The 115,343-nt window shown below is 61.3% G+C and carries 100 protein-coding genes and 1 pseudogene (1 of these 101 running past the window's edge); 51 read left to right on the top strand and 50 right to left on the bottom strand.

The features are described from left to right. From gatA to C8D92_RS12605, 5 genes are all read left to right on the top strand, one after another. Nucleotides 1-723, top strand: the end of a protein-coding gene (gene gatA / locus C8D92_RS12625; RefSeq protein ID WP_095610757.1) for an Asp-tRNA(Asn)/Glu-tRNA(Gln) amidotransferase subunit GatA. Its footprint begins 723 nt before the window's first position; only the last 723 of its 1,446 coding nucleotides appear in the window; its start codon lies beyond the left edge, outside the window; it ends in the stop codon at nt 721-723. A gap of 63 nt (nt 724-786) precedes the next feature. Further along, on the top strand, nt 787-2,238 hold the full coding sequence (gene gatB, locus C8D92_RS12620) for an Asp-tRNA(Asn)/Glu-tRNA(Gln) amidotransferase subunit GatB (RefSeq protein ID WP_116919557.1): 1,452 nt from the start codon (nt 787-789) through the stop codon (nt 2,236-2,238). Nucleotides 2,239-2,411: 173 nt separating this feature from the next. After that, on the top strand, nt 2,412-3,320 hold the full coding sequence (gene cysD, locus C8D92_RS12615; RefSeq protein WP_116919556.1) for a sulfate adenylyltransferase subunit CysD: 909 nt from the start codon (nt 2,412-2,414) through the stop codon (nt 3,318-3,320). A 125-nt stretch (nt 3,321-3,445) separates the two neighbouring features. Further along, on the top strand, nt 3,446-5,107 hold the full coding sequence (gene cysN, locus C8D92_RS12610) for a sulfate adenylyltransferase subunit CysN (RefSeq protein WP_095610760.1): 1,662 nt from the start codon (nt 3,446-3,448) through the stop codon (nt 5,105-5,107). A gap of 3 nt (nt 5,108-5,110) precedes the next feature. Then, nucleotides 5,111-6,127 carry a nucleoid-associated protein gene (locus C8D92_RS12605; RefSeq protein ID WP_116919555.1) on the top strand — a complete coding sequence of 339 codons (1,017 nt, stop codon included), beginning with the start codon at nt 5,111-5,113 and terminating at the stop codon, nt 6,125-6,127. Between the two features lie 147 nt (nt 6,128-6,274). Here the strand turns inward: C8D92_RS12605 and trmH are convergent, their stop codons facing one another. Continuing rightward, nucleotides 6,275-6,976: a tRNA (guanosine(18)-2'-O)-methyltransferase TrmH gene (gene trmH / locus C8D92_RS12600; protein WP_095610762.1), complete on the bottom strand. Its 702-nt coding sequence runs from the start codon at nt 6,974-6,976 to the stop codon at nt 6,275-6,277. 136 nt (nt 6,977-7,112) lie between these two features. On the opposite strand from trmH, the gene miaB reads away from it, so the two are divergent. Genes miaB through lnt form a run of 5 tightly spaced genes read left to right on the top strand, consistent with a single transcriptional unit; the run spans nt 7,113 to nt 12,287 of the window. After that, the gene (gene miaB / locus C8D92_RS12595) at nt 7,113-8,453 is read left to right on the top strand and encodes a tRNA (N6-isopentenyl adenosine(37)-C2)-methylthiotransferase MiaB (protein ID WP_095610763.1); all 1,341 of its coding nucleotides are present in this window, start codon (nt 7,113-7,115) and stop codon (nt 8,451-8,453) included. Between the two features lie 10 nt (nt 8,454-8,463). Then, on the top strand, nt 8,464-9,441 hold the full coding sequence (locus C8D92_RS12590) for a PhoH family protein (RefSeq protein WP_095610764.1): 978 nt from the start codon (nt 8,464-8,466) through the stop codon (nt 9,439-9,441). Then, nucleotides 9,438-9,911, top strand: coding sequence for an rRNA maturation RNase YbeY (gene ybeY, locus C8D92_RS12585; RefSeq protein ID WP_116919554.1), 474 nt, complete (start codon nt 9,438-9,440; stop codon nt 9,909-9,911). The genes C8D92_RS12590 and ybeY overlap by 4 nt, the downstream gene beginning before the upstream one ends. Then, nucleotides 9,908-10,759: an HlyC/CorC family transporter gene (locus C8D92_RS12580; protein ID WP_095610766.1), complete on the top strand. Its 852-nt coding sequence runs from the start codon at nt 9,908-9,910 to the stop codon at nt 10,757-10,759. Before ybeY ends, C8D92_RS12580 begins: the two co-directional genes overlap by 4 nt. Next, nucleotides 10,746-12,287 (top strand): apolipoprotein N-acyltransferase, encoded by a 1,542-nt coding sequence (gene lnt, locus C8D92_RS12575; RefSeq protein WP_116919553.1) that lies wholly within the window; start codon nt 10,746-10,748, stop codon nt 12,285-12,287. Before C8D92_RS12580 ends, lnt begins: the two co-directional genes overlap by 14 nt. A 221-nt stretch (nt 12,288-12,508) precedes the next feature. Here the strand turns inward: lnt and C8D92_RS12570 are convergent, their stop codons facing one another. Further along, nucleotides 12,509-13,072 (bottom strand): zinc ribbon-containing protein, encoded by a 564-nt coding sequence (locus C8D92_RS12570; RefSeq protein WP_095610620.1) that lies wholly within the window; start codon nt 13,070-13,072, stop codon nt 12,509-12,511. A gap of 174 nt (nt 13,073-13,246) precedes the next feature. On the opposite strand from C8D92_RS12570, the gene leuS reads away from it, so the two are divergent. From leuS to C8D92_RS12550, 4 genes are all read left to right on the top strand, one after another. After that, nucleotides 13,247-15,841 carry a leucine--tRNA ligase gene (leuS, locus tag C8D92_RS12565; RefSeq protein WP_095610619.1) on the top strand — a complete coding sequence of 865 codons (2,595 nt, stop codon included), beginning with the start codon at nt 13,247-13,249 and terminating at the stop codon, nt 15,839-15,841. A 9-nt stretch (nt 15,842-15,850) separates the two neighbouring features. After that, nucleotides 15,851-16,408 carry an LPS-assembly lipoprotein LptE gene (locus C8D92_RS12560; RefSeq protein WP_116919552.1) on the top strand — a complete coding sequence of 186 codons (558 nt, stop codon included), beginning with the start codon at nt 15,851-15,853 and terminating at the stop codon, nt 16,406-16,408. Next, nucleotides 16,389-17,390, top strand: a complete 1,002-nt coding sequence (gene holA, locus C8D92_RS12555) for a DNA polymerase III subunit delta (protein ID WP_095610617.1) — start codon at nt 16,389-16,391, stop codon at nt 17,388-17,390. Before C8D92_RS12560 ends, holA begins: the two co-directional genes overlap by 20 nt. Before the next feature lie 393 nt (nt 17,391-17,783). After that, nucleotides 17,784-18,476, top strand: coding sequence for an endonuclease (locus tag C8D92_RS12550; protein WP_116919551.1), 693 nt, complete (start codon nt 17,784-17,786; stop codon nt 18,474-18,476). A 99-nt stretch (nt 18,477-18,575) separates the two neighbouring features. On the opposite strand, the gene C8D92_RS12545 is transcribed toward C8D92_RS12550, so the two are convergent. The 3 genes from C8D92_RS12545 to C8D92_RS12535 all read right to left on the bottom strand — a co-directional run bounded on the left by C8D92_RS12545 (nt 18,576) and on the right by C8D92_RS12535 (nt 23,722). Continuing rightward, nucleotides 18,576-20,366 carry an acyl-CoA dehydrogenase C-terminal domain-containing protein gene (locus C8D92_RS12545; protein WP_116919550.1) on the bottom strand — a complete coding sequence of 597 codons (1,791 nt, stop codon included), beginning with the start codon at nt 20,364-20,366 and terminating at the stop codon, nt 18,576-18,578. Nucleotides 20,367-20,602: 236 nt separating this feature from the next. Beyond that, entirely contained in the window at nt 20,603-21,982 is a 1,380-nt protein-coding gene (locus C8D92_RS12540) for a solute carrier family 23 protein (protein WP_116919549.1), read from the bottom strand. A gap of 111 nt (nt 21,983-22,093) precedes the next feature. Next, entirely contained in the window at nt 22,094-23,722 is a 1,629-nt protein-coding gene (locus C8D92_RS12535; RefSeq protein WP_116919548.1) for an acyl-CoA synthetase, read from the bottom strand. A 146-nt stretch (nt 23,723-23,868) separates the two neighbouring features. Between C8D92_RS12535 and C8D92_RS12530 the strand changes: the two genes are divergently transcribed. Next, entirely contained in the window at nt 23,869-25,665 is a 1,797-nt protein-coding gene (locus C8D92_RS12530; protein WP_095610612.1) for a PAS domain-containing sensor histidine kinase, read from the top strand. Between the two features lie 48 nt (nt 25,666-25,713). Then, nucleotides 25,714-26,349: a response regulator transcription factor gene (locus C8D92_RS12525; RefSeq protein ID WP_116919547.1), complete on the top strand. Its 636-nt coding sequence runs from the start codon at nt 25,714-25,716 to the stop codon at nt 26,347-26,349. A gap of 75 nt (nt 26,350-26,424) precedes the next feature. Here C8D92_RS12525 and C8D92_RS12520 read toward each other — a convergent pair whose 3' ends face one another. From C8D92_RS12520 to bioB, 8 genes are all read right to left on the bottom strand, one after another. Further along, entirely contained in the window at nt 26,425-28,224 is a 1,800-nt protein-coding gene (locus C8D92_RS12520; protein ID WP_116919616.1) for an acyl-CoA dehydrogenase C-terminal domain-containing protein, read from the bottom strand. A gap of 263 nt (nt 28,225-28,487) precedes the next feature. Continuing rightward, a complete protein-coding gene (locus C8D92_RS12515) occupies nt 28,488-29,258 on the bottom strand; it encodes a putative metalloprotease CJM1_0395 family protein (protein WP_116919546.1) in 771 nt (256 codons plus the stop codon). A gap of 32 nt (nt 29,259-29,290) precedes the next feature. Continuing rightward, on the bottom strand, nt 29,291-29,542 hold the full coding sequence (locus C8D92_RS12510; protein WP_095610609.1) for a flagellar biosynthesis protein FlgE: 252 nt from the start codon (nt 29,540-29,542) through the stop codon (nt 29,291-29,293). 51 nt (nt 29,543-29,593) lie between these two features. After that, nucleotides 29,594-30,286, bottom strand: coding sequence for a dethiobiotin synthase (gene bioD / locus C8D92_RS12505; protein WP_116919545.1), 693 nt, complete (start codon nt 30,284-30,286; stop codon nt 29,594-29,596). A gap of 30 nt (nt 30,287-30,316) precedes the next feature. Further along, entirely contained in the window at nt 30,317-31,105 is a 789-nt protein-coding gene (bioC, locus tag C8D92_RS12500; RefSeq protein WP_095610608.1) for a malonyl-ACP O-methyltransferase BioC, read from the bottom strand. Next, nucleotides 31,102-31,836, bottom strand: coding sequence for an alpha/beta fold hydrolase (locus tag C8D92_RS12495; protein ID WP_116919544.1), 735 nt, complete (start codon nt 31,834-31,836; stop codon nt 31,102-31,104). The genes bioC and C8D92_RS12495 overlap by 4 nt, the downstream gene beginning before the upstream one ends. Nucleotides 31,837-31,846: 10 nt before the next feature. Next, entirely contained in the window at nt 31,847-33,016 is a 1,170-nt protein-coding gene (bioF, locus tag C8D92_RS12490; protein WP_116919543.1) for an 8-amino-7-oxononanoate synthase, read from the bottom strand. Between the two features lie 10 nt (nt 33,017-33,026). Then, the gene (gene bioB, locus C8D92_RS12485; protein ID WP_116919542.1) at nt 33,027-34,085 is read right to left on the bottom strand and encodes a biotin synthase BioB; all 1,059 of its coding nucleotides are present in this window, start codon (nt 34,083-34,085) and stop codon (nt 33,027-33,029) included. Between the two features lie 237 nt (nt 34,086-34,322). Here bioB and C8D92_RS15705 point away from each other — a divergent pair, with 237 nt between their 5' ends. Then, the gene (locus tag C8D92_RS15705; protein WP_165819275.1) at nt 34,323-34,889 is read left to right on the top strand and encodes a ComF family protein; all 567 of its coding nucleotides are present in this window, start codon (nt 34,323-34,325) and stop codon (nt 34,887-34,889) included. 427 nt (nt 34,890-35,316) lie between these two features. Here C8D92_RS15705 and C8D92_RS12475 read toward each other — a convergent pair whose 3' ends face one another. After that, nucleotides 35,317-36,420, bottom strand: coding sequence for an NAD(P)/FAD-dependent oxidoreductase (locus C8D92_RS12475; RefSeq protein ID WP_116919614.1), 1,104 nt, complete (start codon nt 36,418-36,420; stop codon nt 35,317-35,319). Between the two features lie 77 nt (nt 36,421-36,497). On the opposite strand from C8D92_RS12475, the gene C8D92_RS12470 reads away from it, so the two are divergent. The 6 genes from C8D92_RS12470 (at nt 36,498) to cmoB (ending at nt 41,335) form a co-directional block, all read left to right on the top strand. Then, nucleotides 36,498-37,406 carry a DMT family transporter gene (locus tag C8D92_RS12470; protein WP_165819274.1) on the top strand — a complete coding sequence of 303 codons (909 nt, stop codon included), beginning with the start codon at nt 36,498-36,500 and terminating at the stop codon, nt 37,404-37,406. Nucleotides 37,407-37,673: 267 nt separating this feature from the next. Next, complete coding sequence (locus tag C8D92_RS12465; protein ID WP_116919540.1) at nt 37,674-38,099, top strand: hypothetical protein; 426 nt, start codon at nt 37,674-37,676, stop codon at nt 38,097-38,099. A 91-nt stretch (nt 38,100-38,190) separates the two neighbouring features. Continuing rightward, the gene (locus tag C8D92_RS12460; protein ID WP_116919539.1) at nt 38,191-39,189 is read left to right on the top strand and encodes a serine/threonine protein kinase; all 999 of its coding nucleotides are present in this window, start codon (nt 38,191-38,193) and stop codon (nt 39,187-39,189) included. Continuing rightward, complete coding sequence (locus tag C8D92_RS12455; protein ID WP_207775176.1) at nt 39,190-39,585, top strand: PA3694 family proteiin; 396 nt, start codon at nt 39,190-39,192, stop codon at nt 39,583-39,585. Then, nucleotides 39,569-40,339, top strand: coding sequence for a carboxy-S-adenosyl-L-methionine synthase CmoA (gene cmoA, locus C8D92_RS12450; RefSeq protein ID WP_116919538.1), 771 nt, complete (start codon nt 39,569-39,571; stop codon nt 40,337-40,339). Before C8D92_RS12455 ends, cmoA begins: the two co-directional genes overlap by 17 nt. Before the next feature lie 12 nt (nt 40,340-40,351). After that, on the top strand, nt 40,352-41,335 hold the full coding sequence (cmoB, locus tag C8D92_RS12445; protein WP_116919537.1) for a tRNA 5-methoxyuridine(34)/uridine 5-oxyacetic acid(34) synthase CmoB: 984 nt from the start codon (nt 40,352-40,354) through the stop codon (nt 41,333-41,335). A gap of 298 nt (nt 41,336-41,633) precedes the next feature. Here cmoB and C8D92_RS12440 read toward each other — a convergent pair whose 3' ends face one another. The 11 genes from C8D92_RS12440 to C8D92_RS12390 all read right to left on the bottom strand — a co-directional run bounded on the left by C8D92_RS12440 (nt 41,634) and on the right by C8D92_RS12390 (nt 54,627). After that, on the bottom strand, nt 41,634-42,929 hold the full coding sequence (locus tag C8D92_RS12440; RefSeq protein ID WP_095612057.1) for an adenylosuccinate synthase: 1,296 nt from the start codon (nt 42,927-42,929) through the stop codon (nt 41,634-41,636). Nucleotides 42,930-43,024: 95 nt separating this feature from the next. Continuing rightward, nucleotides 43,025-44,209 carry an ATP phosphoribosyltransferase regulatory subunit gene (locus C8D92_RS12435; protein ID WP_095612056.1) on the bottom strand — a complete coding sequence of 395 codons (1,185 nt, stop codon included), beginning with the start codon at nt 44,207-44,209 and terminating at the stop codon, nt 43,025-43,027. Between the two features lie 219 nt (nt 44,210-44,428). Next, nucleotides 44,429-45,307, bottom strand: coding sequence for a protease modulator HflC (hflC, locus tag C8D92_RS12430; RefSeq protein WP_095612055.1), 879 nt, complete (start codon nt 45,305-45,307; stop codon nt 44,429-44,431). Nucleotides 45,308-45,309: 2 nt separating this feature from the next. Further along, the gene (hflK, locus tag C8D92_RS12425; RefSeq protein ID WP_095612054.1) at nt 45,310-46,506 is read right to left on the bottom strand and encodes an FtsH protease activity modulator HflK; all 1,197 of its coding nucleotides are present in this window, start codon (nt 46,504-46,506) and stop codon (nt 45,310-45,312) included. Between the two features lie 119 nt (nt 46,507-46,625). Then, nucleotides 46,626-47,924, bottom strand: a complete 1,299-nt coding sequence (hflX, locus tag C8D92_RS12420) for a ribosome rescue GTPase HflX (protein ID WP_095612053.1) — start codon at nt 47,922-47,924, stop codon at nt 46,626-46,628. Nucleotides 47,925-47,931: 7 nt separating this feature from the next. Continuing rightward, the gene (gene hfq, locus C8D92_RS12415; protein WP_095612052.1) at nt 47,932-48,177 is read right to left on the bottom strand and encodes an RNA chaperone Hfq; all 246 of its coding nucleotides are present in this window, start codon (nt 48,175-48,177) and stop codon (nt 47,932-47,934) included. Nucleotides 48,178-48,227: 50 nt separating this feature from the next. Continuing rightward, a complete protein-coding gene (gene miaA, locus C8D92_RS12410) occupies nt 48,228-49,226 on the bottom strand; it encodes a tRNA (adenosine(37)-N6)-dimethylallyltransferase MiaA (protein WP_095612051.1) in 999 nt (332 codons plus the stop codon). Between the two features lie 4 nt (nt 49,227-49,230). Next, entirely contained in the window at nt 49,231-51,120 is a 1,890-nt protein-coding gene (mutL, locus tag C8D92_RS12405) for a DNA mismatch repair endonuclease MutL (RefSeq protein WP_116919536.1), read from the bottom strand. Between the two features lie 63 nt (nt 51,121-51,183). Beyond that, nucleotides 51,184-52,542 (bottom strand): N-acetylmuramoyl-L-alanine amidase, encoded by a 1,359-nt coding sequence (locus C8D92_RS12400; RefSeq protein WP_116919535.1) that lies wholly within the window; start codon nt 52,540-52,542, stop codon nt 51,184-51,186. Then, nucleotides 52,539-53,057 (bottom strand): tRNA (adenosine(37)-N6)-threonylcarbamoyltransferase complex ATPase subunit type 1 TsaE, encoded by a 519-nt coding sequence (gene tsaE, locus C8D92_RS12395; RefSeq protein ID WP_116919534.1) that lies wholly within the window; start codon nt 53,055-53,057, stop codon nt 52,539-52,541. Before tsaE ends, C8D92_RS12400 begins: the two co-directional genes overlap by 4 nt. A gap of 4 nt (nt 53,058-53,061) precedes the next feature. After that, complete coding sequence (locus C8D92_RS12390; RefSeq protein WP_116919533.1) at nt 53,062-54,627, bottom strand: NAD(P)H-hydrate dehydratase; 1,566 nt, start codon at nt 54,625-54,627, stop codon at nt 53,062-53,064. Between the two features lie 112 nt (nt 54,628-54,739). Here C8D92_RS12390 and queG point away from each other — a divergent pair, with 112 nt between their 5' ends. Then, entirely contained in the window at nt 54,740-55,810 is a 1,071-nt protein-coding gene (queG, locus tag C8D92_RS12385) for a tRNA epoxyqueuosine(34) reductase QueG (protein WP_116919532.1), read from the top strand. Here the strand turns inward: queG and orn are convergent, their stop codons facing one another. Further along, nucleotides 55,811-56,356, bottom strand: a complete 546-nt coding sequence (gene orn / locus C8D92_RS12380) for an oligoribonuclease (RefSeq protein ID WP_095610506.1) — start codon at nt 56,354-56,356, stop codon at nt 55,811-55,813. A gap of 43 nt (nt 56,357-56,399) precedes the next feature. Between orn and rsgA the strand changes: the two genes are divergently transcribed. Continuing rightward, nucleotides 56,400-57,401 (top strand): small ribosomal subunit biogenesis GTPase RsgA, encoded by a 1,002-nt coding sequence (gene rsgA, locus C8D92_RS12375; RefSeq protein WP_341477032.1) that lies wholly within the window; start codon nt 56,400-56,402, stop codon nt 57,399-57,401. Here rsgA and motB read toward each other — a convergent pair. Together motB and motA are read right to left on the bottom strand one after the other, a co-directional pair. Further along, nucleotides 57,391-58,341, bottom strand: coding sequence for a flagellar motor protein MotB (gene motB / locus C8D92_RS12370; protein WP_095610505.1), 951 nt, complete (start codon nt 58,339-58,341; stop codon nt 57,391-57,393). The genes rsgA and motB overlap by 11 nt on opposite strands. A gap of 79 nt (nt 58,342-58,420) precedes the next feature. Beyond that, nucleotides 58,421-59,272 (bottom strand): flagellar motor stator protein MotA, encoded by an 852-nt coding sequence (motA, locus tag C8D92_RS12365; protein WP_095610504.1) that lies wholly within the window; start codon nt 59,270-59,272, stop codon nt 58,421-58,423. 226 nt (nt 59,273-59,498) lie between these two features. On the opposite strand from motA, the gene asd reads away from it, so the two are divergent. Next, nucleotides 59,499-60,353: an archaetidylserine decarboxylase gene (gene asd / locus C8D92_RS12360; RefSeq protein WP_095610503.1), complete on the top strand. Its 855-nt coding sequence runs from the start codon at nt 59,499-59,501 to the stop codon at nt 60,351-60,353. Between the two features lie 72 nt (nt 60,354-60,425). On the opposite strand, the gene epmA is transcribed toward asd, so the two are convergent. Together epmA and efp are read right to left on the bottom strand one after the other, a co-directional pair. Beyond that, nucleotides 60,426-61,385, bottom strand: coding sequence for an EF-P lysine aminoacylase EpmA (gene epmA, locus C8D92_RS12355; RefSeq protein ID WP_341477031.1), 960 nt, complete (start codon nt 61,383-61,385; stop codon nt 60,426-60,428). Between the two features lie 22 nt (nt 61,386-61,407). After that, nucleotides 61,408-61,980 carry an elongation factor P gene (gene efp / locus C8D92_RS12350; protein ID WP_095610501.1) on the bottom strand — a complete coding sequence of 191 codons (573 nt, stop codon included), beginning with the start codon at nt 61,978-61,980 and terminating at the stop codon, nt 61,408-61,410. A gap of 45 nt (nt 61,981-62,025) precedes the next feature. Between efp and epmB the strand changes: the two genes are divergently transcribed. The 3 genes from epmB (at nt 62,026) to C8D92_RS12335 (ending at nt 67,516) form a co-directional block, all read left to right on the top strand. Further along, the gene (gene epmB / locus C8D92_RS12345) at nt 62,026-63,093 is read left to right on the top strand and encodes an EF-P beta-lysylation protein EpmB (protein WP_095610500.1); all 1,068 of its coding nucleotides are present in this window, start codon (nt 62,026-62,028) and stop codon (nt 63,091-63,093) included. A gap of 315 nt (nt 63,094-63,408) precedes the next feature. Continuing rightward, entirely contained in the window at nt 63,409-65,208 is a 1,800-nt protein-coding gene (locus tag C8D92_RS12340; RefSeq protein WP_116919531.1) for a GTPase, read from the top strand. A 223-nt stretch (nt 65,209-65,431) separates the two neighbouring features. Next, entirely contained in the window at nt 65,432-67,516 is a 2,085-nt protein-coding gene (locus C8D92_RS12335; protein WP_095610498.1) for an EAL domain-containing response regulator, read from the top strand. Nucleotides 67,517-67,782: 266 nt separating this feature from the next. Here C8D92_RS12335 and serB read toward each other — a convergent pair whose 3' ends face one another. Together serB and parC are read right to left on the bottom strand one after the other, a co-directional pair. Beyond that, the gene (serB, locus tag C8D92_RS12330) at nt 67,783-68,985 is read right to left on the bottom strand and encodes a phosphoserine phosphatase SerB (protein ID WP_116919530.1); all 1,203 of its coding nucleotides are present in this window, start codon (nt 68,983-68,985) and stop codon (nt 67,783-67,785) included. Then, a complete protein-coding gene (gene parC, locus C8D92_RS12325) occupies nt 68,978-71,272 on the bottom strand; it encodes a DNA topoisomerase IV subunit A (protein WP_116919529.1) in 2,295 nt (764 codons plus the stop codon). The genes serB and parC overlap by 8 nt, the downstream gene beginning before the upstream one ends. A gap of 233 nt (nt 71,273-71,505) precedes the next feature. Between parC and C8D92_RS12320 the strand changes: the two genes are divergently transcribed. After that, on the top strand, nt 71,506-71,787 hold the full coding sequence (locus tag C8D92_RS12320) for a hypothetical protein (protein WP_228151272.1): 282 nt from the start codon (nt 71,506-71,508) through the stop codon (nt 71,785-71,787). A gap of 97 nt (nt 71,788-71,884) precedes the next feature. On the opposite strand, the gene C8D92_RS12315 is transcribed toward C8D92_RS12320, so the two are convergent. Next, the gene (locus tag C8D92_RS12315) at nt 71,885-72,475 is read right to left on the bottom strand and encodes a YceI family protein (protein ID WP_409456182.1); all 591 of its coding nucleotides are present in this window, start codon (nt 72,473-72,475) and stop codon (nt 71,885-71,887) included. A 51-nt stretch (nt 72,476-72,526) separates the two neighbouring features. Beyond that, complete coding sequence (locus C8D92_RS12310; RefSeq protein WP_116919528.1) at nt 72,527-73,081, bottom strand: cytochrome b; 555 nt, start codon at nt 73,079-73,081, stop codon at nt 72,527-72,529. Between the two features lie 812 nt (nt 73,082-73,893). On the opposite strand from C8D92_RS12310, the gene C8D92_RS12305 reads away from it, so the two are divergent. Continuing rightward, the gene (locus C8D92_RS12305; protein WP_116919527.1) at nt 73,894-75,159 is read left to right on the top strand and encodes an EAL domain-containing protein; all 1,266 of its coding nucleotides are present in this window, start codon (nt 73,894-73,896) and stop codon (nt 75,157-75,159) included. Nucleotides 75,160-75,454: 295 nt separating this feature from the next. Here the strand turns inward: C8D92_RS12305 and parE are convergent, their stop codons facing one another. The 7 genes from parE to C8D92_RS12270 form a co-directional block, all read right to left on the bottom strand. After that, nucleotides 75,455-77,353, bottom strand: a complete 1,899-nt coding sequence (gene parE, locus C8D92_RS12300; protein ID WP_095611860.1) for a DNA topoisomerase IV subunit B — start codon at nt 77,351-77,353, stop codon at nt 75,455-75,457. A gap of 7 nt (nt 77,354-77,360) precedes the next feature. Next, a complete protein-coding gene (locus tag C8D92_RS12295; RefSeq protein ID WP_116919526.1) occupies nt 77,361-77,819 on the bottom strand; it encodes a protease complex subunit PrcB family protein in 459 nt (152 codons plus the stop codon). Continuing rightward, nucleotides 77,816-80,431: a S8 family serine peptidase gene (locus C8D92_RS12290; protein ID WP_116919525.1), complete on the bottom strand. Its 2,616-nt coding sequence runs from the start codon at nt 80,429-80,431 to the stop codon at nt 77,816-77,818. Before C8D92_RS12290 ends, C8D92_RS12295 begins: the two co-directional genes overlap by 4 nt. Nucleotides 80,432-80,615: 184 nt before the next feature. Next, the gene (locus C8D92_RS12285; protein ID WP_095610032.1) at nt 80,616-82,667 is read right to left on the bottom strand and encodes a TRAP transporter large permease subunit; all 2,052 of its coding nucleotides are present in this window, start codon (nt 82,665-82,667) and stop codon (nt 80,616-80,618) included. 25 nt (nt 82,668-82,692) lie between these two features. Then, nucleotides 82,693-83,715, bottom strand: coding sequence for a putative solute-binding protein (locus tag C8D92_RS12280; RefSeq protein WP_095610031.1), 1,023 nt, complete (start codon nt 83,713-83,715; stop codon nt 82,693-82,695). Nucleotides 83,716-83,777: 62 nt separating this feature from the next. After that, nucleotides 83,778-84,836, bottom strand: coding sequence for a hypothetical protein (locus tag C8D92_RS12275; RefSeq protein ID WP_116919524.1), 1,059 nt, complete (start codon nt 84,834-84,836; stop codon nt 83,778-83,780). A gap of 384 nt (nt 84,837-85,220) precedes the next feature. Continuing rightward, on the bottom strand, nt 85,221-85,838 hold the full coding sequence (locus C8D92_RS12270; RefSeq protein WP_409456159.1) for a TetR/AcrR family transcriptional regulator: 618 nt from the start codon (nt 85,836-85,838) through the stop codon (nt 85,221-85,223). A gap of 113 nt (nt 85,839-85,951) precedes the next feature. On the opposite strand from C8D92_RS12270, the gene C8D92_RS12265 reads away from it, so the two are divergent. The 8 genes from C8D92_RS12265 to C8D92_RS12230 all read left to right on the top strand — a co-directional run bounded on the left by C8D92_RS12265 (nt 85,952) and on the right by C8D92_RS12230 (nt 97,111). Continuing rightward, nucleotides 85,952-87,763 (top strand): acyclic terpene utilization AtuA family protein, encoded by a 1,812-nt coding sequence (locus C8D92_RS12265; protein ID WP_116919523.1) that lies wholly within the window; start codon nt 85,952-85,954, stop codon nt 87,761-87,763. Next, nucleotides 87,760-88,623 carry an SDR family oxidoreductase gene (locus tag C8D92_RS12260; protein ID WP_116919522.1) on the top strand — a complete coding sequence of 288 codons (864 nt, stop codon included), beginning with the start codon at nt 87,760-87,762 and terminating at the stop codon, nt 88,621-88,623. Before C8D92_RS12265 ends, C8D92_RS12260 begins: the two co-directional genes overlap by 4 nt. A 16-nt stretch (nt 88,624-88,639) precedes the next feature. Then, the gene (locus C8D92_RS12255) at nt 88,640-90,256 is read left to right on the top strand and encodes an acyl-CoA carboxylase subunit beta (RefSeq protein ID WP_095610026.1); all 1,617 of its coding nucleotides are present in this window, start codon (nt 88,640-88,642) and stop codon (nt 90,254-90,256) included. 191 nt (nt 90,257-90,447) lie between these two features. Continuing rightward, on the top strand, nt 90,448-91,605 hold the full coding sequence (atuD, locus tag C8D92_RS12250) for a citronellyl-CoA dehydrogenase (RefSeq protein ID WP_116919612.1): 1,158 nt from the start codon (nt 90,448-90,450) through the stop codon (nt 91,603-91,605). Nucleotides 91,606-91,618: 13 nt separating this feature from the next. Beyond that, nucleotides 91,619-92,437, top strand: a complete 819-nt coding sequence (locus C8D92_RS12245) for an enoyl-CoA hydratase/isomerase family protein (RefSeq protein ID WP_116919521.1) — start codon at nt 91,619-91,621, stop codon at nt 92,435-92,437. A gap of 12 nt (nt 92,438-92,449) precedes the next feature. Beyond that, complete coding sequence (locus tag C8D92_RS12240; protein ID WP_116919520.1) at nt 92,450-94,411, top strand: acetyl/propionyl/methylcrotonyl-CoA carboxylase subunit alpha; 1,962 nt, start codon at nt 92,450-92,452, stop codon at nt 94,409-94,411. Further along, a complete protein-coding gene (locus tag C8D92_RS12235; RefSeq protein ID WP_116919519.1) occupies nt 94,408-95,238 on the top strand; it encodes an SDR family oxidoreductase in 831 nt (276 codons plus the stop codon). Before C8D92_RS12240 ends, C8D92_RS12235 begins: the two co-directional genes overlap by 4 nt. Before the next feature lie 43 nt (nt 95,239-95,281). Next, the gene (locus C8D92_RS12230; protein WP_116919611.1) at nt 95,282-97,111 is read left to right on the top strand and encodes a long-chain-acyl-CoA synthetase; all 1,830 of its coding nucleotides are present in this window, start codon (nt 95,282-95,284) and stop codon (nt 97,109-97,111) included. On the opposite strand, the gene C8D92_RS12225 is transcribed toward C8D92_RS12230, so the two are convergent. From C8D92_RS12225 to C8D92_RS12215, 3 genes are read right to left on the bottom strand one after another with little or no spacing between them, the layout of a single operon-like run. Beyond that, a complete protein-coding gene (locus tag C8D92_RS12225; RefSeq protein ID WP_116919518.1) occupies nt 97,101-98,060 on the bottom strand; it encodes a 5-oxoprolinase subunit C family protein in 960 nt (319 codons plus the stop codon). The two genes, C8D92_RS12230 and C8D92_RS12225, sit on opposite strands and share 11 nt — an antisense overlap. Further along, nucleotides 98,057-98,770 carry a 5-oxoprolinase subunit PxpB gene (gene pxpB / locus C8D92_RS12220; protein WP_116919517.1) on the bottom strand — a complete coding sequence of 238 codons (714 nt, stop codon included), beginning with the start codon at nt 98,768-98,770 and terminating at the stop codon, nt 98,057-98,059. The genes C8D92_RS12225 and pxpB overlap by 4 nt, the downstream gene beginning before the upstream one ends. Next, nucleotides 98,767-99,546: a spermidine synthase gene (locus C8D92_RS12215; protein WP_116919516.1), complete on the bottom strand. Its 780-nt coding sequence runs from the start codon at nt 99,544-99,546 to the stop codon at nt 98,767-98,769. The genes pxpB and C8D92_RS12215 overlap by 4 nt, the downstream gene beginning before the upstream one ends. Before the next feature lie 161 nt (nt 99,547-99,707). Between C8D92_RS12215 and C8D92_RS12210 the strand changes: the two genes are divergently transcribed. Further along, complete coding sequence (locus tag C8D92_RS12210) at nt 99,708-100,040, top strand: transglutaminase-like domain-containing protein (protein ID WP_116919515.1); 333 nt, start codon at nt 99,708-99,710, stop codon at nt 100,038-100,040. A 251-nt stretch (nt 100,041-100,291) separates the two neighbouring features. Further along, nucleotides 100,292-100,663 (top strand): annotated as a pseudogene (locus C8D92_RS12205) (cysteine protease); the annotation flags it as partial. On the opposite strand, the gene C8D92_RS12200 reads toward C8D92_RS12205, so the two are convergent. Then, nucleotides 100,660-101,256: a hypothetical protein gene (locus C8D92_RS12200; protein ID WP_116919514.1), complete on the bottom strand. Its 597-nt coding sequence runs from the start codon at nt 101,254-101,256 to the stop codon at nt 100,660-100,662. The pseudogene C8D92_RS12205 and the gene C8D92_RS12200 sit on opposite strands and share 4 nt — an antisense overlap. Nucleotides 101,257-101,368: 112 nt before the next feature. After that, on the bottom strand, nt 101,369-101,752 hold the full coding sequence (locus tag C8D92_RS12195) for a MerR family transcriptional regulator (RefSeq protein ID WP_116919513.1): 384 nt from the start codon (nt 101,750-101,752) through the stop codon (nt 101,369-101,371). A 79-nt stretch (nt 101,753-101,831) separates the two neighbouring features. Here C8D92_RS12195 and C8D92_RS12190 point away from each other — a divergent pair, with 79 nt between their 5' ends. Continuing rightward, nucleotides 101,832-102,884, top strand: coding sequence for an SDR family oxidoreductase (locus tag C8D92_RS12190; RefSeq protein WP_116919512.1), 1,053 nt, complete (start codon nt 101,832-101,834; stop codon nt 102,882-102,884). A gap of 651 nt (nt 102,885-103,535) precedes the next feature. Here the strand turns inward: C8D92_RS12190 and C8D92_RS12185 are convergent. After that, nucleotides 103,536-103,748 carry a hypothetical protein gene (locus C8D92_RS12185; RefSeq protein WP_116919511.1) on the bottom strand — a complete coding sequence of 71 codons (213 nt, stop codon included), beginning with the start codon at nt 103,746-103,748 and terminating at the stop codon, nt 103,536-103,538. Between the two features lie 103 nt (nt 103,749-103,851). On the opposite strand from C8D92_RS12185, the gene C8D92_RS12180 reads away from it, so the two are divergent. From C8D92_RS12180 to C8D92_RS12170, 3 genes are all read left to right on the top strand, one after another. Further along, the gene (locus tag C8D92_RS12180) at nt 103,852-104,949 is read left to right on the top strand and encodes an NAD-dependent epimerase/dehydratase family protein (protein WP_207775173.1); all 1,098 of its coding nucleotides are present in this window, start codon (nt 103,852-103,854) and stop codon (nt 104,947-104,949) included. A gap of 18 nt (nt 104,950-104,967) precedes the next feature. Continuing rightward, nucleotides 104,968-105,507, top strand: coding sequence for a hydrolase (locus C8D92_RS12175; protein ID WP_116919510.1), 540 nt, complete (start codon nt 104,968-104,970; stop codon nt 105,505-105,507). Nucleotides 105,508-105,617: 110 nt separating this feature from the next. Next, nucleotides 105,618-105,824 carry a putative motility protein gene (locus C8D92_RS12170; protein WP_116919509.1) on the top strand — a complete coding sequence of 69 codons (207 nt, stop codon included), beginning with the start codon at nt 105,618-105,620 and terminating at the stop codon, nt 105,822-105,824. A 94-nt stretch (nt 105,825-105,918) separates the two neighbouring features. Here C8D92_RS12170 and C8D92_RS12165 read toward each other — a convergent pair whose 3' ends face one another. Both C8D92_RS12165 and C8D92_RS12160 read right to left on the bottom strand, forming a co-directional pair. Next, complete coding sequence (locus C8D92_RS12165; protein WP_116919508.1) at nt 105,919-106,899, bottom strand: NADPH:quinone oxidoreductase family protein; 981 nt, start codon at nt 106,897-106,899, stop codon at nt 105,919-105,921. A gap of 114 nt (nt 106,900-107,013) precedes the next feature. Continuing rightward, nucleotides 107,014-107,580, bottom strand: a complete 567-nt coding sequence (locus C8D92_RS12160) for a BLUF domain-containing protein (protein ID WP_116919507.1) — start codon at nt 107,578-107,580, stop codon at nt 107,014-107,016. Between the two features lie 155 nt (nt 107,581-107,735). On the opposite strand from C8D92_RS12160, the gene C8D92_RS12155 reads away from it, so the two are divergent. From C8D92_RS12155 to C8D92_RS12140, 4 genes are read left to right on the top strand one after another with little or no spacing between them, the layout of a single operon-like run. Then, nucleotides 107,736-109,031 (top strand): NCS2 family permease, encoded by a 1,296-nt coding sequence (locus tag C8D92_RS12155; protein ID WP_116919506.1) that lies wholly within the window; start codon nt 107,736-107,738, stop codon nt 109,029-109,031. A 9-nt stretch (nt 109,032-109,040) separates the two neighbouring features. Continuing rightward, complete coding sequence (locus C8D92_RS12150) at nt 109,041-109,583, top strand: adenine phosphoribosyltransferase (protein ID WP_116919505.1); 543 nt, start codon at nt 109,041-109,043, stop codon at nt 109,581-109,583. Then, entirely contained in the window at nt 109,584-110,249 is a 666-nt protein-coding gene (locus tag C8D92_RS12145; RefSeq protein WP_116919504.1) for a fumarylacetoacetate hydrolase family protein, read from the top strand. Nucleotides 110,250-110,284: 35 nt separating this feature from the next. Beyond that, on the top strand, nt 110,285-111,589 hold the full coding sequence (locus C8D92_RS12140) for an ABC1 kinase family protein (protein WP_116919503.1): 1,305 nt from the start codon (nt 110,285-110,287) through the stop codon (nt 111,587-111,589). A 286-nt stretch (nt 111,590-111,875) separates the two neighbouring features. Here the strand turns inward: C8D92_RS12140 and C8D92_RS12135 are convergent, their stop codons facing one another. After that, nucleotides 111,876-113,273: an FAD-binding oxidoreductase gene (locus C8D92_RS12135; protein WP_116919502.1), complete on the bottom strand. Its 1,398-nt coding sequence runs from the start codon at nt 113,271-113,273 to the stop codon at nt 111,876-111,878. A 176-nt stretch (nt 113,274-113,449) separates the two neighbouring features. Between C8D92_RS12135 and serA the strand changes: the two genes are divergently transcribed. Further along, complete coding sequence (serA, locus tag C8D92_RS12130; protein WP_095611051.1) at nt 113,450-114,679, top strand: phosphoglycerate dehydrogenase; 1,230 nt, start codon at nt 113,450-113,452, stop codon at nt 114,677-114,679. A 178-nt stretch (nt 114,680-114,857) separates the two neighbouring features. Next, a complete protein-coding gene (locus C8D92_RS12125; protein ID WP_095611042.1) occupies nt 114,858-115,142 on the top strand; it encodes a hypothetical protein in 285 nt (94 codons plus the stop codon). The last annotated feature ends 201 nt before the right edge of the window (nt 115,143-115,343 follow it).

Below are 115,343 nucleotides of genomic sequence, written 5' to 3'. Positions count from 1 at the left end.
GTCCCCGACTACACCGCCACGCTGAACGAGCCGCTGAAAGGCCTGCGGGTCGGACTGCCTTCGCAGTATTTCAGTGATGACCTGAACCCGGCGATGGCCGAGCAGGTCAATGCAGCGATCCGGGAATACGAAAAGCTCGGCGCGGAGGTCCGCGAAGTCTCCCTGCCGAACGCCGATCTGGCCATTGCGGCCTACTACGTCATTGCCCCGGCCGAGGCTTCGGCGAACCTGTCCCGGTTTGACGGCGTCCGCTACGGCTATCGCTGCGAGAACCCGTCGGATCTGATGGATCTTTATACGCGCACACGCGCCGAAGGTTTTGGCTCCGAGGTGAAGCGCCGCATTCTGGTGGGCACCTACGCCCTCTCCGCCGGCTACTACGACGCCTATTACCTCAAGGCCCAGAAAGTACGCCGCCTGATCCAACAGGACTTTGTGAACGCGTTCAGCGAGGTGGACCTGCTGATGAGTCCAGCCACACCATCGCCGGCGTTCCGCATCGGTGAGAAGACCGACGACCCGGTGCAGATGTATCTCGAGGACACCTTCACCATCGCCATCAACCTGGCGGGGCTACCGGCCATGTCGATACCGGCGGGCCAAATTGATGGCATGCCGGTGGGCCTGCAGCTGATCGGCAATTACTTCGAGGAAGGCCGGCTGCTGAACGCCGCGCATCAATTCCAGCAGGTGACCGACTGGCACCGCCAGACGCCCGCGTAAGACGGCACCGAGACGATTTGAGCGTCAGCCGCTGCGGCGGCTGAACCAGGAGGCAGACAAACCATGCAATGGGACGTTGTGATCGGGCTGGAAATCCACGTTCAGCTCGCCACCCAAACCAAACTGTTTTCCGGCACCAGCACCGCTTACGGTGCCGAACCCAACACCCAGGCCAGCGCAGTGGATCTGGCGATGCCCGGCACCCTGCCGGTGCCGAATCGCGAGGCATTCCGCTACGCAACGCTGTTCGGCCTGGCAGTGAACGCCGAGATCAATCAACGGTCGGTGTTCGAGCGCAAGAACTACTTCTACCCGGACCTGCCGAAGGGCTACCAGACCACGCAGCTGGCAGAGCCGATTGTCGGGCCGGGCAGAGTCGACATCGCCGTCGGTGACGGCGAGGAAAAGATGGTACGCATCCACCACGCCCATCTTGAAGAGGATGCCGGCAAGTCCCTGCACGAGGACTTCCACGGCATGACGGGCATCGACCTGAACCGGGCCGGCACCCCGCTGATCGAAATTGTCACCGAACCGGACCTCAACAGCGCCGAAGAAGCGGTCGCGTTCGCCCGCAAACTCCATGGGCTCGTGACGTCGCTGGGGATCTGTGACGGCGACCTGTCCCAGGGCTCCATGCGTTTCGACGTCAACGTCTCCGTCAAACCACACGGCTCTGACACGCTCGGAACGCGGACAGAAACCAAGAACCTCAACTCCTTCCGCTTCATGGAGCAAGCCATCCACCATGAGGTGGAGCGCCAGATCGACATCCTTGAGGACGGCGGGGAGATTGTTCAGGAAACCCGCCTCTACAACGGCGACCGGGATGAAAGCCGCTCAATGCGGACCAAGGAGGAAGCCAACGACTACCGCTACTTCCCCTGCCCGGATCTGTTGCCGGTGGAAATCGACGAGGCATTCATCGAAGAGACGCGCCGGATGATGCCCGAGCTGCCGGACGAGCGCCGGGCACGCTTCCAGAAAACCTACGGCCTGTCCGACTATGATGCCGACCTGCTCAGTGCCAGCGCCGATACGGCCGGCTATTTCGAGAAGGCCCACAGCACGGGTGGCGACGCCAAGCTGGTGGCCAATTGGATTCTCGGTGAGCTCAGCGGCCGACTCAACAGCGAGGACCGCACCATCGGCGACTGCCCCGTGGCCCCGGAAAAACTGGGCGATATGGTGGCCCGGCTGACAGACGACACCCTCTCATCCAAGGGCGCCAAGACCGTGTTCGACCGCCTTTGGGACGACGACAGTCAGTCCGTTGACGCCATCATCGACGCCGAAGGCCTCAGGCAGGTCTCCGACACCGGTGAACTGGAAGCGCTGGTCGACAGTGTGCTCGCTGACATGCCCGAGCAGATTGAGCAATACCGGGAAGCCGACCCCAAGAAGCGCAAGAAGCTGATGGGCGGTTTCATGGGCCCCTTGATGAAGGCCTCGAAAGGCCAGGGTAACCCCAAGGTTCTGAATGAAATCCTTAAAAAGAAGCTGGACGAGTCATAGGGCCGGTTCGCTCATATCCATATAAAGGAATACTCTAACTAAGCTTCTTCTTATGAAATCGGCCCTTCTGGTATAGTTCTGCTCAATTATGGGGCTGAGCTCCCCGTCGGGCTTTTTCCGGGAACCGACGGCTTACTCGCGGCCCCCGGCGCTTTTCTGATTGGTAGCAGGACATGACGACATACAATCTGACCCATCTCAAACAGCTGGAAGCTGAAAGCATTCACATCATCCGGGAGGTGGCCGCGGAGTTTGATAACCCCGTAATGCTGTACTCCATCGGCAAGGACTCCTCGGTGATGCTGCATCTGGCCCGCAAGGCATTCTATCCGGGCAAGATCCCCTTCAAGCTGATGCATGTGGACACCACGTGGAAGTTCCGGGAAATGGTGGAATTCCGGGATCGCATGGCGGAAAAGTATGACCTCGATCTGATTGTTCATATCAATCAGGAAGGGGTCGATGCCGGCGTGGGTCCGTTTACCCACGGCAGCGCCAAGCACACCGACATCATGAAGACCCAGTCACTGAAGCAGGCGCTCGACAAGTACCAGTTCGACGCGGCCTTTGGCGGGGCGCGCCGGGACGAGGAAAAATCCCGTGCCAAGGAGCGGGTCTACTCATTCCGAGACAAGCACCACCGCTGGGATCCGAAAAACCAACGCCCCGAGCTGTGGAACATTTACAATGGCAAGATCAACAAGGGTGAGAGCATCCGGGTCTTCCCGCTTTCCAACTGGACCGAGCTGGACATCTGGCAGTACATCTATCTCGAGAACATTGAGATCGTCCCGCTGTATTACTCAAAAGAACGTCCTGTGGTGGAGCGCGATGGCACGCTGATCATGGTCGATGACGACCGTATGCCACTCGAGCCGGGCGAAAAGCCGATGATGAAGTCCGTCCGCTTCCGGACCCTGGGCTGCTACCCGCTCACGGGTGCCATCGAATCGAAGGCGGACACACTGCCCGACATCATCCAGGAGATGCTGCTGGCCAAGAGCTCCGAGCGTGAGGGCCGGGTGATTGACCACGATTCGGCCGGCTCCATGGAGCAGAAGAAACGCGAAGGGTACTTCTGATCCCGCGCAACCGCCTGAACCCTCAGCGGCCGGAGGTGGCAGCCCACCCACGGCCCTGACGACCCAGACACCGGAAGAGCGGCCCCATTGCCGGACGCTCACGACGCGACAAACGGAATACAGACATGTCACACCAGTCCGACCTGATTGCCGAAGACATCAATGCCTACCTCAAGCAGCATGAGGAAAAGGAACTGCTGCGCCTGCTGACCTGTGGCAGCGTTGACGATGGCAAAAGCACGCTGATCGGCCGGCTCCTCTACGATACGAAGATGATCTACGAGGATCACATGGCCAGCCTCAAGGCTGACAGCGAGAAACTGGGCACCACGGGCGAAAAGCTCGACATGGCGCTTCTGGTGGACGGGCTCCAGGCCGAGCGGGAACAGGGCATCACGATCGACGTTGCCTATCGCTACTTCTCCACGGACAAGCGCAAGTTCATCATCGCGGATACGCCAGGTCACGAGCAGTACACGCGTAACATGGCGACCGGCGCTTCCACAGCCCAGCTGGCGATCCTGATGATCGACGCCCGGCACGGCGTGCTGACCCAGACCCGTCGCCATACCTATATCGCTTCCCTTCAGGGCATCCGGCACATCGTCGTGGCCGTCAATAAAATGGACCTGGTCGACTTCAGCGAGGAGCGCTTCGAAGAGATCAAGCGTGATTACCTGGAGTTCGCTGAGAAGCTGGGCCTGCAGGACATCCGCTTTGTGCCCATCTCGGCGCTGGAAGGCGACAACGTGGTGAATCGAAGCGAGAACACGCCGTGGTTCACCGGCCAGCCGATGATGGAGATCCTGGAGAACGTTGAACTCTCCCGGGACAAGAACATGGAGCACTTCCGGCTGCCGGTCCAGTACGTGAACCGGCCGGACCTGAACTTCCGGGGCTTCAGCGGCACGATCGCATCCGGCGTCGTGCGCCCGGGCGATCCCATTACCGCCCTGCCCTCCGGCCGCAAGAGCACGGTCAAGGACATCGTGACGTTCGATGGCAATCTGGACGAAGCATACATTGATCAGGCGGTGACCCTGACCCTGAACGACGAGATCGACGTCAGCCGGGGTGACATGCTGGTCAAGACCGGCGACGAGCCGTTGGTGGGCAACCGGTTCGACGCCCACATCGTCTGGATGACCGACGCGCCCATGGCCACCGGTCGCCTCTACGACATCAAACTGGGACCAACAGCCACATCCGGCACGGTCACCGAGGTCCACTACCAGGTGGACGTCAACACACTGGAAATGCAGGAAGACCGGGACGAGCTGGCGCTGAACGAGATTGGCCTGTGCCAGGTCAGCCTCAACCAGCCGGTTGCCTTCGATCCCTACCAGCGCAATCGCCACACCGGTTCATTCATCATTATTGACCGGTTGACCAACGTGACCATCGGCGCTGGCATGATTCAGGGCGTCGCCCGTGACAGCGGTGACGCTCTGAAGCCGGTCACCAGCGACGAGCGCAGCAAGCGTCTGGCCCAGAAGCCGCTGATCATCGGCTGCAGCGGCAGTCAGGCAGAGGACCTCGCTGTCGTGCTGGAACGTCAGCTGTTCGATCTGGGGCGAACGTCAGTGGTGCTGACCGAGAGCAACGCTGGCACCACCAACGAACGCCGCCGGATGGCCCAGGTTCTGACCGCTCACGGCCTGATCGCGATCGTCGTGGACATTGCAGATGACGTCGCCGGCGCCGTTGCCAAGGCGGACGCAGAGACCAATCTCGGCAGCACGGCCGGTGAGCTGGTGGACGAACTGATCGCTCACGAGCGCATCTGATCCATGGCGATCCGCCAGCTTCGCACCGCGTTTGCCAGCCAACTCCAGCCTGGCCAGCCGGCTCGCCTCAGTGCGGGGCCGGCACTGGCCGAGCCGGGTGGCGACTATGAGGCACTGCACAAGCAACTCAAACGCCTGTTCAATGCCAAACCCGGCAAGGGCTACGGTCGCTTTTCGGACGACGTCGCGACCAGTCCCTTTAGCGCCTGGCTCCGGGACTACCTTGAGGACAAACAGGGGTTTGAGGCACTGACAGACCGCCTGTTCGGCCAATGGCAGGAACTGCTGACTGGCTGCCAGGAGGAGTATCAGGGCCACCTGATGCTCGTTCACGAGGCGCTGGCCGACAGCGACGTGGCCTACCTGTTTGTTCTCGAAACGGACAGTGCGCTGCGCTTTGATGCCAATCAGGCGCTGGATGGCACAGAAGTGCTCAGCCTGTCGCGGCTGAACCTGGCGCTGCGCATCGAGATTGATGCCTGGCTGGGCAACGGCGAATCCGATAACCCCCTGACCATCATCCGCGGACGCGGGACCGGGGAACCGGGCGAGTTGTTTATCCAGCTCTGCGGCTTCACCAACCAGGTGGATGTCGAAAAGGAAACCCTGACGTTCATGGACGCCGTCGAAGCGTTCGCCAGCCAGAGCGACGAACCGGAGAAAGCGGGCCAGTATCGCGCCCGGGCCTACGATTTCTGCAAAGAACAGCATGCGCTCGGCGAGCCAGTCGCCATCGATGCCCTGTCCGGCTATCTCGACGAGGACAGGCCCGAGCAGTTCAAACAGTTCGCTTCACAGGAACAGGACCTGCCGGAAAACACGGTCCTGCATCCGGACCATCGCAAGGTCAAGAAGCTTGTCCGTATCGCCGGCTCCGGTGGCGGCATGAGCGTCTCCTTCTCATCAGACCTGGTCAACCAGGCCGTTTACTACGACCGCGAAAACGACGCCCTGACCATCACCCGTCTGCCCAAGGCGCTGAAAGAGCAGTTGAAGCGGTATCTGGAAGAGAAAGGATAAGACCGCCGCGGAATCCGCAGAACGACGCGGAATGATTTTTCGCCACGAAAAGACACTGAAAAACACGGAAGGCGTCCTCCGGACGCGAACAGAAGACATCATTCGTCGTTGGCTGCTTGCGTCCGTGCTTTCCGTGTCTTCCCGTGGCTAAGCCCGTCTTTTCCCACGAATCTCCCGCACTTCCTCCATCCAACCGACCCCATCCACCAGGTCACCGGTTTCCAGATCGATTTCCGGGTACGGCAACCGTCGATCATCGCAGTAACGGGCGACTGTGGGTTGGCTCCAGCGGAAGAAGAGGGAGCGGTATTCGTCGTCCGGTAGACGGGGATGGTCGAACAGCCCGGCCTCCAGTCGCTGGCGCTGCGCTTCGGCGAGAATGATGGCGCAGGCCGAGGAGACGTTGAGGGACTCCACCATGCCCATCATGGGCACCACCACATGGTCGTCCGCCTGGTCGATGGCGTCCTGACCCGCGCCCTCCAGCTCGCTCCCCATGACGATTGCGATCGGCCGGGTATAGTCCAGATCCCGGTAGTCGACTGCACGCTCGGACAGATGCGCTGTCACGATCCGGTGTCCGCTGTCCCGGAGGGCCCCAATGGCCTCGCCGGTGGTCCGGTGGGTGTGGGTCGTCACCCACCGGTAGCTGCCCCCTGTCGTCTTTCGGAACGCCCGATAGCCATCCCGGTTCCAGACCGCATGCAGGTTCGCGACAGCAAACGCGTCGCAGGTCCGGATCAGCGCGGAAATGTTTCTGGGCTTGTGAATCTGATCCGCCACCACCCTCAGATCGGGCTGGCGCTGGTCCAGAGTCTGTCGGATGCGGGCGATGCGTTCAGGCGTCATGGGGTCGCGGTCTCCTTGTGACATCGGCCGAGGAATCATACCACCCAGCCGTGCGCTGTCACGGCCCGGACACTGGTTGAGGGTGGCCTCGCGCGTTACAATAGCGGGTTACTTTGAACCACCCGGTGCACCAGGCATGACCAAGAAGCTGTTTATCAAAACCCACGGCTGCCAGATGAACGAGTACGATTCATCCCGCATGGCCGATCTGCTGCGTTCCGGTGAAGACGTCCAGATGACCGATCAACCGGATGAGGCGGATATTCTGCTGCTCAACACCTGCTCCATCCGCGAGAAGGCCCAGGAAAAAGTCTTCCACCAACTCGGGCGCTGGAAACAGCTTAAGACGAAAAAGCCGGAGCTGGTCATCGGGGTCGGTGGTTGCGTCGCCAGCCAGGAAGGCCAGGCCATCATCGACCGGGCACCGCACGTGGACATGGTGTTCGGCCCGCAAACCCTGCATCGTCTGCCGGAGATGATCACCGAGGCCAAACACGGTGACGTGGGCGTGGTCGATGTCAGCTTCCCGGAAATCGAGAAGTTCGACAACCTGCCCTCACCAGGGGCGGAGGGTGCCACTGCGTTTGTGTCGATCATGGAAGGCTGCAGCAAATACTGCACGTTCTGCGTCGTCCCCTACACCCGGGGCGAAGAAGTCAGCCGTCCGGTGGCCGACGTGATGGCGGAGGTTGGCCATCTGGCCGATCAGGGCGTCCGGGAAATCAATCTGCTGGGCCAGAACGTCAACGCGTACGACGGTGAAACGGAGGACGGCGACACCATCGATCTGGCGGAGCTGATCCACATGGTCGCCGCCGTCGATGGCATCGACCGCATCCGCTTCACCACCTCCCACCCCGTCGAATTCAGTGATTCGCTGATTGAGGCGTTCGGTGAGGTGCCGGAACTGGTCAGTCATCTGCATCTGCCTGTCCAGGCGGGCTCTGACCGGATACTGGCGCTGATGAAGCGTGGCCATACCGCGCTGGAGTACAAGTCCAAGCTGCGCCGGTTACGCCAGGTCCGCCCGGACATCAGCTTTTCCTCCGACTTCATCGTCGGCTTCCCCGGTGAGACGGAAAAAGACTTTGAAAAGACGATGAACCTGATCAACGACATCGGCTTCGACGTGTCGTTCAGCTTTGTCTACAGCCCCCGCCCCGGCACACCGGCGAGCGATCTTCCGGACGACACGCCGGAAGCCGTCAAGAAAGAGCGACTGAAGATCCTGCAGGACCGCATCAACCAGCAGGCCATGGACATCAGCCGCAAGATGGTCGGCAACATTGAGCGTATTCTGGTGACCGGCCTGTCCAAGAAGGATCCGGGCGAGTACGCCGGGCGCACCGAGAACAACCGCATCGTCAACTTCCGCCACGACGACCCGGAAGTGGTCGGACATTTCATCGACGTTGAAATCGTCGAGGCGCTCCCCAACTCTCTGCGGGGACACCCCATCGACGATCAACTCCACTGACGAGGCCCTTTTGAGCAGCACCGACACCCGCGAATTCGACCTGATGCCCGCCGACGCCGGTCGGCTGGCCATGCTCTGCGGCCAGTTCGACGAGCATCTCAAACACATCGAGCGGCGCATGAGCGTGCGTATCGGCTACCGGGGCCACCACTTCCGGGTTGAAGGTCCCTCGGAACATGCGACGGCTGCGGCTGAGGTACTGCGCCACCTGTACCGGGAGACGGAGGCGGCGGAAGACCTGACACCGGAAACCGTGCACCTGTACATCCGCGAATCGGGTTTCGAGCGGCTGCCGGATGAGCAGCCCTTTGATGGCAGCGACATTGTCATCAAGACACCGAAATTCCAGGCCAAACCAAGAAGCCCCAACCAGCAGTGGTATGTTCACAACATCCGGACGCACGACGTCAACTTTGGCATCGGCCCCGCCGGTACCGGCAAGACGTGGCTGGCCGTGGCGTGTGCCGTCGAAGCACTCAAGGATGAAGAGGTCAAGCGCATCCTGCTGGTCCGCCCGGCGGTGGAAGCAGGCGAAAAACTCGGCTTTCTGCCCGGCGACCTCGCCCAGAAGGTGGACCCGTACCTGCGTCCGCTCTATGACGCCCTCTACGAGATGATCGGCTTTGATCAGGTCACACGCCTGATTGAGAAAAACATCATTGAGATCGCACCACTGGCCTTCATGCGGGGCCGGACGCTCAACAACGCCTTCATCATTCTCGACGAAAGTCAGAACACCACCCGGGAGCAGATGAAGATGTTCCTGACACGGATCGGTTTTGGCTCCACGGCGATCATTACCGGCGACATCACCCAGGTGGACCTGCCCCGCGGCCAGCACTCCGGCCTGATCCACGCCGCGGAGGTGCTGCGCACCGTGCCGGGCATCGGTTTCACGCGCTTTGGCGCCAGCGATGTCGTGCGTCATCCGCTGGTTCAGCGTATTGTTGAGGCTTACGATGACCACGACGGAGAGGCGGAGCAGTGAGCCGTCTGACGCTCGATCTGCAAACGGCCATTGAGGGCAACGACTGTCCCGGAGAGCCGGACTTCCGGCGCTGGGCAGAAACGGCCTGGATGGGCGACACGGACACCGAGGTCACCATTCGTCTGGTCAGCCCTGAGGAAAGCTCCAACCTCAACCATACCTATCGGGACAGGAACCGCCCGACCAACGTCCTGTCCTTCCCGTTCGAAGCCCCCGACGGACTCACCATCCCACTGCTGGGCGATCTGGTGATCTGCGCGGACGTCGTCGCGCGCGAAGCGCGGGATCAGGGCAAGTCCCTGTCCGCCCACTGGGCACATATGGTGATTCATGGCATGCTTCACCTGCAGGGCTATGACCACATCAACGATGCCGACGCGGACGTTATGGAAGCCCTTGAAATCCGGCTGCTGGCCGGACTGGGCATCGCCAACCCCTACGTCACAGAGGAAACGGACAAGGACTCATGAGCGACGATCAGTCGAGTCGCAGCGAGGGCACCACCAAGTCCTGGCTGGAACGCCTGTCTCAGGCCTTTTCCAGTGACCCGGAATCACTGGCCGACGTTCTGGAAGTCCTGAGGGACGCCGAATCCCAGAACATTATTGATGCCGATGCCATGAGCATCATCGAAGGGGCCATGCAGGTGACCGACATGAGGGCGGATGAAATCATGATCCCCCGCTCCCAGATGGTGACCGTCAAATCCAGTTCCGATCCCAAGGACTTTCTGCCCGAAATCGTGGAGTCGGCCCACAGCCGCTTCCCGGTCATCGGTGACAGTCAGGACGATGTGGTCGGAGTGCTGCTCGCCAAGGACCTGCTGCCGCTGGCCGTCAACAACGAGCTGAACTGGTCCCGTATCCGCGAAACGCTGCGCCCACCGACGTTCGTTCCGGAGAGCAAGCGGCTGAACCAGCTGCTCAAGGAGTTCAAGGAAACCCGCAACCACATGGCGATTGTGGTGGACGAGTACGGTGGCACAGCGGGCCTGATCACCATCGAGGACGTCCTTGAGCAGATCGTCGGTGAAATCGAGGACGAGCACGATGTGGACGAGGAAGCTCACATAAAAAGTCGCGCCGATGGTAGCTTCGCCGTCAAGGCGCAGGCGCCGGTGGATGACTTCAATCAGTTCTTCAACACCGACATTGACGAGGAAGAGTTCGATACGATCGGTGGCGTGGTTCTGCGCGAGTTCGGGCACCTTCCCCGCCGGGGTGAAACCATCAGCTTTTCAGGCTTCACCTTCACCATTCTCAACGCTGATAACCGAGTGATCCGGCTGATTCAGGTCCGTCGTCGTGATACCCAGTAATTCATCGCTTTCCTGGCCCTCCGCCCTGGCGCTGCTGGTGGCGGGAGGACTGCAGACGCTGACGTTCTCGCCATTTGGCCTGACCTGGCTGGCTCTGCCGTCCGTGGTGCTGCTTCTGCTGGCACTGATCCCGCTGACACCCCGGTCGCTATTCCGCGCCGGTTGGCTGTTCGGTGTCGGCCTGTTCGGTTCCGGCGCCTCCTGGGTCTATGTCAGCATCAGCGAATACGGCAATACGGCCCTTCCCATTGCGGTCGTTCTGACGGTGATTTTCGTGGCCGGGCTGGCGTTGTTCCCGGCGATCACCCTTTGGGCCTGGGGGCGGCTGTCCGGATCCGGCATCGTCCGCCGGCTGATCCTCTTTCCGGGCGTCTGGGTGCTTGGTGACTGGGTCAGGGGCTGGCTACTGACGGGTTTCCCCTGGTTGTATCTTGGTACGGCGCAGGTGGATGGTCCTCTGGCAGGGCTGGCCCCGATCACCGGTGTTCATGGCGTCACCCTCGTCATCACCGCCACCGGCGCCGCCCTTTATGGCGTGTTGGTGCTCCTGCAATCGTCCCGCCGGACCGCCGCCGGCATAACGACCGTGCTGGTCGCGCTGACATGGGGCCTATCGCCACTGCTGACCAATCACAGCTGGACCGAACGGGCCGAGACGCCGCTGACGGTCGCCGCCATGCAGGGGAATGTGCCCCAGCAGCTCAAGTGGGATCCGGAATTTCTCCAGGACCAGGTCCAGACCTATCTCGCACTCACCGAGGACGACTGGCGGTCGGATCTTGTGCTCTGGCCGGAAACGGCCATCCCCATCCTGCAGGATCGCGCCGGCCCCATCCTCGATGTCATCCGGGACCGTCTGGGGGACGACAGTACGCTGATTACCGGCATTCCCTGGCATGGCTATAAACGGTCGATCGACGACTTCACCTACCGCAATCGCATCATCGCCGTGGGCAACGGTGGTGGACAGTACGACAAACAGAAGCTGGTGCCCTTCGGGGAGTATGTACCGCTGAGCCAGTGGCTACGCGGAGTGATCGGCTTTTTCAACCTGCCCATGTCGGAGTTTTCACCCGGGCCGGCTTATCAGGACCCACTGACAGCAGGCCAGCAGTCCATCATGCCGTTCATCTGCTATGAAATCGCTTACCCCGATTTCGTGGCCCGTAATGCGAGCGGCACCGACTTTCTGCTGACGATCAGCAACGATGGCTGGTTTGGCCGGTCGATCGGCCCCCACCAGCACCTCCAGATCGCGCGCATGCGGGCACTGGAAACCGGGCGTTACGTCTTCCGTGGCACGAACAATGGCGTCACGGCCATCATCGACGAACAGGGGCAGGTTCAGACGCGGATTCCGCAGTTCGAGCGAACCGTGCTCCATGGCGAAATCTACCCGGTCGACGGACAGACACCGTTCATGGCAACGCAGTCCTGGCCCGTGCTGACCCTGGCGATGATCCTGATCGTGTTTGCCCGGCCGAGGATCATTCCAACGCCGTCCCGGGCGGTGCACGACGGGCGCTGACGTACTCTTAACCGATCCGCAATAAAGAGACCCCTTTGGGCCACGGAAAGACACAGAAAGCACGGAAACGCCCTTCGGGCGGGATCAAAAAGCTTGAAAGTCTTAAGGTTTTAACGTTTTCTTGGTCGAAGCACCGGACGCTTACCCGCTTTACAACTTTCCAACTTTAAAACCGCCCTTTTCCGTGTTTTCCGTAGCAAACATCGACATCATGCCAGCCCCTACGACACAGCCGACTCGGTCTCCGGATCCCGCGGCCACCGGGCCGTTACCCGTTCAAAGTAGTGCGAGCCGCAGGCGTCACAGGGGTGGATGTGGCTGGTTTCAACCAGGCAGATCATGTGGTCGCAGTTCACACATCGCAGCACGCCGGCCGTGGCGATTTCCCCGCTGATGTACTGGCCCGGATCGTGGTCCAGCTTGTGTTCGAGCTCCAGCGTGTCCAGACGGGTCTGGTCGGCAATGGAGAAAAGCAGATCGCGGAGCTGGCGCTCCAGCAGGGCCAGGTCGAGCCAAAGCCATTCACCGACGCCCTCCCCCGTCTCGTCAACAAACTGCATCAAGTGCGAGACGTCACGCCGGACATAGGCCGCCAGCAGATCAATCTCTTCGCGCGTCAGTTCGGCGATGTGGGTTTCGGCCTCCACCGCTTCCTCGAGGCCCTCTCGCAGGGTGTCAGCGGATTGTTTTTCAACCTCCGTGAGCCGGGACTGCACCTTCTCGAGCATGCGGTTGTATGCTTCCAGGGCTTTACCGGAAAAGTGGGACTTCGGGTCATCACTCATGGGCTTGCCTCCCCGTGATCGGCGGGACTGTGTGGGCCTCATGCCCTCTTGCCCCGTTAGTCTGGCACAGATGCCGGTAACATGCCGACCGGTGACTACCTGTCCAACGCGGTGTGCGTTAGAATGGCGCATTTCCCAACCGACACTATTTTGGCAACAGGATCATCCTCAGCAATGGCAGCAACGGACGAACAGTATCGCCCGAAGGCGATTGAGCAACAGGCACAGCGCTTCTGGGAAGAGAACGACACCTTCGCCGTCACCGAAGACCCGGACAAGCCCAAGTACTACTGCCTGTCGATGTTCCCTTACCCGAGCGGCAAGCTGCACATGGGCCATGTGCGCAACTACACCATTGGTGACGTGGTGAGCCGCTACCAGCGCATGCAGGGCAAGAACGTGATGCAGCCGATGGGCTGGGACGCGTTCGGGCTGCCGGCGGAGAATGCAGCAGTCAAAAACCGGACCGCACCGGCCAAATGGACCTGGGAAAACATTGGCCACATGAAGAGCCAGCTCCGGCAGCTGGGCTTTGGTTATGACTGGCACCGTGAACTGGCCACCTGCGACCCGGACTATTACCGCTGGGAGCAGTGGTTCTTCACCAAGCTCTACGAAAAAGGCCTTGTTTACAAGAAAATGGCCACGGTCAACTGGGACCCGATCGATCAGACCGTGCTGGCCAATGAGCAGGTTGTCGACGGTCGTGGCTGGCGCTCCGGCGCCGTCGTCGAGCGCAAGAAGATTCCCCAGTGGTTCATCAAGATCACGGACTACGCCGAGGAGCTGCTCAGCGATCTGGATCAGCTCGACGGCTGGCCCGAACAGGTGCGTACCATGCAGCGCAACTGGATCGGCCGTTCTACCGGCGTCGAGCTGACGTTCCAGCTCAAGGACCGGGATGACGCTCTGCAGGTCTACACCACACGCCCGGACACGCTGATGGGCGTCACCTACATGGCGGTGGCTGCGGAGCACCCGCTGGCCGAGGCCGCTGCCGAGCGCCACAAGTCGGTTGCCAATTTCGTCGAGGAATGCCGGAACAGCCGCTTCTCCGAAGCGGATGTGGCCACCATGGAAAAACAGGGGATCGAGACCGGCTATTACGCCATCCATCCCCTGACTCAGGACCTGGTGCCCGTCTATGTCGCCAACTTTGTGCTTATGGAGTACGGCACCGGTGCCCTGATGGCCGTGCCGGCACACGACGAGCGCGACCACGAATTCGCCCGCAAGTACCGTCTGCCGATCCGTCAGGTCATCGCCTCACAGGAGCGGGATGAACTGGACGTGCAGGAAGAAGCCTTTACCGAAAAAGGGTTCCTGGTGAACTCCGGACGGTACAACGGACTGACCAGCGACGATGCCTTTGAGGCCATTGCGGATGACCTCGAGAAGGCCGGTATTGGCGAGCGTCAAGTCAACTACCGTCTCCGCGACTGGGGCGTGTCACGCCAGCGTTACTGGGGTGCCCCCATCCCGATGATGAGCCTGGAAGGGGGCGCCGAAATCCCGGTACCGGCCGACCGGTTGCCGGTCGAGCTGCCAACAGACGTTGAGATGGACGGCGTCCAGTCGCCCATCAAGGCCGATCCGGCGTGGGCCAAGACAACCATTGACGGGCAGGACGCCACGCTGGAGACGGACACTTTCGATACGTTCATGGAGTCGTCCTGGTATTACGCCCGTTTCTGCTGCCCGAACTATCAGGACGGCATGCTGGATCCGGACGCCGCCAACTACTGGCTGCCCGTCGACCAATACATCGGTGGTATCGAACACGCCATCCTGCACCTGCTCTACGCCCGTTTTTTCCACAAACTGATGCGGGATGTGGGGCTGGTGGACAGCGACGAGCCCTTCAAGCGACTGCTCTGCCAGGGCATGGTGCTGGCCGAGACCTACTACCGCGATCACGATGACGGCAGTATTGAATGGATCTCACCCGCCGACGTGGAGGTGGAACGCGACGGCAAGGGTCGCATTCTGAGCGCGACACACCGGCAGGACGGCAAGCCCGTCCAGTCCGGCGGCGTCTCCAAGATGTCCAAGTCCAAGAACAACGGCATTGATCCGCAGTCGATCATTGACCAGTACGGTGCGGACACCGTGCGGCTGTTCATCATGTTCGCCGCCCCCCCGGAACAATCCCTGGAGTGGTCCGACAGCGGGGTGGAAGGCGCCCATCGCTTCCTCAAACGGCTCTGGCGTCTGGTCACCGAACACGCGGCGGAAGGCGCCGCCGGCGCCGTCCAGGCGGATGCGCTGAACGACGCCCAACGGGATCTGCATCGCAAGACCCACGAGACGATCGCCAAGGTAAGCGACGACGTCAGCCGGCGGCTGACTTTCAACACGGCCATCGCCGCCGTGATGGAACTGCTGAACGACGTCGGCCAATGCCCCGCTGACAACGAGGCGGGGCGCAGCGTGGTGCAGGAAGCCCTGGAGACGGCCGTTCTGTTGCTGTCTCCGATCGTTCCACACGTCTGCCACCACCTGTGGCAGACACTCGGTCACGACACGCCGGTCGTGGATGCACGCTGGCCCGAAGCGGACGAGGCGGCAATGGTGCGGTCAAGCATCGAAATGGTCTTTCAGGTCAACGGCAAGGTCCGCTCAAAGGCCCAGGTCCCGGCGGACATCGCCCGGGACGACCTGGAGAAGCAGGCGCTGGCCGACGAGAACGTCGTCCGTTTCACCGAGGGGAAAACGGTCCGTAAGGTGATTGTTGTGCCCAATAAACTGGTCAACATCGTGGCGAACTAAGGGCCTCTGATGCCGCTATTCCGCGCCCTCGTACTGCTCGGCTCCGCTCTGCTGGCTGGCTGCGGCTTCCAGCTGCGGGGGGCCGCGCCGGTCCCGGCCGCTGTTCAGCCTCTATCGGTGACCTGCGCGGAAAGCGTTCCCAACGCGCTTTGCGACGGCGTTCGAAGCCAGCTTCGCGATGGGGGCGTTGAGCTCAAGGCGCCCGGCAACCACGCGCACCGGCTCTTTCTCGGGTCATTCCGGGAACGCCGCCGCGCCAGCGCGATCACGCTGGATGCCGCCACTGCGGAGTACGACCTGCGCCAGGACGTGACGCTCCAGTTAACGGCACCAGACGACGTGCCCCTGATCGCGAGTGCGGATATCGAAGCGAGCGAGATCTATCGCTACGACGACACCAACGTCCTGGCCAAACAGCGCGAGGAGGAGGCCATCCGCACGTCGCTCTATCAACGTCTCGCGCAGCAGGTCATCTTTCGGCTCGCGCCCATGACCGAGGACCGGGTCCGGGCCATCCGCCGCCAACAGGCCACCGGGGAGCCCTCTCGTGACGACCAAGCCCCATGAACTGACCCGATCACTGGAGAAAGGCCTCAAACCGGTCTATCTGGTCTCCGGCGATGAGCCGCTGCTCGTTCAGGAGTCCTGTGATGAAATCCGTGACGCCGCGCGGAAAGCAGGATACGAGGACCGGCAGGTCTATCATGCCGATCAGCAGCTGGATTGGCAGGTGGTGGGGGAAGAACTCAATGCCCTGTCCCTGTTCGCAGAGAAGCGCCGTATCGAGGTTCACCTCGGCAGTGGCCGACTGGGCAATGATGGCCAGGCCGTGATCGAACAGGCGCTGACCCGGCCGCCTGAAGACGTCATTGTCCTGCTGATCGGCGCCCGCCTGGAACGTTCCGAAACCCGCAAGAAATGGTACAAAGCGCTACAGAACCACGGGGTTCACGTGCCGATCTGGCCACTGGATCCCGAGCGCTTCCCGGAGTGGCTGCGCAAACGCGCTCACAGCCGTGGCCTGCACCTGACGAAAGGTGCCCTTGAAGCCCTCACCGAACGCCTGGAGGGTAATCTGCTGGCGGCCAGTCAGGAAGTCGATCGACTCGCCCTGCTCGCTCCAGATGAAACCCTGGATGATACGTTTATTGAGCAGGCCGTCATGGACAGCGCCCGTTTCAGCGCGTTCGAGCTCATTGCGGCCCTGATGCGCGGACAGGTCCGACAGGCCCACCGGATTCTGGGCGTTCTGGAGCAGGAAGGCGAGAATCCGCTGCCACTGCTGGGGCTACTGAGCCGGGACATCCGGATGACCCTGCAGCTCCAGCAGGCACGCCGCCATGGCGAATCGCCCGCCGCATTCTGTCAACGCCAGCGCGTGTTCCCGAAACAACGCGCACAACAGCTCCAGGAAGCCGGCTCAAGACTCAGCCCGATCCGGCTCCGGGCCGCTCTGACGCAATGTAGCGACATCGACCGCGCCGCCAAAGGCTATGGGCGCATGTCGGCCTGGTATTACCTGAGAGAACTGGCAACCGCACTCCGCTAGCCCGGATTTCTCACGAAGGGTTCGGATTTTGCGTGTTCCTGGGGAAACAGGTGGGCCAAATGGACCGCCGGGCGTGGCCGTAGCCCCGTCCAAGGGCCATTTGGCCCAGATGTGAAGCCAGGGGCGCGCAAAATCCGAACCCTTGGTGAGAAATGCGGGCTAGGAGTCTGGTTCATTCGCTGATCGACGGCGCACCGCTGGCGCCTGGCCCATTGCCATTCAGGCCAAAGCCCACCGGTTTAGATGCAAATGCTTACATTCTGTAGTCAATGTCCTACAATCCTTGCGTCTCAGACACTGCCGCCGTCCTATAATGAACGGTAGGAATCTCCAACAACGTTCCGGCGGCGATATAGATTCGCTCACCCAGCCAGGGATTGAGGAGTAATCATTATGACGAAAACCACGACAACCTCTTTTTTCACCCGCCTGATCGCCTTGGTGTCAGGAGCGGCATTGACTGCTTCTGTTCTGTTCATTCTTCCCGGACACGCCCAGAATCGCTTCTCCAACCCGGAAAAAACCGTCGAAGACATCTTCTGGGGCAAACTCTATAAACAGGGTGGGAACACGTTTTTCTGCAACAAACAGTTTGGCCAGGACAGTTTTCTCATCACCCAGGGGTACATCTACCCCCTGAATCGAGTCCGGGATGCGCTGCGCTGTGGCACCAAGTCCCAGTGCGAGCGCAACAGCGAGGTCTACCGGCACGTCGCGTCGGATCTGCACAACATGGTGCCCATCAAGAGCCGTATTGAAATGAAGCGCCGCAACGCCGGCTACGGTGAGATGACCTCCACAGCACCCAAAGGCGAATGCGGTCTGAAAGAGGGCTTCCAGAACATTGAGCCACCCGACCGGATCAAAGGCGATGTCGCCCGGGGCGTGGTGTATGTCATGGACACCTACGACCTGCCGGCGCCGGGCTCCAATGATGTCTTTAAGCGCTGGCACCAGGCCGACCCGCCTGGAGACCTGGAGCTGACACGCAATCACCGTATTCGTGAATTGCAGGGTAATGACAACCGCTTCATTACCAACCCGGACGCCATGTTCGACGATTCAATCTGGGGTGACGCGTCCTGACGCTCTGGTCGTGGCAAAAAAAAGCCCGAACGAACCAATGGTTCTTCCGGGCTTTGATGGTCGAGCCGGCAGCACCTACCGGCCCGATTCGATTCCGCGTCAGAACTCCTCGGCAGAATGCGCCATCATCGCACCACTTCCACTGCGGATGCCTTCTGCCAGAGACACGGTTTTGGGCAGCAGTCGATCGAAGTAGAAACGCGCGGTCTTGAGCTTGCCCGTGTAGAAACCGGACGTATCGTCTTGCGCTTTCGGCGCCGCCGCCTTGACCATCATCGCCCACATGTAACCCAGAGCGGTCAGGCCAAACAGGTCGAGGTAATCGACGGCTGCCGCCCCCACTTCGTTGGGGTTCTCGCCCGCCTGCTTGATGACGGTTTCCGTCACATCATCCAGGCGTTCCAGCGCCGCCGCGAGTTGCCCCAGATACGGTCTGAGCGCGTCGTTATCGCTGTTCTCCTCGATGAACGCAGCCACGTCTTTCGCAAACAGTTCAAAGTACTTGCCCTGGTTTGCCACGACTTTGCGGCCCATCAGGTCCATCGCCTGAATCCCATTGGTCCCCTCGTAGATCTGCGTGATGCGGGTATCGCGGACCAGCTGTTCCTGACCCCACTCGCGAATGAAGCCGTGACCACCGAAGATCTGCTGGCCGATGACACAGGCATCCAGGCCACGATCGGTCAGGAACGCCTTGGCCACCGGAGTGAGCAGGGCCACCATCGCATCGCCCTGCTTGCGCCGCTCTTCGTCCTCCGCGAACTTCGCCACGTCCAGCCACTGGGCGACATAGGTTGAGAACGCCCGGCCCCCTTCGACGTAGCCCTTCATTGTCAGGAGCATGCGGCGCACGTCCGGATGCACGATGATCGGGTCGGCCGCCTTGTCCTTTTCCTGCGGGCCGGTGGGCGCACGGCTCTGGGTCCGCTCCATGGCGTAGTCACGGGCGTTCTGCAGGGAGGCTTCTGCGGCACCCAGGCCCTGGACGCCGACACCGAGGCGCTCATAGTTCATCATGGTGAACATCGCCATGAGGCCTTTGTTCGGCTCACCCACCAGATACCCCTTGGCGCCATCGAAGTTCATGACACAGGTGGCCGAGGCCTTGATGCCCATTTTCTTCTCCAGTGAGCCGCAGCTGAAGTGGTTGCGCTCACCCAGCGAGCCGTCTTCGTTCACATCGTACTTGGGTACCAGGAACATGGAGATGCCCTTGGGACCTTTCGGCGCGTCCGGCAGCTTGGCCAGCACGAAGTGGATAATATTATCCGTCATGTCGTGCTCGCCCCAGGTAATGAAAATCTTGGTTCCGGTGATGCTGTAGCTGCCATCATCACGAGGCTCCGCCTTGGTGCGGATGATGCCCAGATCTGTGCCGGCATGCGGCTCGGTCAGGTCCATGGCACCGGTCCAGCTGCCGTCGTACATCTTTGGCAGGTAGGTTTCCTTCAGTTCCTGACTGCCATGGGCGTCCAGGGCCACGCAGGCACCGGCGGTCAGCATCGGCGCCAGACCGAAGGACATGTTGGCGCCCTGCATCATTTCCTCGAACTGGGCAACCAGTGTCTTGGGCATGCCCATGCCGCCAAACTCGGGGTTACCGCCGAGACCAACCCAGCCACCTTCGGCCATGGTTTTGTAGGCCTCGCGGAAGCCTTCCGGCGTGGTGACTTCGCCATCGTTCCACTGACAACCCTGCTCGTCGCCCTCACGGTTGATTGGGGCGAGGGTCCCGGCTGTTATTTTGCCAGCTTCTTCCAGAATCGCATCCGCGGTATCCGGATCGACATTGTCCGCAACTCCGGGGAGCGATGCCCAGAAGTTCGGCGCATCAAAAACCTCATTCAGAACAAAACGAATATCGCGCAGCGGCGCCTGATAGTCTGCCATCGAGACATCCTCTTCATGTGAGCGTTGTTGAAGATATGAGATGAGCCGAGCTTTCTTGTGAGCTGGTCATTTATAGGCGCGGATTTTACAGGAATTCGCCCATTTTCTCATTGACGATCGCTCTTTTCCCGTTCCGCCGGTCGTTATGGGTCGCCGATGGACGGAAAAAAGGAGCTGCGCGGTCGCGGCAGCTCCCAAACAGATCGTCCTGTCGCGGTGGGGCGCGACATCTCCTCTCAGGATTCGTTGACGGATCCACGAACGCCAGGGGCTTCCGGGTCCTCGGTGAATCCAATCAACCCAGTGCGTTCGATCAGCAGATACAACACAGCCCCTGTTGCCAGCCCCCAACCGGCTCCATACACCGCCAGGACCACGCCCATGGTCCCCGCAATGCCGCGTTCCGTGTTGTTCTCAAGCTGCTCCAGCCCGACCATCAGACAGATATAGCCCGTTAACAGAAGCGTCAACGACAGGGCAATGGGCAACACAGGCTGAAAGAAGCTCACCAGGGGTAGGACGAACACCGCGATGAAACCGGTTATCCAAAAGGTCCCACCGCCACTGTAGATGGAATCCATCGCACGACGACCGTATTTGTAGCGTTCCGCCATCGTCGCGGTCACTGCGGTCCAGATGGGACCAGCTAACCCCGGGTAAGGCGCAAAGAATGCGTGCACGCCGTTGCGGATAGCCGTCACCAGATGGACCCGGTCGATACTGCTATCGATCACCTCATCCCGACGTAGATGATCAACCCGGTCCATCAGTGACTTACCGACTATGATGTCACCAAAGGCGATGATGTAGGCAATAACGGCCGTTGGCACGGCGTAGAGAAAGACCGAGGGGTCCGGAAAGCCGACCGTAAAAGGCAAATAGCTCCAAAGCTGGCCGAATGCCGGCTGGGTAATGCCCATATCGACGCTCGGAACCTCATATTCTCCGGAGGCGAATCCGACCAGAATGGCCACCACCATACCTGGCACCATTCCGTAGTTCGCGATTTTACGGGCAATCGGATTGGTCTCGACGAACCCCTTGAAAGAGAGCGAGAACATCAGATAGAGACACACCAGTCCACCCAGGATCAGTGATATCGGCGTCTCCGCCAGACGCCCGCCGGCTTCGATCTCCCCCATCAAGGCCGCAATGCCGGCACCAATAATAATGCCACCTTTCATTGAACGCGGGATCAGCTGGACCAGCTTGCTCCCCAGGCCGGTTAAACCGAGGATCAGAAAGATCAGGAATACCAGGAACTGAAGCGCAAATAGCGCCTGAATGGCTTCTGCCCCTGGCTTATAATCGCCAAGGAAAAGCAGGACCACGGGGATACCCGGGGTAATCCAGCCAGGCACCAGCGGCACCCCCAGCAAGGTGGGCAACATAAACCCGACCCCACAGATCACAACATAGGCGAGCGCGACATCGTAGGGCAGGCCCAGATACTTCTCCAGTAGTGGAATCATCGCCAGGCTGACCACAAACATAATCAGGCCCTGAACCATTTCCGCCACTTCCCAGCGGTAATGGATAAACGGCAGGCGAATCTTGAACGGACCACAGGGCCAGTAGGGCTGCTCCTGACCATCACGGCGGTTGTAGAGTTGCATTGACACTATCTCCCCGTGGCGTACCACTCTGATTGGTACGCCCCTGTTTTTGTTTGAGCGATTGGAAATGCTTTCGATCCGCAGCGATACCGAGCGACCGCCGCGCCAGACTCACTGAAGAGACCGAGCCTCTTCGCGGAGTACGAACTTCTGGATCTTGCCCGTGGATGTTTTGGGAAGCTCCTGGAACACCACTGTTTTCGGGACCTTGAAGCGGGCCAGATGCTCACGACAGAAACCGATAAGCTGTTCCTCACTGACCGATTCAGCATCCGGTTTGAGAGTGACAAAAGCGCAGGGCGTCTCTCCCCATCGGTCGTCGGGTCTGGCCACGACCGCAGCTTCCAGAACCGACGGGTGGCGATACAGAGTGTCCTCCACTTCAATGGTGGAGATATTCTCACCGCCGGATATGATGATGTCCTTGAGGCGATCCTTGATCTCCATGTAACCATCCTCGTGCCACACTGCCAGATCACCGGTATGGAACCAGCCACCCCGGAAGGCCTCTTCGGTAGCCGACGGCTTCTTGAGATAGCCCTTCATGACGGTGTTACCCCGGAGAAAAATCTCTCCAATGGTCTTGCCGTCTTTTGGTACCGGCTCCATGGTGTCCGGATCGCCGATCATCATGCCGGCGAGCGTCGGGTAGCGAACCCCCTGTCGCGCCTTGAGGGTGGCGCGTTCGTTCAGGCTCAGGCTGTCCCAACGCTCCTTCCAGGCGCAGACCGTGACCGGTCCGTATACTTCGGTCAGCCCGTAAACGTGGGTGATGTGGATACCCATCTGCTCGATGGCACCGATGACCTGGGCAGGTGGTGCAGCCCCTGCCGTCATGGCACTCACCGTATGATCAATGCCGGGGCGAGCGTTTTCCGGGACGTTGAGCAAGGCATTCAGGATGATCGGAGCGCCGCACATGTGCGTGACCCCATGATCACGAATCAGCTGCAGAATCTTCTCCGGGTCCACACGCCGCAGGCAGACGTGGGTCCCGGCCATGGCCGTGACAGTCCACGGGAAACACCAGCCGTTACAATGAAACATTGGGAGAGTCCAGAGGTAGACCGGGTGCTGCCCCATGCCCCAGACGGCCTGATTCCCCATGGCGTTCTGAAAAGCGCCGCGGTGATGGTAGACCACACCCTTCGGATTACCGGTGGTGCCCGAGGTGTAATTCAGTGAAATGGCGTCCCACTCATCGTCAGGCACCTGCCACTCGAACCCCGGATCACCCTCCTGCAGGAAGGCGTCGTACTCCAGGTCGCTGACAGCCGTCCCTTCGCCGTACTCGGGGTCATCCACATCGATCAGCAGGGGCGGATTCTCCAGGTGCCGCACGGCCTGACGCACCACATCACCGAACTCCCGATCGGCAATTAACGCCTTCGCCTCGCCATGCTCCAGCATGAAGGCAATGGCATCAGCATCCAGGCGCACATTGAGGGTGTTGAGCACGGCACCAATCATGGGCACACCGAAATGGCATTCCAGCATCGCCGGAATATTCGGAAGCATTACGGCAACGGTATCCCCCTTGCCAATTCCCCGCCCCTGGAGAGCCGAGGCCAGTCTCAGACACCGCTCGTGCGTCTGCGCCCAGTTTCGTCGGATGGCGCCATGGATAACGGCCGGGTAATCCGGATAGACGCTCGCGGTACGGGCCAGGAAATCAACAGGAGAAATGCTCGAGTAGTTTGCCGGGACCGGTGACAGTTCGTGTTCGTAGATGGAAGACATACCGATGACCTCGTCAATCTTGTTTTTGTAGACTTCAGAAATCCAATAGAGTGGCTAAAATAGCCAGTAACAGAATAGTGTCACGAACAGTCGAATATGGTGATTGCACATAGGTATTATAGTATATTCACTATACCAGGAGATTTATGACCAACTCAGGGCTGTTACTGCCACACGACCCAGAGCCCTGCCTCATCCTGACCAGCGACGGGCGGATTCTGGAAGGCAATGAGGCGGCCGGCAGCCGTCCGGAGGCGCTTCTTCCAGTGAACGTGGCAGCACTGGCACAAGCCTGCATTCGTCAGAAGCGGGCCATTACGGGCGTGGAAAGCCGGCTGGAGACTATCACCCTGCTTTGGCAGTTTGTCCCCGATCCGGATCGCAACCGGGTCATCGCTCGTGCGCGGGACGTGACGCCCGAAACCGTCATTATCGACGAGGCCACCCGGTCAAATCGGCTTTACCGGCTGATTACTGAAAACACGACCGATCTGATCTCCCGTCATGCCCCCAACGGTGACTTCATAGACGCTTCGCCCGCCTCGTGGCGACTGCTTGGTTACTCGCCAGAAACGCTCAGGGGTAAGCCACTCCATTTTATTATCGAGAATGGGGAACTTACCGATCAGGGCGACCAGATCAGCAACCAACTCCGTGAAACCGGCTATGCCACGCTGACCCTTCAGGTCACACATCGAAGCGGCTCCCGTCGCTGGTTCGAAACCGCCTGCCGGGCCATCCGCGAGACGTACACCGGCGCGGTTGTGGAAATCATCAGTGTTTCTCGGGACGTGACCGCCCGCGTCAATTCCGCCGAGACCAATCGACGTCTTGCTCAGGTTGTGGAGGCGAACACCGATCTTGTCTTGTTCTCGGAGCGTTCGGGCCGACTGACGTACGTGAACCCTGCTGCACGCAAGGCGCTCGGGCTTGAGGAACGGGACGAAGACGATTTACCGCACCTGGCGGATCTAATGGACTCATCGGAACTGGATCGCCTGATAGCCAACGGCCTGCCCGAGGCGGACAAGTATGGGGTCTGGGAGACCGAGAGCGAGTTGCACATCATCGGAGCGGGGCGGGCTCTGCCGGTCTCTCTTGTTCTCCTGTCACATCAGCCGGCCACAGGCAGTCCCTACTACTCGCTGGTCAATCGGGACATGACCGAGCGCGCCCTGCGGGAAAGCGAGCAACGACGCCACCAGGAAGAGCTTGCGCATGCAGCCCGACTCGCCACGATGGGTGAACTGGCGTCGGGGATTGCCCATGAGATGAACCAACCCCTGGCTACGATTGTTAATTATGCAAATGCCAGTCAGCGTTACCTTGAACCGCCCCTCGACGAGACTCGTCTGGAGAAGGTCAGGGAGGGGCTGCAGAGAATCACTCACCACGCCAATCACGCCTCTGAAGTCATCAAGCGCCTGAGAAATTTTCTGCAGAAAGGCCAACGACGGGTCTGCCGCATTGCCCTCGACGAGGTGATTCAGACCGCCGTCCAGCTCTGTCGATGGGAAGCCGACAAGAAACATGTCACCATCCACCAGGCACTGGAAGCTCGCTGCCCCCAGATCACAGCAGATCCCGTTCTCATCGAACAGGTGCTTCTGAACCTAATTCGCAACGCCATTGATGCGAACTGCGAACGCTGGGGCAATCAATCGTCCGACATCCACATCAGCACAACACCAGGCCCAGACGGCAGCCTGATTGTCACGGTCCGGGACCAGGGCCCCGGTATGAGCGAAGAAGGACTGAGAAACATTTTTACCCCCTTCTATACCAGTAAGGAACAGGGACTCGGCCTTGGCCTCTCCATGAGTCGGTCGCTCGTTGAAGGCTTTGGCGGCTTCCTGGATGCCCGCAACGGCCCAAAGGGCGGGCTTGAACTTATCTGCCGGTTCCCGGGTGAACAGGCTCCGGACGAAAAGCGTTCTTCCTGACTGAGCAAAGACCAGGCCCTTGCAACAAACCGCGAATAAGACTGCGTTATGAAAAACCTGGACAACAAAGTGGTTTATGTCGTTGACGACGATACTGGCATGCTTGATTCAACCCGCTGGCTGCTTGAATCAGTCGGCCTCAGGGTTGAAGGATTCACGGACGGACGGGATTTCCTTGAGCATGTGGACCCCAATCTGGGCGGCTGCATCATCCTTGATGTCCGGATGCCGGGTCTGGGTGGGCTCAATGTACAGGAGGAGTTGCAGAGCCAAGGCATCGAGCTTCCGGTCTTGTTCATCTCGGGTCACGCGGACGTGCCCATCGCCGTTCGCGCCTTCAAAAGCGGCGCCTTCGATTTTATTGAAAAACCCTTCAACGAACAGTTACTGCTCGACAGCGTCCAGCAGGCCATTCAAAGTTATGGATCGAGCAACAACGTTCAGCGCTTCCACCCGGACATCGAGGCTCGGATGGCCCGACTGACACCCCGAGAGAAGGACGTATTTCTGCCATTGGCGCGAGGCTATACCAGCCGTGAAATCGCTGACATGCTGGGTGTCGGCACCAAGACAGTCGACCTTTATCGCTCCCGGGTCATGAAGCGTCTTGGCGTGAGTCGGGTTCAGGATGTCACGGGCATTGCCATCGCAGCCGGCGCTGTCGATCCGCTCGGTCTCCGCTGACCGCCCGCCCTAACGGATAAAAAAATGCCCGCCTTGTTGCTGGCGGGCATATCCAGAACGACATCCGGCGGTCATTCAGAACGCGAACTGATCTTCCGGCAGTGCCATCAGTGAGTCCGCGCCCGCTTCAAGCATGGCCACGTGCCCGCGTGAGCGCGGCAGCAGACGCTTGAAGTAGAAGCGGGCCGTTTCCACCTTGGCGTTGTAGAACGCTTCCTCTTCAGTGCCTTCCGCCATCTTGTCCAGCGCTACCTTGGCCATACGGGCCCAGAGGTAGGCGAAGACCGCGTAACCCGAGTACATCAGGTAATCGAAGGAGGCAGCGCCCACCTCGTCCCGGTTCTTCATGGCGTTCTTGCCAATGGTCATGGTGATCTCGCCCCACTCCTTGTTCAGCGCCTGGAGCGGTTCGATGAACTCCTTCATCTGCTCGTTATCCGCGTTCTCCTTGCAGAACACGTGCACGAGCTTGGTGAAGCCCTTCAGGGACTCGCCCTGGGTCATCAGAACCTTCCGGCCCAGCAGGTCCAGCGCCTGGATGCCGGTGGTGCCTTCGTAGATCATGCCGATGCGGGCATCGCGAACGTTCTGCTCCATGCCCCACTCAGAAATGTAACCGTGACCGCCGAAGACCTGCACACCCAGATTGGCGGACTCGTGGCCCATTTCGGTCAGGAATGCCTTCGCAATCGGGGTCAGGAAACCCATCATGTCGTCCGCAGCCTGGCGCTCTTCCTCGGTCTTGCCCTGATGCAGGATATCGCTCTGCTGCGCGGCCATGTAAATGAGGGCACGGGCACCCTCGGCAATCGACTTCTGGGTGAGCAGCATCCGGCGCACGTCCGGGTGGACGATGATCGGGTCGGCGCTGCCTTCCGGGTTCTTCGGTCCCGACAGTGCACGCATCGCCAGACGTTCACGGGCGTAGTCGAGTGACCCCTGGAAGCCCAGCTCCGCATGGCTCAGCCCCTGAATCGCGGTTCCCAGACGGGCCACGTTCATAAAGGTGAACATGCAGTTCAGCCCCTTGTTTTCCGGGCCGATCAGCCAGCCCTTGGCGCCATCAAAGTTCATGACGCAGGTGGCGTTACCGTGGATACCCATCTTGTGTTCGATGGAGCCGCAGCTGACGGCGTTCTTCTCACCAGCGCTGCCATCCTCACCCGGCAGGTACTTGGGCACGATGAACAGGGAAATGCCCTTGGTGCCCTTCGGCGCGTCCGGCAGACGGGCCAGGACAATGTGGACGATGTTCTCGGCCATGTCGTGGTCGCCGGCCGAGATGAAGATCTTGGTACCGGTGATGCTGTAGCTGCCGTCCGAGTTGGGCTCTGCCTTGGAGCGAAGCGTCCCCAGGTCGGAACCGCAGTGGGCCTCGGTCAGGCACATGGTGCCCGTCCACTCACCGCTGATCAGTTTCGTCAGGTAGGTCTGCTTCTGTTCTTCGGTGCCGTGGCTTTCGAGGGTATTGATGGCACCGTGGCTCAGCCCCGGGTACATGCCCCAGGCCCAGTTGGCGGTCCCCACCATTTCACTCATGACGAGGTTGACGGAGTTCGGCAGCCCCTGGCCGCCATACTCAACGTCCGCCGCCATGGACGGCCAGCCGCCCTCGACGTACTGCTGATAGGCTTCCTTGAAACCGGTCGGCGTCTTCACGCCGTCCTCGCTCCAGGTACAGCCCTCCTGGTCGCCCACCTGGTTCAGCGGTGACAGCACCTGTTCACAGAACTTGGCACCTTCTCCGATGATGGCATCTACCATATCCGGCGTTGCGTCTTCGGCACCTTCCAGACTGGCGTAGTGCTGCTCACTGTCCAGCAGCTCGGACATGACGAACTTGATATCACGCAGGGGCGCTTTGTAATCAGGCATGACTTCCACCTCGGTTTTCGGCCCTGTGGCCGGACATTCCGGCATTGAGCCTCAGGTTGACTCGGGCGCCGACGCTGGACGACGCCTTAATGTTGAGCGCCGACGGATGGCCGGCGGACAATTAAACGGCTGTTTGAAACATACGTTTGCAGGGATGGGATTGTCAATACCTTCAGCCCGCGCCATAGGCCTCAAAACCGGCCACAAGCGCCAGAATCGGCACAGCGTGTGCGGATCAAACACGATCAGAAGAACAGAGAAGGTCAGGCGCTGGCCCGGAAGGGCTCCGTATCGGCACGGTCGCCGTTCAGGGCGACCACTTCGTAGGAAGAGGCGGCGGGCTGGCGCGACCGGCTTTCCTTTCCGCTTTCTCCGGTCGATTCCAGACGACTGACACCGGACTCCTGCCGGGCAAGCTGCAGTTGAGCCTGGAGCATCGCTTGAGTGGCCTCAGCAGCAACCCGCTGGTCCTGGGCGGAGGGATTGGCAGGCGCCAGAGCCGCCGCGCGGACGATCCGCATTTTCTCGAGCGTTGCCTGGGGATCCCCCTTGATCGGTGCGGCATCAATGGAAACCTCACCACCCGTGGCATACCGGTCACCATCGGGACCCTGGGTATAGGTGTACTGAGGCGAACCGGCATACTGTCCGCCAACAGCCTGATGAGCTCTCTCATGCGCGCGGACTTCCCGATCACGGGCCTCCAGCTGTCGCACCTCCCGAAGCTCACCCCGGGTCAGCGGCTCGCCATCAACCCCTCGCTCAGCGCCGACTCCCTGACGCTCCTCCTCGCTGGATGTCGACGACGATCGCTGATCCTCGCCCTGCCCGGACGCATTCGACTCGTTCCGGGCCGACTGGTTCGGGGCTGAATTTCGGGGGCGGGCACTCTCGGAACCGGATGATACGGGGCGACGGGAGTCTTCCGCCGTCGCCGTGGGCTGGCCGTCCGACCGGCCCGGACGCTCCGGCTGGACACCGGTACCGATACTGGGAGGGAAAACAGGCGTACTGGAGGTTAACCCGACAGGCATGTGTCTCTCCGAAGACCCGGACGGACCGGGACTCAGGCGGTGGTATCGAGCAGGGTGCCCACCGTTTCATCAGCCGTCTTCACCACCTGTGCAGACGCCTCAACGCTCCGCTCATACAGCTGGGAGTTCACGAGCGGCTCGGTGATGCCACCGGCCCCATCAGCGTTATTGGCACCCTGCAGGCCATCCTGACCGGCCCGCGCGATCTGGCGCGCCGTCGTTTCCAGGCCCCGCATGCCCTCCTGAACGCCCTGGAGGCCAACACCCAATGCGTTGTTGATCATGGCCACCACCTCGTATTTCAGAAACTTGATCCAAGTAGACCACAACCCTGTTCAGTTTTCAACCAACGGCGACAGATCCAGATAATCGGCCAGCGATACCGGATTCGCGTCCGGGGCCCAGGGGAGTTCGCCCAGACAGGGCGCCGGTAAGTGACTCCGAAGGTAGTCGAGGTTCTCCGCCTCCACGGCCATCGGCGTCTCCTCGGTCCGGTTCGCGACCCACCCCGCCAGAGTCAGGCCATCCCGAAGGATGGCTTCGGCTGTCAGCAGCGCGTGGTTGATACACCCCAACTTCAGCGAAACGACGAGGATCACCGGCACGCCGAGAGCCCCTGGCACCTGCGCAAACGTTTCCCGCTCATTGAGCGGTACCCGCCAGCCACCGGCTCCCTCGATCAGCAGGAGGTCCCCCGGACGGGTCTGCAGACCACGGCACAGTCCAGTCAGCCGCTGCGCACTCAACTGACGGCCGGCCTGCCCAGCCGCTACATGAGGGGCGATGGCAGGCGCCATGGCAATGGGGTTGACCAGGTCGTAGTCCAACGACTCGCTCATGTGTTTCTGGAGCAGCAACGCGTCTTCATTCCGGAGGCCATCCGCCGTTTCTTCGGAGCCAGAGGCAATCGGCTTCATGGCCAGCGTTCGAAGGCCTTGGCGGTTGGCCGCCTCAAGAATCGCGGCGGTGACAACACTTTTGCCCACGCCGGTATCGGTGCCAGTGACGAAATAGGTTTTTCGGGTCATCGGGGTGCCCTTCAGATCAGTGGTTGGAAATCAGTCCGGGATGACTGACAGATACGCCGCCTTGTAGGTGGCCTCCACACGTCCGTCCCCAAGGCGCGGGTAAGCATCGAAACAAGCCCGCAGGCGGGCCGGTGCCGTGGCGGTCTTGCGCCGACTCGGGCTCTTGTTGTGGGCGCCAAGCTCCTTGAGTTCGCGCAGTAACGCCCGGGGCGATTCGTAGCCCAGAGTCACCGTTTCCCGGGTCAGGCGGGCACCATGAAAGGCCTGGCTCACAATCTGTGACCAGCCCTCCGGCGTCTCGAAACGATTGACGTGCGGGACATCCGGGTCCGCAACCTGCCATGCCTGACGCAGCTCGCGAAGCGTTCCGTCCAACAGAGTGGACACAAGTAGTTGCCCGCCGGGGCGCAGCACACGGCGACACTCCGCCAGCACCCGGCCCGGGGCATCACACCACTGGATCATCAGGTTGCTGAATACCAGATCCTGACTGTTGTCGGCCAGTGGGAGTTGCTCGGCATCAGCAACCACCCAGTCAGCATCCATCCGGCGACTACTGCGCGCCTGTGCCAGCATGCCCGGCGACAGGTCCACCCCCGTGAATCGGGCGCCTGGCAGCGCCTCTGCGAGACGTGCCGTAAACCAGCCCGTGCCGCAACCGAGATCGGTCACAGCACTGGCGTGCGACAGACGACACTGCGACAGCAGTTGATCGCCCATGTGACGCTGAAGGCGCGCCGCGCCGTCATAACCACTGGCGGCGGCGCCAAAATCACGCGCCACGTCCGGCTTTTCGGCAATCGCAATGGCATGGGTCATGACTGGACGTCCTCGTGGTAGAACCGATCAATCCGTTCAGAGACCTCTTCGGTGTAGTGCCCCCAGGGCCAGTGGGCCATATCAGGAATCAGCGCCGTATTCATCCCCTGCGAGCGAAGATGCGACGCGGTGTCGGCGCTGACCAGCTGATCGCAATCACCGAACAGATGCAGGGACGGGACCGGTATGGTCTGCCAGCGGTCTCGCTCGTCCAGGCTGGCGAGCCAGCCAAGTGTGTCCATCAGGGTGGCATCGTACGTTGGCGGACCCGCATTCAGCCACCGCCGCAATTGCCGCCGGGCGGACGACTCATGACGATCCCCGCGAATCTGCAAAAGCATGAACCGATGCCATTCCCGTTCGGGTGTGTCGTGGGCAGCCCGGTGAAACTCGTCGAACGTGTCACGATCCATCCCGCACGGCCAGTCGTCACGTTCTACAAAACACGGTGTCGCACACAGTGTGACCACCCCCTGAACGCGATCGGGCGCCTGATGGGCGGCCGCAACCGCGACCTGAGCCCCCAATGACCAGCCGACCCAGACACTGGCAGGCGGCGCTTCTTCCAGCAGACGCGCTGCCGCATCGTCCACGGTCTCACGGGGGTGAATCAGATCTTCATCGAGGCTGTGGGGGTCGGTGTGGTCGGCGTCGGTCCCGGTCACCGGTGCGATCATCGAGACGGGCGCGCCCCAGCCACTGATCAGGGTGGTCGTCAGTTCCTCACTCATGGTGTTGTTCTCAGGCAGCGGTCAGACCAATCTCTTGGCGGCACACGGCCAGCGCCTGTAGCAACCGGTCCAGATGGGCCTCGGTATGCGCAGCGCTCAACGTGACCCGCAAACGGGACTCGCCCTGGGGAACCGTCGGCGGCCGGATCGCCGTCACCCAGATTCCGTGCCCTTCAAGCGCCCGGCTCAGCGCCATGGCCTCCGCAGCACCACCAATCAGGATGGGCTGGATCGGGGTGTCCGATGGCATGAGCGCGTAGCCCATCGCCTGTGTCTCGCGGCGGAACCGGTCGATCAGGTTCCGCAGATGAGCGCGGCGATCGTCCGCCGCCATCGCCATCCGGATGCTGGCGGTACTGGCCGCCGCGATCGCCGGCGGCATGGATGTGGTGTAGATGTAGGTCCGCGCCTTCTGCACCAGATAGTCCATCATCAGGGACGACCCGGCCACGAACGCGCCGCTGGTACCAAATGCTTTGCCCAGCGTTCCAATCACGACCGGTACATCGTCCTGCCCCAGGCCACACGCGGAAAGACTGCCCCGACCGCCCTCACCGAGCACGCCGAAACCGTGGGCGTCATCCACCACCAGCAGGGCGTCATGGGTCCGGCACAGCCGGGCCAGCTCAGCCAGCGGTGCCAGATCCCCGTCCATGCTGAACACCCCGTCCGTCACCACGACTTTATGGCCCTCGGTTCCGGCAAGCTGTTCGGCAAGGGCCTCCGTGTCACCGTGTGGGTAGCGGCGGATGCGGGCCCGGCTCAACAGGCAGCCGTCAATGATCGACGCGTGATTGAGGCGGTCGGAGAAAATCGTATCCCCCCGTCCCGCCAGCGCGCTGATGACGCCCATATTGGCCATGTAGCCGGTGGAAAAAAACAGGGCGTCCTCCCGCCCGGTAAAAGACGCCACCGTCTGCTCCAGCTCATGATGGGCCCGATGGTGGCCGCAGATCAGGTGCGAGGCGCCGCCACCCAGTCCCGCCGAAGACAGTGTCGCGCGAGCTGCCTCAATGATCGCGGGGTCGTTCGCAAACCCCAGATAGTCGTTGCTGCAGAATGCCAGCATGGGGCGCCCGTCCACGACGAGCTCCGGCTGCTGCGGTGAATCCACTTCACGGCGCTGACGGTACAGACCCTGATCCCGGCGCTGCTCCAGTTCCGCGGCAAAATCCCTCACAGCGGAGGCCTCAGGCAGTCTGGCTTTCAGCGTTGTAGAACAGGTGCTTGTTGCGCTCTTCCTGAACAGCCGTCACCAGGCCGGCTTCACGCTCATCATCCGTTTGGACGTCTTCACGCTCTTCCGGGCGGATGCCCAGTTTGCGGAACAGTTTCCGGTCCTCATCCGCTTCCGGGTTGTCGGTGGTGAGCAGTTTCTCACCGTAGAAGATCGAGTTGGCCCCCGCCAGGAAGCACAACGACTGCATCTGCTCGTTCATTTCCTCGCGCCCGGCGGACAGGCGGACGTGGGATGCCGGCATCAGGATGCGCGCCACAGCGATGGTCCGGACAAACTCAAACGGGTCCAGATCCTCCACATCTTCCAGCGGCGTGCCCGGCACCTTCACCAGCATATTGATGGGGACACTTTCCGGCTGTTGGGGCAGGTTGGCCAGCTGCATCAGCAGTCCGGCGCGGTCGGTAATGTCCTCGCCCATGCCCATGATGCCGCCGCAACAGACCTTCATGCCGGCCTTGCGGACGTTGTCGAGCGTGTCGAGGCGATCCTGGAAGGTCCGGGTGGTAATGATGTGGTTGTAGTACTTCTCGCTGGTATCGAGGTTATGGTTGTAGTAGTCCAGCCCGGCCTCGGCCAGCTCGCCCGCCTGATCCTCGCTGAGCATTCCCAGCGTCATGCAGGTTTCCAGGCCCATGGATTTCACTTCACGGATCATGTCCAGCACGTAGGGCATGTCCTTGCGGGAGGGACTGCGCCAGGCCGCCCCCATGCAGAAACGGCTCGCGCCCTTGTCTTTCGCCGCACGCGCCTCATCGACGACCTTCTGCAGTTCCAGCAGTTTCTCCTTGCCAAGTCCGGTATTATAGTGACCGCTCTGCGGGCAGTACTTGCAGTCTTCGGGGCAGGCACCGGTCTTGATGGACAGCAGGGTACTGACCTGTACTTCGTTGGGATCGAAATGCTCCCGGTGAACCGCCTGCGCCCGAAACATCAGATCATTGAACGGCAGGTCAAACAGGGCCTGGATTTCCGACAGGGTCCAGTCGTGGCGAATCGTCGCAGCGGTCATGACAGGGTCTCCCACAATATGCGTACCGGCCATCTCGGAACACAGGCCGGTCAGGAACGTGATGCATGGATGCGAACGATGATAAGGACACCCAGGTCGCTGTCAACCTTTGTCCGCCAAAAGGTTAACAACTGGCCCCGCCCCGCCATGGCCTGTGTGGCCTGCCTGGCGCCCACAACGAGGATTGCTCTCTGCCCGGACTGCGAAGCCGATCTGCCTGCCAATCCAGAGGGTTGCGTGCGATGTGCCCTGCCGGGTCGTTTCGGGGAACGGGGGCTGTGTGGTGCCTGCCATCGGAATCCGCCACCGTTTGACCGGGTCGTGGCGCCCTGGGCCTATCAATTCCCAGTCAGTGCGCTGATCAGTCGCTTCAAGTACCAGAAACAGCGCCCCGACGGAAAACCACTCGCGCGACTGTTCGCCGAAAGACTGCGGGACGCCGGACGAACACCCCCTCAGGCGCTGATTCCTGTGCCAATGGCCCCCTCCCGGGAGCGTCGCCGCGGTTTCAACCAGGCGGAGGAAATTGCCATCTGGATGAGCCGGCAGCTGAACATTCCCGTCTACCGGCAGTCGCTCACACGGGCGAATCACACCCAGACACAGTCCGGCCTCTCCCGACGGGAGCGACTCGCCAACCTGAAGGGCGCTTACCGGGTTCGGGGCCCCGTTCCCAGCCACGTCGCCCTGGTGGATGACGTCATGACCACGGGCGCAACCGTGCGCGCCGCCAGCCGAATACTCCGGGAGCACGGGGCGGCAACGATTGAAGTCTGGGTACTGGCGCGGACGCCAAACACCTAGGAGTCTGCGCGGTAGAAATCGCGCCAGGCGAGATCGTCCCACTGCGAGGCCATTTTGACGGTCATTTGAGGCGCATAGTGGTTCTATGTAACGAAAATGAGCGCTCAAAAGGGACCGCAGCGGGGCGGTCGCAGCGGTGCGACTTTCTGCCGCGCAGACTCCTAGTGTCTCGTCTGGTTAATTCGCTGACTTACTGAGCCATTGAAAGGTCTGAGAGCAAGGCGCGATGGCGACGGTTTGGTGGTTCCAAATCGAGTCAGCGCAACGCGGCTATCAGACCTTTCAGGGGCTCCCGAAGGGCGCGCCGCTGACGGCTCTGGAGCGGCGTTGTCAGCCCTTGACGGGGAGTGACCCCGCCTGCGGACTGACGCCTTGCCCAGAACCGTCAGAGGCACGCAGTAAGTCAGCGAATTAACCAGACGAGACACTAGGCGAGCAGCTCCCTGACCCGCTCCGCGATCGACAGACTGGCCGTCAGTCCGGGCGACTCGATGCCGAGTAGCTGGACCACGCCGTCAACGCCATGCTGCTGCGGGCCTTCAATCCGGAAGTCCTGGAATCCATCCTCCGGTCCGCCAAGCTTGGGACGCACTCCGGCGTAGGCGGGCTGGAGGCGGGCCGGCTCCAGGCCCGGCCACCATTGGCGGATGGCATCCGCAAAGCGGTCACGCCGATTCTCACTGAACCGGCAGTCGGGCGTCTGAACCCACTCCACATCGGGTCCGAACCGGGCCTGCCCGCCCAGATCGAGCGTGAGGTGAACGCCCAGCCCACCGGGTTCGGGCACGGGATAGACCAACGTGCTGAATGGGTGTTGCCCCGGATAGCTGAAGTAACTGCCCCGGGCAAAGTGCGGCACAGGAATGTGGTCGGAGGGATACCCCTGCCAGCGCCTCATGAGATCGATCGCCCACAGACCCGCTGCATTCACGACCCGCGTTGCGCGCAACCGACAGGGCACGTCGCCCCCCAGAAGAAGCTCGTGAGTGCCGACCTGTCGTTCGATGCGTTCGACGGGCGATCGGCATACCAACTGGCCGCCGGCACCCTCCATGTCAGCCAGCAAAGACTGCATCAGGGCATGGCTGTCGATGATCCCCGTCGTCGGTGAATAGAGACCCGATGACGCGGTGACCGCCGGGAGGGCCCGGCGGACCTGCTCCTGACCGGCCCGTTCAAGCGGAACCTCCAATCGCCCGGCCCGCGTCAGAATGTCGGACAGCGCTGCCTCATGACCCTGGTGGGCTGCAATGATCCACTTACCCGTGTTCCGATGGGGCACGCCGCGTTCGCGGCAGTATTCATACAACCGCTGTTTGCCCTCAATGCAGAGCCTGGCCTTGAGGGAATCATCCGGGTAGTAGATCCCGGCATGAATCACCTCACTGTTGCGGGAGGACGTCTCCTCCCCAAAGTGATCGCGACGTTCCAGCACAAACACCTGCTGGCCGGACAGCGCGAGGGCCCGCCCGACGGCGAGCCCCACAACACCAGCGCCGATGATCACCGTGTCCGTGTCAAAGGTTTCCATGGTCAACGACCCCAAGCTGTCGGGGCCGGCATGGTAGCATGACCGCCTCATGAATCATGCGTAGGAGACCGGGTGACATGTCGTTCCAGCGGCAACGAGCCCTCGCCATCACCGGACTGGTGATGACAACACTGTTCTGGGGCGGGAATGCGCTGGTGGCCCGGGCGACGGCTGAGACGATTCCGCCGCTTGCTCTGTCCTTCTGGCGCTGGTTCATTCCCTGCATCTACCTGCTACCGTTCACCATCCGGGCGTTCTACCGGTACCGCCATACGCTGCGGCAGAACCGGCTGAAGGTACTGGTACTGGCGCTGTTCAGTGTCGGTGCCTACAACACGATTCTTTACCTCGCGGCGCAGAGCACGACGGCCATCAACATCGCTCTGGTCGCAGCGACCATGCCGTTGATGATCGTGCTTCTGTCCGCCCTGATTCTTCGGGTTCTCCCCGGAGGCTGGCAGTGGCTGGGCCTGATCTCGGCACTCGCCGGCGTGCTGACCATCCTGAGCCAGGCCAGCGCGGATCGCATCCTTAGCATCACCTTCAACCCCGGGGACGTGCTGATGGTCCTGTCGATCACCTGCTGGGCACTCTATTCCGTGCTGTTAAAACGCTGGCCTCTGGCCATTCCGCCCTTTCCGTTGCTGTGCATCCTGATTACTTTGGGCGTGCCCATGATTCTGCCATTCTACCTGTGGGAGCTCGCCCGCGAAGGTGGCTTTGCGCTCAACACCGGGACAGTCGGGGCACTGCTCTATGTCGGCACCCTGCCCAGCGTGGCGGCCTACTCCCTGTGGATCAACGGACTGAGGGAAATGGGACCGGGAACGGCGGGCCTGTTTGCCTACCTGATCCCGGTGTTTACGGCCCTGATTGCGGTGCCGGTGCTCGGCGAGTCCATCGAGTTGTATCACGCCATCGGCGGTGCACTGGTGTTGATTGGCCTGATCGCCGCCTCCCGGCAGCAGGCGACAATACGAGGATGAATCGCGGTATACTGCCTGCCTCGTGCCTCACATATTGCCAAGATGCTGCATGAGCTCAACGTGGCAGTCATTCCTTTATCCGGCGGGCGGTCATTGCCGAAGGAGCGACAGGGACGTCGCGGTCGCATTTGTCGTGAGGGACGACCAAGTGCATCGTGGTTGAGAGCGGATAGCAGTCGCCTTTCGGGCGACTCCAAAGCCGGAGACATCGGCTAACTGACGGGTAACCACGTTTTGGGAATGTCGATTTGCAGGGAGCATGTCACCATGAAGTCCGATTCCAGACAATTTGTTATCGTTATGCTTGTCGCCGCCCTGTTTGTGGGCTGGCTTGGCTGGCGGGGCTACGAAGTCATCACACTCAACAACCAGCTTCAGGCGGATACGGAACTCGACAACTACCCGTACCTGTTCCGGGTCCTGAGAGTGGATGGGGACACGGCCGTCATGAGCACGCTGCGCTCCCGGGAAGTTGGCATCCGCCAGGCTCTGGAGACGCTGTTTCCCGGCATGCGGTCGCTGCCGCAGGATCATCGTGAGCGGCAACGGGCCGAACGGGAATACGCCCGTCTTCAGGCGCGCGCTGGCAACCTGGTGACCGCGGGTACCGGCATCGAGCGCATTCGCTGGGAGCTCGACAACAACTGGTACCACCTGTCCGCCATGCGGGAGCGCAACCCCGGCCGGCCGTGATAGACTTGTGTCCCGGTTGGCTGATTCGCTGACCGACTGAGCCAACCGAGACACTAACGCCCCCTGACAACCACCGACTGCCGGGACTTTCATGGCCGACAGCGCGCACCCTTACGATGACCTGACACCTGACACACTGCTCGATGCTATTGAGTCTGCCGGCTACGTTGCCAATGGGCGCATCTTCCCGCTGAACAGCTACGAGAACCGGGTCTATCAGGTTGGCATCGAGGACGATTCGCCATTGATCGCCAAGTTCTACCGCCCGACCCGCTGGACCCGCGAGCAGATCGAAGAGGAGCACACGTTCTCCCACGAGCTGGAAGCGGCGGAGATTCCCGTCATCGCGCCCACCGTCATGCCCAACGGCACATCACTTGGGGAACATGCCGGTTTCCTGTTTGCCGTGTTTGCCCAGCGTGGCGGCCAGGCACCGGACACCAGTGAGACCGACATGCTCTGGCGACTCGGACAATGGCTTGGCCAGATGCACAACATCGGCGCCCGCCAGCCATTCCGGCATCGCCCCGCCTTCGATCTGATTGGAGGACTCGTGCGGGAATCGGATTACCTTACCCGGAATGGCTGGATTCCGGAGGATCTGCGGCCGGCGTGGGATTCACTGATTCCGGACCTGATCGAACACTGCCGCCAACGTATCGACGACGCGGGTCCGATTGAGACGGTCCGGCTGCATGGCGACTGCCACGGCGGTAATATTCTGGTTCGGGAAGAACGCATGCTGTTCGTGGACCTGGACGATTGCCGGCAGGGGCCGGCCATCCAGGATCTCTGGTTGCTCCTCAACGGCGATGACACCGAACGCAGCCAGCAGTTCACCGAACTTCTGGAAGGCTATGAGACATTCCGGGACTTCAACCGGCGCGAGCGGTATCTGATCGAACCATTGCGCTGCTTCCGTCAAATGACTCACGCAGCCTGGCTCGCAAGGCGCTGGGATGATCCGGCTTTCCCGCGCTTTTTCCCCTGGTTTGCGCGGCAACGGTTCTGGTCCGACCTGCTGCTGTCGCTCCGGGAGCAACTGGGCGCTCTGCAGGCACCACCAATCAACGTGATAGGACAGTTCTGAATGGCCTCTGATACTGAACGCCGATATTCCGTGCGGGCACTACTGGTCACCGCGTTCGTCGCCGTCCTCGCCACGGTCGCCACCCTGGAGGTGACTGGCCACATCAAACACACACGCGACAAGGCCAAAGTGCCGGTGGGCGAATTCCGCGCGATCTACGTAGGACCACGCGAGGACTACCGGATGTCCCCGAAGTCGTCCGAACTGCACGCCGAGTGCTACAACGGCTACCTCGGCGTCGGCTCAGACACCGATGCCACGCTCAAGGGCGTGCTGGTGGACTACAAGAACCGAGGCATCCGCTGCGCCATGACGCCACGGGAAATCCGTAAGGAGAAGCAGCAGGCCAGCAAGCCGCTCCCCGAGGAAGAGGGCACCGATGTCACGCCCGAGTAATCCGGACCGACCGAAGGCGCCGCTGTTCGAGACCGACCGACTCTACAGTCAGGCGGGCAGCGACAACGCCTTCCGCTTTGACGCCGCGGTGGCGCGAGTGTTCCCGGACATGATCCGTCGCTCGGTCCCCGGCTACACAACGATCATTCCCATGATCGGCATCATTACCGACCGGTTTGCCCAGAACGGCAGCCATTGCTACGACCTGGGCTGCTCGCTGGGGGCATCGACGCTGGCCATGCGCCACGGCGTGGGCGATCGCGACTGCCGGATCATCGGCGTAGACAACGCCAGTGACATGATCGAGCGATGCCAGCACTTCATCGCCCTGGACGACCATCCGGCGCCGGTCTCGCTGCACTGCGATGACATTCTCGACACCCCCCTGTCGGATGCCTCGGTCACCACACTCAACTTCACCCTTCAGTTCGTGGAGCCGGACGAACGTCTGCCACTGCTCCGCCGCATCTTTGAGGCGACCCGTCCGGGCGGTGCACTGATCCTCTCTGAGAAAATCCGGGCCGAGGACGAGGCCGAGCAGCAACTGCAGACCGACCTGCACCACGATTTCAAACGGGCCAACGGCTACTCGGATCTGGAAATCAGCCAGAAGCGGTCCGCGCTGGAACAGGTACTGATCCCGGAAACACTCGCAACGCATCGCGAGCGTCTGGAGCAGGCCGGTTTTGATACCGTGATCGTGTGGTACCAGTGCTTCAGCTTCATCTCACTACTGGCCGTTCGCTCCCAATAACAGGACTGCCCCGTGTTTGACTGGAAACAACGTTTTCAACCGCTACTGACCGATCTCGAAACCAATCATCAGGGCGACTGGGCCCGGGTGATCAGCGATCAACTTCACCGTCGCTTCGAACTTCGCCCCCACGGCGACATGAAACGCTGGAGCGAGGCCCTTTCCCGTTTGCCGGTGCTGCATGAGGTCCAGGCGGACCTCAACGCCGATGCCATCACCCTGCGTTCAGCCGCCGACCTCAGAGCGCCTCAGCACGACTCTCTCGAGGCGGGATTGCGCGGACTGATGCCGTGGCGAAAAGGGCCTTTCGATTTTTTCGGGACCTATATCGACACCGAGTGGCGTTCGGACTGGAAATGGCAGCGCATCGCGCCCTACCTCAGCGACTTGACCGGGCGACGCGTGCTCGACATCGGCTGTGGGTCGGGTTATCACTGCTGGCGGATGCGGGGAGTCGGCGCAGCGCAGGTGATCGGTGTCGACCCGGGGCTGCTGTTTCTGATGCAGTTTTTCAGCGTCCGCGACTACGTCCGCGACGAAGCGGTCAACCTGCTGCCACTGAAGCTTGAAGACCTGCCACCCGGTCTGCAGTATTTTGACACCACCTTCTCTCTGGGCGTGCTCTATCACCGACGCTCGCCGTTGGATCACCTTCTGGAACTGAAGGACACCCTGCGGGACAGCGGCGAACTGGTACTGGAAACCCTGGTCGTGGACGGGCCGGAGGGCTACAGCCTGATGCCGGAGGATCGCTACGGGCGTATGCGCAATGTCTGGTTCCTGCCCAGCTGCGATACGCTGCTACGCTGGCTCGACCGCACCGGGTTCCGGGACGCGCGGGTCGTGGATGTGACGCCCACGACCACCGAGGAGCAGCGACCGACCGACTGGATGCAGTTCCAGTCCCTGCCCGACTTTCTCGACCCGGACGATTCATCGAAAACCATTGAAGGTTATCCGGGGCCCGTTCGGGCGACGGTGATTGCAACGAAGTGACGGGTCAGACGGACAACGACGAAAGGCCAGGTTGCCACGGAAAAACACAGACGGACACGGAAAAAACAACAGCTCCCTGACGGTAACGTCACGGTTTGATCAGGAAGCGGCTGGAGGCCATTGCCGGAGGAGGGACAGGGATGTCCCGGTCGCATTTGGCGTCATGGATGACCATCAAATGCAGCGTAGGCAATGGCCTCCAGCCGCTACCCTGGCACCTTCGATGCGATCCTGCGCGGTCGCCTTGGCAGGCGACTCCGAAGTCGGAGACATCGGCTACATGGCCATTGAAACGACATCAGGCGTCGAACGGATGCCGCATGACGATCGTTTCCACCCGGTCCGGGCCGGTGGAGATGATGTCGATGGGGGCCTCGATCTGCTTTTCCAGGAAGCGGATGTAGCTCAGGGCGTTTTCCGGAAGCTGATCCATGCTGGTCAGACCGACAGTGCTCTCCTGCCAGCCGGGCAGCTCTTCATAGACCGGTTCGATCTCCGCGTAGTCATCACAGCCAATCGGTGGGCGCTGAACATCCCCGTGCGGCGTTCGGTAGCCGACACAGACCTTGACGGTATCCAGACCATCCAGAACGTCCAGCTTGGTCAGGCAGATGCCGGAAATACTGTTCACCTGGATGGCATGACGCAGGGCCACCGCATCAAACCAGCCACAGCGACGGGAACGACCGGTGGTGGTACCAAACTCATGTCCTTTTTCCGCCAGATGCCGCCCCTGGTCGTCAAACAGTTCGGTCAGGAACGGACCGGAGCCCACACGCGTGGTATAGGCTTTGGTAATGCCCAGCACATAATCCAGAAACAGCGGGCCAAAGCCCGTGCCCGTTGCCGTTCCCCCGGCGGTGGTGTTGGAGGAGGTCACGAACGGATAGGTGCCGAGGTCAATGTCGAGCAGCGACCCCTGCGCCCCTTCGAACAGGATATTGTCCCCATTCTTGCGCAGTGTGTGGAGCATGTCAGTGACATCGGCCGCCATTGGCAGAATTTCCTCGCCCATGCGCAGGAACTCGGCCAGCGCGTTATCGATATCCACCGGCTCTTCGCCGTAATACTGGGTCAGCACAAAGTTGTGGTAGCCCATGATCTCGCGCAGCCGCGTTTCGAAGCCCTCGCGATCGTAAAGGTCACCAAGCCGCACCCCGCGACGGGAGACCTTGTCTTCGTAGGCCGGTCCGATGCCACGGCCGGTCGTGCCGATGCGCTCGTTGCCGCGGGCACGCTCCCGGGCCTGGTCGATGCGGATGTGAGTGGGCAGGATCAGCGGGCAGGCCTGACTGATGCGCAGCCGGTCGCGGACCGCCACACCTTTGTCCTCCAGCTCCCGGACCTCTTTCATCAGGGCTTCGGCAGACAGCACAACGCCATTGCCGATCAGACAGGTGACATGCTGGCGCAGAATACCGGAGGGGATCAGATGCAGCGCGGTTTTCTGGCCATCAATCACCAGCGTGTGGCCCGCATTGTGGCCACCCTGAAAGCGGGCCACGGCGGCGACCTGATCGGTCAGCAGGTCCACGATCTTGCCCTTGCCCTCGTCACCCCACTGGGTGCCGAGTACCACAACATTCTTTCCCATGTCAGTCTCTCTGTTCGTACCGGCGGTCGGACGCCTGGTCACGCAGCGCCCTGCGCCCGCGACGTGTTATTTGATGCGCTTACTGCGCTGCTGGGTCAGGATTCAATCGGCTCAATGCCCCATTGCCCGTCGTTCTGGACAAGCTGGCGATCGCAGCCACGGGATTCTGGGTCGCCGCTGTCGTCCGGCAATGCCTGGATCACGGTGTCCGTTTCCCGGAGCTCGTCCACCAACCGGGCCAGCGCCGGATCGTCGCTGACAGGGGCCCAGATCGCGCCGCTCTTCTCAATGCTCGGCCGGGCGCCCAATGCAACCAATGCCCGCACATCGGCACTGAACCCCGTCGCGGGCCGGGCACGACCAAAATCGCCGCCGATGGCATCGTAGCGCCCGCCCTGAGCGACGGCCTGGCCATGGCCGGGCACGTAGACCGCGAAAACCAGGCCCGTATGGTAGTTGTAACCCCGCAATTCACAGAAATCGAAGCCCAGGGCCACATCCGGGCAGGACGCAGCAATCCCATCCGCCATTCGTGTCAGCTCGTCCAGCGCTTTCAGCGCTTTCTCCGGGCCGTCCTGCAACAGCGTTCGGGCCTTGCCGAGCACCTCAGGCCCACCACTCAGTCGCGCCAGCTGACGGAGACAGGCGCCGGGCGTCCCGTTCGGACAGTCGCCAAGCAGTTCATCAAGCTCCGGCAGGGATTGGCGACGCATCGCATCGAAAATCGCAGACTCGGTATCCCGGTCAAAATCGCTGGCGGCAATGAGTTCCTGATAGATCGCCACATGCGCCAGATCCAGGTGCATGTCCGCAACACCGGCACGCCGCACGGTTGACAGCATCAGCTGAATCACTTCCCGGTCGGCATGGGGCGAGGCACTACCGAAGAGTTCGCAACCGGCCTGGATCGGAGTCCGGCCTGTCAGCAGATGCTGGGGGCGCGTGTTGAGCACGTGACCGCCATAACACAGTCTCGTCACACCCGGGCGGCGCAGCGTGTGCGCATCAATCCGGGCCGCCTGCGGCGTCATGTCAGCACGCACGCCCATCATGCGACCGGTGAGCTGATCGGTCAGCTTGAAGGTCTGAAGGGCAAGATCATTACCAGTGCCAGTCAGGAGGGACTCCAGATATTCAATCAGCGGTGGGATCACCAGCTCGTAACCCCAGCGCTGGAACTGATCCAGGATGTCCCGGCGCAATGCGTCGATTTGGCTGGCCAGTGGAGGCAGGATGTCCTCGACACCATCCGGCAACAGCCAGCGGTCGGATGCGGTCATGATGATTCAGTCCGTCAACGCCCGGCGGGCGGGAAGATCAAAGTTGTCAGGGCTCGGTTCGGCGCGCTCTTTTCCATCTGGAACGTCTCGTCTGGAAAGGCACCCGGAGTCCGGATCGCGCCACATTTGCGGCCCCGAAATTCTACACATTCGCACGACACAAAAAAACCGGAGCCCACAACGGGGCTCCGGTCGCTTGATCACCCTTGAACGCCAGCCTTACTCGCGACGGCCGTTCAGGTTCTCCATGTATTGCAGGAAGTCGCTGCTGGAGTCGATGACCATAATGTCGTCCTTGCTCGAGAAGGTACTCTCGTAGGCCGACAGGCTCTTATAGAAGCTGTAGAACTCCTCATCATTCTGATAGGCATTGGCGTAAATCGTCGCCGCCTGACCGTCACCTTCACCACGGAGGGTTTCCGCCTGGGCGAAGGCCTCGGCGAGAACGACGGTCCGCTGACGGTCCGCGTCGGCACGGATGCCTTCGGCCAGCTCCTGACCACGGGAGCGGAACTCCTGAGCCAGCTTCTCGCGTTCAGTGCGCATCCGGCGATAGACGTTTTCGCTCACCGACTGGGGCAGCTCAATGGCCTTGACCCGGATATCAAGCAGCTCAACGCCCAGCTCCTCCAGGACCGTCTTATCGATGCGTGCGACCAGCTCTGACATCAACTCGTCACGCTGCCCGGACACCACTTCGTGCATCGTCCGGACACCGAATTCGTCACGCAGGCCGGTGTCGACACGAGATGACAGAAGATTGACCGCCTGAAGCTCATTGCCGCCCGTCGCCCGGTAGAACTGGTCCACGTCACGAATGCGCCAGGCAATGTAGGAATCCACATCCAGTGGCTTCTTCTCAATGGTCAGATACTGACGCGCCGGCAGGTCATTGGTCAGCACCCGCACATCGAACTCCCGCACCTCATCGATCACAGGTACCTTGAAGTGCAGGCCAGCCGGGACGCCGGTTTCCACCAGCTCACCAAACCGGAGCAGTACGCCACGGTGGGTTTCCGGGATGATATACACACTGGACGACACCACCAGAACCACAATCAGGGCGCCAGCCAGACCAAGAATCGCTTTCGGACTCATTATTAACGCCCCCTCCGAGTGCTGGAATTATTACGCTGGCGGATCTCCTGAATCACCTGATCCGTCAGGCTCTTGATGTCGGGCTGGTTACCGGAGCGGCTGCCTGAGGCGCTGCCAGAGCCACTGCTGCTCTGACTGACGGCTCCCCCGCCCTTCATCAGTCGATCCAGCGGCAGGTACATCATGTTGTCGCTGTTCTTGCTGTCCACCATGATCTTGCTGGAGCTGGACAGAACATTCTGCATGGTGTCGATGTACATGCGCTGTCGCGTCACCGTCGGTGCGCTCTTGTACACGTTGAGCAATTCGGTAAAGCGGGCCGTTTCACCCTGGGCGCGCTGGATCACCTCTTCCTTGTAGGCCTGGGCCTCTTCCAGCAGACGCTGGGCACGACCACGGGCTTCCGGAACCACCTTGTTACGGTACGTTTCGGCTTCCTCAACGAGTCGCTGTTCATCCTCTTTGGCACGCTGGACTTCACGGAAGGCATCCTGCACGGCCGAGGGCGGCTGCGTGCTCTCGACGTTGACCTTCACGATCTGCAGACCGGTGCCGTATTCCTCCAGGAACGTCTGGAGCCGCTGCTCGACGTTGATCGCCAAAGCGGCACGCCCCTCGGTCAGCACCTGGTCAAGCGTGGAGCTGCCAACCTCATGGCGCAGCGCGCTGTCCGTTGCAAACGCCAGCGCCTGGTTCGAGTCGCGCACATTGATCACATAGTCCCGGGCGTTCGAGACGCGGTACTGAACCTGCAGATCGACAGAAACCAGGTTCTCGTCCTGAGTCAGCATCTGACCGGTGGATTCCGCCGTCCGGACGTTCGTGACGCGCACCAGGCGGGTGCTATCAATGATGGGCAGTTTGAACTGAAGGCCGGGATTCTTTGTCTCGTGGTATTCACCGAAACGCAGTACGACCGCGCGCTCCTGCTCGTCCACCGTATAAAACGACTGCCAGCCAAGCAGACCGATCACAACAATGATGGCAATCGCCAGGATGGCGCCAAAACCGGCGTTGCTTCCCCCACCGGAACCACCGCCACTACCGCTTTTGCGCCCCCCAAGGAACTGATTCAGTTTGTCGAGGCCTTTGCGCAGCGCCTCATCCAGATCCGGCGGTCCCTGATCACCGCCGCGACCGCCCCCGGTCCCCCAGGGGTCATTATCGTTACGGTTGCCACCCGGTTCATTCCAGGCCATAACAGTCTCCGTCAAAAGGTGTCGAATGGGTGCAAATACTAGGGACTAAAGCCTTGCTGAACAAGCCCGGCCGCATGCAAGTCCCTCGCGGTCCATAAACCGCTTCGAATGCGGGGGCATCAGTGTCCGTTCTCCGCCAGCCTGACCGCGCTGGCTTCGACGCCCGCCCGGCTCAGCAACTGGTACCAGTCCCGGGATTGAAGGCGCACTTCCATAACGGCATCACCATTATCGCGGTACTGCTCATCCACGACAGAGCCGGCCTGATGCAGAAGCGCCCGAAGCTTGCCATCGGTTGGGCCCAGCACCACGGACTGGTGCAGGACATCCTCGGAAACCCGCTCCACAACCGCATCGATCAACTGGTCCAGCCCGGCCCCAGTCTGACCGGACACCCAGACGCGAACCGGCACGCCGTTTTCATCACGATCAACACGGGGTGAGAAGTCGTCGAGCAGATCGATCTTGTTGAACACCTCCAGAACCGGCACATCCTCGGCGCCAATTTCCTCCAGAACGCTGTCAACCTGGATCATGTTCTCGTCACGGTGCTCGCTGGAACAATCCACCACATGGAGCAGCAGAGAGGCCTGAACCGTCTCTTCCAGTGTGGCACGAAAGGCCTCGACCAGCCGGTGCGGAAGATGGCGAATAAAACCGACCGTGTCGGCGAGCACCGTTGGCCCGACGTCCGGCAGTTCGAGCCGCCGCATGGTGGGATCCAGGGTCGCAAACAGCTGATCGGCGGCATAAACGCCCGACGTGGTAATCGTGTTGAACAGCGTCGACTTGCCCGCGTTGGTATAGCCCACCAACGAGACTGTCGGGATGTCGGCGCGCTGACGCGCCCGGCGCCCCTGATCACGCTGCTTACGGACCTTCTCCAGGCGATTGTGAATCTTCTTGATCCGCGCCCTGAGAAGGCGACGGTCCGTTTCCAGCTGGGTTTCGCCCGGCCCCCGCGTCCCGATACCACCGGACTGACGTTCAAGGTGGGTCCAGCCCCGGACCAGGCGCGTGGCCATGTGATCAAGCTGCGCCAGCTCCACCTGCAGTTTCCCCTCATGGGTCCGGGCCCGCTGAGCAAAAATATCGAGGATTACGCCGATGCGGTCGAGGACCCGGCACCGGACCTCGCGCTCAACATTGCGTTCCTGACTCGGACTGAGGGCGTGGTTGAACAGCACCACGTCGGCGCCGGTCTCGCGAATCGCGTCACGGACTTCTTCCAGCTTGCCCCGTCCAATGAACAGCCGTGGGCTGGGCTGATTTCGGCTGCCGGTAACCGTGGCCACCACCTCGACACCCGCTGAGTGGACCAGATCCCGGAACTCACCGAGATCTTCCGAATCCCCCTGCGACGAAAAATCGACGTGGACAACAACGGCCCGCTCACCGACATCGGGTCGTTCAAACAAAAAAGAGTTACTCCTCCGGTTCCGGCTCACCGGGGTTCTGCTGCACCCGGACATTCCGGGCCGGCACGACCGTGGAAATGGCGTGCTTGTACACCATCTGGCTCACCGTATTCTTGAGCAGAATGACAAACTGGTCGAATGATTCCACCTGGCCCTGCAGCTTGATGCCATTCACCAGAAAGATTGAAACGGGGATGCGCTCCTTGCGCAGCTGATTGAGGTAAGGGTCTTGTAGGGATTGCCCTTTTGACATTATTTATTCTCCTGTTCTTTTTTAATAGCAGATCGTCTGAAATACATCGTCTACTCGTTAAAGATGGTGCGGGACCCCAGGATTTTCAAGGCGTCCAGCGTCGGGTCCGGCGACTGGGCGTCCAGCCAGTGAAGATCCGGCCATTTGCGCAACCACGTCAGCTGCCGCTTGGCGAGTTGACGGGTGGCGGCCTTACCCCGCTCAACGAACGTCGGGTAGTCGACCTCTCCCGCCAGCCAGGACCAGGCCTGTCGATAGCCGACACACCGGACCGACGGCAGCGCCGGGGACAGATCCGGTCGCTCGTACAACGCTCTGACCTCATCAACGAACCCAAGTTCCAGCATCCGCTCGAAGCGATGGGCAATACGCTCATGCAACACCGGACGGCTGGCGGGCGCAACGGCCAGTTGGACGGGATTATACGGCAGAGCATGCCTCCCGTCTGCCTGCCACCGGGTTGAATACGTGGAATCCACGCCCTCGGATGAGGGCGATGCCCAGGCGTCGGAAATCGGGCGACCGGTCAGACGGATGACTTCCAGGGCCCGCGTCAGGCGCTGGCGGTTGTTCGGATGGATGCGTTCAGCGGCCACCGGGTCCTGCGACTGCAACCGCCTGTGAAGCGCCGCCCAGCCGAGCTCGTCGGCCTCCTGCTCCAGTTCCCGGCGAACAGCCGGGTCGGCAGGGGGCAGATCCGACAGCCCGAGCAGCAGCGCCCGGTAGTACATCATGGTGCCGCCGACAAGCAGCGGAATCCGTCCGCGATGGGAAATATCGTCCATGAGCACCAGCGCATCGTCCCGGAAGTCGGCAGCCGAATAGGTCTCGGCCGGATCGCAGATATCGATCAGACGATGCGGCGCTCTCGCCAGTTCTTCCGCCGAGGGTTTGGCTGTCCCGATGTCCATCCCCCGGTAAATCATCGCTGAATCCACACTGATGATATCGCAGGGCAATCGCTCGCACAGACTCAGCGCCAGATCGGTCTTGCCAGAGGCGGTTGGCCCCATGAGGAAAATCGCGGGCGGCGCGGCGTCATTCCTCATTGCGTTATTGACCACGCATGAACAGCTTGTCCAGCTCACTGAGCGTCATGACGGTCCAGGTGGGGCGACCGTGGTTGCACTGGCCACTGCGCTCAGTCGCTTCCATGTCCCTCAAAAGCTGATTCATTTCCGGAATGGTCAGCGCGTGGTTGGCCCGCACCGAGCCATGACAGGCCATGGTGCTGAGCAGCTCCCAGATGCGGGCTTCGACCCGATCAGACCGCCCATGCGTCATGAGATCCGATACGACATCGCGCACCAGTTGCTCCGTATCCGCCTCCCTTAACAGCGCGGGCACCTGACGAACCACCAGGGTTTCCGGACCCATGCGTTCAACCTGCAGACCCAGCGTGCGCAGATCCGCATCGTGGCTTTCCGCAACGCTCGCTTCCCGCTGACTCACGGCCAGTGTCAAGGGGACCAGCAATGGCTGGCTGCGCAGGTTCTCCGCCTCCAGCGCCTGCTTCATGCGCTCATAGGTGATGCGCTCGTGAGCGGCGTGCATGTCCACAACCACCATTCCACGGCTGCTTTGCGCCAGAATATAGATACCGTGGAGCTGGGCGATCGCATACCCCAACGGCGGCTCAGAGCCTTCGTGCGGTGCCGGCGCCGCTGCAGGCATGGCCGCCATTGGCGCCGACCCTGCCTGCCCCGCGCCCGGGCCGGCCGTCGGCGCGGTACCGCCGCCGCTGTTGAGCGACTGATAGAACGCCATCTGGTCGCTGGCCTGCCAGTCCACGGGCTGCCCCGCGCCGCCCGATCCCGCACCCGGCCCCGGATAGCCACCACTCGCGGGCATGACGGGCGGCGCGGGCCCCATTCCCTGGCTGGCCGCCTGTTGCTCCCGGTTCATGGACTCCACCATGGCACCATGGAGGTGGTCATCCGGCGTCACATCCGCCAGCGCCCGATGCAGGGTCCGGAAAATGAAGTCGTGCACCAGTCGCCCGTCCCGGAAGCGCACCTCGTGCTTGGTCGGATGAACGTTCACATCGACGTTGGCGGGGTCCAGCTCCAGGTAAAGAACAAATGCAGGGTGGCGGTTGTTGTAGAGCACATCCCGATAGGCCTGGCGCACGGCATGGGCCACGAGGCGGTCCCGGATGACCCGGCGGTTGACGAAGAAATACTGCAGATCGGATTGGCTGCGCGAGAAGGTGGGTAGGGCCACCCAGCCCCAAAGCCTCAACCCGGAGGCTTCCGCATCAATGACGACCGCGTTGTCCATAAACTGACGACCGCACAGGGACGCCACCCGACGCTCGCGGTCCGTCTGCTCTGCAGCGGGTCGCAGGTTCTGGATGCCCTTCTGATTGTGACGCAGGGAGAAGCCGGTTTCGAAACAGGCCAGCGCCTGACGACGAAGACACTCCTCGATGTGCCCGAATTCCGTTTTCTCGGTTTTCAGGAACTTGCGGCGGGCCGGGGTGTTGAAGAAAAGATCCCGCATCTCGACGGTGGTGCCCACCGGGTGGGCCGCCGGCGACAGGCGCGCGTCCATCTCACGACCTTCCGCTTCGACCCGGGAAGCCGCTTCCGAGGCCGACGTGCGGGACGTCAGCGTCAGGCGCGACACAGAACTGATGCTGGCCAACGCTTCGCCCCGAAACCCCAGGGTCGGCACCGCCTCCAGATCATCCAGATCACTGATCTTACTGGTCGCGTGGCGACTCAATGACAGTGGCAGATCCGCTTCGGCAATACCGTGGCCATTGTCGCGTACCCGAATCAGCTTGACGCCGCCCTGCTCGACCTCGACGTCCACGCGGTCCGCCCCGGCGTCGATCGCATTCTCGACCAGCTCTTTCACGACCGAGGCCGGCCGCTCCACCACCTCACCGGCGGCAATCTGGTTGGACAAACGCGGGCTGAGCTGCCGAATGGCCGTCATGATGTGTTCGCTGCCTCTCTCCGATAAAACCGAAAGGCACAGTCTAACAGAGCAATCAGCGAATCATGAGGCGGGAATTTTGAGCGTCTGCCCCACCACGACCTGATCACTACTCAGACCATTCAGCTGCTTGATCTGGTTGACAGTCGTCGAATTCCGCCGCGCCAGGTCCGAGAGCGTATCGCCACGGCGAACCCGGTATGAATCCGTACCGCCGCCCTGATTCTGCCGCCAGGCCAGCAGTGTGCCCGGTGGCGGAGAGCGACGGAAGTAGCTTTCAACACCACTGAACACCGCCTCTGCGAGCTTGTTCTGATAAGTCGCGCGCTGCAGCTTGCGCTCTTCCTCCGGGTTCGAGATAAATCCGGCTTCCACGAGTATGGAAGGAATGTCCGGCGACTTGAGCACCGCAAATGCCGCCTGCTCAACACCGGATTTATGCAGCCGGGTCACGTGATCCAGCGAGTCCAGTATATGGTCACCCACGCCCACGCTGGCGTTGATGCTGGCTGTCATGGACAGATCCAGCAACACGCCGGCCAACGTGTCGTCCTTGTCTTTCAGAGACAGGCTGCCGGCGCCACCGATCAGGTCCGAGCGATTCTCCCGTCGCGCCAGCCATTTCGCGGTTTCCGATGTTGCGCCACTGCGCGACAGGGCGAACACGGATGCCCCTCGGGGGGCGGACGTCCGAAAGGCATCGGCATGCACCGATATGAACAGGTCCGCCTTATGCTCCCTCGCCAGAACCGTGCGCTTTCTGAGACCGATGTAGTAATCGCCGGTCCGGGTCAGTCGGGCCGTATAGCCCTCCGCACGCTCAATCCGGTTCTTGAGGCGCTTGGCCAATTCCAGGACGACGTCCTTTTCATGCGTGCCCGACGGACCGATCGCGCCCGGATCCTCGCCACCGTGGCCGGCATCAATCACCACCACAATGTCACGTTTGCCGCTGTCATCACGGGAGATCACGGGTTGGCCGGCGGCGCGGTCCGGCGACTGGTTCTTATTCATCAGATCGACGACCAGTCGATGGCCGTACTTCTGGTTCGGCTCCAATTCAAAGCTTCGTGGCTCAATGGCGTCGTCCAGATCCAGCACCACCCTCAGGTCGTCGCCGTTGCGGGGCGCACTGCGGATCCGGCGGATGGGGCTGCCGTCAAGCTCCAGCCCCGACAGTTGTGCTGCCAGACGCACGTTCTCAATATCGATGACGAGGCGGCGCGGGTTTTCAAGCGAAAACACCCGGTGTTCGACACCCGATTCCAGATCAAAGACCAGGCGCGTGTGGTCCGGAGCCGGCCACAGGCGGGCGTTTTCCACGGCGTTACCGGCGGCAACCGACAGGCTCATCAGCATCAGACCGGCCACCCCTGCCAATGCGGCGACAAGGCGCCCGACACCGTCTGCTCTGCGCTTCATGATTCTGTTGCCTCCGTTTCGTCAATCCAGCCATCGCCCAGTTGTTCAGACAGAGCCGCCACCAGCGCCTGACCGGTCTGAGTGCCGGACGTGACGGAGAGCATGCGGCCCGGTCGGGCGGGCGTCAATTCAATAGCCACATCAGCTCCGGGCAATAGCCCGGCACCACGCTCCGGCCATTCCACGAGACTGATTGCCTGCTGATTCAGATAATCGCGAATGCCCATGAACTCCAGCTCTTCGGGATCAGCCAGCCGATACAGGTCGAAGTGATAGACCGGCGGCTCCAGCAGGTCGTAGGGTTCAACCAGGGTGTAGGTCGGACTCTTCACATTACCCGGGTGCCCGAGCCCCTGCACCAGCCCGCGGGCGAGCGTGGTCTTTCCCATGCCCAGGTCACCGTGCAGATAGATCAGCACACCGAACTCGAGCTGCCGCGCCGACTGGGCCAAAAGCGCCCCGAACTGTTCCGTGGCGGTCTCATCGGGTATCCGGATCGTCCGGGACAGCCCCATAGCGTCACTCCTCTCCATCGGCCGGGCTCCCCGGCGCACCCACCCGTTCACTGTCCGACAGGCAGGCGGGCAGCTCACCGATCAAATCCATTGGCAGCAGCCCTCGCTGCCCCTGTTTCCGGGCGGCCCGGTCCCCGGCCTCCGCATGCAGGCTGGCACCCAGCCAGGCCGCTTCAAACGCCGGCAACCCCTGCACGAGCAGGCTGCCGATGATACCGGACAACACGTCGCCCATTCCGCCTGTCGCCATGCCGGGATTGCCACCCTCAATCACAGCCGGCCTCTCGGCGCGTGTCTGCACGACAGTCCCCACCCCCTTGAGGAGAGCGACGCCACCGAAGCGCTCCTGCAATCGATCGGCCGCAGCCAAGCGGTCATTCGCGATCTCAGAGGTGGTGATGCCCAACAACCGGGCGGCCTCGCCGGGGTGGGGCGTCAGAACCTGATTCTCCCGTCGGGCCGGTGCCCGGGAGGCCATCAGGTTCAGCGCGTCCGCATCCAGCACCAGCGGATGCGGGCGCGCGAGCACCTGCTGCATCATCTGTTGCCCCCAGGGACCCTGACCGGCGCCGGGGCCAAACACCACACCGTCCACCCCCGACAACAAGGGACCGAGATCATTTCCATGGGTGACACCCCGCACCATGAGCGACGGACACCGGGTCAGCGCTGCACTCACGTGTTCAGGGCGCGTCGCCAGTGTCACCAGCCCGGCTCCGGTACGGGCAGCGGCTTCCGCCGCCAGGATACCGGCACCGCCCAAGCCCTGCTCACCCGCCACGACCAGCAGATGACCACACTCGCCCTTGTGGGCACCCCGTCGGCGGGGCGACAGCATCGTCGACGCGCGGCGCCAGTTCACACAACGGGCCACCGGAGAGGCCGCATCATAGGTCGCCTCGGGCACCCCAAGGTCGTCGAACACCACATCGCCAGCACAATCCGGGCCGTCGCCCGTCATCAATCCGGCCTTGAGCCCGATAAAGGTCGGCGTCACGCGCGCATGAATCACATCGCCGGAGGCCCGGCCTGTCGACGCGTTCAGCCCGGAGGGCACATCCACGGCGAGCACGCCGATACCGGCGCGGTTCACTCTCTGAATGATCCGATCAAACGGCGCGCGCGGAGCACCGGTGATGCCGGTGCCCAGCAACGCGTCGACGATGGCGTCACTGGCGCAGAGCCGGTCGAAAAGCGCCTTATCCGACACGGCCTCAACCGGCTCGATCGGCACGCCAAGGGAGGTTGCTTCATCAAATGCCCGCCGGGCATCGCCCTTCAAGCGGTCAGGATCGGTGACCGCGACGCAGTCGACGGCCATCCCTTTCTGATAGGCATTGGCCGCAACCAGATAACCATCACCCCCGTTATTGCCACCGCCGCACAACACCGCCACGCGTGCGGCGCGGGGCCAGTGGCGGAGCAACTGGCGAAACGCTGCCCTGGCCGCCCGGTGCATCAGGTCAAAGCCATCAATGCCCTGCGTCTCAATGGCACAACGGTCCAGCGCCTGCACCGCATCCGCACGGTAAAGGGCTTCTGGTAAACTGTGGGCGTTGGTCAGGTTCATCAACAGAATCCGGTTTAAATGAATCGGCCAGATGCCTGTCAAGCATAGCAAAATGCCTGCAAAGGTCATAATCTGATCAGCAGGCGTCATTTCCCGGCCTGATTTCCGCACCATGCCCACGGAAACACTCGACAGTTTGCCCGGAAAAATCCGCCGCTGGGCGGCCGAATTGGGGTTCCAAGACGTCGGCATCACCGAGGCGGACACCGGCGACCATGGTGATTACCTCCAGGACTGGCTGGACCGCGGTTACCACGGCGAGCTTTTCTTCATGGATGCGCACGGTGACAAGCGGTATCGGCCGGAAAAACTCATGGAGGGAACGCGGCGCGTCATCTCCGTACGGCTGGACTACCTGCCTGCGCCGGACAACCCCAGCCACATCCTGAGAGACGGTGAAAAAGCCTATGTCTCGCGCTATGCCGTCGGCCGGGACTATCACAAGCTGATGCGCAAGCGACTGGCTAAACTCTCACGCTGGATCGACGAGGAGCTGGAGGGCCACCAACACCGCGCGTTTGTCGACAGCGCCCCGGTGATGGAGCGTGCGCTCGCCCAGCGGGCCGGGCTGGGCTGGTTCGGCAAGAACACCATGATCATACACCCCCGGGCCGGCTCGTATTTCTTTCTTGGTGAGATCTACACGACCGCGCCCCTACCGGTGGACCCGCCGTTCGAGACCGAACACTGCGGCTCCTGCTCCGCGTGCCTCGACATCTGCCCGACCGACGCCTTCGATGGCCCCCACCGGCTGGATGCAAGACGCTGCATCAGCTATCTGACCATCGAGCTGAAAGGCTCAATCCCGCAAGAGCTGCGCCCCCTCATGGGCAACCGCGTGTTCGGCTGTGACGACTGCCAGTTGATCTGCCCCTGGAACAAGTTCAGCAAACCGACCGCGGAACCGGACTTCCAGCCCCGGCACAACCTCGATAACGCGGATCTGGCGGAGCTGTTTCTATGGAGTGAGGAGACGTTTCTCGATCGCACCGCCGGCTCAGCCATCCGCCGGACCGGCTATGAAGGCTGGTTACGCAACCTGGCGGTGGGGCTGGGCAACGCCCCCTCCACCATCCCGGTTATCGAAGCCCTCAAGCAACGCGCCCACTACCCATCAGAGCTGGTTCGCGAGCACGTGCACTGGGCACTGAAGCGCCATGGGATTGACCCGGTGACCGCCTGATTACTCAGTCAGGTTGAAGAACTGGTCGCGATAATGGCGCAGTTCGTTGATGGAGTCCCGGATGTCATCCAGCGCCAGATGCGAGCCTTTTTTCTGGACCCCCTTGAGCACGTCAGGCCGCCAGCGACGGGCCAGCTCCTTGATGGTGCTGACGTCCAGATTCCGGTAGTGAAAGAAGGCTTCAAGATTGGGCATATAACGCACCAGGAAGCGCCGGTCCTGACCGATGCTGTTGCCGCAGAGGGGGGATTGACCGGATTCAAGGTGTTGCTTCAGGAAATCAATGGTCTGCTGCTCGGCCTCCGCCTCGCTGATCCGGCTCTCGCGGACGCGCTGGGTCAGTCCGCTCTCTCCGTGAGTTTTCGTGCACCATTCGTCCATGGCATCCAGCAACTCATCGGACTGGTGAACCGCCAGCACCGGCCCTTCAGCCACCGTGTTCAGCTCTGAATCCGTCACGATGGTGGCGATCTCGATAATCCGCTCCTGCTCAGGGTCCAGACCGGTCATTTCCAGGTCGATCCATACCAGTTTGTCGGACGCCATGCTTATCTCCTGCTTGAATGAAAACGACGGCTCCGATGCTATCATGGCCGCGCGCAGTCACTCACCGATGGACGATATGGCCAAACGACGACTCAACCACCAGCAGCAACGCCGCATTGCCCGCAAACAGGCCCGACAGGCCGATGGCAGCGGACGGCGCGGGCTGGTCATCGCCCACCATGGCCGCGAGGTCGCAGTGGAGAGCCAGGATGGAGACGACCTGGGCACACTCCATCGCTGCCATTTCCGGGCCAACCTGGGAACGCTGGTGGCGGGAGACGAGGTTGTCTGGCACCCCACCGAGGATGGCCATGGCGTCGTCGAGGCCCTGGCGGAGCGACGAAGCCTGCTGGAACGCCCCGACCGACGCGGCCGACTCAAGCCGGTCGCCGCCAACATCGATCGGGTGTTCCTGATGATTGCTGTCGAACCCGAACCCCACGACAACCTCATCGACCGCTATCTGGTGGCGGCCGAACTGGTCGGCCTGGAGCCGGTCCTGCTGCTGAACAAAACGGACCGGATCTCTGACGATAACCGCCCCGCTCTTTCCCAACTGCTCCAGCGCTACGAGGCATTGGGCTATCACACCGCGCAGACCTCACAAAACGATTCGGCGACCGCGCTCCATCACCTGTTCATGGGCCATACCAGCATCGTGGCGGGCCAGTCGGGGGTCGGCAAATCCTCACTGATCCGTCGTTTGCTCAGTGACGACCGAATCCGCACCGGAGCGGTATCGGACAGCACCGGCCGCGGCACTCATACCACCACAACGGCCCAGCTCTACCACCTGCCGGCTGGTGGCGACCTGATCGACTCGCCCGGCATTCGGGAGTTCGCGCTCGGTCATCTGGAACTGGCGGACCTGACCTGGGGATTCCGGGAGATCCGCCCGCTGACGACGCAATGCCGGTTCCGCGACTGTCGGCACCGAAAAGAACCGGGATGTGCCGTCAAAGCGGCGTTCGAAGATGGCCGGGTCAGCCCGGAGCGCGCCCACAGCTTCGAGCGCATTCGCCATGAAATCGAGGCTACCAGTTAACCTCGTCCTCACTGGCCTCCGGAGGCGTCTGGAACCAATCACCGGAATTGAGTTGCTCCTCGGCCTGCTCCTCAGAGGGCTTGGTGAGATCAATCAGCGGCTTAGACCCATTCCCCGAGCGGGTCTGGAGATCATCGGCCGTCTTCTTGTTCAGGACGATGATTGAAATACGACGGTTGACCGGTGCCTGGGGATCGTCTTTATTGAACAGCACAGAGTCCGACAATCCGACAACACGACCAATCTGCTGGCCGGCCACACCGCCGGCCACCAGCGCCCGGCGCGCTGTATTGGCCCGATCTGCGGACAGTTCCCAGTTGGTGTAGCCCGGGCGCCCCGAAAACGGTGTGCTGTCGGTGTGGCCCGTAATGCTGAGCTTGTTGTCCACGGCCCCCAGCGGCTTGGCCAACTCGAACAGAATATCCTGCGAGTAATACTTGAGTTTCGCGCTGCCACTGTCGAACATCGGACGCTTAGAGCGATCCACGATCTGGATGCGAAGCCCCTCGTCGGTAACATCGATCATCAGCTGGTCCTTGAACTTCTGGAGCGTTTCACTTTCCTCGATCTGCTCCTTCACATTCTGGAAAAGCTCCTGCATCTGGCGCTTCTCCAGCGTGTCGGCCAGCTGTTCAACCTGTTGCTCTTCAATTCGAACCTGAGTGTCCGCCACGTCCTGCGTCGTCGAGTCGACAACGGCGGCACTACCACCAAGATCCACCGGATTCTTACTGGCGGCCTCCATATAGCCGACCGGATCCTTGAAATAGCCCTCGATCGCTTTTTTCTGCTCCGGGGAGGCATTCGTCGTCAGCCACAGGACCAGAAAAAACGCCATCATCGCCGTTGCAAAGTCCGCAAACGCGACCTTCCAGGCGCCCCCGTGATGACCGCCGGAAACCTTTTTCACGCGCTTGACGATAATCGGCCGTTCTTCCACGGCAACTCCCTATGTCATTGAAGCAGGAGTGGCTGCCCTTATTAACACACCCGGTTCGAAAAACCGGTCGCCGGAACGATTACTTCGATCGCACGTGATCGTTCAGTTCCTGAAAACCTGGGCGCATGTCCGTTGGCAATGCTTTACGCCCAAACTCAATAGCCATCTGCGGTGCCTGACCAGACACGGTCGCGAGGATCGCGTTTTTGGCGCAATCGTACGACGCGAACTCCTCATGAGCCTGGTGCTCAAGCGCCTTTGACGTCGGCCCCACGAACCCATAACCCATAAAGATCCCCAGAAAGGTGCCGACCAGCGCCGCCGCAACTTTAACGCCAATCTGTTCGGGCGGGCCGCCCAGTAGCCCCATCGTGATCACGATGCCAAGGACAGCAGCAACAATCCCGAGACCGGGCAACGCGTCAGCGACACCGCCCACCGCGTGACCCGGCTCATGCAATTCGTTCTGGCGCTTTTCAAGCTCATTGTCCATCAATCCCTCAAGCTCGTGCGGCGCCATGTTCCCGGAGCTGATGATGCGCATGTAGTCCACAATGAAAGCCACCAGCTCCTCCTGCTTGAGAATCGCCGGGTAACGCGTGAAGATCTGACTCCCCTCCGGATTGTCAACATCTTCCTCGATCGCCATCACCCCCTGTTTTCGAGACTTATCAAAGAGGTCATACAACAAACTGAGAAGATCCAGATAGAGCGCCTTGTTGAATGGTGACCCTGTCAGCAGTCGCATGATCCGACCCGCCGTCTCTTTGATCAGGTGCATTGGGTGCGAAATAATGAACGCCCCAATCGCCGCACCGAATATAATCAACACCTCGTAGGGCTGCCAGAGCGCCATGAGCTGTCCCTTTGACAGCACATACCCACCCAGCACACTGGCCATAACGATGATTGAGCCAAGAATCAAAGCCATGCGGTCGTGTCGAACTCCGTAGCAGGTCGCAGGGGATGGCCATTTTTTGCCAGAATGCCGCCAGCATAGCAAGACGAAGGTATTCTGGCGAAACCACAATCCCCGGGGCGACGCGGACAATACAGCCAGTACAGCCATGCTATGATAAGCGCCTTTTGCCGGCCCGCCAGACCGATCAGTGCACTCGCCGGCTTTCCGATTCCCGACCGCTGAATACGGAGCCTCCATGCAGGACAAGCTGTTTGTTATGGGGCAGCACCTTGCCCCACAACGTGCCCTGTCACGAATGGCCGGCCGGCTGGCCGACAACCCGAATCTGCCGGGCCTGAAAAACCGGATGATCCAGTGGTTTATCCACCGCTACGGCGTGGACATGAACGAGGCCCTTGAACCGGATCCGGCCGCATACAACAGCTTCAACGACTTTTTTACACGGGCCCTGAAACCCGGGCTGCGTCCGGTCGATCCGGACACCACTGTCCTGACCAGCCCCGTGGATGGCGCCGTCAGCCAGCTCGGCACCGTCGAGGATGGCCGGGTATTTCAGGCCAAAGGCCAGTGGTTCAGCCTGCCGGAACTGCTCGGCGCGCCGGATGATGAGGGCGCGGTATTCCGTAACGGTGCATTCGCGACGCTGTACCTTGCCCCGCACGATTACCACCGCATTCATATGCCGCTCTCCGGCCGCCTGACCGCCATGACACACATTCCCGGCCAGTTGTTCTCCGTCAATCCAGTGACGGCCAGGCACGTGCCCAATCTGTTTGCCCGGAACGAACGCGTCGTCGCCCAATTCGACACTGACTGGGGACCAATGGCCCTGATCCTCGTCGGGGCAATGATCGTTGGCAGCGTTGAGACCACCTGGTCAGGGGTGGTCGCTCCCGGAGCACGCAACGTAACGCATGCCTCTTATGATCGAAACGAGGCACCGGTGTTCGACAAGGGAGACGAAATGGGGCGTTTCCGGCTTGGCTCCACGGTCATACTGCTATTGCCGGAGAGCACCGTCGACTGGGAGCCGAGTCTTGGCGAGGAATCGATCGTCAGGATGGGGCAACCGATGGGACGGGCGCAATGAGCGCTCAAAAGGGACCGCAGTGGGGCGGTCGCAGCGGTGCGACTTTCTACCGCGCAGACTCCTAGTGCCCCGTCAGGCCCGTTCCGCCGGAAACGTCAGCACCTGTTCAATGCTCGGAAGACCGAGCTTGAGCATCAGCAACCGATCAAGTCCGAGCGCAACGCCGGCACAGTCGGGCAGACCGGAGGACATCGCGGCCAGCAGCTCCGGATCGGCGGGCATATCCGTCTTTGCCAGTGCACGCCGCTGCCGGTTGTCCGCATCAAACCGTTCTGCCTGCTCTGCCGCGTCGGTCAGCTCCCAGTAGCCATTACACAGCTCCAGCCCATCCACGAAGAGCTCGAAGCGATGGGCTACCGGCTCACTGCCCACCCGGCTGACCCGAGCAAGCGCCGCCTGTGACGGAGGGTAGTCGTGAACGAAAACGGCACCCTCGCCCGCCAGGGCCGGCTCAACAACGTGGCTCATCAGAACGTCCAGGCAATCGTCCCGCGCCAGACTGCCGGCCAGCACGGCATCATCAAGGGCCCGACCAGCCGCCTCGCGCAGTGAGTCGTCCGTGGCGCGGAACGGATCGAGCTGAGCGGCCTCCAGAAAGGCATCCCGATAACGGACCCGGGCCGGTGGATTCCGCTCCAGCCACTGGCAGACCAGCTCACCGACTTCGGTCATCAGTGCATGATCGTCGAAACCAGGCCGGTACCACTCCAGAAGAGAGAACTCCGGGTTGTGACGGCGGCCTCGCTCACCGTCCCGAAAGGCACGAAACACCTGAAAAATCGATTCGCCGTCACGGGCCAGAAGGCGTTTCATGTGGTATTCGGGGGACGTCTGGAGCCAGCCCTGACCTCCAGCGATTCCGTTGGCCGGCGACAGCATCGCCGCCACGGAATCGAGATGGGGATCGGACGCGCCATGACGCCCCAGCACCGGCGTTTCGACCTCCAGCACATGCCGACGGGCAAAAAAACCACGCAGATAGGCCAGTTGTTCCGCCCGGCTCCGAATGGTCTCGCGACTGGCTGTGGGCATCCAGCTCATTTGGGACGGCCGGTCAGGTCTTGACGCGGCCGACGTAGTCACCACTGCGGGTGTCCACCTTGAGCACCTCACCGATGCTGATGAACAGCGGTACGTTGACAACCGCACCCGTGGACAGGGTCGCCGGTTTGGAGCCACCCTGCGCCGTATCCCCTTTCATGCCGGGGTCCGTGTCCACCACTTCCAGCTCCACGAAGTTCGGCGGCGTGACGATCAGGGGAGATCCGTTGTACAGCGTGACCGTGTAGACATCCTGTTCCTTGAGCCACTTCAGGGCGTCCCCGACGGCCCGCTCCCCTGCCGGGTACTGTTCAAAGGAGCCATCGGTGGCCATGAAGTACCAGAATTCACCGTCCGTGTAGACGTATTCCATTTCCTGATCGATCACGTCCGCGGCTTCGAGGCTGTCTCCGGACTTGAAGGTGCGTTCCCACACCCGGTTGGTCATCAGGTTGCGCAGCTTGACTCGGTTGAATGCCTGACCCTTACCCGGTTTAACGAACTCGTTCTCGAGCATGATGCAAGGGTCGCCATCGAGCATGACTTTAAGACCGCCGCGGAATTCATTGGTAGAATAGGAAGCCATGAGTGATTCACCTGAAATGTCGCTGTTGGGAAGTGAAAGCCGGCTATGATACAGCGAACCCGCACCCCGGTAGAAGCCCGCACCATTACACGAAGCGACACGCCCGACTGGCAGACGGCGCTTCGCCAGTGCATTACCGATCCAGCCGAGTTGCTATCGGCACTGGACCTGGCGCCGACGCGCCTGCCCGGCGCACGGGCGGGCCACGACCTGTTTTCGGTGCGGGTGCCCAGACCGTTTTTGGAGCGAATGACGCCTGGTGATCCGCACGACCCTTTACTGAGACAGGTGCTGCCTCTGGATGACGAAACCCGCACTCCGTCTGGGTATGTCGCCGACCCGCTGGCCGAGCAAGGCAGCACGCAGCAGACGGGCCTGATCCGCAAGTATCACAGCCGGGCACTACTGATGGTGACGGGCAGTTGTGCGATCAATTGCCGCTACTGCTTCCGGCGACACTTCCCGTATGACGCGCACCGCCTGTCGCCAACCGACCGAGAGGCTGTCATCGAGACGCTTTCGGAAGATCCCGCCATCAACGAGGTCATTTTCAGCGGTGGCGATCCCCTGATGGCCAGCGATCGATTACTGGCCCGCTGGGAGGCGGCCATCGCAGCCATCCCCCATATCCGGCGACTGCGGATCCACAGCCGATTGCCAGTAGTCATCCCCCAGCGGATCGATGATGCCCTGCTGGGGTGGCTGGGCGAGAGCCAGCTGCAAGCGATCATGGTGGTGCACATCAACCACCCGAATGAAATTGATACGGCGGTTCAATCTGGCCTCAATAGACTACGCGATGCCGGTGTCACACTCCTGAACCAAAGCGTCATACTCCGTGGCGTGAATGATGACGCGGACACTCTGGAGCAATTGAGCGAGCGTTTGTTTGAATCGGGGGTTATGCCCTATTACCTGCATGCATTCGATCCGGTCAGCGGCGCAGCGCACTTCGACGTACCGGACCACCATGCCCAGCAGCTGCTTGGTGATTTGCTGTCCCGTCTGCCTGGTTTTCTGGTTCCGAAGCTGGCTCGGGAAGTTCCAGGGGAGACAAGTAAAACACCGCTCATGCCGGCGTCGATGCCATACAACAACGGATATCAGGCCTGACGAATCGTCCGGTTGACCCAGTCGGCGAATGGACCAGACGGGCCACTGGTGGCCCTTGGCTATCGGCCTCTGCAGACACACCCTATGTCAAAAAATGTCAAGTCGTCCGTTTCTGGCTTTCCGCGAGCGCTCTGCTACTCTAAAGTCGAAATAGAAAAGTATAACGACATGTATTTTCAGAAAATTCGTTTGCCACAGTAAGCCGTTTATAACATGCCTCACTGGCAGGAAATGGATGGGCGATGCGATTGCGCGTCATCGGTCAGACGCCGGTGACAACAGGGAAGCCAAAAAAAACTGAGCCGGCAACAGCTTATGATACACAAACCAGACCTCACCCTCCCCGAGCAAAAAATTGCCAGCCTCTCGTTCTGCGAGACGTCGCCCAAAGCCTTTGAGAGCTGGGTTAAGGGCTTGCCGATGGCCAATCTCGGAGAAGCATCGCGCCAGCTGTATCACGGTATCATTGAACTCAATCAGTTGATCGCTCAGCCACAGCAACGCTTCCAGCTGCTGGAATTGATTCGACCACGGATCATATTCGTTTGTCGGGAGCTAGCGCGACACTTTCTCGGCCTCTCGGTATCGCTCCCCGAAAAGCAACGGAAAGTCGCCAACCTGTCTCAGGCACTGCAGCTTCACCTTGCCGCCGGTTACAAAACCTGCCTCTGCGAGGCGCTCGACAATGGTTCTCCGGACAAGCACCGCAAGCTGATCATCACGGCGGCGCACCGCATTATCAGCGAACTGGGCGCCACTATTCTCCGGGCCAACCAGCTCTATTGCCCCGCACCAATCAACAGCTGGCTTGAATGCCACCGCGTGTTCCGGTTCGCTTCGCGAAACCGTCTCCACACCACACCGGTCAGCGACAGTGCGCTGATGCACCGTCGGGAGAATACGGTCGCGGATGCGTATCACCGCGTGATTCTGCTCGGCTGCGCGCGGCCGAATCAACTTCGCCAGAATGAGCTCAAGCAGGCATACCAGCTCTTCGAAGTCTGGACGGAACAGATCCGTTGCTCTGCTGATATCGCCTCGAATGCACTGTTCGTCGCCAATATGGAGCAGGACGCACCGCCGGTTTACCGCAGCCTGCTGCAGGAACAGATCACCAGCGACTATTTCGGGATCGACACAACCGTCATCGCCAGACAGATCGCCGAGCACCTTAACGGTCGCGACACAGACAGTCAGCTCCCAGCGCTTGCCATGCCAATCGCCGCATCCGAGACGCTGCTGACCCACCTTCGTCAGGCCCTGGGAACGCTGACCGAGCGCAGTTTCCGACGAATCGCCAGTGAAGGAACCCTCCAGGTTAGCGTGGGGTTGACGGCAACGCACTATTTCGTGGCCGGTGAAAAGCAGTTCAATGAGTTTGTAGCGGGCGGCCAGCCTCTGGCGATCGACAATGAGGAAAACCGTTTCCTCAGTCACTCGCGCAGACGCAACGACCCATGGTCCGGCGCACATGATGCCGGTGCCTCAGACGACATCCTCAGGGCCGCCGACACACCGATTAACTACCGGGGTGGCGCCGGTTCTGGGAACAACGAACCGGAACGCCGAAACCAACCCCGTTTTTACCGTACACGCCTGGTCGACACCAGCCCCGGAGGTTATTGCATCCGCTGGGGTAGCGACCTTCCAACGTCACTACAGTCCGGAGAGATTCTGGCCGTGCGTGAGCAGGACTCCCACCCCTGGAGTATTGCGCTGGTCCGCTGGATCCGCCAGCTTCGTCATCAAGGCACTCAGGTCGGTCTCGAACTGCTCGCCCCAAGTGCCTCGCCCTGTGCCGTTCGCCTGATCCAGAAAACCGGCCAGGGAAGCGAGTTCCTTCGCGGCATCCTGCTACCTGAGGAGGTCGACAACCACCAGGGGCCAACGGTTATCACTCCCCGGATGCCGTTCCAGGAAGGCAGCCGAATTACGCTGCTCCAGGGCGGCCGCGAAGATCAAGGTCAGCTCTCCCGGCGTATCGCGGCCACTGGCAGCATCAGCCAGTTCGAGCTCAAACTGTTCAATCAGGGCGACAAAACAGGCCAGATTGGCAGCGCCTCCCCGGGCGGCACCAGCGAAGATGAGTTCGACTCGCTCTGGCCCTCCCTCTGAGCGTATCGTTAACAATGTTCCCGATACGGGCGGAGGGGCCTCACAGTCCATGATGGCTTGGTTGTGCGCGGATGCTTCGGCACTCTAGAATGCCTGACGGTCGGAGGGACTTCCGGCCTCAAGCGACAGAACGCCTGACACCACCGCGACCAGGCGTTCCTATCCGATCACTGGCGACCTGTCCGGATCAGGGGGCGCCAAGCCTATTGCGGGACGTTGACGCATGCCGAAGAAGAACACGACGGTTCATCTGCTCATCCTCGACCCTTCCCAGAACGACGCGGAAGTATTGGTCAGCCTGCTTCGCAATTCCGGGAAAGCCACCCGTGCGCACCGGGTGACGTCGGAGGAAGATCTGGAGGAGGCATTGGGCCAGGGCAACTGGGATCTGTTCCTCGCCCGTGACGTGGAGGAGCCACTGACGCCTGATCAATGCCTGAGACTGATCAAGAAGGCCGACCGGGATGTGCCCTCCGTCCTGCTCATGCCGGAAGAGAACCGGGACCGGACTGTGGAGATCATGAAAGCCGGTGCTCATGCCGCGATTCCGCAGACCAGCGATGACCTCATCCTGCTCACCGTCAACCGGGAGCTGGCCAGCCTTGCGGAGCGCCGCCAACGGCGTATTGTCGAGGCGCATCTGCGTGAGTCCGAGCAGCGCTGCCAACTGCTGCTGGAAAGCAGCAAGGACGCCATCGCCTACATCAACGATGGTATGCACATTTACGCCAACCAGTCCTACATGGAACTGCTGGGCTATGACGACATCGACGAACTGATCTGCATTCCGGTTCTCGACACCCTGTCCAGCGATAGCCAGGCGGACTACAAGTCATTCATGAAAGCGTTCATGGAAGACAGCCAGGACAACCGGGCACTGACCTGCACTGCCAAGCGCAGCGATGACCGGGAAATCGGCGTCGTTATGCAGGTGTCGGCCGCCACCTACGACGGAGAGCCCTGCACCCAGGTCGTGCTCCAGACCCAACAGAATGATGCGGAGCTCGAAGAGAAGCTGCGCCAGATCAGCAGCGAAGACCTGCTCACTGGCCTGTTCAACCGCCAGTACCTGATGGACCTGCTGACCAAGTCGATCACCCGTGCCACTGAGCAGGACGACTCCGGGGCGTTCGCCTATATCGCGATCGACAACTTCATCCAGGTTCGCAGCAAGGTCGGCATTTCCGGCGCCGATGTGCTTCTTGGCGACCTCTCCAGAGTGCTATTGGACGAAGTGCCAGAGGAAATGACGCTGGCACGCCTGAGCGACGATGCCTTCGGTATCCTGTGTACGCCCTGCAAGGAAGAGGAACTGAAAGGCCTCTGCGAAACCCTTTGCCAGAAGGTACATGATCACCTGTTCGATATCTCCGGGCAGACCGTTCAGCTCAGCATCAGTGTTGGTATCGCGCCCATCACCGAGAATGCGCCGAAGGCCGAAGACCTCATGGGCCGCGCCCACACGGCCGCGGCCGAAGTGCGCCATCAGGAAGGGCATGAGGACGGCAACGGCGTATTGGTCTACAGTCCCGTGCATTTCGAGCCTCTGGGTGACGACAACTCCGTCGAGGCCATCCAGCAGGCGCTGGACGAAGATCGGTTCCGCCTGCTGTTCCAGCCCATTATCAACCTTCGTGGTGAAGGTGAGGAGCACTACGAAGCGTTCGTCCGCATGCTGGACAAAGACGACAAGGAAGTCTCCCCCTACGACTTCCTGCCCCCGGCCGGCCCGTCAGACATGGCCAGCAAGATCGACCGCTGGGTGGTTCTGCAGACCATCAAGCACCTCTCCAGCCATCGCTCCAAGGGGCATGACACACGGCTGTTCCTGAACGTTACCAACGAGACCATTCAGGACAAGACGTTCACCTCCTGGCTGAGTGTCGCGCTCAAGGCCGCCCGGCTGCCGGGCGCTTCACTGATCTTCCAGATCCGCGAGGGGGACGCCACCAACTACATGAAGCAGGCCCGGGAGTTCACCAAGGCGCTGGGCGAACTGCACTGCAAGACCTCGATTGCCCAGTTTGGCGGTGCGCTCAATCCGTTCAACACGCTCAAGCATGTGGATGTGGACTACGTGAAAATCGACGGCTCTTTCACCGAGGAAATCCAGAAGAAAGAAGACGTGAAAGAGGAAGTGAAGGAGATGGTCAAGTCGCTTCAAAGCGCCGGCAAGCTGACCATCGTCCCGCTGGTCGAGAATGCCTCCGTCCTGGCGACACTCTGGCAGGCCGGCGTCAACTACATCCAGGGCTATTACCTCCAGGCCCCGGTGCCGGAGATGACGTACGACTTTGGGGATCAGTAGAACCAGGCGTTCGCCACGGAAAAACACAGAAAGCACGGAAAGGCGCCCTTCGGGCGGGCGCCACAATGAGTTGCGAGTAAAAAGTAACAAGTTTCAAGCCAGTAGGCTGAACTGCCCCCAATAAAGTAGACACCGTTTAAGCCGCCTGCGCCTATTCGTACTGTGCAGCCAGCACGCCACCAAAGCGATCAGGTCGAGTGACACACACCTGAAACCTTCAGCTTGCCACTTTTCCGTGCTTTCTGTGTCTTTCCGTGGCTAAAGAACTAACTCCGCTCCCGATACCCGATCAGATACAGGATCGCATCCAGCCCCAGCGTTGAGATGCTGTGACGGGCGGACTCCTTGACCAGGGGCTTGGCGCGGAAGGCCACGCCCAGGCCGGCCTGGCTGAGCATGGGCAGGTCGTTAGCCCCGTCACCCACGGCAATGACCTGTTCCGGCGACAGCCCTTCGCGATCCGCCAGCTCGCCCAGCAGCTCCGCCTTACGCTGGCCATCGACAATCGTACCGGCCACGCGCCCCGTCACCTGCCCGCCCTCGATTTCCAGCTCATTGGCGTGGACATAATCAATACCCAGCCGGTTCTGCAGGTGATGGGCAAAGTAGCTGAAGCCGCCTGAGAGAATGGCGGTCCGGTACCCAAGCGCCTTGAGGCTGCGGATCAGGTACTCGGCGCCCTCGGTCAGGCGCAGGCGTTCAGCAATCCGCTCCAGAACCGCTTCGTCCAACCCTTTCAGCAGCGCCAGACGCTCGGCAAAGCTCTCGCTGAAGTCCAGCTCGCCGCGCATCGCCCGCTCGGTAATCGCCGCAACCTGCTCGCCGACGCCCGCTTCGGCTGCCAGCTCATCGATGACTTCGGCCTCAATCAGCGTGGAATCCATATCGAACACCACCAGCCGGCGATTACGCCGGAAGATGCTGTCTTCCTGGAAGGCGATGTCGACGTTCAGTTCACCGGCAATCCGCAGGAAATCGGAACGCAGCGACTCCAGGTCACCGGGCGTCCCCCGGACGGAGAATTCCACACAGGCGATGCGATTCTCAGATGCGTCCAGAGAGGGCCGGGCCGACAGGCGGCTGATGTTGTCGATGTTCAACCCATGCTGGGCGGTCACCGCTGAAACACGGGCGATGTGCTCAGCACGGATATCCCGGGCCAGGAGGGTAACGATGTAACAGGCACGATTCCGACCTTCGGCCCACTGCTGGTACTCGTCGCGCGTGATGGGTGCAAAACGGACCTGAAGGTCCAGCGAATGGAGCCGGAACAACAGATCCCGAATCACCGGCGAGGCGTTCGCCTGATCCGGAATTTCCGCCAGGATGCCCCATGTCAGATGGTCGTGGATTACGGCCTGGCCGATGTCCAGAATCCGAACATCGTACTGCCCCATGATGCCAGTAATTTCCGACGTGAGGCCGGGCTTGTCGCGACCGGAGACGTTAATCAGGACCAGCTCACTCACCCTCGCCCGCCCCCTTCGCATCCTCGGAGCCATCATCCGCCGGAATCACTTCCAGGGCGTCGACGCGCTGCAGCCCGCGCGGAAGTTTATGGCCGCGCTTACCGCGGTCACCAATGTAGTGCTCCAGATCGCGGAACGACAGCGTCATACGACGCTTTCCCGCGCGGATCACCAACTCATCGGCCGGTCGGAAGACCGCAACCGCCACGACCATCTCCTCGCGGTTCTGGACGCGCGCCGGCGGGATACCAATCAGCTTGTTGCCCTTGCCCTTCGCCAGCTCCGGCACCTCACTCAGTGGAAAGACCAGCATGCGTCCCTCATTGCTGACCATCGCCACCTGAAGATCCTCTCCTTCCGGCAGGCTGAGAGGCGGCATGATACGGGCCCCCTTCGGCACGGTCACCGCCGCCTTGCCGTTGCGGTTACGGCTGATGAGATTCTCCATAACGGTGACAAAGCCATAACCGGCATCGGTGACCAACAACACGCGCTGCCTGTCCTCCCCCATCAAGAGACCGGAAAAGGTCGCGCCCGACGGCGGATTGATGCGCCCGGTTAACGGCTCACCCTGCCCACGCGCCGACGGGAAGCTGTGTGCCATCAATGCGTAGGCGCGACCGGTGGAATCAAGGAACACGGCGGACTGGTTGTTGCGACCCCGAGCGGCCAGAGCAAACCGGTCCCCGGCTTTGTAGTTGAGGCCCGCGGGGTCAATGTCATGCCCCTTCGCCGTGCGAACCCAGCCTTTTTCGGAAAGAACGACCGTCACCGGGTCACTGGAGACCAGATCGGTCTCACTGAATGCCCTCGCTTCTTCTCGCTGGACAATGGGCGAGCGACGATCATCGCCATACGTCTCGGCATCGGCCTGAAGCTCTTCCTTGACCTGCTGACGGAGCTTCTCTTCCGAGCCCAGCGTTTCCTGCAGACCATCCCGCTCGGCGGTCAGCTCATCCTGTTCACCCCGGATCTTCATCTCTTCCAGACGCGCCAGGTGACGCAGCTTCAACTCCAGAATGGCCTCTGCCTGTTCGGCACTGAGCCCGAAACGACGGATCAGTTCATCCTTGGGTTCATCCTCATAGCGGATGATCTCGATGACTTCATCGATATTGAGATACGCCACCAGCAGGCCATCGAGGATGTGCAGACGGGCGAGCACTTTATCGAGTCGATGCTGGAGACGGCGACGCACGGTCTCGGTGCGGTAGCTCAGCCATTCGGTCAGCATGACCTGCAGGTTCTTGACCTGCGGCCGGCCGTCAATGCCGATCACGTTGAGATTGATGCGGTAATTCTTCTCCAGATCGGTCGTGGCGAAAAGATGGGTCATCACCTCATCCGCGTCCACCCGGTTGGAGCGCGGCACCACCACCAGACGGGTGGGGTTTTCATGGTCGGACTCATCCCGCAGGTCCGCCACCATGGGCAGCTTGCGCGATTGCATCTGCTGAGCGATCTGTTCCAGAACCCGGTTTCCGGACACCTGGTGCGGCAGGTCTGTAACAACAATTTCCCCGTTTTCACGCTGCCAGCGAGCCCGGATGCGCAACGACCCCCGGCCAGTGTCGTAGAGTTTCTCAATGTCCCGTTTGGGCGTGATGATTTCCGCACCGGTGGGGAAATCCGGACCCTGGATGAACTGGCACAGGTCGGCAACGCTGGCATCCGGATGGTCCAGCAGGTGAACGCAGGCCGACGCCACTTCCCGGGCGTTGTGCGGCGGAATGTCGGTGGCCATGCCCACCGCGATCCCCGTCGTGCCGTTAAGCAACACATGCGGAAGGCGGGCCGGTAGCGTCGCGGGCTCATTCATGGTGCCATCGAAATTCGGCTCCCAGTCGACCGTGCCCTGCCCCAGCTCGCTGAGCAACACCTCGGAGAAAGGGGCAAGCCGCGATTCGGTATACCGCATTGCGGCGAAGGACTTGGGGTCGTCCGGTGAGCCCCAGTTGCCCTGCCCGTCAATCAGCGGATAGCGATAGGAAAACGACTGGGCCATGAGCACCATGGCTTCATAACAGGCGCTGTCGCCATGGGGGTGGTACTTACCCAGCACATCACCGACAGTCCGGGCGGACTTCTTGTACTTGGACGAGGCCTTCAGCCCCAGCTCGGACATGGCGTAGATGATCCGACGCTGGACGGGCTTGAGCCCATCCCCGACGTGGGGCAACGCCCGGTCAAGAATGACGTACATGGAGTAATCCAGATACGCCTTCTCCGTATAATCCCGCAGGGAAACGCGTTCGAAGCCCTCATCAGTGGTCTCGAAATCCGGCATTCAGGCCTGTCCTCTGTTCCGTGAATCGGGTCGCGCCCCGCACCATGCGGCCGGACGCGGCGAAAGACGCCATTATAGAAAGCCCGACGCCCAGACACCAACCCGGCATTCCAAGTCCTCAGCGCGGGACACACCTCTGGACCTGCGAAGCCAATAGCGGAATACACGCATGGTCACCATGCGGGCCTCCCCCTACGCTCATCGGACTCGGAGCAACAGAGGCCAACGCGGGCTTGTCATTATTTGCGTGCACACTGCGGGATACCCTGTCCGCCATTGGCCGATCGGGCTCGACGGCCTGCCTGAATGCCGGACTCGCCATGGCACTGATGCTGCTGATGGAGTACGGAATGAGCGGCCAATGGCATCTGGCGCGCCCCTATCTATGGGCCGGCGCCCTGATCGGTCTTGTCGTCTTCGTCGGACAGTTGTTCCGCCAGTATCGGCTCTGCCGCGACCGGCGTATCACACGGAACGCCCGCACCGAGTCATACCAGCGACGGACTTCCCTGTGATGCCCACACACTGATTTGCCAGGCAGGACGCTCCAGGCGTGACAGACGATTGGTGGGACAGCCTCACCAGACCGGTGCCCGGTGAGGCTCAAGGTCGTTACTGGCGAATGCCTTCGACTGAGATGAACAGCTCCACGGTCCGGGACGCCTTGCCCAGATCCATCGGGATGCCGAAGTTCGACAGCGTCAGCTCGGTCTCTGCCTCAAACCCCATGCGGTAACCGCCCCAGGGGTCTTCGCCATGCCCCAGCATTTCCGCATCCAGAGTCACTTCCCGCGTGACACCACGCAACGTCAGATTGCCAATAATGTCCGCTTCTTTGGGATTGTCGTCGTCAAGCTCAATGCGCGTGCTCTCGAAACGCGCCTCCGGGTATTCGTCAACGTAGAGGAAATCCTCGCTGCGCAGGTGCTTGTCCCGCTCTGCATGGGCCGAGTCGACGCTGGCCGGGTCAATGGTCACGGTGACAGAGCTCTCGGACGGATTCTCCGCGTCGTAGGTGAACTCGCCATCAAAGTCGTTAAAGCGACCGTAAAGCCAGCTGTACCCCAGGTGAGAGATCTTGAAATTGATGGACTGGTGTTGGCCCTTGGTATCGAACGCATAGGTGCCACTGCCATCATCCGCCTGCAACGGCGCTGAGATGGCCACCGACAGTGCCGATGCAACCGCGATTCGTTTCAACATTGTTTCTTCCTCCTTAAGATGCCCGGCTCCGCCGGGTATGGTCAGATCATTTCACCGGGGACGCAGCCCCAGCATGCGTCTCAGCGTCTCGTCCCGATCGACAACATGATGTTTCACAGCGCCCAGCGCATGCACTACCGCCAGAGCGATGATGGCCCAGGTCACCCAATAGTGAACGCTTCCTGCCCAGTCCTCCATACGCTTCACCTCGCCAGTGACCGACGGTACCGTAAACCAGTCAAACACATCGATGCCGGACCCGTCCGCCGTTGAAATCAGGTAACCGGTGATACCCGCTACAAAAATCAGCACATAGAGCAACCCATGAGCCATGTGCGCAGCCGCCCTTTCAAACCGGGAGTGACTGGCCAGGGCCGGGGGCGGTGGCGAAAGCCAGCGCCACAGCAGGCGCAGGATCATCGCGGCAATGAGCAGGATGCCGACGCTACGGTGAATGTGAGGCGCCAACGTGTACCAGTCATCATAATAGGAGAGATCCACCATCCACCAACCGAGCCAGAACAGGCCGACAACCACGATGGCGATCAGCCAGTGCAGACCCGCGCTAACCCATCCATAGCGTTCCGTGGTGTTCCCTGCCGGCATTGATGGCCATCCTCTGTTGCTGTCACACGTTCGCATCATTTCCCGATTACGGTTGCAGGAAGCTTAGCGTTGGACGCCGGTCACACCAACCCAAAAGTTTTGTGAGCGTCGTTCAGAAAAACTGAAAGACGAGGCCGACCCGACGCAGGTCGTACGACCCGAGTGGAATGGGGGAACTACGGATTGTGGCGCTACCCTGGCAACCGGACAATACAAGTGTCCCGTCTGGTTAATTCGCTGATCGACTGAGCGCCTGATTGCTTTGAGAGCAAGGCGCGGTAGCGACGGTTTGGTGGTTCCAAATCGAGCTGCCGCAACACGGCTATCAAAGCAATCAGGCGCTCCCGAAGGGCGCACCGCTGGCGTTTCTGGACCTGCGTTGCCATCCCTTGATGTGGAACCACCACACCGGCGGGCTGGCGCCTTGGCCAGAAACGCCAGCGGTACGCAGTCGATTAGCGAATTAACCAGACGGGACACTAATGATTCATTCACACAACATGGAGTGAACCGATGGACGTTGAATTCGACGAACTGGTCGTCATCCCCAGCAACAACTGATTGGCACTGATCTCCGCCCGCAGGGGCCGGTGGTGGGTACGGCGCGCGTCCGCCGGCCGGCGTGCCCACCCTGTCTTACTTTAACGTAATTTAACTGAAAACAACTGGTTCCGTTGGGGAGCGTCTGGCAGCATCACATCATAATTGCGTTCATAGCTCATTGAAACTCCTCAACACAGTGACCGGATGAGGAGTCCATCCACAGCCCATCAGTGTCAGGACGTCTGGGCGAGTCACAGAATCAGCGATTAATGTCGACACGCATTCCCAACCAGACAGCCGAGCCGGAACTCGACCTTCTTACGCCGCTTCTGGATCAGCAGGACGCGGGATGGCAGGCCACGTTTCAGGGATTGACACTACGCACGGCCCTGCAACCCATCTTCAGTATCTCCCACAAGCGGATTGTCGGCTATGAGGCCCTGATACGGGCGTTCGATACCGACATGGCCCGGGTACTGCCGTTGCATCTTTTCCAGCTCCCGACAACCGATCCGGAAGATCTGATGCTCGACCGGCTATGCCGGTATCTTCACATCCAGAACTTCGCGTCCATGAACGACGAGATCAACTGGCTGTTCCTGAACGTCTCCCCCAGAGTGGTCGCTAACAAGGGAAAGCGTGACGCCTTCTTTGGCCACCTTCTGGAACGGACTCAGTTCCCGCCCCATCGAGTGGTCGTCGAGATCGTTGAGCAGCCAACGGATGACGCCGAACAACTACGGCGTACCGTGGAGTACTACAAGGAACTGGGTTGCCTGACAGCGATCGACGATTTCGGGGCCGGTCACAGCAACTTTGAACGCATCTGGAACCTGTCACCGGACATCGTCAAACTGGACCGTCAGATTCTCAACCGCGCCACGGATGACAAGCGCGCCCGCCAGATTCTGAACGGCATTGTGTCCCTGCTTCACCAATCCGGCTGCCTGGTACTGCTTGAGGGCGTGGAAACGCGGGAACAGGCGATGATTGCCATCGACGGTGGCGTGGATTTTGTCCAGGGCTTCTTTTTCAGTCACCCCAGCACCGAGCTGTCCGAGGTCATGGCCTCCGTCATGGACTTCGACAGCCTGTTGACCGACTACAAGCGGCAAAACGCTAACCGCTTCGACCCGAGCCACCAGATCACCGATTTTTTCGAGCCACGTTTTCGCGAGGCCGCAAAGCAACTCAGCGGGGGCACCCCTTTTCAGCAAGCCTGCCACGCTCTGATCGGGCACCACACGGTGTCACGCTGCTATCTGATCAACGAACATGGTGTTCAGATCGACGACACTCAGCGCGACACCACGATGGAGGCCTGCTCCGACCCGCGCTTCCGCCCGCTGGAAAACACCCGCAACGCCGACTGGTACCGCCAGCACTATCTGCAACAGGCCCTCAACCAGCCCGATCACGTCCAGGTCACCCGCCCCTACCTCTCCGTCACCGGTGCCTACATGTGCGTCACCCTTTCGCTGGCATTCCAGAATGGGAATGAGGTGAACGTGTTGTGTTGCGATATTCTGGCGTAATCTCTTCAGCTTGAAGGTTTCGCCGTCTTCAATGTAGCCGATGTCTCCGACTTCGGAGTCGCCCGCCAGGGCGACCGATATCTGCTCTCGATCACGGTGCCTGGGATCGGCTGGTAATCATTGCCTACGCTGCATTTGATGGTCATCCCTGACGCCAAATGCGACCGCGACATCCCTGTCGCTCCTCCGGCAATGACCACCAGCCGTTCCCGATCAGACAACGGGGTTACCGCTGGGCAGGCTTGTACAACACCCACTCAATGTTCGACTACCTTGCTTGAGAAACGTGTCTTGCTCAGGCCGGCACGTCCGCCATATTCCCGTAGGTCTCCAGCCACGCGCGACGGTCAGACGCTCGCTTCTTCCCAAGCAGCATGTCCATGCGCTGAATCGTTTCTTCCGCATCTTCAAGCGACAGCAGAACCAAACGACGGGTGTCCGGCGCCATTGTCGTTTCGCGAAGCTGTAACGGATTCATCTCACCCAGGCCCTTGAAACGGGTGACCGAGACCTTCCCCTTGCGCTTCTCGGCCGCAATCCGGTCCAGGATGCCCTGCCGCTCATGCTCATCGAGGGCGTAAAAGGTTTCCTTGCCGACATCCACCCGGTAGAGCGGCGGCATCGCCACGTAAACGTGCCCGGCCTCGACCACGGGCCGGAAATGCTTGACGAACAATGCGCACAGCAAGGTGGCGATATGCAGGCCATCGGAGTCGGCGTCCGCGAGAATGCAGATCTTGTCGTAGCGCAGCCCTTCGAGCTTCTCGGAGCCGGGGTCAACACCAATCGCAACGGCAATGTCATGCACCTCTTGGGAGGCCAGGATCTCGCCAGGGTCGACCTCCCAGGTATTCAGAATCTTGCCCCGCAGCGGCATCACCGCCTGATACTCCCGGTCACGCGCCTGCTTGGCGGAACCGCCGGCAGAATCCCCCTCGACGAGGAACAGCTCCGCCCGGTTGGCATCACCACCGGAGCAGTCTGCCAGTTTGCCCGGCAATGCTGGCCCCTGGGTGACCTTCTTTCGGGCGACCTTCCGACTCGCCTTCAGGCGTCGCTGGGCATTGCTGATGAACAGATCCGCCAGCGCCTCACCAATATCGGTGTGCTGGTTCAGCCAGAGACTGAACGCGTCCTTGACCACGCCAGAGATGAACGCCGCGGCCTCCCGCGATGACAGGCGTTCCTTGGTCTGCCCCGAGAACTGCGGATCGGACATTTTGAAAGAAAGCACATAACTGCAACGCTCCCAGACATCGTCCGGGGTGAGTTTGACTCCCCGCGGCAGCAGATTGCGGAACTCACAGAACTCTCTCATGGCCTCCAGAACGCCAGTTCGCAGGCCATTGACATGAGTCCCGCCCAGGGGCGTCGGAATCAGATTGACATAGCTCTCGGTGACCGCCTCACCGTCTTCAGGCAGCCACTGAACGGCCCAGTGGACTTCCTCACTATTACCCGACATGTCACCGGTGAATGGCTCTGCCGGAACCCGCTCGATGTCAGCCAGGGCGCTGTGGAGATAATCCCGCAGTCCGTCCTCGTAGTACCACTCGTCTTTTTCACCCGTCTGCTCCTGATGAAACGTCACCGTCAGGCCGGGGCAGAGGACCGCTTTGGCCCGCAGGTTGTGGCGCAGCCGGCTGATGGAAAAGCGGGGGCTGTCGAAATAGCTGACATCGGGGGTAAACGTCAACCGGGTGCCGGTGTTGCGTTTGCCCACGCTATCCACAGGGGTCAGATCGCGGGTCTTCTCACCGTTGGCAAAGGCGATGCTGTAACGCTGTCCGGCACGTTTGATGGACACTTCCAGGTGCGTGGACAACGCATTGACCACAGACACCCCCACCCCATGCAGGCCGCCGGAGAAGGTGTAACTGCCCTTGGCGGAAAACTTACCACCGGCGTGAAGCCGCGTCAGAATCAGCTCCACGCCCGGCACGCCATGCTCCGGGTGAACGTCCACCGGCATGCCCCGCCCGTTGTCTTCGACGCTCAGCGAATTGTCCGCGTGCAGGGTTACATCCACGCGAGTGGCAAAGCCCGCCAGGGCCTCGTCCACACTGTTGTCGATGACTTCCTGAGCCAGGTGGTTGGGGCGACTGGTGTCGGTGTACATGCCCGGGCGTTTGCGCACCGGGTCCAGGCCACTGAGTACCTCAATCGCTTCGGCGTTGTAGTCTTTCTGGCTCATGGAACTCCTACAGCTTCTGGTAGAACAGGTTGTCGGTCTTGTCCTTCACCACCACTTCATCCCAGCCCTCGGACGGGACGTTGAGAATCGCACAGGGGGTCGTCAGCGCCTGGGAGACCATGCCACCACCGGGGCGTTCGACCAGCACGTCAATGACCAGCAGTTCATCCCGGATCCGCGCGTCACGCATCTCGATGCTGTAGCCACCCGTCGGGCGCTCCCCCATGCTGATCACCAGCATGCTCCGATCGTCACGGGCTGGCCAGGGCGGCAAGGCCCCTACCCGATCCTGCTGGAGTTGCTGCCAGTCCGACTCGGAGGACACCAGCGTCAGCCCCTCCGCCGTGAAGCCACAGTGACTGGAGGAAAGCGAGGCGGTGACTACCGGCCCCGAGCTGCCGATCGCAGCGCAGCCGGTCAATGCTGCCGACGCCAGCAGACCAGCAAACCATCGAATACGAATCATGGTACTACCTTTCGTTGGGGTTCGGCCGATTCCGGACGCAACAGACGATAGCCGCGAAAGCCCGGCCGGGGCAAGCTCTGTGCTGATGACGCCGAGCGCCGGAAACTGGTGGTCATACTCAGGTCGTTGCGCGACGTGTCGCCCAGACGAACCGGCTCGGGCAACCCGTTCGTGGGATACTCCGCACAGGCCTCACCGTTGTCGCAGATATTGCCGTCGTTATCGACGTCGCTGCCGGCGACGAGAAAGTACTCGCCAGGTTCGACATCATCAAACGCAAAGGCGTAGGAGCCGCCACTGGCCGTTACGACCTGCTGGGCGACCGTCTCCCGTTCGCCATCAGCGCTGACCAGGAGCACATAGTGCCGACCGGCATCGCGGGCATTGACCGGATCACCCAGTTGGACGTTGACCGGGATGTTGAGTGTTCTGGAATTGCCCTCAGCGTTCTCGTAAGACACTGTCACTTCGTCCTGCTCAGCCTGACGACGATTGTTGATGGTGGCCACCAGGGTCACGGTCTCCCCATTCAGGGATTCGTCCTTGCTGACATCCAGCCAACTGGGGCTCGCGACAGACGCTGTCGGCAGAACCGCTTCACTGTCCGTTTCCGGTAACACGGACAGGGTCGTCTCCGAGGTCGTGACCGACCCATTGAACCGAAAGCTGGCCGGATTTCCGACAATGACGCCATTAAAGGAGAGTCCAGCCGCATCTGTCGCTTTTACTGCGTCCATCAGCCCCTCGCCGTATTCACTCGGACTGTAGAAACTGTCATCCCTGCTTGTCAGCCGCCCGTTTCTGAGATGAGTCATGAACTCCGCAAGAGACAAGCGCCTGCCTCGCTCGGCGAGACTTGACTGCTGCATCAAGGCAATCACACCTGAAACATGTGGTGTCGCAACTGACGTTCCCTCGAGAGGCGCATAGTCGGGCGTAAACGTATTACCAGCCTGTCTCCCCCAGGCACTGATGATTGATCGTCCATCGCGGGGGGAGTAGCCGCCGGGGGCCATCAAGTCCAGCCAAGGTCCAAAGTTGGAGTAAGGCGCCCTCTCACCACTTGAATCAACCGCCCCAACCGCGATCACGTTGTCAAATGCGGCCGGATAGACCGGGTCCGAGGTACCCTGGTTGCCAGCCGCCGCCACAAACAGAATGCCTTGATCAACCCCCCAGTCGATCGCACTACGAAGCGTGTCACTGTTACCGACACCACCAAGACTCAGGTTGATCACGTGAGGTCTCTGGGAGGGAGACAGACTGGCAAGGTCGTCAATCGCCGCGATCAGATCGGACGTACTGCCCTGCTCATCCGTCCCCAGCACCCGGATCGGCATCAGGTCTGCAAAGGGGGCGATACCTACAATGCCATCCTGATTGTCTCGCCCGACCACGATGCCCGACACGTGCGTCCCGTGGAAACTACTGGACTGTATATCACCGTTGCCGGGATTCGCCGGGTTGCGATCCCTGCCGGCCGTGGTGTCACCCTCGTTATCACCCGAGACATAGTCTGCGGTCGAAGGCAAAACAATCCCGCTGCCATCCGCCTTCTCAATATCTGGATGCCAATTCCCGAGACTCTCAGGGCTGCTGCTGAAGAGCCCCGTATCCAGCACCGCAACACGAATGCCCGATCCGGGGTTGCTCTGAACCTGCCAGACCGCGGGTACCTGGATCTGCGGGAGGTTCCACTGTTGTCGGTATAAGTCATCATCATCCGGGTTCACCTGCATCCCATGAACCCGGTAATTCGGTTCTGCGGCAACCACACCCGGCTGCTGGCGCAACTCGCGTATCCAGTCAATGGTCTGCCGGCGGTCACTCATCCCGCCTCTGGACAGGGCTCGGAACTGATCGGACTGACGAAGCAACCAGGTGTTGCCGCTCAGGCGACGAGTGCCTGAGGCCCCGGACTGCACCGCGAGACTACGAACTCCGGAAACCGGAGCCGCGTAGGTCACCAGCGCTTCGCCGGCCTCAAACGGGGCGTCCCCCGCAGCGAGGTGGGTTGCTGTCGAACCGCCGGATGAAGAGCTCACACTGACGACATACCGAAACGGGGCGCTGTCAGGACCGGTATCAATCACGAGCTCGTACTGGGCTTCGCTGCTTGCCGAGGGAGACACGCTGGCCGAATCCGTGGTCTGACTCAACAGAGCCTGGTCCACCGAATCACCGTCCTGATTCAGGAGCCGGACGATTCCGCTCTCCAACTCGTTCGTCACCGTAAACAGTTGAACGGAAACAACCTGTGACCCGGTCAGGGAGAGCTGGTAACGATCCGTCTCGTCTGTGCTGAATCTCAGGCCCGGCGTCTCATGCGGACCGGACGTATCGCTGACATAGCCCCCAACGATGGCCGGGCTCGGCAACCCCTGGGGGATGCTGTTGTTACTCTCAGCCTGACCCCGCCCGAGATCATCCGCTGTATCACTATCCACCCGCGTCCGCGCCTCAATGCGGATCTCACCACTGGCATCGGGTGTCGGGCCTCCGCCCATAGTTGAGCCAGAGCCACCCCCACAGCCACTGAGAATCAGCAGCAAGGACAAACCGGGCAACAGCAGGCAGCGATGTGGAGGTGTGGTCATCATAGTGTTGAGCATATAACGGGTTCATAGTTAACGACAGTTTACCAGCGCACGGCCATCAGGGACGCGATCCATGGCTGATTTCCGACAGATTCCATCTATGATTTCTTACGTTTTATCAGCGTCGACCTATTCACTGAACGAAAAAAACCGCCCGACGGGTTCTCCGAAGGGCGGTTTTTTGGGGCTGATGGTCCGGTCAGATGGCGTAGAAGAACAGTGGCACAAAGCCGACCAGCAGCAGTGTGGTGCCCATCACCATGAGCGGCAGCAGAAGTCGCTCGTAGCGATGATAGAAACTGCCGGTCCGCTCCGAGGCGATGACTTCCGTCTCGCCCACCACCTGTCTCGTCAGCAGGTGGTTCAGCGCCACTGGCGGGCTCAGGTAACCCAGCTCGAAGGCCACCAGACAGACCATCCAGAAGTGCAGCGGGTCGATGCCCAGGTTGATGGCCGCCTGCGCGATCGTCGCCGACACCAGAATCACGGCACCGAACGGGTCCATGACCATGCCGATACAGGTCAGCATCACGACAATGACACCCATCACCAGCCACGGATTATCCAGCGTCTCAGGGAACACCGCATGAACGATGTCCGAGCGCTCCATAATGCCACCCAGGCAGATGGAAAAGCCGATCAGGGCCAACAGCGCCCCGATGTGAACGGCCGAATCGCTGGCTGCCGCGGTGCTCCGCGACCAGAAGGCCGACGAGCGACTCTGGCCCTCGTCCCGGTTCTCCCAACTGGCATCCAGCGCCACCAGCGCCAGCATCACCAGCGGCAGAATCATCGGCGCGCTGTATTCATTGAAGACCAGCCCCAGCAGGAACCAGATCCCCCCGATCACCAGCGCCGCTGTGATCACATAGGGCAGCAGCGGTTTCAGGCGTCGCGCTGCTTCCCGAAAGGCACCCGGTTCCGGGCGCGGCTTCCAGTTGCCCTGAGTCTTGCACACGATCAGCGAGAAGAGCGACGCCGACATGAGAAAGATCCAGAAGCCCCAGCCGTAGAGTTCATCGGTGGTCACTTCCTTGTTGAGGGCGGCCACCACCACGATGAGCAGGCAGGGATTCAGTACCACACCCATGCTGCCCGACATGGCCGTTGTGGCCAGCGACAGCTGACGGTTGGCTCCAGCCTTGCGCAGTTCGTCATAGACGACGCCACCCACGGCCAGGATGAAAATCCCGGATGCCCCGGTGAACGCCGTCGGGAAGGCGGTCGCAAAAATCATCAGTGAGGCGAGCGCGGGCGCCGGCAGCTTGAACGGCTGAATGACGTCCAGCAGCATGTCGGGAATGCGCGTCTGCTTCAATGCCATGCCCACCAGCACGTACAGGCCGATGTTGATGAACATGGAAGAGAAACTGATCATCTGGCCGAAGTAGATCGCCAGCCCAGAGCTGTAGCCGTCCACGAAGAAGAAATACGACATCGCGATCAGCCCCATCCCGCAATAAAGCGGAATCACAAGCCCGGACGATGCCGACAGGGACCCGGCCTTCATCCGGCTCGGCAGCACCAGCAACCGATACAGGTTGATCAGCATGAACACCCCGAACACCGAGGCGACGGCGTACTGCGTCCGGATGATGCCACCCACATCCGGGGAATCCTCAAGCCGACCGACGTAGGAGAAGCTCGAGTACACCATCAAACCATTCACGGCTAACTGGGTCAGCTGGGACAACCGCCACTCGGCGCGGTTGCGGGGCAATCGCAGCGCAATGTGATCGGTGTCCAGCGCCGAAATCAGCGCCGCCAGGGCGAACAACCCCAGGAACAGGTATTTCTGCAGGTCAATGTTGTCGAGCAGAAAATCGGCCATCCCCTGCTCGACCGTTTTGAACATCGTCAGGGACGTGGTGATCTGCCCCTTGTTCTGTTTGTAAAGGGCGTGCTCCTGTTTGCACTGCTCCAGTGATTTCTCGAACGACTCTCTCAGCTTCGATTCGCTCGGTGGCGACGAAAACAGGGCATCCGGATCCGGCTCGTAGTTGTCCAGACGCTTCTGGATCGCCGCATCAATGTCCATGTTCACGTTACACTCGGGCTTCTCCGCCCAGGGATCCAGCAGATAATAGTCGGACCACATCTGCTCGCCAATCCAGAGCATCCGCGAATGCAGGGAGTTGCCCATACCGAGCAACAGGGTAAAGATCAGCAGGCCCAGGAGGACGACCCCATGCAATCGATGCATGGGGTAGAGTGTCGTCACTCGGCTGGGCGACATCGCACGCCAGTTCATGATGGTTGATCAGCCTTTACTGCGTTTATTCACGGTTCCCGGCGGTGCATTCAGCCGCACCCGGGTTGGAGGCACAGCGAATCTTGGCCATCAGTGACAGCATCTTCGCGTTGTACACCTCAGGCGCGCCGCCTTTGCCATCACGCAGCTCGAGGCGGTTCTCGCGGAACATTTCCTGGTAACCCTGGATGTCCTTCTCCGGGATGTTGATCCACTGTTTTTCCGGGATGCTCTGCTCTGACTTCTCAACCAAATTCATGGCCTGTCCATAGAGGCCCCAGGTGACGTCCCGAGAGGCCTGGGCCGTCTCGTCGTTCATGACGTCGTCACGAGCAATCAACTGGTAAGTCAGCTGGGCCAGCGGGTAGTCCACAATGCCGCCTTCTTCGCCAATGCCTTTGTAGAGCTCCAGAGCCTCGTAGGCATAGGCGGGCGAGTAGGCAGAGTCGACAGAACCGTTGTTGAACTTGCCGGCAAAGTTGGTGATATCAGACGGCACAACGGTCGCCTTCACGTAGTTCACCATGTGGATCGCGTCTTTCTGATACTCGAGTGTCGCGATCCGCTTGCCTGCCAGCTCCCCGGCCGTATCAATCTCGCGATCATTCACAAACAGATAACCTGCGCCGGCCGGTGCAATCCCGACCACCTCATACTGACCGCTCTTCATCAACGGCGCCGCCTTGGGCTGGGACAGCGTCTTCAACAGAGTCTCAAGGTTGTCGTAGGACGGGAGCGCCCCGACCGCACTGATGGTGCCGGTAAACCGGTTAAAGCGCCGGGTGCGCAGATCGGTCGCCGCCAGCACATCACATTGGCCGGACTGGAAATCCCCGAGCGCCACACCCTCGTCAGTATACGGCTTGAGCTCGTAATCGATGCCGTGTTCCTTCATGTTCAGGGCGTAGTCTTTCATCATGTTGTAAATGTCACCGTTGGCGCCGATGACATCGAACACGCACATGCTGACATCCTTGGCATCGTCCTGAGCCTGCGCCAGCGGCGCCACCATGGCCAGGGTCAGTGCAGCAGCAGTCTTACGGAGCATGGGTTAAACCTCCCGTTTCGGTTTTTTGTGCTTGTGAGTCTGAAAGTCAGGCTGATGGGCTGTCAGAGCAGCCCATCGAGATCCATCGCCTCGGCGTCCGACGAGGACTTCTTGCTCATTCGGCCAAAGTAGGCGCTCGGCGTCCGGTGGCCGTATTCCTGCGTCCAGTGCCTGTCCGACATGTACTGGATGACGCTATGGGCGACCTGATCCACCAGGGCGTACTCTGCGCGAACCGTGAAGCCCTTCTCCGAATCGGCGTAGCGCTTGATCACGTCGGCCAGGACCTCATCCCGGCCGGCACTCTGGGCCGCGACCGCTTCAAGCGCCATCGACGCGCGGAAGCCTTTCTCAATGCCCAGCTGAGAGCTGGCCTTCAGGAGCTTGAACGGCTCGGGCGCCATCGTCGGTTGAGTGTCCGGGAGCAGCAGCCAGACATTGGCTCGAATGGCATTCGGGATGCCGCCCCACTTCTCATTGTCCAGACACTGCGCGGCCCGCTCTGCTTGCGGCGCAATGTTCTTGGGCACACCCGCCGTACCGCCGGAGTTGGTGTCGTTGACGATCGCCTGCATGCCGGTCAGCAGACCCAGAAGGAAGGTAAGCTCGTCCTGATCGTTGTAAAGGAACGGGCACTCCGGGCTATCCGCCGTCACGTCATACTCATACGCCTTCATGGCTCGACGGAACGTTTCCAAGCGGCGCTCGGCGGTCACCTTGTGCCAGCGCTTGGCCTGGGTCCGGGCATCCTTGGCTTTGGCAACATTGCCCTGATAGTCGGCTCTCAGGTAAGCCAGGTCCGCTTCCCAGGCCTTGGCTTCCGCACAGTTGGCGGACAGCAACTGCATCAGCGAGCCGGTTTCATTGGGGAAGTCGGTGACGCGACCGAAGGAAGAGACCAGGGGGTCCAGCGCAGAGCCCATGCTGCAGGCCATTTTCGCGTCAGACATCTGGAGGACATACGGCGTCGCTTCGGACTCAGCATAGCCGGTAATCACGACCCCTGTGGTGTGGTAGATCGGGTTGACGCCGCAACCGCTGAGGACGGCCAGGGCGAGGATCGGAGACAGAACTCGACGAACGAAACCCGCGAAGGTTGTCGGGATGATGGAAGCGTACATTCTGATTCCTTTTGACTTGTTTGTTCTTGTCAGTGTCCGGGTGAAGCCACAGATGATCCCGCTTCAGGAACAGGGATACAATCTGTTACTCCTCACGCGGACTGAAGGATGCGACCCGGTTCGCATTTCGTGAATGGCCGCTGCGACCAGAAATTTGGCCGATGAGGCCAATGGGCCGATCCGCACACCGCACTCAGGCGGTGCCAGGCCGGGCTGAAAGGCCTGAAAAACCTGCCCGGCCCCGGCATGGCGGCCTGAAACCCCGGTTCGCAACCGAGCGTCCGCTTGACGACCGCCACCTGCAAGGACGCAGGAACCGGTACAAAAGTTTCATTTCGTAACGCTGAATCGGAAAATCGATTCTCGAAGAAAGGAGGGACGGGTCTAAAGCCCAAGCATTCCCATGATCTCGCCGGTGAGATCTTCGAGGCTCATGCTACCGCCGGGGCGATACCAGGTGATGGTCCAGCTCAGCGCCCCCGTCAGCATGCGGCGGGTGACGAACGGATCGGCTTTCAGACGCCCTTCCTCTTCAAGCGCGGACAACACCTCCATCCAGAGCGCCTCGTACACATCGCGCAGTTTCAGGATCTCCGCTCTCGAGGCGTCGGAAAGACTGCGCCACTCGAACACCAGCACCGCCATGGCCTCACCGGTCTGACCGTTGATGGACTCCAGCTCACAGGCGATCAGAGACCGGAGCTTGTCACGCACCGTTTCCGCGCGGGCCAGGGCCGCCCGCATGATTTCGGTATTCAGAATGATGGTTTCTTCCATCACCGCTTTCAGGATGTCCTCCTTGCTGCGGAAATGATGGAACAGGCTGCCGGACTGAATGCCGACATCCGAAGCCAGATCACGGACGGTCGTGCGCTCATACCCCTGTTCGCGGAACAGTCGGGCGGCCGAGGTCAGCAATCGCCCCCGGGCACTACGGGGATCGGAAATACGCTGGTCGGCAATCAGTGATTGCTGGATGGTGTGATCGGGCACGGCGCGGATTCCATTCAGGAGCGTTCAGACTGACCGCCATTCTAGCGTAGACCGGGCTATTCACAAACCAAGCGCTTGCTTGGTATTGTAGCGTTACGTTAACCGGAATCAGGAGCACCCCCATGCCGAGCACGACCCGAACCACGCGCATCGGCTGTTCTGCCGCCTTCTGGGGAGACACGGAAATCGCCGCACGGCAACTCGTGGAGAAAGGGAATCTGGACTATCTGGTGTCCGATTACCTGGCGGAGATCACCATGTCGATCATGGCGGGCCAGAAACTGAAGGACCCCAGCCAGGGCTATGCCCGGGATTTTGTCGAAACAGTGATGGCCCCCCTGCTGTCACAGATTCGGGATCAGGGCATCCGTGTCATCAGCAACGCCGGCGGCGTGAACCCGAAGACCTGCCGGGATGCCCTCCAGCAACTGTGTGACGACCAGGGCCTGGACCTGCGCATCGGCCTCGTTCTGGGCGACGACCTCATGCCCGCCAAATCCGAGCTGAGCAAGCGCGACATCCGGGAAATGACCACCGGCGAACCGCTGCCCGCCACGATGGTCAGCCTCAACGCCTATCTCGGCGCCCCCGGCATTGTCGCCGCGCTCGAAGACGGCGCCGACATCGTCATCACCGGTCGGGTGGCCGACAGCGCCCTCGTGCTCGCCCCCCTGATTCACGAGTTCGGCTGGGCGTGGGACGACTGGGATCGGCTTGCACAAGGCAGCCTCGCTGGTCACCTGATCGAATGCGGCGCCCATGCCACCGGGGGAAATTTCACCGACTGGGAAAGCGTTGCCGACGGGTTCACGGACATGGGGTTCCCAATCGTCGAGGTGCAACCCACTGGCCCATTTGTTCTGAGCAAACCGCCGGAAACCGGTGGCCGAGTCAGCTTCGGCACGGTCGCCGAACAGCTGGTCTACGAAATCGATGACCCGGCGGCTTATCAGTTGCCGGATGTCATCTGCGACTTCACGCAGGTCACCCTTGAGGAGACCGGCCCGGACCAGGTGACGGTTAGAGGCGCCACGGGTCGTGCACCGACCGATCAGTACAAGGTCGCGGGGACCTGGCCCGACGGCCATAAGTGCACGGTGACGTTCCTGATGGCCGGCATCAACGCAGCCCGCAAGGCAGAAACCGTTGCAAACGCCATCCTCGACCGGACCCGACGACTGTTCGAGGAAAAGGGATACGGCCCCTACACCGACACCCACGTGGAGCTTCTGGGCACCGAAGCGACGTACGGGGCGCACGGACGCCGTTCCGACACCCGGGAAGTGGTCATCAAGATCAGCACCGCCCACGCGAACAAGAAGGCACTGGTGCTTTTCTCCCGGGAAATTGCCCAGGCCGCCACCGGTATGGCGCCGGGACTGACCGGTATCGTCGGTGGCCGGCCCACCGTCTGGCCCAAGATCCGGCTGTTCTCCTGTCTGGTGCCCAAGAGCCACACAACCGTCACCGTTGATGTGGCCGGGGAAAGCCGAACGGTGGCGCTACCAGCAATCGACGCCTCCCGGGGGGCGACCCCGTCGACTCCGACCAGTGACGAGGCTCAGCCCTCCGGGACGGCCAACACGACCGTGCCCCTGATCAGGCTTGCCTGGGCCCGCTCCGGCGACAAGGGCGATCACGCCAACATTGGTGTTGTCGCCCGTCGGCCGGATTACCTCCCATGGATTCGTCAGTCCCTGACCGAAGACACGGTGACTGATTGGATGCGCCACACCCTGAACCCGGACAAGGGCCGGGTCCGGCGCTGGGACCTGCCCGGTATTCACGGCCTCAATTTCCTGGTGGAGCACAGCCTGGGCGGCGGCGGTGTCGCGAGCCTGCGCATCGATCCGCAGGGCAAGGCCTTCGCCCAGCAACTTCTGGACATGCCGGTCTCAATCCCGGACGAACTGCTTGATGAGGATTCCGAATGAGTTACCAATCGATTTTCCGCCCCGGCCTCTTTGCGGGACAGACCCTCATTGTGACGGGAGGCGGGTCCGGCATCGGCCGCTGCACCGCTCACGAGCTGGCCTCGCTGGGCGCCACGGTGGCGCTGGTGGGCCGTAAGGCCGACAAACTGGAAGCCGTTCGCGCCGAGATCGCTGAAGACGGTGGACAGGCTCATACCTACACCTGCGACATCCGCGATGAAGCCGTCGTGGCCGACACCATCCGGACCATTCTGAGCGAGCACGACAATGTCACCGGGCTACTCAACAATGCCGGCGGCCAATACCCGTCCCCTCTCGCCTCCATCAACCAGAAGGGCTGGGAAACCGTCGTGCGCACCAACCTGACGGGCGGATTCCTGATGGCCCGCGAGCTATACAACCAGCACCTGTCGAAGACCGGCGGCGCCATCGTCAACATCGTCGCCGACATGTGGGGCGGCATGCCCGGCATGGGCCACTCCGGCGCAGCAAGGGCCGGCATGGTGAATTTCACCCAGACCGCCGCCGTGGAATGGGGGTGCTCGGGCGTGCGGGTCAACGCCGTGGCGCCGGGCTGGATTGCCTCGTCCGGCATGGACACCTACCCGGAGCAGATGCAGCAGTGGATTCGCGGCCTGCGGGACGCCGTGCCCTTCAAGCGCATTGGCACCGAGTCCGAGGTGAGCGCCGCGATCTGCTTCCTGCTCAGCCCGGGCTCCGCGTTTATCAATGGGGACACCCTGCGCATCGATGGTGGCGCCTCCCAGGGCACCGCGGTCTGGCCGCTGCCCAAAGCGAAGAACAACGAGCCGTTCAACGGCTTCCACCGGGCAACCACCCCGAAAGTGCTGCAGGACTGATCGGAGCGAACGCGCTATGCAACCACTGGAATCCACCCTCAACCCGCAGTCGGACGAGTTCGCCGCCAATGCCGAGGCCATGTCCGCCCATATTGAGACGTTCCGGGATGTGGAGCGGCAGGTGGCCGCCCTGGCCGAGTCGGCGCGGGAGAAGTTCACCAAGCGCAACAAGCTGCTGCCGAGCGAACGCATCAATCTGTTGCTTGATCGCGGCACACCCTTTCTGGAGCTGTGCTCCCTGGCGGGCTACAAGATGCACGATGATAAGGACGGCAGCCAGGCCGGCGGCGGTCTGATTGGCGGTATCGGCACCGTGGCGGGTACCCGCTGCCTGGTGATCGCCAACAACAGCGCCATCAAGGGCGGCACCATCACGCCGGCGGGTCTGGACAAGACCCTGCGGCTTCAGCAGGTCGCAAAAGAGAACGGCCTGCCCATCGTCTCACTGTCGGAAAGCGGCGGCGCCAACCTCAACTACGCCACGGACATCTTCGTTCAGGGGGCGCGTGGTTTCGCGAACCAGGCCCGTCTGTCCGCCGCTGGCATTCCTCAGGTGACCGTCGTCCACGGTAATGCAACCGCCGGCGGCGCGTATCAACCCGGTCTGTCTGACTACGTGATTGTTGTCCGGGATCAGGCCAAAATGTTTCTCGCCGGTCCACCGCTACTGAAAGCGGCGACAGGTGAGGAGGCAACGGATGAGGAGCTCGGCGGCGCTGCCATGCATGCGGAGCTCGCCGGCACGGCTGAATACCTGGCCGAGGACGATGCCGATGGCGTCCGGCTGGCACGTGGCGTGGTCGAAGCATTGAACTGGAATAAGAACCGACCGGCCCGGGAAGCACCGGAATGGGACGAGCCACGCTATTCGCCGGAGGAGCTGCTTGGCGTCGTCCCGGCCGATCCGAAAAAACCCTACGACGTGCGGGAGATTCTGGCGCGCATCGCCGACGGCTCCCGGTTTCAGGATTTCAAATCCGAGTACGACGACCAGACCGTCTGCGGAACGATCACCATTGAGGGACACGCGGTCGGCATCATCGGCAACAACGGCCCCATCACACCAGCCGGCGCTACCAAGGCCGCACAGTTCATCCAGCTGTGCGACCAGGCCGGCACACCGTTGCTGTTTCTCCATAACACCACCGGCTTCATGGTCGGCACCCACTCCGAGCAGAACGGCATCATCAAACACGGTTCCAAGCTGATCCAGGCCGTCGCCAACGCCCGTGTCCCGCGCATTGCGGTCGTGGTGGGCGGCTCCTACGGTGCGGGCAACTACGCCATGTGTGGCCGGGGGCTGGACCCGCGATTCATCTTTGCCTGGCCCAACAGTCGTACTGCCGTCATGGGGCCGGCCCAGGCCGGCAAAGTGATGCGCATTGTCTCGGAAGACAAGCAGCGGCGGGCCGGCAAGGAGCCGGACGAGAAAACTCTCGATTTTCTCGAACAGGCCACCGCGCAGAAGCTCGAGGAAGGCTCCACCGCCCTCTACGGCACCGCCCGACTGTGGGATGACGGCCTCATCGACCCCCGGGATACGCGCCGGGTGCTGGCTCTCGCACTGGGGATCTGCCGCGAGGCCGAAGACAGAGAACTGCGGCCCAACAGCTTTGGCGTTGGGCGGTTTTAACGATTTTTTAGCCGCGGAATCCACGGAAGAACACGGAAAATAGACAACGATCCCAGACTCCAAAGTTGAGACCAGAAAAGGGTCGCCCTGCGGGCGACTCCGAAGTCGGAGACATCGGCTACATAAGAATGTTCGTCGTTTCCGTGCATTCCGTGGCCAATCAAAAACTCCATCACCAGGAGCACGACACCATGATTTTCACCGAAGAGCACGAAGCGCTGCGAAAAACCGTCCGGGATTTCGTGGAGAAAGAGATCAACCCGCACTGCGATGACTGGGAAGCCGCCGGCGGTTTTCCGATTCACGACATTTTCCGCAAGCTCGGCGACCTGGGGCTGCTCGGCATCCAGAAGCCGGAAGAATACGGTGGTATGGGGCTCGATTACAGCTACAACCTCGTCGCCGCCGAAGAACTCGGTCGGGCCCATTGTGGCGGTGTCCCGCTGGCCGTCGGCGTCCAGACGGACATGTGCACCCCGGCTCTGGCGCGGTTCGGTTCCGATGAACTGAAGCAGGAATTTCTGGCACCGGCCATCAAGGGCGAGAAAGTCGGCTGCATCGGCGTCAGCGAAGTCGGTGCCGGCTCGGATGTGGCCGGGCTGACCACGACCGCGACAAAGGATGGCGACGACTACGTCATCAACGGCGCCAAGATGTGGATCACCAACTCGCCGCAGGCGGACTTCATGTGCCTGCTCGCCAACACCAACGACGACAAGCCGCACAAGAACAAGTCGCTGATCATGGTGCCGATGGACACACCGGGCATCTCGTTTTCCAAGCACCTGGACAAGCTCGGCATGCGCTCGTCGGAAACCGCCCAGGTCTTTCTGGACGACGTCCGCGTCCCCCAACGCTATCGCATCGGCGCAGAAGGCACCGGCTTCATGATGCAGATGATGCAGTTCCAGGAGGAGCGCCTATGGGGCGCCGCGAACATCATCAAGGCGCTCGAGTACTGCATCGAGTCCACCATCGAGTACTGCCGTGAGCGCAAGACCTTCGGTCAGCCGCTGATCCACAACCAGTCCATCCACTTCCGGATGGCCGAGTTACAGACCGAGGTGGAAGCCCTGCGCGCCCTCACCTACCAGGCCTGCGAACTGCATATCCAGGGCAAGGATGTCACCCGCATGGCCTCCATGGCCAAGCTCAAGGCCGGGCGCCTGGGCCGGGAGGTCACCGACAGCTGCCTTCAGTACTGGGGCGGCATGGGCTACATGTGGGACAACCCCGTTGCCCGCGCCTACCGGGATGTGCGTCTGGTCTCCATCGGCGGGGGCGCTGACGAAATCATGCTCGGCATCATCTGCAAGATGATGGGTACGCTGCCCGGCAAGCGCGACTGAACAGGAGATCACCATGGCCACATTGCCGAACTGCGAGACTCTGACCCTTCAGCCGGAAGGCATCGCACTGATGATCACGCTGAACCGGCCGGACCAGCGCAACGCCATGAGCCTGCACATGGTGCAGGAACTCAGCGCCGTGTTCGACGCCATTCGGGACGATGACACTGTCCGTGCCGTGGTCCTGCGTGGCGCCGGCGGTCACTTCTGTGCCGGTGGCGACATCAAGGACATGGCCTCAGCCCGCTCCGCCAGTACGAAGGATGGCAGCGATCCGTTCCGCGACCTGAACCGGGCGTTCGGAACGCTGATCCAGCAGGTCAACGAAGCGCCCCAGGTCACCATCATGTTGCTGGAAGGCGCTGTGATGGGGGGTGGCTTCGGCCTGGCCTGCGTCTCAGATCTGGCCATTGCCGACAAATCGGCCCGCTTCGGCATGCCGGAAACCACGTTGGGCGTCATTCCGGCCCAGATTGCGCCGTTTGTCGTGGAGCGCATCGGGCTGACTCAGGCCCGTCGTCTGGCGCTGCTCGGATTGCGGATCAACGGCGAGGAGGCACACCAACTGGGCCTGGTGCATGAACTCATCGATGGCGAAAACAATGCCCGCGCCGCCATTACCGATACGTTGCGACAGATTCAGAAATGCGCGCCAGTCGCCACGGCCACAACCAAATCCCTGCTGCATCGCGTCGGACGCGAGCCCATGGACCAGCTCCTGGATCAGGCAGCCACGGATTTCGCCAGCGCGGTCCGGGGCCCCGAGGGCGCCGAGGGCACCCGCGCCTTCATGGAAAAACGGGACCCGTCATGGGCCGCTGACGGCGACTGAGGAGCCACCACCATGCTGAGCAAGATCCTGATCGCCAACCGGGGCGAAATCGCCGTCCGCGTCATCCGCACGGCCTCGGAGCTGGGGTATCGCACCGTGGCTGTCTACAGCGATGCGGACCAGAATGCATTGCATGTTCTGGAAGCCGATGAAGCGGTTCGGCTCGGGCCCGCGCCGGTGGGCGAGTCCTACCTGGACCAGAGCGCGGTACTGGACGCCGCCCACCGGACCGGCGCGGATGCGATTCATCCGGGCTACGGGTTCCTGTCCGAGAATGCCGGGTTCGCCCGCGCCTGTGAGAACGCCGGACTGACGTTCATCGGCCCGAAGGCGGACGCCATCGAGCTGATGGGCAGCAAGCGACGCTCCAAGATTGCCATGCAGGAGGCCGGCGTCCCGGTGGTTCCCGGGTTCGAGGCGGACGGCGCCAGCGATGAGGCCCTGATCGAGGCCGCTGGTGACATTGGTTATCCGCTGATGATCAAGGCTTCCGCCGGCGGCGGCGGCCGCGGCATGCGGCTGGTCCAACAGGCCGATCAGCTTGCCGACGAGATCGCCCGGGCCCGCTCCGAGGCCCGTAGTGCATTTGGCGACGATGAGCTGATTCTGGAAAAGGCGGTCATCCAGCCCCGCCATATCGAGATTCAGGTATTCGCCGATCAGTCCGGCAACACCATCTACCTGGGTGAGCGGGACTGTTCCATCCAGCGCCGGCACCAGAAGGTCGTCGAGGAAGCGCCCTCTCCGTTCGTCACCCCGGAGCTCAGGGCCGCCATGGGCGAGGCCGCCGTGCGTGCCGCCAAAGCCTGCGGGTATGTGGGAGCCGGAACCGTTGAATTCCTAGCGGACGCCGACGGCCACTTCTATTTTCTGGAAATGAACACGCGTCTCCAGGTGGAGCATCCGGTCACCGAGCTCGTAACGGGACAGGATCTGGTGGCGTGGCAGCTCGCGGTCGCCGAAGGCAAACCGCTGCCGCTGACGCAGGACGAGGTTGCTCTGTCAGGGCACGCCATCGAAGTGCGCCTCTACGCGGAAGATCCGGCGAATGGTTTCACTCCCCAGACCGGAACGCTGGCGCGATTTGAACCGATCGAAGGCAACGGCATCCGGGTGGACACCGGTGTCCGGTCCGGCGACGTCATTTCGCCCTTCTACGACCCGATGCTGGCCAAGGTCATCGCCAGCGGCCCGACGCGGGATGATGCCAGGCGGCGGCTGCGCAGGGCGCTGGAGGACATGCCTGTTGCTGGGGTGGTCACCAACCGGGCTTTCCTCGCCCGGATTATGGCGGACCCGGTCTTCGGTGCTGGTGAGGCGACCACCGCCTTTCTCAGCGACGCGTTTGCCGACGATGAGAGCATGCACGCGCTCGCACCCTCGCTGACCGAGCAGGCACTCGCCGCCGTGCTGCTCAACGACGATCCACGCCATGGCGGCCAACGCTGGAGCAACAGCCTGCCAGCACCGGTGCCCTTCCACCTGTCCATCGACGATCAGCGCCACAGCCTGAGCCTCACGTGGGATGGCGCCGACGTCACCGCCCGGGCCGGAGAGGCGACCGTCACCCTGACAATCCTTGGTATGAGCGGCTCGCGGCTGGACTATATCGACAGGGGGGTCCGTCAACATTGCCAATATCACCGTGTGGGTGATCGCCTATATTTGCAGCAGCTCAGCCGGTCTCTGGTTGTGGACGACGTCACGCACGCGCCTCGGGATGCGTCCGCCGGCAGTGCCTCCGGGCGGTTGCTGGCGAGTATGGATGGGGCCATCATCGATGTGATGGTGTCACCGGGCGACGAGGTGTCACAGGGCGATACGCTGGTGATTCTCGAAGCCATGAAGATGGAGCACCCGCTGACCGCCGGGCGGGACGGCCGGGTGGATCAGGTCCATATCTCCCCCGGCACCCAGGTCAGCCGACGTCAGGTGCTGGTGGAACTGGCCGACGAACAGGAGACCGACGCATGAGCGACATGAACGGCAAGACCGTGTTTATTACCGGTGCCAGCCGGGGCATTGGCCGGGCCATCGCCCTGGCCTGTGCCCGGGAAGGCGCCAATGTGGTGATCGCGGCCAAGTCAGACCAGCCGCACCCCAAGCTGCCGGGCACGATTCACTCGGTGGCCGAAGAAGTTGAGGCAGCCGGGGGCCGCGCGCTGCCGCTGGTTCTGGATGTGCGGGACGAAGCCGCCGTCAAGGCACGGATCGATGAAGCCGGCAAACATTTCGGCGGCATCGACAAGCTGGTGAATAACGCCGGCGCGATTCGCCTGCAGGGTGTCGAGAAACTGCCGGCCAAACGGTACGACCTGATGCATCAGGTGAATGCCCGGGCGGTGTTTGTCTGCAGTCAGGCGGCATTGCCCTGGCTCAGGGAATCGGATGAGGGCCATATCCTGAGCCTCTCACCGCCGATCAACCTGGCGCCCAAGTGGTTCGCACAGCACGGTGCCTACACCACAACCAAATACGCCATGACCATGCTGACCATGGGGATGGCGGAGGAATTCCGGTCCGACGGCATCGCGGTCAATGCCCTGTGGCCCAAGACGCTGATTGCCACGGCGGCGATTGAGTTCGAAGTCGGCGGCCCGGAGCTGATGAAGCAGGGGCGCACCCCGGCGATCATGGCCGATGCGGCGCTGGCGATTCTCAAGCGGCCGGCGGACATGATGAGTGGTCAGGCGGTGGTGGATGAGGACCTGCTGCGCGAGACCGGCATCACGGATTTCGACGCGTACCGGTATGACGCGTCCAGCGACAAACCGCTGCTACCGGACTTCTTTCTGGACTAGGACCCTGGTCATGCCGGGGTCCCCAACAACAATGGATCACAGCATGACCCAGGAAAGCATCTCGACCCTCGACATCGCCCGTCAGTTGCCCGGCGTCATTCGCCGGGCGCCGGCCATTGCCAAGGGGCTCTTCTACTACTCCCTCAAGAGCGAGCGCAAAAGCGTGACGCTCGGCTCCATCATTGAGCACAACGCGTCCAGGCATGGTGATCGGCCGGCCGTTCTCTACGAGGACCGGCGCATCACCTACCGCGAGCTGAATGAGTGGGCGAACCGCATTGCGCACTATCTGCGCGCGCAGGGCCTGAGCAAGGGCGACAGCATTGCAGTGTTCCTTGAGAACCGCCCGGAACTGCTGGCGTTCGTGATCGGGGCCGCCAAGCTCGGTGTGGCCTGCGCGATGTTGAACACGTCCCAGAAAGGCCGTGTTCTGGAGCACAGCATCAACCTGATCGAGCCACAGATGATCGTCGTCGGGAGCGAACTGCTGGAACCGTTCGAGGCAGTCCGCGGCCAGATCCGGTTTGGTCACGACAACCCGCTGCTGTACCTGGCCGATGCGGATACGCGCCGCGAGTTCGGCGACGCGCCGGAAGGCTGGGTCAATCTGGCCGAACAGGTCAGTCAGTACCCCCGTCACAACCCGGCCGTGGTCAACCCGCCGACCATGGGTGACACGGCCATCTACCTTTTCACTTCGGGCACCACCGGTCTGCCGAAAGCCGCCCCCGGCTCCCACACCAAATTCGTGCGGGCGTACGGCGGTTTCGGGCTGATGTCGCTGAATATGGGTCCGGAAGACGTTCTGTACTGCACCCTGCCGTTCTACCACGGCACCGCGCTGCTGGTGTGCTGGGGCTCGGCGCTGGCCGGCGGCTCGGCCATCGCCATGCGCCGCAAGTTCTCGGCGAGTGCCTTCTGGGACGACGTCCGGTACTTCGGAGCCACCACCTTCGGTTATGTGGGTGAACTGTGCCGTTACCTGCTCAACCAGCCGGCCAGCCCGAAGGACCGGGATCACCACCTGACCAAGATGATCGGCAACGGCCTGCGGCCGTCCATCTGGAAGCCTTTCAAGGAACGGTTCGGCATTGAGACTGTCGCCGAGCTCTACGCCTCCAGCGAGGGCAACATCGGCTTCAGCAACTTCTTCAACATCGATAATACGGTGGGCTTCTCTACAGCGCCCTATGCCCTGGTGCGCTACCACGAGGGCACCCGCGATCCGGTGCGCAACCAAAAGGGCTACATGGAGAAGGTCAGACCGGGTGAGCCGGGCCTCTTGCTGGGCCAGATCACCAAAAAGTGGTCCTTCGAGGGCTACACCCAGAAAGACGCGACGGAAAAGTCGATCCTCCGTGACGTCTTCAAGAAGGGTGATCAGTGGTTCAACACCGGTGACGTGCTCAAGGAGATTGGCTTCCGCCACCTGCAGTTCGTCGACCGCATGGGCGATACATTCCGGTGGAAAGGGGAAAACGTGTCCACCACGGAAGTGGAAAACATCATCGACGAATCCGGCCTGGTCGAGGAAGCCATTGTCTACGGCGTGGAAATCCCCGGTACCAACGGCAAGGCCGGCATGGCCACGATCGTGCCCCAGGGCCCGGCGGACCAGTTCGATCCGGACCCCCTCTATCGGTTCCTGAGCGAGAATCTCCCGCCCTACGCTGTGCCGGTGTTCGTCCGCGTGGCCGATGCCATCGAGAAGACCGGCACGTTCAAGTACAAGAAGGTGGATCTGCAGAAGGCCGGCTTCGATCCCTCCAAAGGCTCCGGCACCGTCTACGCCGCCCTGCCCAAACGCCAGGGCTACGTGCTCGTGGACGAGGCCGTTTTCGGGCAGATTGAGGACGGGGACATCAGCTTCTGATGGCCCCGAAGGCGGTGATCGCCTCGATCGCCGCCCGCCACTGCGCTCTTGCCACACCCACCCCGCAGGCAGTCAGGCGCACGGGGTGGCCAACGGCACACTGGGCCAGCCGCGCCCGTGCGACGGGGCTCAGCGTGCCCAGCCTCGGGTATCCACCGATGGTCTGGCGGTCGTTCATCAGGCAGATCGGCTGCCCGTCCGGCGGAACCTGAACAGAACCGGGAGCAATGCCTTCGGACACCATGGCGGGCAACGGTCCGGTGAGCACCGGGCCGGTGAGGCGAATGCCCATCCGATCCGCACGGGTATCCACCTGCCACTCGCGGTTGAATGCCTCATAGAGGCTACGGCCATCAAACGCGGCGATCTGACCGGCGGGAATCAGCCCCAACCGGGCCGGTTGCTGATAATCGACCCGGTACGCCTCAGGCACTTCCGACGCCACCGGCATAGGGTCCGGGCGGGCCGCCGGGAATCGCAGCGTGTCCCCCGCTTCCAGCGCGGTACCGCCGCCCTTGTGGCCACCCAGTCCTTCCCGCGTGACACAGGCGACACTGCCCAGACTGGCCTCGCCAATCCAGCCTCCCGGCGCTGCCAGGTAGGCCCGCATTCCGGAGCGGGGCAGATCAAACGCCAGCCGGTCGCCCTTGTTCAGCTCAACGCGCTGCCAGGGCGCCAGAGCCCGGTCGTTGACCGTGGCCCCCAGATCGGCCCCGCACAGCGCGAGCGTTACATCGGCTTCGGCCATCAGGGTCAGCCCACCCATGGCGATTTCCAGAACCGGGGCCGAGGCTGGATTACCCAACAGCGCATTGGCCCAACCCGCCGCGTGCCAGTCCATCGGCCCGCCCTGGGTCATGCCCAGATGCCGAACCCCGAAGCGCCCGGCATCCTGTAACAGTGCCTGTGGCCCGGCTTTTTCGACTCTCAGCAGGCCCGTTCCGCTCATGCGCTGCCCTCCCCGACCGGCGTTGTGTCGCCGCCAAGCTCGATAAAACAGTCGCGGGTGATCGGCACAAACCGGACGCGATCGCCGGCCTCCAGAACCGTCATGGGGTCACTCTGCGGGTCGAACAGCGTTAGCGGCGTCCGACCAATCAGGTTCCAGCCGCCCGGTGTGACCTGCGGATAAGCCGATGTCTGGCGTTCGGCAATGGCGATGCTGCCTTTTGGAACGCGTTGACGCGGGGTGGCCAGCCGAGGCGTCGCAAGCGCGGGATCGACCAGTCCCATAAACGCAAAGCCAGGCACAAACCCGAGCGCGAACACCTGATACTCTCCAGCAGCGTGCGCACTCGCCACCTGTTCCATCGTCCAGCCGGTCTGTTCCGCGATAAGCGCCAGTTCCGGCCCAACACTCACGTCGTACCAGACCGGCAGCTCCACCAGACGACCCACGGTCTCAGCACTCTCTGGCGCAAGTTGGTCGAGAAGATCCGACAACGTAGCTCGTGCCGCCACGTCGGTCATCTGCCAGGGATCGTACTGGACAAGGACGGTGGTGTACGACGGCACCAGGTCCACCAGCGCCGGACCGAAGACTGCCCGGCACTGGCGGCAGAAGGCACGGATCCAGCGCTGGTTGTCGGGGTTGATCTGATCGGCGAATCGAACCATCCACGCGTCAACGCCGGCATTCTCGATACACGGTGTCGTCATGACGTGCCCCCCAACGGTTGATCAATGCGCCCGCTCGACACCAGACGCTGTACCAGCCTGGCCCAGCCAATCGGCAAACGCGCCTCAAGCCGGTCGAGTTGCTCGGAATCCGGGCGCGGAATCGCAACAGGGCGCCGGCTTGCGTAAATCACGAAGTTGTTGGTTTTGGTCCGATACAGGAGGACATCGGCAAACAGCCGGCGGAGCTGGCGGAGCAGCGCCCCATCCAGATCGGGAGCCCGGTGAAAGTTCAGGACCAGCCAGCCACAGGGGCCGAGCGCACGGTGACAACGGTCGATGAAACGGCGCTCGCCCTGCGCTGTACTCATTCGCGTTGCCGTGTAGAGATCCGCGAGAATCAGGTCCGTTCCGTCCGCAGGCATCGCGTGCAGGGCCGGCCGGGCATCGGAGACAGAGATCCGCACCCGATCATCGTCCGGCATGGAGAACCAGTCCCTTGCGATGGTCACCACCGCCTCTCTCAGTTCCACGCCATGAATGACACAGGCGGGCACGAGGTGGTGCAGCGCGCTGACCATGACACCCCCACCCACGCCAAGCACCGTAGCATGCGCGGGCTCCCGGTCGATCACCGGTAGTAGCATCGCGCGGTTGTACTCATGGACCGGCAGATGCGGTCGCCGTCGAGCGATCTTGCTCTGCTCAAACACCGAATCGAACCAGAGGACCCGGTGCTTGCGATAGTCCAGGACCTGGATCTTACCCAGCGCATCCTCGACCTGATGGACAACGTGACCGTTCAAACGGAACTTCATGGGCGCTCAACTCGGTTGCGATGGCGACCATCCTAGGGCAGCGCCATGGAGCGGCCAACCATTTTGAGCGTTTCCGTCACCCGACAAGGTCGGTTTCACCATAGTCAGTAGCCTGCTATTCACCTATGCTGAACGCTGATCAATCTGCCTGAGGATGGCCCATGGATCCCTTTCTGGCGCCCACACCGTTTTTTGATTACGACCACCCGCACGTCGAGGCCTGGATTCGCCGCCAGTTGGATGGTGTGGGCGACGATCCCGTTACACAGATCCAACACCTCTATCTCGCGGTTCGGGACGGCATTCGGTACAACCCCTATGTGTTTCAGACGAACGCATCCTCCTTTAGAGCCAGCGACGCACTCAAAAGGGGCGAGAGCTACTGCATTCCCAAAGCCGTTCTGCTGGGCTCAGCGGCCCGCGCCATTGGCATCCCCAGCCGTCTTGGCCTCGCCGATGTGCGCAACCATCTCTCTAGTGTCTCGTCTGGTTAATTCGTTGACTGACTGCGCGCCTCTGACGGTTCTGGGCAAGGCGTCAGTCCGCAGGCGGGGTCACTCCCCGTCAAGGGCTGACAACGCCGCTCCAGAGCCGTCAGCGGCGCGCCCTTAGGGAGCCCCTGAAAGGTCTGATAGCCGCGTTGCGCTGCCTCGATTTGGAACCACCAAACCTTCGCCATCGCGCCTTGCTCTCAGACCTTTCAGGGGCTCAGTCAGTCAGCGAATTAACCAGACGAGACACTCGCCCCCGGCTGATCGAGTTCCTGCAGTCGGACATCTTCCGGATGCACGGCTATATCGAGTTGTTTATCGCCGGCCAGTGGGTCAAAGCAACTCCGGCATTCAACGCTGCCCTGTGTGAAACGATGAATGTCGAACCGCTCGAGTTCGACGGCTACCACGACTCCGTCTTCCAGGCCTACACAGCCTCCGGCGACGCGCACATGGAATACGTGGCAGACCATGGCGTTTTCCCGGATGTGCCGCATGAGTTCATTGTGTCCGGCATCCGGTCTGCATACAGCCATCTGTTCGATCATGAGGGCAATGCCACCGGCTTCAGCGGGAGTCTGGAACGTGACATTGCCAATCGCCGCTCAGCGCCACAGACCACCTAAGGCGCAGTGATACCCATCACCAGCGGCTCCGCCTCAATAGCCAGCGGCGACAGCATCCGTACAGGGCTGCGGAACGTAGTGTCGACGGGGATCGACAGGTCTTCATCCAGCGCGACGCTGACCGGGGTGTCCAGTTTTAGCGGTATGGTCTGCTGAATGGGAATGGACATGGAGACCGGCACACTCATTTCGATCGGCACAGAGCCCCGGACCGGTAATTCTGTCCAGACACCAAGAATACGGGCCTCCATCGACGTATCAATACGCAGCTCCGTATTGACCGGGATGCGCTGATTCACATCGACCGTCATTGCAACCGGTACCTCCGTGTCGACACTCGCTTGCGTCGACAGCGTCTCCGTTATCGGCACCCGCACCGTGTCTTTCAACGGGACTTCAATATCGACGTCATTGGTGACGCGGGCCCTCATGCCCTCGGGCAGAGTCACACGGAACGGCAGCACCCCGTCCGGCAACTCGTCCATCAGTGTGCGGGACAGAACAAACAACGCGGCCGCAACAACGGTCAGTGCAATCAGCAGCGTGATCAGGTTGCTGACCAGGAGGGCTCGCCAGGTCACAGGTTGGGGCATTGGGCGCTCTCTTCGTCGCTTGAAGGTCAGAGGGAGAACGTTACCACTGCACCACCCGGTTCCGATTGACTACCGGGACAAGGGGCGACGGCCCCTGAGCCGCCAGTGTCCATCACGTTTCTTCAGGAACGGTTTTCCCCAGAGCCTCTGCACTGGCTCGCAGCCGGTCCTCCTCGGTGCGGAGTGTCTCCAGCAACTGACCCAACGCCGTCATCCGCTGTTCGACGGCACGGCGTTTGTTCCGGACCAGGGCGGCACCGAGGGCACAGTCCATGTCGCCGGACCGCATGGCCCCCAATACGGTCCGGATTTCCGCCAGCGTGAAATCCATCGCCTTGAGCTCCCGGATCATCAGCAGATCCTTCACGGCAGATTCCGGGTAGACCCGGTAGTTGTTGCTCTGCCGATATGGAGGCGACAGCAATCCCTCCTTCTCGTAATACCGGATGGTGTGTCGGCTCAGACCGCTTCGTGATTCCAGTTCGCCAATACGCATGAAAACCACTGTTGACCGTTGAGTTCACTCAACAGTTTAGCCTTTCTCCAGACTCGTCACACGGAACGGAGCAGGCCCCATGACACACCACGTTCTCGCGACCGGAGGTACCGGTTTCATTGGTCAGCACACGCTCGCATCACTCACCGGCCAAGGTCATCAGGTCCATGCGCTAATGCGGCGGCCGGACCGCCTGCCAGTCCTACGTGAGACGGTCCGACGTCTCGGTGGCGATCACGAACGCCTCCACGGAATCAAAGGCGACCTCGCCCGCGCCGGATTCGGCTGGGACTCCCCCATCCCATCGGCACTTGGGACGGTCGACCAGGTACTGCATCTGGGCGCCCTGTTTGACTGGCGTCTCAGGAAAGACCAGGCACGTGCTGTCAATACGGAGGGGACGCGCCGGATCGTGCAGTGGTGCGGACAACAAGGGGCGGATCTGACAATGGTTTCCGGATTCATGACCCATAACCGATCCCATCTGGTGCATCTGGGCATCAACCCGGAATCAGGATTTGCGGACTGGGATCGGGTCTATCGACGGGCCGGAGCCTACGAAGCCAGTAAACTGGAATCACACTTCCTCGTGAAGCGCCTGGCAGCCAAAAACAATGTGCCACTGACTGTCGTTAATCCCGGCACCCTGGCGGGCCATTCGCAGACCGGCGAACTGGCGCCCGGGCAACCGCTGGCCATGCTGATCGATAATCTGAAGGCAGGCCGGATGGCCATTGCCCCCGGCTCCAGCGCTCACTGGTTACCGCTGATTGCCGTCGATACCCTGGCTGACATGCTGACCCGGTGCATTGAAGATTCGACCACGCGAGGTCGGTCCATGCTCGCTCTGGACCCGACAACACCCGACTGGCCAACGACGCTTTCGCATTTCGCCGATGCCCTCGGCGTGACACCACCCCGCCTCTACCTACCGAAGGGGCTGGTAAAGGCAACGCTGAGCCTTCCCGGCATGGAACGTTTCATGGGCACGCCACGGGAGGCCCTCGATTTCATCCAGACGGCTCGCTTTGATGTATCCGACATGAACGCCTTTGTTGCTCAACACGGATTGAGGTGGCCATCAGTCGACCACGTTATGCACGCGAGCGCACGACACCGATCCAGTCAATAGACAAGTCAAGTGTTTGGATGCCTTAAGGAAGTGCGGATCAATTCCTTAAAAACGCAGAGTACTCCCTCGCACAGCGTGTACCCGGCACGGTGTGCAAGGGACACACAATTCAGAGCATCATGGCCGCGATCCAGCCGAAGATGATGAACGGGATCTTGTAGCGGACGAATGTCGCCACCAGAACGGCAAGACCAGAAGAGCCGCCACCATGAGGCCTCCCCCGATCTTTACCGCCTTTCGGTTCTGCCGTCTCACGGCTGTTGTTTTGTCGCCGTAGCTCAGCAGAGTCCGATCGCCCATCCGTAACTCCCAGACGTCGTACCGATCACGCCCCCAAAGATCCGGCTCAACCCAGACGGTCACCTCATGCCCCGGCAACCGACGGTTACAGGGGCAATCGGAACGGAGCCGATAGCGCCGACTGCCATCGTGGAGAATGAGCAAACGGTGGGCGTTCGCCTGCCCCACCGCCGACACGGCCCCCTGTTTCACGATCAGTTCCCGGAACTCAGGGGGCGAATTCATTGCGCCAGACAGCACGAGAAACGCCGCGAAAGCCAGCAGCCCCGGCCCAAAGATGGAAAGGAGAAACAAACGGCGTTCTGATCGGTTCACTCTCACGGCCACCACCCGTTACGACGATCATCCACGTCATCTCACGCCCAACCGGTACAACACATCATGAAACGCCTCTTCACTGACGTCCACGTACTCCAGGACGCGTCCGTACAGCATCACCGTAGGAACGTCACGACCGCCCCGCTCTTTCTGAGTCTCGTAAAGCACTGTCAGCACAATCCGCTCGGTGCGGGTCAGGCCGTCCCGTACATCGGGTATGATGTCGTCAATGTCAGACTCGTTCATACGCGGTCCCGTGTACACCCTGTCGCTGATGACTAATGCGGCCCAGTGTCCCGCCCCTGCACACTGGCACGTGTTGCCAGTTACATCGCATGGTAAAACGATCATGATGATTGTCGACATCGCTGACCAGAGGGCACACACCATGGAGATTGACACCACCAAACCGGTCATGGTCACCGGCGCCACGGGCTACGTGGCGGGCCGACTGATGGAAAGGCTGCTTGAAGAGGGCCTGACGGTCCATGCCGCCGTGCGCAACCCGGATGACAACGAGAAACTGAAATACCTCAACGCCATCGCGGAGAAGACGCCGGGCGTCATCCGCTACTTCCAGGCCGATCTGCTTCAACCGGGTTCCTACGCCGAAGCGATGGATGGCTGCTCTGTGGTTTTCCATACCGCTTCGCCGTTCACAACCGATGTCCGGGATCCTCAGAAAGAACTGATCGAACCGGCTCAGTTTGGTACCCGGAACGTGCTGGAGACGGTGAACGAGATCGACTCGGTCCGTCGTGTCGTGCTGACCAGCAGCTGCGCCGCCATCTACGGCGACAATGCCGATCTGGAGCAGACGCCCAACGGCGTGTTTACAGAGGACATCTGGAACACCAGCTCATCCCTGGACCATCAGGCCTATTCCTATTCGAAAACGCTGGCCGAGCAGGAGGCCTGGAAAATCGTCAACGCTCAGAACCGCTGGGACCTGGTGACCATCAACCCATCGCTGGTGGTCGGCGCGGGCATCAACCCCTATGCCACCTCGGAAAGCTTTAACATTCTGAGGCAGTTCGGCAATGGCGCAATGAAACCGGGCGTCCCGAATATCGGCATCGGGCTCGTCGATGTACGCGAAGTGGCGGAAGCCCACCTGCGCGCCGCCTTCACACCGCAAGCGAACGGCCGTTACATCGTCTCCGGCCATAACACCACATTCCCGGAAATGGCCGACGCCCTGAAACCCCGCTTTGGCAACGATTACCCGCTGCCCAAACGCACCCTGCCCAAATGGCTCGTCTGGCTCACCGGCCCCATGGTCAACAAAGCCATGACGCGGCCATTCGTCGCCCGGAACGTCGACAAACCCTTCCGCGCTGACAACAGCCGGAGCCGCAAGGAGCTGGGCATCGAATACCGTCCGATGGAAGAGTCCGTCAACGAGTTCTTTCGGCAGCTGGTGGATCATGGTTTAATCCGGAAATAGACCAGCCGGAGAACGCTTATGCTGAGACAGGACAACACTGGCCTCATCATCGTCGATATTCAGGGCAAGCTCGCAACGCTGGTGCAGAACAGTGACCGGCTCATCGATAACGCCGTCACGATGGTGAAGGCCGCCCGCATACTGGGAATACCGACACTCTGGCTGGAGCAGATTCCGGACAAACTCGGCCGCACGGTCGATCCGTTGCGCGACGCGCTCGACCCACTGGAACCCATCGCGAAAACCAGCTTCGGTGGCTGCGGCGAGCCCCGGTTCATGGAAGCGGTGGAAAACGCCAATGTGGACAACTGGCTGATCTGTGGCATTGAGACGCATATCTGCGTCTACCAGACCGCGCTGGGCCTGATTCACCACGGCTACGGCGTGGAAGTGGTCGCCGATGGCACCTCGTCACGCGACCCCGACAGCAAGGCCATGGCGCTGGCGAAAATGAGCGCGAACGGCGTCGGCATGACCGGTGTCGAGATGGCACTGTATGAGCTGATGGGGGACTGCCAGGCGTCGGAATTCCGGGATGTGCTCACTCTGATCAAGTGATGCGGTCACCGAATGTAATGAATTGCAAGCATTGGCGACCGGTGGTTTCGATGCGACACCCAGAGTGGTACGTTGAAACCGTTGTCTGATGTTATCGGAGAGTCGGAACCGTGGATACCTCCTCACTTGCCAGTTTCGCCACGCAGTTGAACCAGTCACAGGTCCAGCAGCAGGTGCAGATCAGTGTGCTGAAATCCGCTCAGGAGATGGCCAGCTCGGGCGCGCTGCAACTGCTCGAGGGCGTGTCACAGAGTGTGCCGACGTCCCCGACCAGCGCCAACCCCAACGTGGGCAGCCAGATCGACGTCAGGGCGTGAGGCCAATACTCGGATAATCACAGCCGTGACGGCCAAATCGACAAGGCCCCGGATGCCTCGCGCCCGGGGCCTTGTTGCGTCTGGGGCCGACTGATCAATTGGCGACTTTTAGCACCAGCTTCCCTTTCGCCCGACGCTCACTGAGCGCATTCAGCGCATTCACGTAGTCCTCGAACGCGAAGACCTCGCTGATGCGGGGCGTGATCCTGCCCTCGCCGTGGAGCTTCAACAGTTCCATCATGTTCTGGGCGCTCGCCTCCGGCTCTTTCTGGGTGAAGGTGCCCCAAAACACGCCCACAACGGAGCAGCCTTTCAGTAGCGGCAGGTTGGCCGGGATTTTCGGAATGTCGCCCGCCGCAAAGCCAATGATCAGGTGGCGACCGTTCCAGCCGACTGACCGCAGGGCCTGCTCGGTCATGTCTCCGCCGACCGGATCGTAGACCACATCAACACCTTTGTTGCGCGTCAGCTTCTTGACCGTCTCCTTCAGTGGCTCTTCGGTGTAGTTGATGCCGTGGTCGGCACCCGCTTCCTTCGCCACCTCGAGCTTCTCCTGACTGCTGGCCGCTGCGATTACCTCCGCCCCCATGGCCTTGCCCAGCTCCACTGTCGCCAGCCCGACGCCACCACTGGCCCCAAGCACCAGAAGCGTTTCCCCGGGCTGAATATTGGCGCGTTGTTTAAGCGCGTAGTACGAGGTGCCGTATACCATCGTGAAGGCAGCCGCTTCCTCATCACTCATGCCATCCGGAACCGGAATGAGGTTGTCTTCGGCGACGACGATTTCCTCGGCGAAGGCGCCAAACCCGCTCAACCCCATGACCCGGTCACCTGGCTTGAAGCGACTGGCCTTTTCCCCGACGGCGGTCACCTCCCCCGCCATTTCGCCGCCCGGCGAGAACGGCATGGGCGGCTTGAACTGGTACTCACCCTTGATGATCAGCGTGTCGGGAAAGTTCAGCCCGGCCGCTTTGACACGGATTTTCACGCCGCGGCCCTTGGCCTCTGGCGACGGTTGGTCACCGATCACCAGCTTTTCGGCGGGTCCGTATTCCTGGCAGAGGATGGCTCGCATGGTCCGTCTCCATTCTTGATAGTGGCATGGCGACCACGCTAGCCCGGATGGGAGCATCGGGCAAATCAATTCCATTCAGAGCGGCCGATCAATCTGGCGAATAGCGGTAAACCATCACAGCAGAATCACACCGGAGACGACAAACCCGGCAATCAGCACACCGGCAACCATCAGCAATACGTTGCGCTCCCAACGTCCCTCGGCCGTCGCAGGAGCGCGGGACCTTTCTGCCCCACTGGCGGGTAGCGCTTCCTGATTCGCTTCCTGACCGATGAGGCGGATCATGGCGTCCGTAAGCAGGTCGTCGAACTCGAACGGATCGAACCGAGTCATATTCCATTCCGAGAGCAGACTGCCGACCGCATCGTCGGTGGGCACGTATTTCATGGACCAAGCGCTGAACGTATAGGCCTCCAGCGGCTCCTCAAGCAACGTGACGACGTCGGTATGGCGCGGATCACTCTGAATGGTCTGGTAGAGCTGCCGAACAGCCGAAGCAGGTCCTTCCAGATACTGAAAAAAGCAGCCATCTCCGTAATACAGACCACCCACGATGTCCTGCTTCGGGTTATTACGCCGCGACGCCATAAGAATGCGCGCGACGGTAGGCTCCACGCCCATACTGGCGGGACGCTCCTCAAAGGCAGCGCGGCTGGCATAGGCAAGCCGGACGAGACTCATGGCGAAGGCTCCTGTTCACTCGATTGGCAACGTTCAGAAAGAGATACTCACTCCGCGGCCGTTCGGATTAGTCGGTCATCTGTCGCTTGGCGCGCCTCACCTGTACCGGTACCATTTCGCCTTTGCGTTCGACTCAAACTCCGCAGGGCGTTTCCATGCTTGAAAGACTCTTCCAGCTCAAGGCGCACGGCACGACGGTGCGTCGCGAGGTCATTGCCGGTATCACCACGTTTCTGACGATGGCTTACATCATCGTCGTCAACCCGAGTATTCTGTCCGCCACCGGGATGGATTTCGGGGCCATCTTCGTTGCAACCTGTCTGGCCGCCGCCATCGGCACCCTGATCATGGGTCTGTGGGCGAACTATCCGATTGCCCTGGCGCCGGGCATGGGCCTGAACGCCTTCTTCTCGTTCACGGTGGTCGGCAGCATGGGCTACAGCTGGCAAGTAGCGCTGGGCGCCGTATTCCTGTCAGGTGTCATCTTCTTCCTGCTCAGCATTTTCCGGGTCCGGGAGTGGATTATTAACAGCATTCCCATGTCCCTGCGGTTCGGCATTTCCGCGGGGATCGGCTTTTTCCTCGCTCTGATCGCGTTCAAGAACGCCGGTGTGGTGGTGGATGACAACGCCACGCTCGTGAGTCTGGGCAACATCAAGTCGCCGGAGAGCCTGATGTTTTTCGGAGGCTTCCTCCTGATCTGCGCGCTGGCTTACAAACGCGTGATCGGTGCCGTCATGATTGGCATCATCGTCATCACTCTGGTTGCCCTGACACTGGGCATGGTCGAGTACAACGGCCTGGCGTCGGCACCACCCAGCCTGGCACCCACGTTCATGCAGATGGACGTTGCCGGTGCGCTGGAAGTCGGCATGATCAGCGTGGTGTTCGCGTTCCTGTTCGTGGACCTGTTCGACACGTCCGGCACCCTGATCGGCGCCGCTCAGCGCGGGGGTCTTCTGGACGAGAACGGCAAGCTGCCACGGCTCGGGCGTGCGCTGATGTCCGACTCGGTCGCGACCATGTCCGGTGCCGCCATGGGCACCTCCACGACCACCAGCTACATCGAATCCACCGCTGGCATTTCGGCGGGCGGTCGGACCGGATTGACCGCGGTGGTGGTCGCCCTGCTATTCCTTGCCTGTCTGGTGTTGTCACCCATCGCCAAGATCATTCCCGCCTACGCCACGGCGCCCGCCCTGCTTTATGTCGCCGCACTGATGACCAGCGGCCTGAAGCTGATCGATTGGGACGACATCACCGACGCCGCTCCGGCCGTGGTGACCGCATTGATGATGCCGCTGACCTTCTCCATCGCCAATGGCATTGCCCTGGGCTTCATCACTTACGCGGTGCTCAAAGCCCTGAGCGGTCGCTGGTCGCATCTCAATGCCAGCATTGTCATCATTGCGGTGGTGTTTATCCTGAAATTCCTGTTCCTCAACGAATAAGCCGACACCATGGACTATTTCTCCGAAAGCATCCGCCAGGCCATCCGCACCGTGCCGGACTGGCCCAAGCCGGGCGTCCAGTTCCGGGACATCACCACGGTTCTGCAGGACCGTACCGCCTTCCGGAAGCTGATCGACGCCTTTGTCCACCGCTACCATGGTGAGAGCATCGACGCTGTGGCCGCCGTCGATGCGCGCGGCTTCATCATTGGCTCGGCACTGGCCTACGAGCTGAATGCCGGACTCGTGCTGGTCCGCAAGAAAGGCAAGCTGCCTTTTGACACGCTGGTCGAGGATTACGAGCTGGAATACGGGACAGCATCCGTCGAGCTCCACAAGGATGCCTTCAAACCCGGCGACCGGGTTGTGCTGGTGGATGACCTGATCGCCACCGGCGGCACCATGCTGGCCGCCAGCCGCCTGATCCGCCGCATCGGCGCGGACATCGTCGAGGTCGCTGCCATGATCGACCTGCCAGGGCTGGGGGGATCGGCGAAACTGCGTGAAGAGAAACTGCCCATCTACACCGTCTGCGCGTTTGAGGGCGACTGAATGAGCGGCTACCGGCACCAGTGGTGGGATCAGACACCCATGGATCTCCCGGTCGGAAAGATCGTCTGCGTGGGTCGAAACTACGCGGCCCATGCGGTCGAGTTGAACAACCCGATCCCGACCGAGCCACTGCTGTTCATGAAGCCCGCGTCGGCACTCACGCCGCTGGATGCTCCGATCCGGCTGCCACAGGATCGGGGCGCGGTGCATTTTGAAACGGAACTGGCGGTGTTGATCGGCCAGCGCCTGACCGCTGCCGCCGAGACAGACGCCCGGGGCGCCATCATCGGCTACGGCCTTGCTCTGGATCTCACACTGCGCGACCTCCAGGCCCGCCTGAAGGAGAACGGACATCCCTGGGAACGGGCCAAGGCCTTTGATGGCGCCTGCCCACTGTCACCATTCATCCCGCCGGATCAACTCGGCGACCCCGCCGCCTTGCGATTCACGCTCGAACTGGACGGCAAGCCCCGCCAAACCGGCAACACGGACCAGATGCTCACGCCGGTCCTTCCGCTGATTGCCCATATCAGCCAGACGTTTACCCTCGAACCCGGCGATGTCGTCCTCACCGGGACCCCCGAAGGCGTTGGCGAACTGACTTCCGGTCAGACGTTGACCTTGACACTGGGTGAGATGAGGATGGGATCTACCACCGTCGTCTGAGCGTAAGATCCTTTCCGTTTCCAGCGAGCATCACCATGGCAAAGAAACCCACCACCACCCGCAGCGGCCGCTTTTTCCGGCTCGCCGGCATGACAGCGTCCGTTGCCGGCCAGTACGCCGGCAACCGGGCAAGGCGATTCTTCGGTCAGCAGGAAACTGACGAACAGCGCAGTGCGCGCTATTCCAGAATGGCAAACGATGTGGTCGACACCCTTGGCGACCTCAAAGGCGCGGTCATGAAGGTCGGGCAGATCGCCTCCCAGACCCAGGATTTTCTGCCTGCCGAGTTCTCTGACGCCCTTCAGAAGCTCCAGAAAGAAGCGCCGCCGATGCCCTACGAGGTCATCGCGCAGCAGATCGAGTCCGAACTGGGACAGCCCGTCGGGGAACTCTTCGAATACCTTCAGGACACACCCTACGCCGCCGCGTCGATCGGTCAGGTCCACCGGGGGCGCCTGCAGTCCGGCGAAGACGTCATCGTGAAGGTGCAATACCCCGGCGTCGACGAGTCCTGCGACTCAGATCTGCGCCAGCTTCGCACCGCCCTCAGGCTCGGTGGTCTCCTGAAAATGCCAAAGGAGAGCGTCGACCAGCTCTTTGGCGAGATCCGCGAACGTCTTCAGGAGGAGCTGGATTACGAGAATGAAGCGGCGAACATCCGACGCTTCCGCGAGTTTCACCAGAACGATGGCGGCGTCCTGATCCCGGCCGTGTTCGACACGCACTCCACACGCCGCGTGCTGACACTGGCGTTGGTGGAGGGCGACCATGTCAGCGAGCTGGACGGGGAGCGCTACCCTCAGGACGTTCGCAACCAGCTTGGGCATCGCATTTTCACCACCATGGCCGACCAGTTGTTCCGGTTCCACTGCATTCATGGCGACCCTCACGCGGGTAACTTCGCCTTCCGCCCGGACGGCACGCTGATTCTCTATGACTTCGGCTGCGTCAAACAGCTCAAACCGCGCATCGTGGAGGCCTACCGGCACGCCCTGATTGCCGCTCTCGAGCAGGATTACGCCGCGCTCGACCGGCACCTGATCGCGCTTGGTGCGCGCGTCGAATCCAAGCCCGCCGTGGATGAGGCCTACTACGCCATGTGGCGGGACATCTTCATCCGGCCGTTCAGCGGCGACCAGCCCTATGATTTTGCCCACGCCGACATTCACAAGCACGTCGCCGCCAAAACGCCGACCGTGTTTGAGTACCTCGACTACTTCAAACCGCCCGTCGAGAGCATCTTCATCGACCGCATGATCGCCGGGCACTACTGGTTGATGAAACGTCTGGGCGTGCAGGCCGCGTTCCGGGAGGAATTGGAGGGGTATCTGGCGGAGTAGGAAGACCATTTCGCCGCGGAATCCACGGAAGGACGCGGAAACGTCCTGCGGACTTGAACAATGAATGAAATGTCACTGTAGGTTGGGCTGACGCAGGAAGCCCAACACAAATAACCCAGCATGACCGCCGCTGAACGACTAAAGCGGTTTGTCAGCCACGGAAAGACACGGAAAGCACGGAAGCGCCCTACGGGCGCAAACTCGCAAAGAAGTAAAGGACACCCGCCTTGCTGCTTGCACCTCGTTTTTCCGTGCTTTCCGTGTCTTTCCGTGGCCCAATCAATTCTTAATCGAGATCAAACACCTTCCCCGGATTCATGATGCCGTTCGGATCGAACACCTGCTTGATGCCGCGCAGGTAGGCGATTTCCTCCGGAGGGCGGGTGTAGGTGAGGTAGTCCTTTTTGATCAGGCCCACACCATGCTCGGCGGACACGCTGCCGCCGTATCGCTCGACGATTTCGAACACCCACTTGTTAACCTGCTGGCACTTCCCGAAGAAATCGTCCTTCGACATGTCCTCAGGCTTGAGGATGTTCAGGTGCAGGTTGCCGTCACCGATGTGGCCGAACCAGATGATCTCGAAGTCCGGGTAATGGTGCGTGACGACATCGTCGATTTCCCGCAGGAATTCGGGCACCTTCGAGACGATCACGGAAATATCGTTCTTGTAGGGCGTGCGCGGTGCGATGGACTCGGAGATCCGCTCGCGAAGCTGCCAGAGGTTGTGGGCCTGGGTTTCACTCTGGCTGATGACGCCGTCCATCACCCAGCCATTCTCCATACACTGCTCAAACAGCGTCATGGCATCGTCCATCACCTGATCGGACACGGCCTCGAACTCCAGCAGAGCGTAGTACGGCGCTTCGGTTTCGAACGGCGCCTGCACAGACCCATGGGTCTGAACGTGCTGCATGGCCTCGTGGGAAAAGAACTCGTAAGCGGTCAGGTCGATCTGCTTCTGGAACGTCTGGAGCACGTCCATGGTATTGGTCAAGTCGTTCAGACCCAGAACCAGCACGGTCAGGTTGTCCGGCTGACGGGTGAGCTTCATGGTCGCTTCGGTGATGAAGCCCAGCGTGCCCTCAGCCCCAATGAACAGATGGCGCAGGTCGTAGCCGGTGTTGTTCTTCTCCAGATCCCGGTTCAGATGCAGCACGTCACCCTTGCCGGTCACCACCGTCAGGCCCGCCACCCAGTCCCGGCTCATGCCGTAGCGGATCACCTTGATGCCGCCGGCATTGGTGGACAGGTTGCCCCCAAGCTGGCTGGAGCCGGCCGAGGCAAAATCCACCGGATAATGCAGATCGTTGTCCTCGGCGAACTGCTGGAGCTGTTCGGTGATCACACCCGCCTGACAGTGCACAGTCCGGTCACTCGGGCTGAAGTCCAGCACCTGATTCATGTAGTCGAACGCCACAACCACTTCACCGTTGGTCGCCACCGCCCCGGCACTCAGACCCGTCCGGCCACCCGAGGGCACGAGAGCCACCCGATGCTCATTGGCAAACCGAACCAGCGCCTGAACCTGCTCTGTCGAGCGGGGGAACACCACCGCCACCGGCTTGGGAGCGTGCATTTTGGTCCAGTCGCGACCGTAGTGGTCGAGATTCTCCGGATCATCCAGTACCTTGCCGTCGTCCAGCAGCGCCTTCAGTTCGGTGACAATCTGCTCAGGGGTCATGGTCGTGCGTCTCGTATCCTGTGATGTCGGTTCACAATGAAGTGGCGTCCGGGGCCGATCCGGACACTGTCAAAAAGGGCGTTTATGGTATCATACGCGCCCTGTTCTACGAGCCGGCCCGGCATCCGCCCGCTGGCCGGCGCTGTAATCCGTGTGACGAAAGGTCTGAAGCGCTCATGGCAACAACGTCCCTCGACAAGAGCAAGATCCGGATTCTGCTGCTCGAAGGCGTGCACCAGTCCGCCCTGGACACCCTGCATGCCGCCGGATACACCAACATCGAATACATCAAGCACGCCATTTCAGAGACGGAGCTGAAAGAGAAGATTGCGGATGCCCATTTCATCGGCATCCGCTCTCGCACGCAGCTGACCGATGACGTGCTCCAGCACGCCGACAAGCTGGTTGCCATCTGCTGCTTCTGCATCGGCACCAACCAGGTGGATCTGAAGGCCGCCACCCGTCGGGGCATTGCCGTTTTCAACGCGCCATTCTCCAACACCCGCAGCGTGGCCGAACTGGTGCTGGCGCAGGCCATCCTGTTACTGCGCGGCATTCCCGAGAAAAACGCCAGTGCCCATCGCGGCGGCTGGATGAAGTCCGCCAAGAACAGCTACGAGATCCGCGGCAAGAAGCTGGGCATCATTGGCTACGGCAACATCGGCACCCAGTTCAGCGTGTTGGCCGAGTCGCTCGGCATGGACGTGTACTTCTACGATGTGGTGGCCAAGCTGCCAATTGGTAATGCCAAGCAGGTGGGCTCACTCAAGGAGCTGCTGAACCAGTCCGACGTGGTCAGCCTGCACGTTCCGGAAACGCCCTCCACTCGCTGGATGTTTGGTGCCGAGCAACTCGCCCAGATGAAGCCGGGCAGCATCCTGATGAACGCCTCCCGCGGCACCGTTGTGGACATTGAGGCGCTGACCGAAACGCTGCGCAGCGGCAAGCTGCTGGGCGCCGCGATCGACGTATTTCCGGTGGAGCCGCGCTCCAACGACGACGAGTTCATCTCGCCACTGCGGGAGTTCGACAATGTCATTCTGACGCCGCACATTGGCGGCTCGACCGTCGAGGCGCAGGAAAACATCGGGCGTGAGGTCGCCGAAAAGCTCACGCTGTACAGTGACACCGGCACCACCATGGCCTCGGTCAACTTCCCGGAAGTGGCTCTGCCATCGCACCCAAACCAGCATCGACTGCTGCACATCCATGAGAACGTGCCGGGCGTGCTGTCGGAGATCAACCGGGTGTTCTCGGAAAACGACATCAATGTCTGTGGTCAGTATCTGCAGACCAATGAAGACATTGGTTATGTCGTGATCGATGTGGACAAGGAATACAGCGAGTTGGCACTTGAGAAGCTCAAGCACGTGAAAGCGACCATCCGCTGCCGGGTTCTTTTCTAACGAAAGAACCCCGTCACGGCGTCGCCTCCCGGGCGGCGCCGTTTTCTCTTTCCCCCTCTCCTTCCGACGACGTTACCACTTCGTCATTGCATTCGGCCCCGAATGACCTTGAGTTGTCATAGCCCGCCCGCACAGTGTGATCTATAGACAGTGGTGACGGACAAAAGGAGGAAGCCGCATGTCCCTGAAAGATTCCATCGTGAAAAAACTCGAAACCCAGAGCAACGCCTGGACCAAAAAGATCGACAGCCTGCGCGCTCAAGCCGAAGAGAAGATGGCAAAAGCCGAAGATGAACAGGCTGAGGCCCGTATTCAGCAGGAATTCACCGAACAGATTCAGAAGCTGGAAGAAAACGTTGAAAAGGCGCGCACCCGGATGAACGAAGCAAAGGACGCCGGCGAGGACAAGATTGCCGACCTGAAAAAGCGGGTGGATGAGTGGTTGCCGAGCAACACCAACTGACTGATCGGCCGCGGAATCCACGGAAGGACACGGAAAAAGCCGGAAGATGAAAGACAGGGGCAACGCCCAAAGGCGCTCTTACCGAGTCATTCTTCCGTCTTTTTCAGAGATGGGATGGTCTCCTCCCCACTCCATAACGGCGTCGCTATGCGCCAAGATAGGTGTTGAGGCATCTATCTACGAGTTAAGGAGGAGACCATG

It is taken from the genome of Tamilnaduibacter salinus, from assembly GCF_003096655.1.
Lineage (GTDB): Bacteria > Pseudomonadota > Gammaproteobacteria > Pseudomonadales > Oleiphilaceae > Tamilnaduibacter > Tamilnaduibacter salinus.
Note: the sequence above shows the minus strand (reverse complement) of the source record. Positions and strands in the feature narration are given on the sequence as shown.

What these genes read in the sequence shown, in the direction of transcription:
- gatB (WP_116919557.1), top strand. Translation starts at nt 787, where the DNA reads ATGCAATGGGACGTTGTGATCGGGCTGGAAATCCACGTTCAGCTCGCC.
- cysD (WP_116919556.1), top strand. Translation starts at nt 2,412, where the DNA reads ATGACGACATACAATCTGACCCATCTCAAACAGCTGGAAGCTGAAAGC.
- cysN (WP_095610760.1), top strand. Translation starts at nt 3,446, where the DNA reads ATGTCACACCAGTCCGACCTGATTGCCGAAGACATCAATGCCTACCTC.
- C8D92_RS12605 (WP_116919555.1), top strand. Translation starts at nt 5,111, where the DNA reads ATGGCGATCCGCCAGCTTCGCACCGCGTTTGCCAGCCAACTCCAGCCT.
- trmH (WP_095610762.1), bottom strand. Translation starts at nt 6,976, where the DNA reads ATGACGCCTGAACGCATCGCCCGCATCCGACAGACTCTGGACCAGCGC.
- miaB (WP_095610763.1), top strand. Translation starts at nt 7,113, where the DNA reads ATGACCAAGAAGCTGTTTATCAAAACCCACGGCTGCCAGATGAACGAG.
- C8D92_RS12580 (WP_095610766.1), top strand. Translation starts at nt 9,908, where the DNA reads ATGAGCGACGATCAGTCGAGTCGCAGCGAGGGCACCACCAAGTCCTGG.
- C8D92_RS12570 (WP_095610620.1), bottom strand. Translation starts at nt 13,072, where the DNA reads ATGAGTGATGACCCGAAGTCCCACTTTTCCGGTAAAGCCCTGGAAGCA.
- leuS (WP_095610619.1), top strand. Translation starts at nt 13,247, where the DNA reads ATGGCAGCAACGGACGAACAGTATCGCCCGAAGGCGATTGAGCAACAG.
- C8D92_RS12560 (WP_116919552.1), top strand. Translation starts at nt 15,851, where the DNA reads ATGCCGCTATTCCGCGCCCTCGTACTGCTCGGCTCCGCTCTGCTGGCT.
- C8D92_RS12550 (WP_116919551.1), top strand. Translation starts at nt 17,784, where the DNA reads ATGACGAAAACCACGACAACCTCTTTTTTCACCCGCCTGATCGCCTTG.
- C8D92_RS12545 (WP_116919550.1), bottom strand. Translation starts at nt 20,366, where the DNA reads ATGGCAGACTATCAGGCGCCGCTGCGCGATATTCGTTTTGTTCTGAAT.
- C8D92_RS12540 (WP_116919549.1), bottom strand. Translation starts at nt 21,982, where the DNA reads ATGCAACTCTACAACCGCCGTGATGGTCAGGAGCAGCCCTACTGGCCC.
- C8D92_RS12535 (WP_116919548.1), bottom strand. Translation starts at nt 23,722, where the DNA reads ATGTCTTCCATCTACGAACACGAACTGTCACCGGTCCCGGCAAACTAC.
- C8D92_RS12530 (WP_095610612.1), top strand. Translation starts at nt 23,869, where the DNA reads ATGACCAACTCAGGGCTGTTACTGCCACACGACCCAGAGCCCTGCCTC.
- C8D92_RS12525 (WP_116919547.1), top strand. Translation starts at nt 25,714, where the DNA reads ATGAAAAACCTGGACAACAAAGTGGTTTATGTCGTTGACGACGATACT.
- C8D92_RS12520 (WP_116919616.1), bottom strand. Translation starts at nt 28,224, where the DNA reads ATGCCTGATTACAAAGCGCCCCTGCGTGATATCAAGTTCGTCATGTCC.
- C8D92_RS12515 (WP_116919546.1), bottom strand. Translation starts at nt 29,258, where the DNA reads ATGCCTGTCGGGTTAACCTCCAGTACGCCTGTTTTCCCTCCCAGTATC.
- C8D92_RS12510 (WP_095610609.1), bottom strand. Translation starts at nt 29,542, where the DNA reads ATGATCAACAACGCATTGGGTGTTGGCCTCCAGGGCGTTCAGGAGGGC.
- bioD (WP_116919545.1), bottom strand. Translation starts at nt 30,286, where the DNA reads ATGACCCGAAAAACCTATTTCGTCACTGGCACCGATACCGGCGTGGGC.
- bioC (WP_095610608.1), bottom strand. Translation starts at nt 31,105, where the DNA reads ATGACCCATGCCATTGCGATTGCCGAAAAGCCGGACGTGGCGCGTGAT.
- C8D92_RS12495 (WP_116919544.1), bottom strand. Translation starts at nt 31,836, where the DNA reads ATGAGTGAGGAACTGACGACCACCCTGATCAGTGGCTGGGGCGCGCCC.
- bioB (WP_116919542.1), bottom strand. Translation starts at nt 34,085, where the DNA reads ATGACCGCTGCGACGATTCGCCACGACTGGACCCTGTCGGAAATCCAG.
- C8D92_RS12475 (WP_116919614.1), bottom strand. Translation starts at nt 36,420, where the DNA reads ATGGAAACCTTTGACACGGACACGGTGATCATCGGCGCTGGTGTTGTG.
- C8D92_RS12470 (WP_165819274.1), top strand. Translation starts at nt 36,498, where the DNA reads ATGTCGTTCCAGCGGCAACGAGCCCTCGCCATCACCGGACTGGTGATG.
- C8D92_RS12465 (WP_116919540.1), top strand. Translation starts at nt 37,674, where the DNA reads ATGAAGTCCGATTCCAGACAATTTGTTATCGTTATGCTTGTCGCCGCC.
- C8D92_RS12460 (WP_116919539.1), top strand. Translation starts at nt 38,191, where the DNA reads ATGGCCGACAGCGCGCACCCTTACGATGACCTGACACCTGACACACTG.
- C8D92_RS12455 (WP_207775176.1), top strand. Translation starts at nt 39,190, where the DNA reads ATGGCCTCTGATACTGAACGCCGATATTCCGTGCGGGCACTACTGGTC.
- cmoA (WP_116919538.1), top strand. Translation starts at nt 39,569, where the DNA reads ATGTCACGCCCGAGTAATCCGGACCGACCGAAGGCGCCGCTGTTCGAG.
- C8D92_RS12440 (WP_095612057.1), bottom strand. Translation starts at nt 42,929, where the DNA reads ATGGGAAAGAATGTTGTGGTACTCGGCACCCAGTGGGGTGACGAGGGC.
- C8D92_RS12435 (WP_095612056.1), bottom strand. Translation starts at nt 44,209, where the DNA reads ATGACCGCATCCGACCGCTGGCTGTTGCCGGATGGTGTCGAGGACATC.
- hflC (WP_095612055.1), bottom strand. Translation starts at nt 45,307, where the DNA reads ATGAGTCCGAAAGCGATTCTTGGTCTGGCTGGCGCCCTGATTGTGGTT.
- hflK (WP_095612054.1), bottom strand. Translation starts at nt 46,506, where the DNA reads ATGGCCTGGAATGAACCGGGTGGCAACCGTAACGATAATGACCCCTGG.
- hfq (WP_095612052.1), bottom strand. Translation starts at nt 48,177, where the DNA reads ATGTCAAAAGGGCAATCCCTACAAGACCCTTACCTCAATCAGCTGCGC.
- miaA (WP_095612051.1), bottom strand. Translation starts at nt 49,226, where the DNA reads ATGAGGAATGACGCCGCGCCGCCCGCGATTTTCCTCATGGGGCCAACC.
- mutL (WP_116919536.1), bottom strand. Translation starts at nt 51,120, where the DNA reads ATGACGGCCATTCGGCAGCTCAGCCCGCGTTTGTCCAACCAGATTGCC.
- C8D92_RS12400 (WP_116919535.1), bottom strand. Translation starts at nt 52,542, where the DNA reads ATGAAGCGCAGAGCAGACGGTGTCGGGCGCCTTGTCGCCGCATTGGCA.
- tsaE (WP_116919534.1), bottom strand. Translation starts at nt 53,057, where the DNA reads ATGGGGCTGTCCCGGACGATCCGGATACCCGATGAGACCGCCACGGAA.
- C8D92_RS12390 (WP_116919533.1), bottom strand. Translation starts at nt 54,627, where the DNA reads ATGAACCTGACCAACGCCCACAGTTTACCAGAAGCCCTTTACCGTGCG.
- queG (WP_116919532.1), top strand. Translation starts at nt 54,740, where the DNA reads ATGCCCACGGAAACACTCGACAGTTTGCCCGGAAAAATCCGCCGCTGG.
- orn (WP_095610506.1), bottom strand. Translation starts at nt 56,356, where the DNA reads ATGGCGTCCGACAAACTGGTATGGATCGACCTGGAAATGACCGGTCTG.
- rsgA (WP_341477032.1), top strand. Translation starts at nt 56,400, where the DNA reads ATGGCCGCGCGCAGTCACTCACCGATGGACGATATGGCCAAACGACGA.
- motA (WP_095610504.1), bottom strand. Translation starts at nt 59,272, where the DNA reads ATGGCTTTGATTCTTGGCTCAATCATCGTTATGGCCAGTGTGCTGGGT.
- asd (WP_095610503.1), top strand. Translation starts at nt 59,499, where the DNA reads ATGCAGGACAAGCTGTTTGTTATGGGGCAGCACCTTGCCCCACAACGT.
- epmA (WP_341477031.1), bottom strand. Translation starts at nt 61,385, where the DNA reads ATGCCCACAGCCAGTCGCGAGACCATTCGGAGCCGGGCGGAACAACTG.
- efp (WP_095610501.1), bottom strand. Translation starts at nt 61,980, where the DNA reads ATGGCTTCCTATTCTACCAATGAATTCCGCGGCGGTCTTAAAGTCATG.
- epmB (WP_095610500.1), top strand. Translation starts at nt 62,026, where the DNA reads ATGATACAGCGAACCCGCACCCCGGTAGAAGCCCGCACCATTACACGA.
- C8D92_RS12340 (WP_116919531.1), top strand. Translation starts at nt 63,409, where the DNA reads ATGATACACAAACCAGACCTCACCCTCCCCGAGCAAAAAATTGCCAGC.
- C8D92_RS12335 (WP_095610498.1), top strand. Translation starts at nt 65,432, where the DNA reads ATGCCGAAGAAGAACACGACGGTTCATCTGCTCATCCTCGACCCTTCC.
- parC (WP_116919529.1), bottom strand. Translation starts at nt 71,272, where the DNA reads ATGCCGGATTTCGAGACCACTGATGAGGGCTTCGAACGCGTTTCCCTG.
- C8D92_RS12315 (WP_409456182.1), bottom strand. Translation starts at nt 72,475, where the DNA reads ATGTTGAAACGAATCGCGGTTGCATCGGCACTGTCGGTGGCCATCTCA.
- C8D92_RS12310 (WP_116919528.1), bottom strand. Translation starts at nt 73,081, where the DNA reads ATGCCGGCAGGGAACACCACGGAACGCTATGGATGGGTTAGCGCGGGT.
- C8D92_RS12305 (WP_116919527.1), top strand. Translation starts at nt 73,894, where the DNA reads ATGTCGACACGCATTCCCAACCAGACAGCCGAGCCGGAACTCGACCTT.
- parE (WP_095611860.1), bottom strand. Translation starts at nt 77,353, where the DNA reads ATGAGCCAGAAAGACTACAACGCCGAAGCGATTGAGGTACTCAGTGGC.
- C8D92_RS12295 (WP_116919526.1), bottom strand. Translation starts at nt 77,819, where the DNA reads ATGATTCGTATTCGATGGTTTGCTGGTCTGCTGGCGTCGGCAGCATTG.
- C8D92_RS12290 (WP_116919525.1), bottom strand. Translation starts at nt 80,431, where the DNA reads ATGCTCAACACTATGATGACCACACCTCCACATCGCTGCCTGCTGTTG.
- C8D92_RS12285 (WP_095610032.1), bottom strand. Translation starts at nt 82,667, where the DNA reads ATGAACTGGCGTGCGATGTCGCCCAGCCGAGTGACGACACTCTACCCC.
- C8D92_RS12280 (WP_095610031.1), bottom strand. Translation starts at nt 83,715, where the DNA reads ATGCTCCGTAAGACTGCTGCTGCACTGACCCTGGCCATGGTGGCGCCG.
- C8D92_RS12275 (WP_116919524.1), bottom strand. Translation starts at nt 84,836, where the DNA reads ATGTACGCTTCCATCATCCCGACAACCTTCGCGGGTTTCGTTCGTCGA.
- C8D92_RS12265 (WP_116919523.1), top strand. Translation starts at nt 85,952, where the DNA reads ATGCCGAGCACGACCCGAACCACGCGCATCGGCTGTTCTGCCGCCTTC.
- C8D92_RS12260 (WP_116919522.1), top strand. Translation starts at nt 87,760, where the DNA reads ATGAGTTACCAATCGATTTTCCGCCCCGGCCTCTTTGCGGGACAGACC.
- C8D92_RS12255 (WP_095610026.1), top strand. Translation starts at nt 88,640, where the DNA reads ATGCAACCACTGGAATCCACCCTCAACCCGCAGTCGGACGAGTTCGCC.
- atuD (WP_116919612.1), top strand. Translation starts at nt 90,448, where the DNA reads ATGATTTTCACCGAAGAGCACGAAGCGCTGCGAAAAACCGTCCGGGAT.
- C8D92_RS12245 (WP_116919521.1), top strand. Translation starts at nt 91,619, where the DNA reads ATGGCCACATTGCCGAACTGCGAGACTCTGACCCTTCAGCCGGAAGGC.
- C8D92_RS12240 (WP_116919520.1), top strand. Translation starts at nt 92,450, where the DNA reads ATGCTGAGCAAGATCCTGATCGCCAACCGGGGCGAAATCGCCGTCCGC.
- C8D92_RS12235 (WP_116919519.1), top strand. Translation starts at nt 94,408, where the DNA reads ATGAGCGACATGAACGGCAAGACCGTGTTTATTACCGGTGCCAGCCGG.
- C8D92_RS12230 (WP_116919611.1), top strand. Translation starts at nt 95,282, where the DNA reads ATGACCCAGGAAAGCATCTCGACCCTCGACATCGCCCGTCAGTTGCCC.
- C8D92_RS12225 (WP_116919518.1), bottom strand. Translation starts at nt 98,060, where the DNA reads ATGAGCGGAACGGGCCTGCTGAGAGTCGAAAAAGCCGGGCCACAGGCA.
- pxpB (WP_116919517.1), bottom strand. Translation starts at nt 98,770, where the DNA reads ATGACGACACCGTGTATCGAGAATGCCGGCGTTGACGCGTGGATGGTT.
- C8D92_RS12215 (WP_116919516.1), bottom strand. Translation starts at nt 99,546, where the DNA reads ATGAAGTTCCGTTTGAACGGTCACGTTGTCCATCAGGTCGAGGATGCG.
- C8D92_RS12210 (WP_116919515.1), top strand. Translation starts at nt 99,708, where the DNA reads ATGGATCCCTTTCTGGCGCCCACACCGTTTTTTGATTACGACCACCCG.
- C8D92_RS12200 (WP_116919514.1), bottom strand. Translation starts at nt 101,256, where the DNA reads ATGCCCCAACCTGTGACCTGGCGAGCCCTCCTGGTCAGCAACCTGATC.
- C8D92_RS12195 (WP_116919513.1), bottom strand. Translation starts at nt 101,752, where the DNA reads ATGCGTATTGGCGAACTGGAATCACGAAGCGGTCTGAGCCGACACACC.
- C8D92_RS12190 (WP_116919512.1), top strand. Translation starts at nt 101,832, where the DNA reads ATGACACACCACGTTCTCGCGACCGGAGGTACCGGTTTCATTGGTCAG.
- C8D92_RS12185 (WP_116919511.1), bottom strand. Translation starts at nt 103,748, where the DNA reads ATGAACGAGTCTGACATTGACGACATCATACCCGATGTACGGGACGGC.
- C8D92_RS12180 (WP_207775173.1), top strand. Translation starts at nt 103,852, where the DNA reads ATGATGATTGTCGACATCGCTGACCAGAGGGCACACACCATGGAGATT.
- C8D92_RS12175 (WP_116919510.1), top strand. Translation starts at nt 104,968, where the DNA reads ATGCTGAGACAGGACAACACTGGCCTCATCATCGTCGATATTCAGGGC.
- C8D92_RS12165 (WP_116919508.1), bottom strand. Translation starts at nt 106,899, where the DNA reads ATGCGAGCCATCCTCTGCCAGGAATACGGACCCGCCGAAAAGCTGGTG.
- C8D92_RS12160 (WP_116919507.1), bottom strand. Translation starts at nt 107,580, where the DNA reads ATGAGTCTCGTCCGGCTTGCCTATGCCAGCCGCGCTGCCTTTGAGGAG.
- C8D92_RS12155 (WP_116919506.1), top strand. Translation starts at nt 107,736, where the DNA reads ATGCTTGAAAGACTCTTCCAGCTCAAGGCGCACGGCACGACGGTGCGT.
- C8D92_RS12150 (WP_116919505.1), top strand. Translation starts at nt 109,041, where the DNA reads ATGGACTATTTCTCCGAAAGCATCCGCCAGGCCATCCGCACCGTGCCG.
- C8D92_RS12145 (WP_116919504.1), top strand. Translation starts at nt 109,584, where the DNA reads ATGAGCGGCTACCGGCACCAGTGGTGGGATCAGACACCCATGGATCTC.
- C8D92_RS12140 (WP_116919503.1), top strand. Translation starts at nt 110,285, where the DNA reads ATGGCAAAGAAACCCACCACCACCCGCAGCGGCCGCTTTTTCCGGCTC.
- C8D92_RS12135 (WP_116919502.1), bottom strand. Translation starts at nt 113,273, where the DNA reads ATGACCCCTGAGCAGATTGTCACCGAACTGAAGGCGCTGCTGGACGAC.
- serA (WP_095611051.1), top strand. Translation starts at nt 113,450, where the DNA reads ATGGCAACAACGTCCCTCGACAAGAGCAAGATCCGGATTCTGCTGCTC.
- C8D92_RS12125 (WP_095611042.1), top strand. Translation starts at nt 114,858, where the DNA reads ATGTCCCTGAAAGATTCCATCGTGAAAAAACTCGAAACCCAGAGCAAC.